This is a genomic window from Nocardioides caricicola, assembly GCF_039541135.1.
GTDB classification, from domain to species: domain Bacteria; phylum Actinomycetota; class Actinomycetes; order Propionibacteriales; family Nocardioidaceae; genus Nocardioides; species Nocardioides caricicola.
Window position 1 is genome coordinate 1 of record NZ_BAABFQ010000010.1, and the last position, 111,915, is coordinate 111,915.

Annotated in this window: 113 protein-coding genes, 1 pseudogene and 1 riboswitch (1 of these 115 only partly in view); of the genes and pseudogenes, 19 read left to right on the plus strand and 95 right to left on the minus strand. The window is 71.6% G+C overall.

Annotation, left to right across the window (positions count from 1 at the left end; translation table 11 throughout):
* Nucleotides 1-290 precede the first annotated feature (290 nt).
* Genes ABD875_RS20855 through argC form a run of 10 tightly spaced genes read right to left on the minus strand, consistent with a single transcriptional unit; the run spans nt 291 to nt 9,957 of the window.
* Complete coding sequence (locus ABD875_RS20855; protein WP_345181914.1) at nt 291-878, minus strand: DNA-3-methyladenine glycosylase; 588 nt, start codon at nt 876-878, stop codon at nt 291-293.
* Entirely contained in the window at nt 862-2,253 is a 1,392-nt protein-coding gene (gene argH / locus ABD875_RS20860) for an argininosuccinate lyase (protein WP_345181916.1), read from the minus strand. Before argH ends, ABD875_RS20855 begins: the two co-directional genes overlap by 17 nt.
* On the minus strand, nt 2,250-2,723 hold the full coding sequence (locus ABD875_RS20865) for an NUDIX hydrolase (RefSeq protein ID WP_345181918.1): 474 nt from the start codon (nt 2,721-2,723) through the stop codon (nt 2,250-2,252). Before ABD875_RS20865 ends, argH begins: the two co-directional genes overlap by 4 nt.
* Nucleotides 2,723-4,156, minus strand: a complete 1,434-nt coding sequence (gene argG / locus ABD875_RS20870) for an argininosuccinate synthase (RefSeq protein WP_345181920.1) — start codon at nt 4,154-4,156, stop codon at nt 2,723-2,725. Before argG ends, ABD875_RS20865 begins: the two co-directional genes overlap by 1 nt.
* A gap of 28 nt (nt 4,157-4,184) precedes the next feature.
* Nucleotides 4,185-4,700 carry an arginine repressor gene (locus ABD875_RS20875; protein WP_345181922.1) on the minus strand — a complete coding sequence of 172 codons (516 nt, stop codon included), beginning with the start codon at nt 4,698-4,700 and terminating at the stop codon, nt 4,185-4,187.
* Nucleotides 4,697-5,623 (minus strand): ornithine carbamoyltransferase, encoded by a 927-nt coding sequence (gene argF / locus ABD875_RS20880; RefSeq protein WP_345181924.1) that lies wholly within the window; start codon nt 5,621-5,623, stop codon nt 4,697-4,699. Before argF ends, ABD875_RS20875 begins: the two co-directional genes overlap by 4 nt.
* The gene (locus ABD875_RS20885; protein WP_345181926.1) at nt 5,620-6,831 is read right to left on the minus strand and encodes an acetylornithine transaminase; all 1,212 of its coding nucleotides are present in this window, start codon (nt 6,829-6,831) and stop codon (nt 5,620-5,622) included. Before ABD875_RS20885 ends, argF begins: the two co-directional genes overlap by 4 nt.
* The gene (argB, locus tag ABD875_RS20890; protein ID WP_345181928.1) at nt 6,828-7,766 is read right to left on the minus strand and encodes an acetylglutamate kinase; all 939 of its coding nucleotides are present in this window, start codon (nt 7,764-7,766) and stop codon (nt 6,828-6,830) included. The genes ABD875_RS20885 and argB overlap by 4 nt, the downstream gene beginning before the upstream one ends.
* Nucleotides 7,763-8,914 carry a bifunctional glutamate N-acetyltransferase/amino-acid acetyltransferase ArgJ gene (gene argJ, locus ABD875_RS20895; RefSeq protein ID WP_345181930.1) on the minus strand — a complete coding sequence of 384 codons (1,152 nt, stop codon included), beginning with the start codon at nt 8,912-8,914 and terminating at the stop codon, nt 7,763-7,765. The genes argB and argJ overlap by 4 nt, the downstream gene beginning before the upstream one ends.
* Nucleotides 8,911-9,957 (minus strand): N-acetyl-gamma-glutamyl-phosphate reductase, encoded by a 1,047-nt coding sequence (argC, locus tag ABD875_RS20900; RefSeq protein ID WP_345181932.1) that lies wholly within the window; start codon nt 9,955-9,957, stop codon nt 8,911-8,913. Before argC ends, argJ begins: the two co-directional genes overlap by 4 nt.
* Nucleotides 9,958-10,027: 70 nt before the next feature.
* Here argC and ABD875_RS20905 point away from each other — a divergent pair, with 70 nt between their 5' ends.
* Genes ABD875_RS20905 through ABD875_RS20915 form a run of 3 tightly spaced genes read left to right on the plus strand, consistent with a single transcriptional unit; the run spans nt 10,028 to nt 12,690 of the window.
* Nucleotides 10,028-10,825, plus strand: coding sequence for a maleylpyruvate isomerase family mycothiol-dependent enzyme (locus tag ABD875_RS20905; RefSeq protein WP_345181934.1), 798 nt, complete (start codon nt 10,028-10,030; stop codon nt 10,823-10,825).
* A gap of 51 nt (nt 10,826-10,876) precedes the next feature.
* The gene (locus tag ABD875_RS20910; protein ID WP_345181936.1) at nt 10,877-11,866 is read left to right on the plus strand and encodes an ATP-binding cassette domain-containing protein; all 990 of its coding nucleotides are present in this window, start codon (nt 10,877-10,879) and stop codon (nt 11,864-11,866) included.
* Nucleotides 11,863-12,690, plus strand: coding sequence for an ABC transporter permease (locus ABD875_RS20915; RefSeq protein WP_345181938.1), 828 nt, complete (start codon nt 11,863-11,865; stop codon nt 12,688-12,690). The genes ABD875_RS20910 and ABD875_RS20915 overlap by 4 nt, the downstream gene beginning before the upstream one ends.
* 1 nt (nt 12,691) lies before the next feature.
* Here ABD875_RS20915 and ABD875_RS20920 read toward each other — a convergent pair whose 3' ends face one another.
* The 9 genes from ABD875_RS20920 to ABD875_RS20960 all read right to left on the minus strand — a co-directional run bounded on the left by ABD875_RS20920 (nt 12,692) and on the right by ABD875_RS20960 (nt 23,356).
* Entirely contained in the window at nt 12,692-15,664 is a 2,973-nt protein-coding gene (locus tag ABD875_RS20920; RefSeq protein WP_345181940.1) for an ATP-binding protein, read from the minus strand.
* Entirely contained in the window at nt 15,645-18,128 is a 2,484-nt protein-coding gene (pheT, locus tag ABD875_RS20925) for a phenylalanine--tRNA ligase subunit beta (protein WP_345181942.1), read from the minus strand. The genes ABD875_RS20920 and pheT overlap by 20 nt, the downstream gene beginning before the upstream one ends.
* Nucleotides 18,125-19,231 carry a phenylalanine--tRNA ligase subunit alpha gene (gene pheS, locus ABD875_RS20930; RefSeq protein ID WP_345181944.1) on the minus strand — a complete coding sequence of 369 codons (1,107 nt, stop codon included), beginning with the start codon at nt 19,229-19,231 and terminating at the stop codon, nt 18,125-18,127. The genes pheT and pheS overlap by 4 nt, the downstream gene beginning before the upstream one ends.
* A 49-nt stretch (nt 19,232-19,280) precedes the next feature.
* Entirely contained in the window at nt 19,281-20,300 is a 1,020-nt protein-coding gene (locus ABD875_RS20935) for a sensor histidine kinase (protein ID WP_345181946.1), read from the minus strand.
* A 9-nt stretch (nt 20,301-20,309) separates the two neighbouring features.
* Nucleotides 20,310-21,107, minus strand: a complete 798-nt coding sequence (locus ABD875_RS20940; protein ID WP_345181949.1) for a TrmH family RNA methyltransferase — start codon at nt 21,105-21,107, stop codon at nt 20,310-20,312.
* A 2-nt stretch (nt 21,108-21,109) separates the two neighbouring features.
* Nucleotides 21,110-21,496: a 50S ribosomal protein L20 gene (gene rplT, locus ABD875_RS20945; RefSeq protein ID WP_243059970.1), complete on the minus strand. Its 387-nt coding sequence runs from the start codon at nt 21,494-21,496 to the stop codon at nt 21,110-21,112.
* A 43-nt stretch (nt 21,497-21,539) separates the two neighbouring features.
* Nucleotides 21,540-21,734 (minus strand): 50S ribosomal protein L35, encoded by a 195-nt coding sequence (gene rpmI / locus ABD875_RS20950; protein ID WP_028636711.1) that lies wholly within the window; start codon nt 21,732-21,734, stop codon nt 21,540-21,542.
* Between the two features lie 78 nt (nt 21,735-21,812).
* The gene (gene infC, locus ABD875_RS20955) at nt 21,813-22,514 is read right to left on the minus strand and encodes a translation initiation factor IF-3 (RefSeq protein WP_345181953.1); all 702 of its coding nucleotides are present in this window, start codon (nt 22,512-22,514) and stop codon (nt 21,813-21,815) included.
* Between the two features lie 305 nt (nt 22,515-22,819).
* Entirely contained in the window at nt 22,820-23,356 is a 537-nt protein-coding gene (locus tag ABD875_RS20960) for an SseB family protein (protein WP_345181955.1), read from the minus strand.
* A gap of 95 nt (nt 23,357-23,451) precedes the next feature.
* Between ABD875_RS20960 and ABD875_RS20965 the strand changes: the two genes are divergently transcribed.
* From ABD875_RS20965 to ABD875_RS20980, 4 genes are read left to right on the plus strand one after another with little or no spacing between them, the layout of a single operon-like run.
* Nucleotides 23,452-23,880 (plus strand): hypothetical protein, encoded by a 429-nt coding sequence (locus ABD875_RS20965; RefSeq protein WP_345181957.1) that lies wholly within the window; start codon nt 23,452-23,454, stop codon nt 23,878-23,880.
* Entirely contained in the window at nt 23,877-25,097 is a 1,221-nt protein-coding gene (locus ABD875_RS20970) for an amino acid deaminase/aldolase (protein WP_345181960.1), read from the plus strand. Before ABD875_RS20965 ends, ABD875_RS20970 begins: the two co-directional genes overlap by 4 nt.
* Complete coding sequence (locus tag ABD875_RS20975; protein ID WP_345181962.1) at nt 25,081-25,611, plus strand: uridine kinase family protein; 531 nt, start codon at nt 25,081-25,083, stop codon at nt 25,609-25,611. The genes ABD875_RS20970 and ABD875_RS20975 overlap by 17 nt, the downstream gene beginning before the upstream one ends.
* 10 nt (nt 25,612-25,621) lie before the next feature.
* A complete protein-coding gene (locus ABD875_RS20980; protein WP_345181964.1) occupies nt 25,622-26,524 on the plus strand; it encodes an aldose 1-epimerase family protein in 903 nt (300 codons plus the stop codon).
* Here the strand turns inward: ABD875_RS20980 and ABD875_RS20985 are convergent.
* The 10 genes from ABD875_RS20985 to rpe all read right to left on the minus strand — a co-directional run bounded on the left by ABD875_RS20985 (nt 26,521) and on the right by rpe (nt 33,867).
* Nucleotides 26,521-27,270 (minus strand): DUF3626 domain-containing protein, encoded by a 750-nt coding sequence (locus ABD875_RS20985; RefSeq protein WP_345181968.1) that lies wholly within the window; start codon nt 27,268-27,270, stop codon nt 26,521-26,523. The two genes, ABD875_RS20980 and ABD875_RS20985, sit on opposite strands and share 4 nt — an antisense overlap.
* The gene (locus ABD875_RS20990; protein ID WP_345181969.1) at nt 27,267-27,713 is read right to left on the minus strand and encodes a PH domain-containing protein; all 447 of its coding nucleotides are present in this window, start codon (nt 27,711-27,713) and stop codon (nt 27,267-27,269) included. The genes ABD875_RS20985 and ABD875_RS20990 overlap by 4 nt, the downstream gene beginning before the upstream one ends.
* Nucleotides 27,697-28,545, minus strand: coding sequence for an ATP phosphoribosyltransferase (gene hisG / locus ABD875_RS20995; protein ID WP_345181971.1), 849 nt, complete (start codon nt 28,543-28,545; stop codon nt 27,697-27,699). Before hisG ends, ABD875_RS20990 begins: the two co-directional genes overlap by 17 nt.
* A 10-nt stretch (nt 28,546-28,555) precedes the next feature.
* On the minus strand, nt 28,556-28,819 hold the full coding sequence (locus tag ABD875_RS21000; RefSeq protein ID WP_345181973.1) for a phosphoribosyl-ATP diphosphatase: 264 nt from the start codon (nt 28,817-28,819) through the stop codon (nt 28,556-28,558).
* Between the two features lie 11 nt (nt 28,820-28,830).
* On the minus strand, nt 28,831-29,316 hold the full coding sequence (gene ribH, locus ABD875_RS21005; RefSeq protein WP_345181975.1) for a 6,7-dimethyl-8-ribityllumazine synthase: 486 nt from the start codon (nt 29,314-29,316) through the stop codon (nt 28,831-28,833).
* Between the two features lies 1 nt (nt 29,317).
* Nucleotides 29,318-30,565 carry a bifunctional 3,4-dihydroxy-2-butanone-4-phosphate synthase/GTP cyclohydrolase II gene (locus tag ABD875_RS21010; RefSeq protein ID WP_345181977.1) on the minus strand — a complete coding sequence of 416 codons (1,248 nt, stop codon included), beginning with the start codon at nt 30,563-30,565 and terminating at the stop codon, nt 29,318-29,320.
* On the minus strand, nt 30,562-31,263 hold the full coding sequence (gene pnuC, locus ABD875_RS21015) for a nicotinamide riboside transporter PnuC (protein ID WP_345181979.1): 702 nt from the start codon (nt 31,261-31,263) through the stop codon (nt 30,562-30,564). The genes ABD875_RS21010 and pnuC overlap by 4 nt, the downstream gene beginning before the upstream one ends.
* The gene (locus tag ABD875_RS21020) at nt 31,260-31,877 is read right to left on the minus strand and encodes a riboflavin synthase (RefSeq protein WP_345181980.1); all 618 of its coding nucleotides are present in this window, start codon (nt 31,875-31,877) and stop codon (nt 31,260-31,262) included. The genes pnuC and ABD875_RS21020 overlap by 4 nt, the downstream gene beginning before the upstream one ends.
* 1 nt (nt 31,878) lies before the next feature.
* Nucleotides 31,879-32,892, minus strand: a complete 1,014-nt coding sequence (ribD, locus tag ABD875_RS21025; protein WP_379188465.1) for a bifunctional diaminohydroxyphosphoribosylaminopyrimidine deaminase/5-amino-6-(5-phosphoribosylamino)uracil reductase RibD — start codon at nt 32,890-32,892, stop codon at nt 31,879-31,881.
* Between the two features lie 114 nt (nt 32,893-33,006).
* Nucleotides 33,007-33,136, minus strand: a riboswitch (FMN riboswitch).
* A 62-nt stretch (nt 33,137-33,198) separates the two neighbouring features.
* Nucleotides 33,199-33,867 carry a ribulose-phosphate 3-epimerase gene (gene rpe / locus ABD875_RS21030; RefSeq protein ID WP_345181983.1) on the minus strand — a complete coding sequence of 223 codons (669 nt, stop codon included), beginning with the start codon at nt 33,865-33,867 and terminating at the stop codon, nt 33,199-33,201.
* Between the two features lie 24 nt (nt 33,868-33,891).
* Here rpe and ABD875_RS21035 point away from each other — a divergent pair, with 24 nt between their 5' ends.
* Nucleotides 33,892-34,203, plus strand: coding sequence for an iron chaperone (locus ABD875_RS21035; protein WP_345181984.1), 312 nt, complete (start codon nt 33,892-33,894; stop codon nt 34,201-34,203).
* A gap of 31 nt (nt 34,204-34,234) precedes the next feature.
* On the opposite strand, the gene ligD is transcribed toward ABD875_RS21035, so the two are convergent.
* Entirely contained in the window at nt 34,235-35,197 is a 963-nt protein-coding gene (ligD, locus tag ABD875_RS21040; protein WP_345181986.1) for a non-homologous end-joining DNA ligase, read from the minus strand.
* Nucleotides 35,198-35,236: 39 nt separating this feature from the next.
* On the opposite strand from ligD, the gene ABD875_RS21045 reads away from it, so the two are divergent.
* Together ABD875_RS21045 and ABD875_RS21050 are read left to right on the plus strand one after the other, a co-directional pair.
* Nucleotides 35,237-35,950, plus strand: coding sequence for an AAA family ATPase (locus tag ABD875_RS21045; protein ID WP_345181987.1), 714 nt, complete (start codon nt 35,237-35,239; stop codon nt 35,948-35,950).
* A gap of 82 nt (nt 35,951-36,032) precedes the next feature.
* Nucleotides 36,033-36,194, plus strand: a pseudogene (locus ABD875_RS21050) (sigma factor); the annotation flags it as partial.
* Between the two features lie 34 nt (nt 36,195-36,228).
* Here the strand turns inward: ABD875_RS21050 and ABD875_RS21055 are convergent.
* From ABD875_RS21055 to ABD875_RS21140, 18 genes are all read right to left on the minus strand, one after another.
* Entirely contained in the window at nt 36,229-37,593 is a 1,365-nt protein-coding gene (locus tag ABD875_RS21055) for an RsmB/NOP family class I SAM-dependent RNA methyltransferase (RefSeq protein WP_345181988.1), read from the minus strand.
* Nucleotides 37,583-38,509: a methionyl-tRNA formyltransferase gene (fmt, locus tag ABD875_RS21060; protein ID WP_345181990.1), complete on the minus strand. Its 927-nt coding sequence runs from the start codon at nt 38,507-38,509 to the stop codon at nt 37,583-37,585. Before fmt ends, ABD875_RS21055 begins: the two co-directional genes overlap by 11 nt.
* On the minus strand, nt 38,509-39,054 hold the full coding sequence (gene def, locus ABD875_RS21065) for a peptide deformylase (RefSeq protein WP_345181993.1): 546 nt from the start codon (nt 39,052-39,054) through the stop codon (nt 38,509-38,511). Before def ends, fmt begins: the two co-directional genes overlap by 1 nt.
* A gap of 21 nt (nt 39,055-39,075) precedes the next feature.
* On the minus strand, nt 39,076-41,097 hold the full coding sequence (locus tag ABD875_RS21070; RefSeq protein WP_345181995.1) for a primosomal protein N': 2,022 nt from the start codon (nt 41,095-41,097) through the stop codon (nt 39,076-39,078).
* Nucleotides 41,098-41,140: 43 nt separating this feature from the next.
* Nucleotides 41,141-42,331 carry a methionine adenosyltransferase gene (metK, locus tag ABD875_RS21075; RefSeq protein WP_345181997.1) on the minus strand — a complete coding sequence of 397 codons (1,191 nt, stop codon included), beginning with the start codon at nt 42,329-42,331 and terminating at the stop codon, nt 41,141-41,143.
* A gap of 9 nt (nt 42,332-42,340) precedes the next feature.
* Nucleotides 42,341-43,603 (minus strand): bifunctional phosphopantothenoylcysteine decarboxylase/phosphopantothenate--cysteine ligase CoaBC, encoded by a 1,263-nt coding sequence (coaBC, locus tag ABD875_RS21080; RefSeq protein ID WP_345182590.1) that lies wholly within the window; start codon nt 43,601-43,603, stop codon nt 42,341-42,343.
* 4 nt (nt 43,604-43,607) lie between these two features.
* The gene (rpoZ, locus tag ABD875_RS21085) at nt 43,608-43,940 is read right to left on the minus strand and encodes a DNA-directed RNA polymerase subunit omega (RefSeq protein WP_345181999.1); all 333 of its coding nucleotides are present in this window, start codon (nt 43,938-43,940) and stop codon (nt 43,608-43,610) included.
* Nucleotides 43,941-43,951: 11 nt separating this feature from the next.
* The gene (gene gmk, locus ABD875_RS21090) at nt 43,952-44,539 is read right to left on the minus strand and encodes a guanylate kinase (RefSeq protein WP_345182001.1); all 588 of its coding nucleotides are present in this window, start codon (nt 44,537-44,539) and stop codon (nt 43,952-43,954) included.
* Nucleotides 44,532-44,852 (minus strand): integration host factor, actinobacterial type, encoded by a 321-nt coding sequence (gene mihF / locus ABD875_RS21095; RefSeq protein ID WP_345182003.1) that lies wholly within the window; start codon nt 44,850-44,852, stop codon nt 44,532-44,534. The genes gmk and mihF overlap by 8 nt, the downstream gene beginning before the upstream one ends.
* A 97-nt stretch (nt 44,853-44,949) precedes the next feature.
* Nucleotides 44,950-45,381 carry a hypothetical protein gene (locus ABD875_RS21100; RefSeq protein WP_345182005.1) on the minus strand — a complete coding sequence of 144 codons (432 nt, stop codon included), beginning with the start codon at nt 45,379-45,381 and terminating at the stop codon, nt 44,950-44,952.
* Nucleotides 45,378-46,187, minus strand: a complete 810-nt coding sequence (gene pyrF, locus ABD875_RS21105) for an orotidine-5'-phosphate decarboxylase (RefSeq protein ID WP_345182008.1) — start codon at nt 46,185-46,187, stop codon at nt 45,378-45,380. Before pyrF ends, ABD875_RS21100 begins: the two co-directional genes overlap by 4 nt.
* Nucleotides 46,184-47,218 (minus strand): quinone-dependent dihydroorotate dehydrogenase, encoded by a 1,035-nt coding sequence (locus ABD875_RS21110; protein WP_345182010.1) that lies wholly within the window; start codon nt 47,216-47,218, stop codon nt 46,184-46,186. Before ABD875_RS21110 ends, pyrF begins: the two co-directional genes overlap by 4 nt.
* Nucleotide 47,219: 1 nt before the next feature.
* Nucleotides 47,220-50,531, minus strand: a complete 3,312-nt coding sequence (carB, locus tag ABD875_RS21115; RefSeq protein WP_345182011.1) for a carbamoyl-phosphate synthase large subunit — start codon at nt 50,529-50,531, stop codon at nt 47,220-47,222.
* A complete protein-coding gene (gene carA / locus ABD875_RS21120; RefSeq protein ID WP_345182013.1) occupies nt 50,531-51,760 on the minus strand; it encodes a glutamine-hydrolyzing carbamoyl-phosphate synthase small subunit in 1,230 nt (409 codons plus the stop codon). The genes carB and carA overlap by 1 nt, the downstream gene beginning before the upstream one ends.
* Entirely contained in the window at nt 51,757-53,037 is a 1,281-nt protein-coding gene (locus tag ABD875_RS21125) for a dihydroorotase (protein ID WP_345182016.1), read from the minus strand. The genes carA and ABD875_RS21125 overlap by 4 nt, the downstream gene beginning before the upstream one ends.
* Nucleotides 53,034-53,975 carry an aspartate carbamoyltransferase catalytic subunit gene (locus ABD875_RS21130; RefSeq protein WP_345182018.1) on the minus strand — a complete coding sequence of 314 codons (942 nt, stop codon included), beginning with the start codon at nt 53,973-53,975 and terminating at the stop codon, nt 53,034-53,036. The genes ABD875_RS21125 and ABD875_RS21130 overlap by 4 nt, the downstream gene beginning before the upstream one ends.
* Entirely contained in the window at nt 53,972-54,541 is a 570-nt protein-coding gene (gene pyrR, locus ABD875_RS21135; RefSeq protein ID WP_345182020.1) for a bifunctional pyr operon transcriptional regulator/uracil phosphoribosyltransferase PyrR, read from the minus strand. Before pyrR ends, ABD875_RS21130 begins: the two co-directional genes overlap by 4 nt.
* A gap of 139 nt (nt 54,542-54,680) precedes the next feature.
* Nucleotides 54,681-54,872: a hypothetical protein gene (locus tag ABD875_RS21140; RefSeq protein WP_345182021.1), complete on the minus strand. Its 192-nt coding sequence runs from the start codon at nt 54,870-54,872 to the stop codon at nt 54,681-54,683.
* Nucleotides 54,873-54,919: 47 nt separating this feature from the next.
* On the opposite strand from ABD875_RS21140, the gene ABD875_RS21145 reads away from it, so the two are divergent.
* Entirely contained in the window at nt 54,920-55,324 is a 405-nt protein-coding gene (locus tag ABD875_RS21145; protein WP_345182023.1) for a PPOX class F420-dependent oxidoreductase, read from the plus strand.
* 35 nt (nt 55,325-55,359) lie between these two features.
* Here ABD875_RS21145 and ABD875_RS21150 read toward each other — a convergent pair whose 3' ends face one another.
* A complete protein-coding gene (locus ABD875_RS21150) occupies nt 55,360-56,196 on the minus strand; it encodes a patatin-like phospholipase family protein (RefSeq protein ID WP_345182025.1) in 837 nt (278 codons plus the stop codon).
* Between the two features lie 75 nt (nt 56,197-56,271).
* Nucleotides 56,272-57,534, minus strand: coding sequence for a MinD/ParA family ATP-binding protein (locus ABD875_RS21155; RefSeq protein WP_345182028.1), 1,263 nt, complete (start codon nt 57,532-57,534; stop codon nt 56,272-56,274).
* 93 nt (nt 57,535-57,627) lie between these two features.
* On the opposite strand from ABD875_RS21155, the gene ABD875_RS21160 reads away from it, so the two are divergent.
* On the plus strand, nt 57,628-58,878 hold the full coding sequence (locus tag ABD875_RS21160) for an aminotransferase class V-fold PLP-dependent enzyme (protein ID WP_345182030.1): 1,251 nt from the start codon (nt 57,628-57,630) through the stop codon (nt 58,876-58,878).
* Here ABD875_RS21160 and ABD875_RS21165 read toward each other — a convergent pair.
* The 4 genes from ABD875_RS21165 to ABD875_RS21180 form a co-directional block, all read right to left on the minus strand.
* Complete coding sequence (locus ABD875_RS21165; RefSeq protein ID WP_345182032.1) at nt 58,867-60,231, minus strand: dihydrolipoyl dehydrogenase family protein; 1,365 nt, start codon at nt 60,229-60,231, stop codon at nt 58,867-58,869. The genes ABD875_RS21160 and ABD875_RS21165 overlap by 12 nt on opposite strands.
* 31 nt (nt 60,232-60,262) lie before the next feature.
* On the minus strand, nt 60,263-60,670 hold the full coding sequence (gene nusB, locus ABD875_RS21170; RefSeq protein WP_345182035.1) for a transcription antitermination factor NusB: 408 nt from the start codon (nt 60,668-60,670) through the stop codon (nt 60,263-60,265).
* A complete protein-coding gene (gene efp / locus ABD875_RS21175; protein WP_345182037.1) occupies nt 60,670-61,233 on the minus strand; it encodes an elongation factor P in 564 nt (187 codons plus the stop codon). The genes nusB and efp overlap by 1 nt, the downstream gene beginning before the upstream one ends.
* Nucleotides 61,234-61,337: 104 nt before the next feature.
* The gene (locus ABD875_RS21180) at nt 61,338-62,135 is read right to left on the minus strand and encodes an SIMPL domain-containing protein (protein ID WP_345182039.1); all 798 of its coding nucleotides are present in this window, start codon (nt 62,133-62,135) and stop codon (nt 61,338-61,340) included.
* A 100-nt stretch (nt 62,136-62,235) separates the two neighbouring features.
* On the opposite strand from ABD875_RS21180, the gene ABD875_RS21185 reads away from it, so the two are divergent.
* Complete coding sequence (locus ABD875_RS21185) at nt 62,236-63,024, plus strand: hypothetical protein (protein WP_345182042.1); 789 nt, start codon at nt 62,236-62,238, stop codon at nt 63,022-63,024.
* A gap of 3 nt (nt 63,025-63,027) precedes the next feature.
* Here the strand turns inward: ABD875_RS21185 and ABD875_RS21190 are convergent, their stop codons facing one another.
* The 20 genes from ABD875_RS21190 to ABD875_RS21285 all read right to left on the minus strand — a co-directional run bounded on the left by ABD875_RS21190 (nt 63,028) and on the right by ABD875_RS21285 (nt 84,763).
* Nucleotides 63,028-63,459, minus strand: a complete 432-nt coding sequence (locus tag ABD875_RS21190; RefSeq protein WP_345182044.1) for a type II 3-dehydroquinate dehydratase — start codon at nt 63,457-63,459, stop codon at nt 63,028-63,030.
* On the minus strand, nt 63,456-64,562 hold the full coding sequence (aroB, locus tag ABD875_RS21195) for a 3-dehydroquinate synthase (protein WP_345182047.1): 1,107 nt from the start codon (nt 64,560-64,562) through the stop codon (nt 63,456-63,458). Before aroB ends, ABD875_RS21190 begins: the two co-directional genes overlap by 4 nt.
* A gap of 8 nt (nt 64,563-64,570) precedes the next feature.
* A complete protein-coding gene (locus tag ABD875_RS21200; protein ID WP_345182049.1) occupies nt 64,571-65,083 on the minus strand; it encodes a shikimate kinase in 513 nt (170 codons plus the stop codon).
* The gene (aroC, locus tag ABD875_RS21205; RefSeq protein WP_345182051.1) at nt 65,080-66,258 is read right to left on the minus strand and encodes a chorismate synthase; all 1,179 of its coding nucleotides are present in this window, start codon (nt 66,256-66,258) and stop codon (nt 65,080-65,082) included. The genes ABD875_RS21200 and aroC overlap by 4 nt, the downstream gene beginning before the upstream one ends.
* A 40-nt stretch (nt 66,259-66,298) precedes the next feature.
* Nucleotides 66,299-66,958 (minus strand): prepilin peptidase, encoded by a 660-nt coding sequence (locus ABD875_RS21210; protein ID WP_345182054.1) that lies wholly within the window; start codon nt 66,956-66,958, stop codon nt 66,299-66,301.
* A 7-nt stretch (nt 66,959-66,965) separates the two neighbouring features.
* On the minus strand, nt 66,966-67,781 hold the full coding sequence (locus ABD875_RS21215) for a shikimate dehydrogenase (RefSeq protein ID WP_345182056.1): 816 nt from the start codon (nt 67,779-67,781) through the stop codon (nt 66,966-66,968).
* A 10-nt stretch (nt 67,782-67,791) separates the two neighbouring features.
* Nucleotides 67,792-69,000, minus strand: a complete 1,209-nt coding sequence (gene mltG / locus ABD875_RS21220; protein ID WP_345182058.1) for an endolytic transglycosylase MltG — start codon at nt 68,998-69,000, stop codon at nt 67,792-67,794.
* Nucleotides 69,001-69,456, minus strand: a complete 456-nt coding sequence (ruvX, locus tag ABD875_RS21225) for a Holliday junction resolvase RuvX (protein WP_345182060.1) — start codon at nt 69,454-69,456, stop codon at nt 69,001-69,003.
* Nucleotides 69,456-72,128, minus strand: a complete 2,673-nt coding sequence (alaS, locus tag ABD875_RS21230) for an alanine--tRNA ligase (RefSeq protein ID WP_345182063.1) — start codon at nt 72,126-72,128, stop codon at nt 69,456-69,458. The genes ruvX and alaS overlap by 1 nt, the downstream gene beginning before the upstream one ends.
* Nucleotides 72,128-72,415 (minus strand): DUF6167 family protein, encoded by a 288-nt coding sequence (locus ABD875_RS21235; protein ID WP_345182065.1) that lies wholly within the window; start codon nt 72,413-72,415, stop codon nt 72,128-72,130. Before ABD875_RS21235 ends, alaS begins: the two co-directional genes overlap by 1 nt.
* Nucleotides 72,412-72,891 carry a hypothetical protein gene (locus ABD875_RS21240; protein WP_345182067.1) on the minus strand — a complete coding sequence of 160 codons (480 nt, stop codon included), beginning with the start codon at nt 72,889-72,891 and terminating at the stop codon, nt 72,412-72,414. The genes ABD875_RS21235 and ABD875_RS21240 overlap by 4 nt, the downstream gene beginning before the upstream one ends.
* Nucleotides 72,892-72,997: 106 nt before the next feature.
* Nucleotides 72,998-74,368, minus strand: coding sequence for a replication-associated recombination protein A (locus ABD875_RS21245; RefSeq protein WP_345182070.1), 1,371 nt, complete (start codon nt 74,366-74,368; stop codon nt 72,998-73,000).
* Nucleotides 74,369-74,384: 16 nt separating this feature from the next.
* Nucleotides 74,385-75,539 carry an ABC transporter ATP-binding protein gene (locus ABD875_RS21250; protein WP_345182592.1) on the minus strand — a complete coding sequence of 385 codons (1,155 nt, stop codon included), beginning with the start codon at nt 75,537-75,539 and terminating at the stop codon, nt 74,385-74,387.
* Nucleotides 75,540-75,679: 140 nt separating this feature from the next.
* Nucleotides 75,680-76,693, minus strand: a complete 1,014-nt coding sequence (locus ABD875_RS21255; protein ID WP_345182072.1) for an ABC transporter ATP-binding protein — start codon at nt 76,691-76,693, stop codon at nt 75,680-75,682.
* Between the two features lie 43 nt (nt 76,694-76,736).
* Nucleotides 76,737-77,753 (minus strand): ABC transporter permease, encoded by a 1,017-nt coding sequence (locus tag ABD875_RS21260; protein WP_345182074.1) that lies wholly within the window; start codon nt 77,751-77,753, stop codon nt 76,737-76,739.
* Between the two features lie 209 nt (nt 77,754-77,962).
* Nucleotides 77,963-79,702 (minus strand): ABC transporter substrate-binding protein, encoded by a 1,740-nt coding sequence (locus tag ABD875_RS21265; protein WP_345182076.1) that lies wholly within the window; start codon nt 79,700-79,702, stop codon nt 77,963-77,965.
* A gap of 91 nt (nt 79,703-79,793) precedes the next feature.
* A complete protein-coding gene (locus tag ABD875_RS21270; protein ID WP_345182078.1) occupies nt 79,794-80,807 on the minus strand; it encodes an ABC transporter permease in 1,014 nt (337 codons plus the stop codon).
* 170 nt (nt 80,808-80,977) lie between these two features.
* Nucleotides 80,978-82,750 (minus strand): aspartate--tRNA ligase, encoded by a 1,773-nt coding sequence (aspS, locus tag ABD875_RS21275; protein ID WP_345182080.1) that lies wholly within the window; start codon nt 82,748-82,750, stop codon nt 80,978-80,980.
* Nucleotides 82,747-84,090 carry a histidine--tRNA ligase gene (hisS, locus tag ABD875_RS21280; protein ID WP_345182082.1) on the minus strand — a complete coding sequence of 448 codons (1,344 nt, stop codon included), beginning with the start codon at nt 84,088-84,090 and terminating at the stop codon, nt 82,747-82,749. Before hisS ends, aspS begins: the two co-directional genes overlap by 4 nt.
* 1 nt (nt 84,091) lies before the next feature.
* Nucleotides 84,092-84,763, minus strand: coding sequence for an MBL fold metallo-hydrolase (locus ABD875_RS21285; protein WP_345182085.1), 672 nt, complete (start codon nt 84,761-84,763; stop codon nt 84,092-84,094).
* A gap of 140 nt (nt 84,764-84,903) precedes the next feature.
* Between ABD875_RS21285 and ABD875_RS21290 the strand changes: the two genes are divergently transcribed.
* Complete coding sequence (locus ABD875_RS21290) at nt 84,904-86,133, plus strand: DUF349 domain-containing protein (protein ID WP_345182087.1); 1,230 nt, start codon at nt 84,904-84,906, stop codon at nt 86,131-86,133.
* A gap of 16 nt (nt 86,134-86,149) precedes the next feature.
* Here the strand turns inward: ABD875_RS21290 and ABD875_RS21295 are convergent, their stop codons facing one another.
* The 11 genes from ABD875_RS21295 to pdxT form a co-directional block, all read right to left on the minus strand.
* Nucleotides 86,150-87,085, minus strand: a complete 936-nt coding sequence (locus tag ABD875_RS21295; protein WP_345182089.1) for a hypothetical protein — start codon at nt 87,083-87,085, stop codon at nt 86,150-86,152.
* Nucleotides 87,086-87,181: 96 nt separating this feature from the next.
* Nucleotides 87,182-89,416: a RelA/SpoT family protein gene (locus tag ABD875_RS21300; RefSeq protein ID WP_345182595.1), complete on the minus strand. Its 2,235-nt coding sequence runs from the start codon at nt 89,414-89,416 to the stop codon at nt 87,182-87,184.
* A gap of 117 nt (nt 89,417-89,533) precedes the next feature.
* The gene (locus ABD875_RS21305) at nt 89,534-90,082 is read right to left on the minus strand and encodes an adenine phosphoribosyltransferase (RefSeq protein ID WP_345182091.1); all 549 of its coding nucleotides are present in this window, start codon (nt 90,080-90,082) and stop codon (nt 89,534-89,536) included.
* Nucleotides 90,079-91,329 carry a protein translocase subunit SecF gene (gene secF, locus ABD875_RS21310; protein ID WP_345182093.1) on the minus strand — a complete coding sequence of 417 codons (1,251 nt, stop codon included), beginning with the start codon at nt 91,327-91,329 and terminating at the stop codon, nt 90,079-90,081. The genes ABD875_RS21305 and secF overlap by 4 nt, the downstream gene beginning before the upstream one ends.
* Nucleotides 91,329-93,092: a protein translocase subunit SecD gene (secD, locus tag ABD875_RS21315; RefSeq protein ID WP_345182096.1), complete on the minus strand. Its 1,764-nt coding sequence runs from the start codon at nt 93,090-93,092 to the stop codon at nt 91,329-91,331. The genes secF and secD overlap by 1 nt, the downstream gene beginning before the upstream one ends.
* 1 nt (nt 93,093) lies before the next feature.
* Nucleotides 93,094-93,411: a preprotein translocase subunit YajC gene (yajC, locus tag ABD875_RS21320; RefSeq protein WP_345182098.1), complete on the minus strand. Its 318-nt coding sequence runs from the start codon at nt 93,409-93,411 to the stop codon at nt 93,094-93,096.
* Between the two features lie 129 nt (nt 93,412-93,540).
* On the minus strand, nt 93,541-94,617 hold the full coding sequence (gene ruvB, locus ABD875_RS21325) for a Holliday junction branch migration DNA helicase RuvB (protein ID WP_345182100.1): 1,077 nt from the start codon (nt 94,615-94,617) through the stop codon (nt 93,541-93,543).
* Nucleotides 94,618-94,620: 3 nt separating this feature from the next.
* A complete protein-coding gene (gene ruvA, locus ABD875_RS21330; protein ID WP_345182103.1) occupies nt 94,621-95,217 on the minus strand; it encodes a Holliday junction branch migration protein RuvA in 597 nt (198 codons plus the stop codon).
* Entirely contained in the window at nt 95,214-95,741 is a 528-nt protein-coding gene (gene ruvC / locus ABD875_RS21335; protein ID WP_345182597.1) for a crossover junction endodeoxyribonuclease RuvC, read from the minus strand. Before ruvC ends, ruvA begins: the two co-directional genes overlap by 4 nt.
* A gap of 117 nt (nt 95,742-95,858) precedes the next feature.
* Complete coding sequence (locus tag ABD875_RS21340) at nt 95,859-96,638, minus strand: YebC/PmpR family DNA-binding transcriptional regulator (protein WP_345182105.1); 780 nt, start codon at nt 96,636-96,638, stop codon at nt 95,859-95,861.
* A gap of 21 nt (nt 96,639-96,659) precedes the next feature.
* Nucleotides 96,660-97,271: a pyridoxal 5'-phosphate synthase glutaminase subunit PdxT gene (gene pdxT / locus ABD875_RS21345; RefSeq protein WP_345182107.1), complete on the minus strand. Its 612-nt coding sequence runs from the start codon at nt 97,269-97,271 to the stop codon at nt 96,660-96,662.
* Between the two features lie 43 nt (nt 97,272-97,314).
* On the opposite strand from pdxT, the gene ABD875_RS21350 reads away from it, so the two are divergent.
* On the plus strand, nt 97,315-98,454 hold the full coding sequence (locus tag ABD875_RS21350) for a serine hydrolase domain-containing protein (RefSeq protein WP_345182109.1): 1,140 nt from the start codon (nt 97,315-97,317) through the stop codon (nt 98,452-98,454).
* Nucleotides 98,455-98,466: 12 nt separating this feature from the next.
* Here the strand turns inward: ABD875_RS21350 and ABD875_RS21355 are convergent, their stop codons facing one another.
* From ABD875_RS21355 to ABD875_RS21400, 10 genes are all read right to left on the minus strand, one after another.
* Nucleotides 98,467-100,029, minus strand: a complete 1,563-nt coding sequence (locus ABD875_RS21355) for a signal peptidase I (RefSeq protein WP_345182111.1) — start codon at nt 100,027-100,029, stop codon at nt 98,467-98,469.
* Between the two features lie 26 nt (nt 100,030-100,055).
* Nucleotides 100,056-100,682 (minus strand): TasA family protein, encoded by a 627-nt coding sequence (locus tag ABD875_RS21360; RefSeq protein WP_345182113.1) that lies wholly within the window; start codon nt 100,680-100,682, stop codon nt 100,056-100,058.
* Nucleotides 100,683-100,689: 7 nt separating this feature from the next.
* Nucleotides 100,690-101,217, minus strand: a complete 528-nt coding sequence (locus ABD875_RS21365) for a signal peptidase I (RefSeq protein ID WP_345182115.1) — start codon at nt 101,215-101,217, stop codon at nt 100,690-100,692.
* Between the two features lie 91 nt (nt 101,218-101,308).
* Nucleotides 101,309-101,884, minus strand: coding sequence for an alternate-type signal peptide domain-containing protein (locus ABD875_RS21370; protein ID WP_345182117.1), 576 nt, complete (start codon nt 101,882-101,884; stop codon nt 101,309-101,311).
* A 244-nt stretch (nt 101,885-102,128) separates the two neighbouring features.
* Nucleotides 102,129-103,040 (minus strand): pyridoxal 5'-phosphate synthase lyase subunit PdxS, encoded by a 912-nt coding sequence (gene pdxS / locus ABD875_RS21375; RefSeq protein WP_345182120.1) that lies wholly within the window; start codon nt 103,038-103,040, stop codon nt 102,129-102,131.
* Nucleotides 103,041-103,043: 3 nt separating this feature from the next.
* Nucleotides 103,044-103,664 (minus strand): phosphatidylinositol phosphate synthase, encoded by a 621-nt coding sequence (gene pgsA, locus ABD875_RS21380; protein WP_345182122.1) that lies wholly within the window; start codon nt 103,662-103,664, stop codon nt 103,044-103,046.
* A 19-nt stretch (nt 103,665-103,683) separates the two neighbouring features.
* Nucleotides 103,684-104,871: an ROK family transcriptional regulator gene (locus tag ABD875_RS21385; protein ID WP_345182124.1), complete on the minus strand. Its 1,188-nt coding sequence runs from the start codon at nt 104,869-104,871 to the stop codon at nt 103,684-103,686.
* Between the two features lie 4 nt (nt 104,872-104,875).
* Nucleotides 104,876-106,123, minus strand: coding sequence for a sugar ABC transporter permease (locus tag ABD875_RS21390; RefSeq protein ID WP_345182127.1), 1,248 nt, complete (start codon nt 106,121-106,123; stop codon nt 104,876-104,878).
* Nucleotides 106,123-106,938 carry an ATP-binding cassette domain-containing protein gene (locus ABD875_RS21395; RefSeq protein WP_345182129.1) on the minus strand — a complete coding sequence of 272 codons (816 nt, stop codon included), beginning with the start codon at nt 106,936-106,938 and terminating at the stop codon, nt 106,123-106,125. Before ABD875_RS21395 ends, ABD875_RS21390 begins: the two co-directional genes overlap by 1 nt.
* A gap of 113 nt (nt 106,939-107,051) precedes the next feature.
* On the minus strand, nt 107,052-108,188 hold the full coding sequence (locus tag ABD875_RS21400; RefSeq protein WP_345182131.1) for a sugar ABC transporter substrate-binding protein: 1,137 nt from the start codon (nt 108,186-108,188) through the stop codon (nt 107,052-107,054).
* A gap of 198 nt (nt 108,189-108,386) precedes the next feature.
* On the opposite strand from ABD875_RS21400, the gene xylA reads away from it, so the two are divergent.
* The 4 genes from xylA to ABD875_RS21420 form a co-directional block, all read left to right on the plus strand.
* Entirely contained in the window at nt 108,387-109,553 is a 1,167-nt protein-coding gene (xylA, locus tag ABD875_RS21405; protein WP_345182133.1) for a xylose isomerase, read from the plus strand.
* A gap of 156 nt (nt 109,554-109,709) precedes the next feature.
* Nucleotides 109,710-109,844: a hypothetical protein gene (locus ABD875_RS21410; protein WP_345182135.1), complete on the plus strand. Its 135-nt coding sequence runs from the start codon at nt 109,710-109,712 to the stop codon at nt 109,842-109,844.
* A complete protein-coding gene (locus ABD875_RS21415; protein ID WP_345182138.1) occupies nt 109,841-110,989 on the plus strand; it encodes a N(5)-(carboxyethyl)ornithine synthase in 1,149 nt (382 codons plus the stop codon). The genes ABD875_RS21410 and ABD875_RS21415 overlap by 4 nt, the downstream gene beginning before the upstream one ends.
* Nucleotides 110,990-111,062: 73 nt before the next feature.
* Nucleotides 111,063-111,915, plus strand: the 5' portion of a protein-coding gene (locus ABD875_RS21420; RefSeq protein ID WP_345182140.1) for a SpoIIE family protein phosphatase. It continues 833 nt past the right edge of the window; 853 of the gene's 1,686 nt are visible here — the first part of the coding sequence; it begins with the start codon at nt 111,063-111,065; its stop codon lies beyond the right edge, outside the window.

The window sequence follows — 111,915 nt, forward strand, 5'->3', positions numbered from 1 at the left end:
CATTACAAACTAATTCGTCGACTATGACACACTGTTGAGTTCTCAAGAATCAGACGCACACCGTGCTGGCCCTCTCGGACCCGCTGCGGGGCAACCTGCAGAAACTTACCGGCTTTGCTCGGCCCGGTCAACTTGGCGCTGATCCGGTCTCTTGCTCTGCCAGGCCACGCCAAGAAGACCCCCATCCAGACTGGCCTCTCGGCCGGGAGTGGGAGCCGCTTGCCGCGGCGAGAGAGAACATTACACGCGCTCTGCAGAGGTGCCAAACCGGGGTCGATCTGAGCGTGATCTCAGCGCGATCTACGCCGGAGCGGGGCCGCCGGACGGTAGGCGGAGACCGTCGGATCGCCGGTGATCCAGAACCGCCACGGCCGCTCCGGAGCACCCCGCAACCCGACGCGGGGACCCGTCGACACGGCATCGGGACGCTCCCCCGGCTCGAGGGTGATCGGGCCCGCTGCCAGATCGGTGCCGTCATGGGTGAGCTCGATGCCGAGCGCGCGGCACAGCCGGGCCGGGCCGCGCGCGAGATCGCGGTCCGTGGCGCCGGGACGACGCTCACGGGCGGTCTCGATGCCGTCGACGACCTCGCCGGCGCGGACCAGGACGGCACTGGCCGACCCGGTAGGGCCGCACACGACGTTGCAGCAGACGTGCATGCCGTAGGTGAAGTAGCAGTACAGGTGCCCGGGCGGGCCGAACATCACGGCGTTGCGCGGGGTCTGGCCACGGAAGGCGTGCGAGCCGGGGTCGTTCGCGCCGTCGTACGCCTCGACCTCCGTGAGCCGTACGGCGACGTCGCCGTGGCGGAGCACGGCGTTGAGCAGACCCGGCGCCACGTCGAGCACGGGGCCGGACAGGTCAGGCGAGGCGACCACGGAGCTCGGCGAGCTGTTCGCGGACCCGGACCGGGGCGGTGCCGCCGCGGCCGGTCCGCGAGGCGACCGACCCCTCGATGGTGAGGACCTCGCGGACGCTGGGAGTCAGCGCCGGGGAGATCTCGGCGAACTGCTCGTCGGTGAGGTCCGCGAGCTCGATGCCGAGCTCCTCGCAGCGGCGCACGCACGCGCCGGCGACCTCGTGGGCGATGCGGAACGGGACGCCCTCGCGCACCAGCCACTCGGCGATGTCGGTGGCGAGCGAGAAGCCCTGCGGCGCCAGCTCGGTCATCCGGTCGCGGTTGTAGACGAGCGTGGCGATCATCCCGGTGAACGCCGGGAGCAGGACCTCGAGGGTGTCGACGGAGTCGAACACCGGCTCCTTGTCCTCCTGCAGGTCGCGGTTGTACGCGAGCGGCAGCGCCTTGAGGGTGGCCATCAGCCCGGAGAGGTTGCCGATCAGGCGGCCGGCCTTGCCGCGGGCGAGCTCGGCGATGTCCGGGTTCTTCTTCTGCGGCATGATGCTCGACCCCGTCGACCACGAGTCGTGCAGCGTCACGAAGTCGAACTCACGGGTCGACCAGAGGATGACCTCCTCTGCGATTCGGCTGACGTCCACGCCGATCTGGGCGGCCACGTAGGCGAACTCGGCGACGAAGTCGCGCGAGGCGGTGCCGTCGATGGAGTTCGGCGACGAGCCCAGGAAGCCCAGCTCGGAGGCGACCAGCTCGGGGTCGAGCCCGAGGCTCGAGCCGGCCAGCGCTCCCCCGCCGTACGGCGACTCGGCCGCGGTACGGCGGCGCCAGTCGGCGAGCCGGTCGACGTCGCGCAGCAGCGCCCACGCGTGGGCCAACAGGTGGTGGGACAGCAGGACCGGCTGGGCGTGCTGCAGGTGCGTGCGCCCCGGCATGATCACGTCGAGGTGGGCCTCCGCCTGGGTGGCGAGCGCCTCCACGAGGTCGAGAACCTGGCGCGAGACCGTCTGCGCGTGGTCGAGCAGGAACGCCCGGAACAGCGTGGCGATCTGGTCGTTGCGACTGCGCCCGGCGCGCAGTCGGCCGCCGATGTCGGGGCCGATCTCCTCGAGCAGCAGCCGCTCGAGCGCGCCGTGGACGTCCTCGTCGGAGGGGTCCGGCTGCAGCGTGCCGTCGGTGTAGCGCTGCGCGAGCACGTCGAGGCCGCGGTGGATCTCCGCCTGGTGCTCGGGCGTGAGGTACCCGGCGGCGCCCAGGGCCTTGGCGTGGGCGTGGGAGCCGGCGATGTCGTACAGCGCCAGGCGCCAGTCGAAGTGCGTCGACCGCGAGAGCGCGTCCAGCTCCGGCGACGGACCGCCCTCGAAGCGCCCGCCCCACAGCTTGCCGGTGTTCGTACTCATGCTTCTCCCAGGATCTGCCGCACTGCGGCTCTCATCATCGTGGTCAGCTGCTCGTTCGCTGCAGACCCGTCGGCGTCCAGCGCGTCGGGGGTCCACCAGGCCGCCTGGTCGATCGTGCCGCGCTCCAGCGGCTCGAGGCCGTCGAAGTGCAGATCGGCGGTGTCATCGAGACGGACGGCGAAGTAGGTCTGGTCCTGCACGAGGTGCCAGAAGCCCCAGTCGAACTCCGCGAGCTCGTGGCCCACCGGCTCCCCCAGGTCGTCCGCCGAGATCACCAGGCCGGTCTCCTCACGCATCTCGCGCGCGGCGGCCGCGGCGAGCGACTCGTCGTGGTCGGCGGCCCCGCCGATGCTGAACCAGTACGGCGCCTCCGGGCGCACCGGGTCCCACCCGTGCAGGAGCAGGACCTCGCCGTTGCCGTTGACCGGGAGCACCCGGCCGGTGGTGCGGTGCCGTACGGGTCGGCTCATCAGTCGGTGCCGAGCTCCATCGCGGCCTGGTCGAGGGCGACCTCGTCGGGCTCGTCGAGGGCCTCCGGGTTGCGCGCGATCCGCTCCGCGCCGCCTGCCTCGAGGGCGCCGTACAGCGTGCCGTGCTCGACGAGGACCTGGCCCTGGTCGAGCGGCTGCGCGGCGTACTGCTCGAGCTTGGCGCGCGAGTCGGCGATGTCGAGGTTGCGCATGGTGAGCTGGCCGATCCGGTCGGTGGGACCGAAGGCGGCGTTCTCGGTGCGCTCCATCGAGAGCTTGTCCGGGTGGTAGGAGAACGCCGGGCCGTCGGTGCGCAGGATCGAGTAGTCCTCGCCGCGGCGCAGGCGCAGCGTGACCTCGCCGGTCACCAGCGAGGCGATCCAGCGCTGGATGGACTCCCGCAGCATCAGCGCCTGCGGGTCCAGCCAGCGGCCCTCGTAGAGCAGCCGGCCGAGGCGGCGGCCCTCACCGTGGTAGAGCGCGATCGTGTCCTCGTTGTGGATCGCGTTCAGCAGCCGCTCGTAGGCGATCCAGAGCAGCGCCATGCCCGGCGCCTCGTAGATGCCGCGCGACTTGGCCTCGATGATGCGGTTCTCGATCTGGTCGGACATGCCGAGTCCGTGCCGGCCGCCGATGGCGTTGGCCTCGAGGACCAGCGCCACCGAGTCGTCGTACGTCGTGCCGTTGATCGCGACCGGCCGGCCCTCGCGGAACTCGATCGTCACGTCCTCGGTCTCGATCTGGACCGACGGGTCCCAGAACTTCACGCCCATGATCGGCTCGACGACCTCGAGCGAGACGTCGAGGTGCTCGAGGGTCTTGGCCTCGTGGGTGGCGCCCCAGATGTTGGCGTCGGTCGAGTACGCCTTCTCCTGGGAGTCGCGGTAGGGCAGGTCGCGCTCGGTCAGCCACTGGCTCATCTCGGCGCGACCGCCGAGCTCGGTGACGAAGTCGGCGTCCAGCCAGGGCTTGTAGATCTGCAGCGACGGGTTCGCGAGCAGGCCGTAGCGGTAGAAACGCTCGATGTCGTTGCCCTTGAACGTCGAGCCGTCGCCCCAGATGTCGACGTCGTCCTCGTGCATCGCGCGGACCAGCATGGTGCCGGTGACGGCGCGGCCGAGCGGCGTCGTGTTGAAGTAGGCGCGCCCGCCGGAGCGGATGTGGAAGGCGCCGCAGGCCATCGCGGCCAGGCCCTCCTCGACCAGCTGGCGGCGGCAGTCGACGGCGCGGGCGAGCTCGGCGCCGTACTGGTAGGCGCGGCCGGGCACCCCGCTGATGTCCGGCTCGTCGTACTGGCCGATGTCCGCGGTGTAGGTGCACGGGATCGCACCCTTGGCGCGCATCCACGCCACCGCCACCGAGGTGTCCAAGCCTCCCGAGAACGCGATGCCGACACGCTTGCCGACCGGGAGGGACGTCAGGACCTTGCTCAAGAGATGTCTTCCTTCTGCTGGTGGCTGGCTACTGCTGGCTGGAGGCGAGGGCGAGGAACCGCTGCGCGAGCTTGGCGCCCCCCTCGGGGTCACGCGAGATCACGAGGACCGTGTCGTCGCCGGCGACCGAGCCCAGGATCTCGGGGAGCTCCGCCTTGTCGATCGCGGAGCCCAGGAAGTTCGCAGCCCCGGGCGGGGTCCGCAGCACGACCAGGTTGGCGCTGGCGTCGGCCCCGACGAGGAGCTCGCTGCACAGCTTGGCGAGGCGCGTGGCCGCGGCTGCGGTCTCCACGGGCGCGGCCGGTCGCCGGTCGCCGCCCTCGCTGGGCACGGCGTACACGAGCGAGCCGGAGGGGGCGCGCACCTTGATCGCGTCGAGCTCGACGAGGTCGCGCGACAGCGTCGCCTGGGTGACGTGCACGCCGCGCTCCGCGAGCCGGCCGGCGAGCTCCGCCTGGGAGCGCACCTCGCCGTGCGTGACCAGCTCCACGATCAGGTGGTGTCGCGAGCTCTTGGTCGTCGGTCGCAGCGTTGCGTCGTTCACGACATGGCCTCCTCGACCAGGAACGTCAGGATCGCCTTCTGCGCGTGGCGGCGGTTCTCGGCCTCGTCCCACACGACGCTCTGCGGTCCGTCGATGACCTCGGCGTCGATCTCCTTGCCGCGGTACGCCGGCAGGCAGTGCATCGCGATCGCGTCGGGATGGGCGTGCTCGAACAGGGCGGTCGTGAGGGAGAACGGCGCGAACACCGCGGCGCGGGCCTCCGCCTCCTCCTCCTTGCCCATCGAGATCCAGGTGTCGGTGACGACGACGTCCGCGCCGGTCACCGCGGCGACCGCGTCGGTCCCTGTGGTGGCGGAGCCGCCCGTGCCGGCCGCGATCTTCGCGGCACGCTCGACGATCGCGGCCTCGGGCAGGTAGCCGTCGGGCGAGGCGATGCGCACGTGCATCCCCGCCGTGGCGCCGGCGAGCAGCCAGGAGTTGCCCATGTTGCTGGCACCGTCGCCGACGAACGCGACCGTCAGGCCGGCGAGCTGCTGCTTGTGCTCGCGCACCGTCAGCAGGTCGGCGAGCAGCTGGCAGGGGTGGAACTCGTCGGTCAGCGCGTTCACGACCGGGACGCCGGCGTGCTCGGCCATCTCCTCGAGCCGGGACTGGGCGTAGGTGCGCCACACGATCACCGACGCCTGGCGCCCGAGCACCCGGGCGACGTCGGCGACCGACTCACGCACCCCGATGCCGGCGAGCGAGCCGTCGACGAGCATTGGGTAGCCACCCAGCTCGGCGATGCCGGCCGCGAACGACGCCTGCGTGCGCAGGGTCTGCTTGTCGAAGATCATCGCGACCGTGCGCGGGCCGGCCAGCGGCTTCGCGTCGTACGGCGCCTGCTTGAGCTCGAAGGCGAGGTCGAGGACTCGCGCCTGCTCCTCCGGAGTCAGGTCGTCGTCCGCCAGGAAGTGCCTCATACGCCCGCCTCGTCCAGGATGCCCGGCCACGCGGCCAGGAACGCGTTGGCGTCGTCCTCGCTCAGGATCAGCGGCGGAGCCAGGCGGATCCGCTTCGGCGTCGCGTTGTTGACGATGAAGCCCGCCCTGCGCGCGGCGAGCAGGACGTCGGCGGACGACTCGCTGACCAGGTCCAGCCCGATCAGCAGACCCTCGCCGCGGACCTCGGTGACGCGCGGGTCGGCGGCGAGGCCGTCGCGGATCTTCTGCCCCAGCACGGTCACGTGCTCGAGCAGGTTCTCCTCCTCGATCGTGCGGATCACCGCGAGCGCGGCCGCGCAGGCGACGGGGTTGCCGCCGAAGGTCGTGCCGTGGTTGCCGGGCTGCAGCAGGTCGCCCGCGGCGCCGATCCCGATGCAGGCGCCGATCGGGAACCCGCCGCCGAGGCCCTTGGCGACCGTGACGATGTCGGGGCGCACTTGGTTTCGAGACGGGCGCTGCGCGCCCTCCTCAACCACCGAGTTTCCCTGGAAGGCGAACCACTGACCGGTGCGGCCCATCCCGGACTGCACCTCGTCGAGCCACAGCAGCGCGCCGTGCTGGTCGGCGATCGCGCGGGCGGCCGCGAGGTAGCCCTCGGGCGCCACATTCACGCCCGCCTCGCCCTGCAGGGGCTCCAGCAGGATCGCGGCGGTCTGGTCGGTGACGGCGGCGGCGAGCGCGTCGGCATCGCCGTACGGGACGAACGTGACGTCACCCGGGAGTGGCTCGAACGGTGCCCGGTACGCCTCCTTCGAGGTCAGCGCCAGCGCGCCCATGGTGCGGCCGTGGAAGGAGGTCTCGGCGGCGACCACGTGAGTGCGGCCGGTACGCCGGGTCATCTTGAACGCGGCCTCGTTGGCCTCGGTGCCGGAGTTGGTGAAGAACACCTTGCCGCCGCCGGCACCCACGCCGACCAGCTCGAGCAGCCTCTCGGCGAGCTCGACCTGCGGCTCGGAGGTGAAGAAGTTCGACACGTGGCCGAGCGTCTGCAGCTGGGTCGTGACCGCCTCGACCAGGGCCGGGTGGCCGTGGCCGAGCGCGTTGACCGCGATGCCGCCGAGCAGGTCGACATACTCGTTGCCGTCGGCGTCCCAGACGTGCGCGCCCTCGCCGCGGGTGAGGACGAGCGCGGGCGGGCCGAACGTGTTCATCACCGAGGCGGTGTACCGCTCCTGGTAGCTGCTCACTGGGCGTCCCTCGCCTTCCGGGTCTTGGTCTCAACGCCGGGCAGCACCTGGGTGCCGACGCCCTCGTTCGTGAAGAGCTCGAGCAGCACGGCGTGCGGCTCGCGGCCGTCGACCACCGTCGCGCGCGGGACTCCCCCGCGCACGGCCTGCAGGCACGCGCCCATCTTCGGGATCATGCCGGACGCGAGCGTCGGGAGGATCTCCTCGAGCGCCTCCGGGCTGATCTCGCCGATCACGTCGTCGGACTTCCCCCAGTCGAGGTAGAGGCCCTCGACGTCGGTGAGCACGAGCAGCTTCTCGGCCTCCAGCGCGATCGCCAGCGCGGCGGCGGCGGTGTCGGCGTTGACGTTGTGGACGACCCCGCTGAGGTCGGGCGCGACACTGGAGACGACCGGGATCCGGCCGGCCTCGATCAGGTCGAGCACCGACTCGGGGCGCACCTCGGTGACCTCGCCGACCAGGCCGAGGTCGATCTCCTCGCCGTCGACGACGGTGCCGGTCGTGGTCGCCGTGAACAGGCCGGCGTCCTCCCCCGAGCAGCCGACCGCGAGCGGGCCGTGCTCGTTGATCAGCCCGACGAGCTCGCGCTGCACCTGGCCGACGAGCACCATCCGGACGACGTCCATCGCCTCGGGCGTGGTGACGCGGAGACCGCCGCGGAACTCGGACTCGATGCCGAGCTTGTCGAGCATCTGCGAGATCTGCGGGCCGCCGCCGTGGACGACGACCGGCTTGAAGCCGGCGAACCGCAGGAAGGCGATGTCCTCGGCGAACGCCCGCTTCAGCGTCTCGTCGGTCATCGCGTTGCCGCCGTACTTCACCACGACGATCTTGCCGTGGTAGCGCTTCAGCCAGGGCAGCGCGGCGGCCAGCGTGCGGGCCTTGGCCGGGTCCGGCTTCGACGGGTCGTGGTGGACGTGGTCGATGACGCTCATGACGAGTACGCGCTGTTCTCGTGGACGTAGGCGTGGGTCAGGTCGTTCGTCCAGACCGTCGCCCGCTCGGGACCGGACTTCAAGTCGATGGTCACGCTCACCTCACGCGGCTTCAGGTCGACCTCGGACGGGTCGGCGTACGGCGTGGACTGCTTGCAGACCCAGACGCCGTTCATCGCGACGTCGAGGTCGGCCGGGTCGAACTGCGCGCTGGTCGTGCCGATGCTGGCGAGCACCCGGCCCCAGTTGGGGTCGTTGCCGAAGACCGCCGCCTTGAAGAGGTTCGACCGGGCGACGCTGCGGCCGACCTCGACGGCCTCGTCCTCGGTGGCGGCGTTCAGGACCGTGATCGCGATCTCGTGGTCGGCGCCCTCGGCGTCCTTCAGCAGCTGCATCGCGAGGTCGGTGCAGGCCTGGGTGAGCGCGGCGGTGAAGTCGTCGAGGCTCGGCGTGATGCCGCTGGCACCGGAGGCCATGAGGGTCACGGTGTCGTTGGTCGACATGCAGCCGTCGGAGTCGAGCCGGTCGAAGCTGACCCGGGTGGCGGCGCGCAGCGCGGTGTCGAGGTCTGCGGCCGGGACCACGGCGTCGGTGGTGAGGACGACGAGCATGGTGGCCAGCTGGGGCGCGAGCATGCCGGCGCCCTTGGCCATGCCGCCGATCGTCCAGCCGGCACCCTCGACGACGACCTGCTTGCTGACCGAGTCGGTGGTCATGATCGCGTGCGCGGCGTCGTCTCCCCCGTCGGCCGAGAGCGCGTCGTACGCCGCGGCCGCGCCGGCGAGGACCTGCGTGCGGTCGTTGGTGAGCCCGATCAGGCCGGTCGAGCAGACCACCACGTCGATCGCGCCGAAGCCGAGCTTGTCCGCGACGGCCTCGGCGACCGCGTGCGTGGTCTGGAAGCCTTCGGGGCCGGTGTAGCAGTTGGCCCCGCCCGAGTTGAGGAAGACCGCGCGGACGGTGCCGTCCTTGACCGCCTCCTGGCTCCAGAGGACCGGGTTGGCCTTGCAGCGGTTGGCGGTGAAGACGCTGGCCGAGTCGAACGTCGGGCCGTCGTTGACGACGAGCGCGACGTCCTTGGCGCCGGTGGACTTGAGGCCGGCGGCAACGCCGGCGGCGCGGAAACCCTGGGGGGCGGTGACAGTCATGGGGCTACTCCTACGGTCGAGAGGCCCAGCCCTTCGTCGAGGCCGAGCGCGAGGTTCATGCACTGGACGGCAGCGCCGGCGGTGCCCTTGGACAGGTTGTCCACGGCACCGACGGCGATCATTCGTCGTGCGTCCTCGTCGACCGTCACCTGCAAGTGAACGGAGTTGGATCCGGTGACGGACTTGGTCTGCGGCCACTGCCCCTGCGGGAGCAGGTGGACGAAGGGCTCGTCGGCGTACGCCTTGGCGTAGACCTCGTAGACGTCGTCGGCGGTAGCGGTGCCGGTGAGCTTCGCCGAGCAGGTGGCGAGGATGCCGCGCGGCATCGGCACCAGCAGCGGGGTGAAGCTGACGCGGACGGTGCCCTCGGTCAGCTTCGAGAGGTTCTGGGTGATCTCGGGCGTGTGCCGGTGCGCGCCGCCGACGCCGTACGCACTGGCGTTGCCCATGACCTCGCTGCCGAGCAGGTGCGGCTTCGCGGCCTTACCGGCGCCGCTGGTGCCCGATGCGGCCACGACGGTGACGTCGGGCTCGACGATCCCGGCAGCGACGGCCGGGGCCAGGCTCAGCGTGGAGACCGTCGGGTAGCAGCCGGGGACGGCGATGCGCGTCGCGCCGGTGAGCTGCTCACGCTGGCCGGGGAGCTCGGGCAGGCCGTAGGGCCAGGTGCCGGCGTGGTTGCCGCCGTAGAACTTGTCCCAAGCCGCGGGGTCGGCGAGCCGGAAGTCCGCACCGCAGTCGATGACGACCGTGCTGGGGTCGGCCGCCCCGAGCAGCGCGGCGATGTCGCCGGACTGCCCGTGCGGGAGCGCGAGGAAGACCACGTCGTGGCCGCGCAGCGTGTCGAGGCTGGTCTCGACGAGCACCCGGTCGGCGAGCGGGACGAGGTGCGGCTGGAGTGCCCCCAGCGGCTGGCCCGCGTTGGACGCGCCCGTGAGGGCGCCAATCTCGACCTCGGGGTGGGCCAGCAACAGGCGCAGCAGCTCGCCGCCGGCGTACCCACTGGCTCCGGCAACCGCGATCTTGATGCTCGGCATGCGCATGACTATACACAGGTTCGTATGTTCATGAATTGCGAATGCGGCGTGTCGTGGGGGCGTCTAGGTTCGCGCCATGGCCCGACTTCCGTACGAAGAGTACCTGCGACACCTCCGATCCGACTCCGCCCGGCTGCGGGAGGTGCTGACCGGCTGCGACCCGGAGGCGCGGGTCCCAGGGTGTCCCGACTGGTCCGCGCGCGACCTCCTCGGCCACCACGCGGGCGTGCTGATGTTCTGGTCGACGATCATCGAGCAGCGCCCCGAGGGCCCCGCCGAGGACTGGACCGAGCCGGAGCTGCCGACGGCGTACGACGAGCTGCTGGCGCTGCACGCGGAGCAGGACGCCCGGCTGGGCGCGGCCCTTGCCGCCGCCGACCCCGCCGAGCCGGCGTGGAGCTGGTCGCCCGATCAGACCGTCGGCTTCACGTTCCGCCGCCAGGCGCACGAGGCGCTCATCCACCGTCTCGACGCCGAGCAGACCGCCGGACAGGTCACGACGCTGGACCCGGCCCTCGCCGCCGACGGCGTCGACGAGGCCCTCGACGTCATGTTCGGGGGCACTCCCGCGTGGGGACAATTCGACGGCACGGGCGGGGTCGTGCGGGTCGACATCACCGACCGCGACGAGTCCGTGTGGGTCGCGACCGGCCGGTTCACCGGGACCGATCCCGAGAGCGGCACCAGCTACGACGAGGACGACATCTCGAAGACGGACCCGCGCGAGGGCGCGCCCGACGCCGTCGTCAGCGGGACCGCGGCCGACCTCGACGCCTGGCTGTGGCGCCGAGGCGACGACACGGCCGTCTCCGTCACCGGCGACCCGGCGGTGAGCGACCACTTCCGGCGCTGCGTGAACCAGGCGATCAACTGACTGAAACCACGGTGAAGGTGGGCTGAAACCGGCCCACCCCACTGTGGTCGCATGACACGAGTACCTGACACCGACCTGGCCGTCGCCGCCGCCGGTCTGGTCAAGACGTTCGGCGAGCACCGCGCGGTCGACCACGTCGACCTCGAGGTCCGTCGCGGCGAGGTCTTCGGCGTGCTCGGCCCCAACGGCGCCGGCAAGACCACCACCCTCAAGATGCTCGCGACGCTGCTGTCGATGGATGGCGGCGAGGCCCGCATCTTCGGCGTCGACGTACGCCGCGAGCCGCACATGATCCGTCAGCTCGTCGGCGTGACCGGGCAGTACGCCTCGGTCGACGAGAACCTCACCGGCTACGAGAACCTCTGGCTCTTCGGCCGGCTGCAGGGGCTCTCGTCGTCGCGGTCGAGGGCCACAGCGCACGACCTGCTCGAGCGGTTCGGCCTCAGCGAGGCACGCGACAAGCAGATCAAGACGTTCTCCGGCGGCATGCGCCGGCGCCTGGACCTGGCCGCCAGCCTGATCTCCCAGCCTCCGCTGATCTTCCTCGACGAGCCGACCACGGGCCTCGACCCGCGCACCCGCGGTCAGATGTGGGACACCATCCGCGACCTCATCCGCGGCGGCAGCACCGTGCTGCTCACGACCCAGTACCTCGACGAGGCCGACCAGCTGGCCGGGCGGATCGCGGTGATCGACCGCGGCCGCAAGGTCGCCGAGGGCACGCCCGACGAGCTCAAGACGTCCGTGGGCAGCTCGACGCTGCAGCTGCGGATGTCCGAGGCCGCCGACACCGCCGAGGCGGTCGACGTCGTACGGCGCGTCCTCGGCGAGGAGCCCGTGCTCACGCCGGAGGCCGGCGGCATGAACGCCGCGCTCACCGACGCCAACCGGGCCGCCGACGTGCTGATCGCGCTGCGCCAGTCCGGGCTGTCGATCGCGAGCGCGACGGTCCAGAAGCCCACCCTCGACGAGGTGTTCATGGCCATCACCGGCCACGGCGCCGAGGACGAGACCGACTCCCCGATGGAGGTCGTCCGATGACCACCCTGCTCCCCGAGCGCGAGACGACCGAGGTCCTGGACCGGACCGTCGTCGCCCGTCCGTCGCTGCGCGACACGGTCGACCACAGCCTGGCGATGGCGTGGCGCGCGCTGAAGAAGATGCGCCGCAATCCCGAGCAGTGGTTCGACGTCACGCTGCAGCCGCTGCTGTTCACCGCGATGTTCGCCTACATCTTCGGCGGCGCGATCTCCGGCAGCGTCGAGGACTACCTCCCGATCGTGATCACCGGCATCCTCGCCCAGACCGCGCTGACCGCCTGCATGGCGACCGGCATCCAGCTGCGGGAGGACATGGACAAGGGCGTCTTCGATCGCTTCAAGTCCCTCCCGATCGCCCGGATCGCTCCCCTGGTCGGGCCGGCGGTCGCGGACCTGATCCGCTACGCCACCGCGGCAACGCTGACGATCCTCACCGGCGTGCTGATGGGCTACCGGCCCGGCGGCGGCGTACCGGGTGTGCTGGCCGGCTGGGTGCTGACCGTGGTCGCGGGCTGGTCGCTGGCGTGGATCTTCACCTACTTCGGCACCCGGGCGCGCAGCGCGCAGGCCGTGCAGGGCATCTCGATGATGGTGATGTTCCCGCTGACGTTCCTGTCGAACGCGTTCGTCCCGGCCGAGACGCTGCCGGGCTGGCTGGAGGCGTTCGTGAACGTCAACCCGGTGTCGCTGGTCATCTCGGCGCTGCGCGACCTGATGAACGAGGGCGCCGTGACCGCGAACGTCGGCTGGGCGCTGCTCGGCTGCGGGATCGTGGTCGCGATCTTCCTGCCGCTCTCGGTGCGCAGCTACAACCGGAAGATGTAGCTCAGCCGAGCCGGCCGACGAGGTCCATGACCTCGGCCCGGAGGTCGGCGGTCCTGCGGGGCTGGAGCTCCGCGCGGACCCGGGCCACCTCGCCGGGGAGGACCGCCTCGGCGAGCGCCTCGACCGGGCCCCAGGCCAGGCTCGGCAGCTGCCGGTTGTAGCCGAAGCGGTCGGCGTACACGAGCAGCCGTACGGCGCGGTCGGCCCGGTCCGGGTCGATCGCGTCGTCGGTGAGCTCCCACATCGCGAGCGCGAAGAGCACCGAGCCGTAGACCGGGTAGTCGAGCAGGGCCACGGAGCCCCCGAGGATGTCCGGCGACTTGCGCAGCAGGTCGAGGCGCATGCCGACGACCTCCTCGCGGGCCCCGTGCCGGACGTGCGCGGCGACCGCCGCGGACTGGGCGTACAAGGTCCACGGCTCGAAGCCGAGCAACGCCTCCATGCCGGGGAAGTTGCGTCCCGCGAGCGTCGCGACGGCGTGACGGTAGCCGCGCAGGCCCTCCTCGACGTTGCCGGCCGCGAGCTCGAGCTCGGGCCGGGCGCAGAGCAGGATGACCGCGGCGCCGAAGATGCCGCCCCCGCTGTCCTCGGCCTCGATCTCGTCGAAGATCCGCCGCGCCTCGTCGATGCGGCCGTCCTCCATGGCGCCCATGGCCAGGACCGCCCGGAGCTGGGCGACGTCCTCCTCCGCGCCGAGGGCCCTCAGGGCGGGGATGGCGGCACTGGCGAACCCGAGCGCCTCCTCGACGTCCCCCACCTGCAACGTCAACCCCGCGAGCTGGGCACGCACCAGGGCGGCGGACCACGGCCCGTCCTCGGCGTCGTCGGCGAGCGCCAGCGCCCGCAGGCCGCACTCCCTGGAGAGCGCCAGGTCGCCCTGGTTCTCGTGGAACTGGCACAGCCACTGGAGTGCGACCTGCGCGACGCGACGGTCCTCGTGGGTCGTCAGCGCCTCCAGGTCGTCCAGCTTCTCCGCGGCGGCAGCGAGCAGGACCGTGGTCGAGATCTGGCCCCGCGTGCTGCCGGAGCCCGGGCCGAGCTCCTCGAGCCGGTCGAAGCAGCGGCCGGCGACCGAGTCGGAGAAGATCAGCGAGTTGAAGGCGATGGCGGCCAGCGTGGTCCGCAGCGCCTCCTCGTGCTCCGGGGCAGCCGTTGCCTCCAGCACGACGTGCTCGACCTCGGGCGCGATGTTGACCACCTTGAGGTGGCTCCCCTCGATCGTCCAGAAGTCCGACAGGCAGGCCATCAGCACGACGACCCCGTCGACGTCGCTCTCACGCAGGCAGCGCCGGAGGAGGTCGACGAGGTTGCCCTCCTCGCGGCGGATCTCGGTCATGGTCTCGACCTGGTGCGGGCCGAACAGCCGCTCCTCGGCACGCTGCGCGAACGCGACGCCCCACGCCTGCAACCGGGCCAGCGTCCCGGCGTCGTCACCCGCGTCGATGAGCTGCATCTGCCCGAACTCGCGCACGGTCTCGAGCAGCCGGTAGCGCAGCCCGTCGGCTCCCTCGACGACGGTGACCAGGGACTGGTCCACGAGGCTCGACAGCGCCCCCAGCGCGTCGGAGCCGACGACCGCGTCCGCTCCGTCGAGCGAGAACCCGTCACGGAACACCGCGAGCCGGCGCAGCGCGGTCCGCTCCGACTCGTCGAGCAGGTTCCAGCTCCAGTCGATGACCGCCAGCAGGGTCTGGTGCCGCTCCGGGGCGTCGCGGCTCCCGCCACGCAGCAGCGAGAAGCGGTTCTCGAGCCGCCGCTCGATCTCGGCGACCGACATCACGCGCACCTTGGCGGCCGCGAGCTCGACCGCCAGGGGCAGGCCGTCGAGCCGGGCGACCAGCGACCGCACCTCGGCCGGGTCGAGCCGGACGCCGGGACGCGCTGCGGTGGCGCGCTCGCCGAAGAGCTCGACGGCGTCGTCGAGACCGAGCTGAGGCAGCTGGTAGACCCGCTCGGCGGTGAGGCCCAGCGGCGCGCGCGTCGTGGTCAGCACCCGCAGCGACGGGGTCCGCTGCACCAGCACGGAGACCAGGTCCGCGACCGCGTCGACCAGGTGCTCGCAGTTGTCCAGGATCAGCAGCGCCGGGGCAGTCCCGACCTGGTCGATGATCCGGCCGACCAGGTCGGTGCGCTTCGCGGCCGCCGAGGTCAGGCGGCCCGCGACGGACTCGCGGACCCCGAGTACGTCGCCGACCTCGACCGCGACGCCCTCGGGCGAGGTGACGCCGGCGAGCTCGACGAAGTGCACGACCGGCTGCTCGGCGAGACGGCCCATCAGGTGCGCGAGCCGGGTCTTGCCGAGACCGCCGGGCCCGACGATCGAGGTCACCCGGGCGGTGCGGATCATCTCCTCGAGGGCGACCACGTCGTCCGCGCGGCCGATCAGCCGGGACGCCTCGTAGAGCAGCCCCTCGCGGACCGGGTGGTCACGCGCGAGCAGCTCCGCGTGCAGGGCCTGCAGCTCCGGGCTCGGGTCGACGCCCAGCCGGTCGGCGAGCCGTTCCCGGTAGGACTCATAGCGCTCGAGCGCCGCCGGCACGCCGTGAACGCCGGCGACGGAGCGCAGCAGCGCGGCGACCACCTCGTCGTCCGGGTCCGCCCGCTCGAGCAACGCGAGCGCCGCGGCGTACTCCCCCGCGGCGGCGAGCCGCAGCCCCTCGGGGCGCAGCGCCCAGGCGTCGACCTCGGGGGTCGTCAGCGCGAGCCGGTACCCCCGCGCGGTGCGCTCGATCGCGTCCGCGCTCGTGGCCGAGCGGGCCCGCGAGACCACGACCTGGAGGGCCTTGGTGGGGTTCGCGGGGACGTCGTCGCCCCAGACCTCCTCCACCAGCGCGGTCTCGGAGAGCCCACGGGAACCGGCCTCGACGAGGGCGCGCAGCAGCGCGTGGGTGCGCTCACCCGGGACGGGGGTGCCGTCCCAGGTGACGTCGTCGAGGACCGCGAGTCGCGGTCCGTCAGCTGCGCTGGACGGCACCGGTCCGCTCGGCGGCCAGCGCGACGGCCGCGTCGCGGGCGGCCGCGGTCTCCTCCTCGGTGAGGGTGCGGTCCGGGGCGCGGAAGCGCAGGGCGAAGGCGAGTGACTTCTTGTCCGCGCCCAGCTGCTCGCTGGTGTAGACGTCGAACAGCCGGATGGACTCCAGCAGGTCGCCGGCACCCTCGCGCAGCGCGGCCTCGACGTCGGCCGAGGTCACGTCGGCCGCCACCACGAGAGCGACGTCCTCCTTGGCCTGCGGGTACGTCGAGAAGTCCGGCCCCGGGGTGACGTCGCGGGCGTGCTTCATCAGCAGATCGAGGTCGATCTCGACCGCGGCACTGCGGACCGGGATCCCGAACGCCGCGCAGACCTTGGGGTGGAGCTCGCCCGCGTGGCCGAGCTCGACGCCGGCGACACGCAGCTGGGCGCAGCGGCCGGGGTGCCACGGCGCGCGGCTCGCGGCGACGACCTCGAGCTCGACGCCGAGCTCGGCGGCCAGCCGGCGGACCAGCCCGATCGCGTCGGCCCAGCCGGCCTCGCGGCCCTCGCCCCACCAGCCGGCGCGCTCCCGCTCGCCGGAGAGCACCACCGCGAGGTGCAGCGGCTGCTCAGGCAGCGCCTCGAACAGCTTGGCGAGCTCGCTGTCGCTCGGACGCCAGTCGACGCCGTAGATCGGAGCCGGACCGCGGTCGACGGGGAACGCGACCGTGCCGGTCTCGAACAGCGACACCCCGCTCGCGCCCCGGCTCAGGTTCCGGGCCGCGGCCTTCAGCAGGCCGGGCAGCAGCGTCGTGGTGTACGACGGCTCCTCGCTGGAGAGCGGGTTGGCGAGCCGCACCGTCGTCCGCAGCGGGTCGTCGGCCGGCAGGCCGAGCGCGTCGAGCGCCGCGTCGCCGATGAACGGGAAGCTGATCACCTCGACGCAGCCGGCGCCGGCCAGCGTCCGGCCGACCCGGCGCCGCAGCCGCTGCTCGCGGGTGAGCCCGCGGCCGGCGGCGTCGCGCGGCAGCACCGACGGGACGTTCTCGTAGCCGACGATCCGGGCGACCTCCTCGACCAGGTCGAACGGGTCGTTGAGGTCGGGCCGCCACGGCGGCGGGGTCGCGGTGAGCGTGCTGTCGTCCTTCACCAGCGCGCAGCCGACGGCCTCCAGGTTGGCGACCGTGGTCGCCGCGTCGATGTCCATGCCGGACACCCGCGCGGGCAGGTCGTAGGAGATCGTGATGTGCGGGCGTTCCGGCGCGGTGCCGACCACCGTGACGCCGGGGTCGGCCGTGCCGCCGCCGTACGTCGTCAGCAGCTCGACGACCCGGTCGGCCGCCGCAGGCGTGATCACGGGGTCGACGCCGCGCTCGTTGCGCTTCCCGGCCTCGGAGCTGATCTTGTGGCGCTTGCCGGTGCGGAACATCGAGGTCGCGTCCCAGTGCGCCGCCTCGACCAGCACGTTCGTGGTGGTCTCCGACATCTCGGTGGTCTCGCCACCCATCACGCCGCCGAGGCCGATGATCCCGGAGTCGTCGGTGACGACCAGGTCCTCGGCCGACAGCGTGCGCAGCGTCCCGTCGAGCGTGGTGAGGGTCTCCCCCTCGGCCGCCCGGCGGACCCGGATCGGGCCCTGGAGCTTGTCGGCGTCGTAGCCGTGGATCGGACGGCCGGTCTCGAGCATGACGTAGTTGGTGACGTCGACGGCCAGCGAGATCGGGCGCATGCCCGCCTGCTGCAGCCGGGTGGCCATCCAGTCCGGGGTCGGCGCCGCCGGGTCGAAGCCGGTGACCTTGCGGGCCACGAACATCGGGCAGCCGACCGGGTCGTCGACGACGACCGGGTAGCCGTCGCGGTTCGGCCCCGGGACGTCGCGGTCGGCGGGGTCGCGGTACGGCGCACCGTAGGCGAGCGCAGCCTCGCGGGCGATGCCGCGCAGCGACAGCGCGTAGGCCCGGTCGGGGTTGATCTCGAACTCGACGACCTCCTCGCGGAGACCGAGCACGTCGAACGCGTCGTCACCGGGAGCGCCGGCTGCGGCCGGGAGCACGATGATGCCGTCGTGGTCGTCGCCGAGGCCGAGCTCGCGCGCGGAGCAGATCATGCCCGCGGAGAGGTGGCCGTAGGTCTTGCGCGCGGAGATCTCGAAGTTCCCGGGCAGCACGCCGCCGGGCAGGATCACCACGACCAGGTCGCCGGGCGCGAAGTTGTGCGCGCCGCACACGATGCCCTGGGGCTCACCGGTGCCGTTGGCGTCGCCGACGTCGACGGTGCACCAGTTGATGGTCTTGCCGTTCTTCTGCGGCTCGGGCTCCATCGTGAGCACCCTGCCGACGACGAGCGGGCCGGTGATGCCGGCGCTGGCGCTCTCGATCGCCTCGAGCTTGAGCCCGAGCGCGGTGAGCCGCGCGGTGAGGTCCTCGGTGGTGACGCCGTCCGGGAGGTCGACGTACTCACGGATCCAGCTGACGGGTGCCTTCACAGCTCACTTCCGAACGCAGTGGTGAAACGGATGTCGCCCTCGAACAGCTCCCGCAGGTCCTCGATCCCCTGACGGAACATCAGCGTCCGGTCGATGCCCATGCCGAACGCGAAGCCGGTGTAGCGCTCCGCGTCGACGCCGCAGGCGGCCAGGACGCGCGGGTTCACGACCCCGCAGCCGCCCCACTCGATCCAGCCCTCACCGCGACAGGTGCGGCAGGAGGTGCCGTCGAGCACGCCGGAGCCACGGCACACGAAGCAGACCAGGTCGACCTCGGCGCTGGGCTCGGTGAACGGGAAGTACGACGGGCGGAAGCGCGTGTTGATCCCCTCGCCGAACATCTGCGCGGCGAAGTGGTCGAGCGTGCCCTTGAGGTTGGCCATCGTGATGCCCTCGTCGATGGCGAGACCCTCGACCTGGTGGAAGACCGGGCTGTGCGTGGCGTCGTACTCGTCGGTGCGGAACACCCGCCCCGGGCAGACGACGTAGATCGGGGGCTGGCGGGTGAGCATCGTGCGCGCCTGGACCGGCGAGGTGTGCGTGCGCAGGACCACGTGGTTCTCGACCGGCTCGGTCCAGAACGTGTCCTGCATGGTGCGGGCCGGGTGGTCCGGGCCGAGGTTGAGCGCGTCGAAGTTGAGCCACTCGGCCTCAATGACCGGGCCCTCGGCGACCTCCCAGCCCATCGCGACGAAGATGTCGGCGATCAGCTCGGAGCCGGTGGTGATCGGGTGCCGGGCGCCGGCCGGGACGCGGTCGGTCGGCAGCGTCACGTCGACGGTCTCCTCGACCAGCATCCGCTCCTCGTGCTCGGCCTCCAGCACCTCCTGGCGCGCGGCCAGCGCCTGGTTGACGGCACCCCGGGCCTGACCGATCCGCTGGCCGGCCTCCTTGCGGGCCTGGGGCGGCAGCGCGCCGATCTCCCGGTTGGCCAGCGCGAGCGGCGAGCGGTCACCCGCGTGGTCGATCCGCACCTGCTTGAGGTCGGCGAGGTCGGTGGCTGCGGCGATCGCGGCGAGAGCGGCGTCGCGGGCGGCCTCCACCTCTTCCGGCTTCAACGGCGTGACCTCCACAGGGTCGTAGTCGGTGTTGGGTCCTGACACGGGGACGAGTCTAGGAACCCGGGCGTACGCCGCGCGAACCGGTTCACGTTCACGGACCCGCGGCGTCCACCGGCAGCACGACCGTGATCCGGGCACCGCCCCCGGGGGCGTCGTCGATCGTCGTGGTGCCGCCGTGCGCCTTCACGAGCCCGTGGACCAGGTAGAGCCCCAGGCCCGAGCCGCCGCCGGTGCCCGCTGTCCAGAACTTCGTGAACACCCGGCGCCGGAGCTCGGGGGCGATCCCGTCCCCCTCGTCGGCGACGACGAAGCGCACGTCGTCACCCGCGCGGTCGACGGTCACCTGGACCGTGCCCTCGCCGTGGCGGACGGCGTTCTCGACGAGGTTCGTGACCACCTGGGTGAACTTGTCCGGGTCGACGGTCACCTGCGGGAGACCGTCGGCGGCCTCCAGCTCGACCGTGCGGCTGGTCCCGGCGGCCACCGACTCGACCACCCTCCGCGTGAGCACGGCGACGTCGGACGGGCGCGGGTAGAGCTGCAGCCGGCCGGTGTCGAGCCGGGCCACGTCGAGGAGCTCGGCGATCAGCCGGCTCAGGCGGTCGGAGTCCGCGCTCACCGTGGTGAGCATCAGCTTCTTCTGGTCGTCGCTGAGCTTGTCCCAACGGTTCAGCAGGGCGTGCACGAAGCCCTTCACACCGGTGAGCGGCGAGCGCAGCTCGTGCGCGACGGTCGCCACGAGGTCGGAGCGCTCGCGGTCCAGGCGCGCCCGGCCGCGGCCGGAGCGGATGCTCACCGCGACCTGCTCCACCGGTGCATCGAGCGCCGGCCGGAGGATGCGCGCCACCGTCAGGACCTCGGTGCCGTCCGGAAGCAGCCACGACTGCTCGGGGATCGCGGTCCGCGTCGGCAGCCCGTCGTACGGCGTGTTCGTGGCGAACCACGCGCAACCCGCGTGGTCCTGGAGTGCCAGGACGTCGGCGAGGTGCTCACCGACAGCGTCCTCGGCGCCGAGCAGACGCGCGGCGACGGTGTTGATCGCCGTGACCCGCCCGTCCGGGCCCGCGAGCACCGCGCCGTCGGCGAGGGCGTCGAGCTCGGTGCGGGTCACGTGGACAGGCTACTGACGCCGCTGTGCGCCCGCCGACGCGTAGAGGCACACAGCCGCGGCGGTGGACAGGTTGAGGCTCTCGGCGCGGCCGTAGATCGGGATCCGCACCCGGTGGTCGGCGAGCTCGGCCAGCTCCGCGGGCAGGCCCCACGCCTCGTTGCCGAACAGCCAGGCGGTGGGCGCCGCGAGCAGCTCCGCGGTGGGGTCGAGCTCGATCTCGCCGGTGCCGTCGGCGGCGAGCACCTGCAGGCCCGCGGCCTGGGCGGCACGCACCGCGGCGACCGGGTCGGGCTCGATCGCGAGCGGCAGGTGGAACAGGCTGCCCACGCTGGCGCGGACCGTCTTCGGGTTGTAGGCGTCGACGGAGCTGCCGGCCAGGACGACCCCGTCGGCACCGGTCGCGTCCGCGCACCGGATCACCGTGCCCGCGTTGCCGGGGTCGCGCACGTCGGCGCAGATGGCGAGCAGGCGCGCGGCGTCGGCGACGTGCTCGACCGGCCGGTCGAGGAAGCGGCACAGGGCCACGACACCGGCCGGGGTGACGCTGTCGCTGAGCGACGCGAGGGCCCGGTCGTCGACCAGCGTCCACTGCGGCGCGGTCGCGGCGAGGGCGGCGTACTGCTCGGTGGCGGCGAGGGTGGCGAAGACCTCGACCACGCAGCCGGGGACCTCGAGGGCACCCTCGACGGCCTTCGGGCCGTCGGCGAGGAAGAGCCGCCGCTCGGAGCGTTCCGAGCGGCGGCTGAGCTTCCTGGTCTCCTTGACGCGGGTGTTGCCCGCCGTCAGCGGGAGGTTCAGGCTCCCCAAGATCAGGCGGAGACCTTGGGCGCGTTGACGTCCTCGGGCAGGGCGGCCTTGGCGGTCTCGACGAGCGCGTTGAACGCCGCGATGTCGTTGACGGCCAGGTCGGCGAGGATCTTGCGGTCGACCTCGACACCGGCGAGGTTCAGGCCCTGGATGAACCGGTTGTAGGTGATGCCCTGGGCGCGAGCCGCAGCGTTGATCCGCTGGATCCACAGCTTGCGGAAGTTGCCCTTGTTCTTGCGCCGGTCGTTGTAGCTGTAGACCAGCGAGTGGGTGACCTGCTCCTTCGCCTTGCGGTAGAGGCGCGAGCGCTGGCCGCGGTAACCGCTGGCCCGCTCGAGGACGACCCGGCGCTTCTTCTGGGCATTCACTGCCCGCTTGACGCGTGCCACTTTTTACTCCTTGATGCTTGGTAAGTCTGGGTGCGAGAGCCGGTCAGAGACCGAGCATCTTCTTCGCGCGGGGAACGTCGGCCTTGGCAACCTCGACGGTGCCCGTCATCCGGCGGGTGACCTTGGAGGGCTTCTTCTCGAGGTTGTGGCGCTTGCCGGCCTTCTCGCGAAGGATCTTGCCGGAACCGGTCACCCGGAAGCGCTTGCTCGCACCGGAGTGCGTCTTGTTCTTCGGCATCTCTGCTCTCTCTTCTCGTCCTGCTGGGGCTCCGGTGGGCGCGACGTGCTCGCGCCCTCCCGGGTCCGTGGTTAGGTCTCAGGCCTCGATCTCGGGATCGAGGTTCTCGGAGCGGCGGCGCTCCTTCTTCTGCGCGACCGGGCCGGCCGCGTGGGCGGCGTCGCGCTCGGCCTGCTCGGCGGCCTCGGCGGCCGCGCGCTCGGCGGCGCGCGTCTCCTTCTCGGCCTTCATGTCGACCTTGGCGTCGGCCTTCTTCTTGTGCGGGCCGAGCACCATGATCATGTTGCGGCCGTCCTGCTTCGGCGAGGACTCGACGAAGCCGAGCTCGCTGACGTCCTCGGCCAGCTTCTGCAGCAGCCGGAACCCGAGCTCGGGGCGGTGCTGCTCACGACCGCGGAACATGATCGTGATCTTGACCTTGTCGCCGGCGCGCAGGAACCGCACGACGTGGCCCTTCTTGGTCTCGTAGTCGTGCGCGTCGATCTTGGGACGAAGCTTCATCTCCTTGATGATCACGTTCGTCTGGTTCCGACGGGCCTCGCGAGCCTTCTGGGCGTTCTCGTACTTGAACTTGCCGTAGTCCATGAGCTTGCAGACAGGCGGCTTCCCCTGCGGGGCGATCTCGACCAGGTCGAGGTCCGCCTCCTGGGCAAGCTTCAGGGCCTGATCGGTCGGCACGATGCCCACCGTCTCCCCGTTGGGTCCGACGAGTCGGACCTCGGGAACCCGGATCCGATCGTTGATACGCAGCTCGGTGCTGATGTGTCCTCCTGGTGGCAATTCGGCCGGAGGTCTCTCGCTGGTCCGGCACGCCCGAGAAGGTGGTCCGAAACAACAAAAGGCTTCCGCTAGCTGCAAGCGGAAGCCAGTCCGACGCCCCCCACGCGGGGTTTGCCACCTCGTGCCAGGCTGGGGAACGTACGTCGTACGCACCGCGGCCTGAGCCTTCGGGACCGGAACCCGACGACCTGGTGGAGCTGACCCATTGCTGGGGCGGTCGATGCGGGTGGGAGGCGATCGTGCGAGCCTCCGCTTGCGGATCTGCCCGTCGAGGGTACGGCGGACAGATCGGTCAACACCGAATGCTAGCCGACGATTCCCCCGGAGGCCGAATCGCTGGGGTGCACCCACGCGATCTCGCCGCCCACGCGGGCCAGCGTCCAGCCCTGCGCCAGGCCGCGGAGGTCCTCACCCTCGATCACGAACCGGACCGGTCCGGCCAGGTCGACGAGCAACGCCTCGGCACCGTCCTGCAGCGCGGCCTGCGCCGCCTGCTGGGTCGCGGTCGGCACCGGACGCGCCTCGGGGTCCCAGGTCGTGAGCGCCGGGTTGCCGGTGAAGGCCAGCAGCGCCATCCGACCGTCGGCGCCCTGGAGCAGGACGGTCGCCATGTCGCTGGTCTTGTCGTGCGCGAGCCCCGACTCGTCGTACTCGACCTCGCCGAGCACGGCCACGACCGGCACCAGCAGCCTCGATCGCTGCAGCGTTCCGATCACCTCGGCGCGGGTCGCCTCGCCGGCCGCCCAGGCGGCGAGCACCGCGCTCACGGCCGGGTCGGCGGAGCCGTCGTCGCCCGCGAATCCGGGGTCCGGGATGCGGCGGGTGTCGGCAGGGTCGGTCATGCCCCTCATTGTCCCTGTCCCTTCGGCTCAGTCCAATCGGTCAAATCTTGTCCGGAAAGGTGGTCGGGCGCCCGGTCATGTGCGACTCTGGCCTCGTGGACGATGCCGCCTGGGCCGCGCTGGCGCTGAGCCTGACCGTGGCCGGATCGATCTGGACGTGGGTCGCCTTCCGGCGCCGCGGCCTGGCGTCCGGCCTGCGCGCGCTCGCGTTCACGCTGCTGCCGGTCGCGGCGTACCTCACCAAGACCCTGCAGCTGGTCACCGGCATCGCCGGGGAGGTCACGGACTGGGTCGCGAACCTGGTCTGGAACCCGCTCGTGTGGACGGGCGTGCTGCTCGGCGGGGTCTCGGTGGTGCTGTTCGTGGTCTCCGGGACGCTGCGCGCCCGCCGGGCCGGCACCGACCAGGCTGCGGCCAAGCCGCTGAAGCCGGGCACGAAGGCGTCGAACCAGCCCGTGGTCGACGACGACCTGGGTGACATGGCGGAGATCGAGGCGCTGCTGCGCAAGAGGGGCATCTCATGAGCGGGCAGGACTTCGTGGAGCGCAACCGGCTCTGGTCCCGGTTGGGCGACGCGGTCGCCAAGCACGGCGAGCCGCTGTCGACCCCCGTGCTCGTGGTCGACCTCGACGCGTTCGACGCGAACGCCGCCGACCTGGTGCGCCGGGCGGGCGGCAAGCCGATCCGGGTGGCGTCGAAGTCGCTGCGCGTCCCGGCGCTGATCAGCCGGGCACTGGCGCACCCGGGGATGCAGGGCGTCCTCGGCTTCACGCTGCGCGAGGCGCTGTGGCTGCACGAGCAGGGCATCAGTGACGACATCGTCGTCGCCTACCCGACCATCGACCGCGGAGCCCTGGCCGACCTGGTGGCGTCGCCGTCGGCCGCCGCCGCGATCACGCTGATGATCGACAACGTCGCGCACCTCGACGTGATCGACTCGGTGCGCCGCTCCCCCGCCGTCCCGGTCCGGATCGCGATCGACGTCGACGCCGGCCTGCAGATCGCCGGGCAGCACGTCGGGCCCAAGCGCTCACCGCTGCACGACACCCGCGCGGTCGTCGAGCTCGCGCGCACCGTCGTCGACCGTGGCGGCTTCCAGCTGGTCGGCGCCATGACCTACGAGGGCCAGGTCGCCGGCCTGCAGGACCAGGTGCCGACGGCGCGGGCCAAGTCGATGATCCTGCGGCGGGTCAAGACGCTGTCGGTCGCCCAGCTCGCCGTCCGCCGCCGCGAGGTCGCGGACGCGCTCGCCGAGCTGGCCGACCTCGAGTTCTGGAACGCCGGCGGCTCCGGCTCGGTCGAGGACTCCGCGGCCGATCCTGTCGTGACCGAGGTCGCCGCGGGCTCGGGGCTGCTCGTGCCGCGGCTGTTCGACCACTACCGCTCGTTCCGGCCGCGTCCCGCGTCCTTCTACGGCCTGCCCGTGACCCGCAAGCCGTCGGCGGAGATGGCGACCGTGCACGGGGGCGGGCTGGTCGCGTCCGGGCCGATCGGACCGGACCGCCTGCCGACCCCGTGGGCGCCGGCCGGCCTGGAGCTCACCGGGCTCGAGGGCGCGGGCGAGGTGCAGACCCCACTGACGGGCAAGACCGCCGCGCTGCTGGAGATCGGCGACCTCGTGTGGTTCCGCCACGCGAAGTCCGGCGAGCTCTTCGAGCACGGCAACACCGTGCACCTGCTGGCCGGCGACGAGCTCGTCGACGCCGTGCCGAGCTATCGCGGGTGTGGGCAGTCCTTCTGACGCGTCGCGCGTCCTCGACCTGACGCGCACGCGGCCACCCACGCTCGGCACCGGCCGCCTGGTCTGCGTCGACGGTCCCGCGGGGTCCGGCAAGACGACGCTGGCCGCGGCCCTGGGCGCCCCGGTGATCCACCTGGACGAGCTGATCGAGGGATGGACCGGGCTGCGCACCGTCGACGCCCAGCTCGACGGCCTGCTGCGACCGCACGCGTCCGGGGAGCCGGGCTCGTACCGGCGCTACGACTGGAACGCCGGGGAGTACGCCGAGACCGTGGTCGTGCCGCCCGCGCCCCTGCTGGTGCTCGAGGGCGTCGGGGCGGGCTCGCTGGTGATCGCCGACCTGGTCACGACGCTGGTGTGGATCGAGGCGGACCACGACGTGCGGATGGCGCGCGGGATCGAGCGCGACGGCGACGCGTTCGCGCCGTACTGGGAGATGTGGGCGGCCGAGGAGACCGAGGTGTTCGCCCGGAACCGGACCCGGGAGCGGGCGGACCTCCTGTTCCGGACCTAGGCTGCCGCCCATGCTGTCGGGAGAGCAGTTCGAGATCGAGAGCGGCGGCTACCGCGCCGTCGTGACCGAGAGCGGTGGCGCGCTGCGCCTGCTCGAGCACGACGGTCGTCGGCTCCTCGATGGGTTCGGCGACGACGAGATCGCGCCGGCCGGGCGCGGGCAGCTGCTGATGCCGTGGCCGAACCGGATCCGCGACGGCGCCTACACCTACGGTGGCCGAGACCTGCAGCTGCCGCTGACCGAGCCCGCGCTGCGCAACGCCTCGCACGGCCTCGTGCGGTGGGCCGCGTGGTCGGTGGAGGAGCACGCCGCGAGCTCGGTGTCGCTGACCTATCGCCTGATGGCCCAGACCGGCTACCCCTGGACGCTCGACCTCCGGGTGGTCTACGACCTCTCCGCGGACGGCCTGACAGTGACGCAGTCCGCGACCAACCTCGCGAGCACGCCCGCGCCGTACGCGAGCGGGGCGCACCCGTACCTCACGGTCGGCGACGGGCCCGTCGACGGCTGGGAGCTGACCCTGCCGGCAGCCACCCGGTCGCTCGTCGACGACCGGCTGCTGCCGGTGGGGCGCGAGGACGTGGAGGGGACGGCGTACGACTTCCGGATCGCGCGGCCGATCCGCGGCATCGCGTTCAACGACGCGTTCACCGACCTGGAGCGTGACTCCCGGGGTGTGGCGACCGTGCACCTCAGCGACCCCGCGTCGGGCCGGGCCGTGGTGCTGTGGGTCGACGGAGCGCACCGGTGGCTGCAGGTGTTCAGCGCGGACGGCGCGGGTGCCGCCGCCCGGCGCTCGCTCGCGGTCGAGCCGATGACGGCGCAGGCCGACGCGTTCCGCAGCGGCGAGGACCTCGTGTCGCTGGCGCCCGGTGAGGACTTCACCGCCGCCTGGGGCATCCGGGCGCTCTAGCCCGTGCGTCCGTAGCGGGCGAGGCAGTGCCACACCTGCTTGAGCCGCTGCGGGTCGTGGGCTCGCGAGCGGGCGGCGGCACCGACGACGTCCGGGGTCAGCACGTCGCCGAGCGTGCGCGCGAGCGCAACGACCTCGGGGCCGCGGTAGGCCGGGTCGAACTCCTCGGGGCCCGCCCGGAACCCCGGGTGGAACTCGACCGCGCACCCCAGCTCGACGGCCGCCCGCTCGACGTCGGTGCCCGCGAAGCAGGGGTCCAGGACGACCGCGTCGACGTCGGTGTCGAAGCGCACCGGCCCGTGGACGTGCGCCTCGACGCACTCGTCGAGGTCGTCGAGACCGGACTCGTCGGCCATCCGGCACAGGTGCGGGAGCAGCGACCGGTCCCCCACGTCGACGGGCTCGAACACCGAGTCCGGGAAGCAGAACGTCGAGCGGTCCAGCACCTCGGGGCGCAGCCGCACGTACGACGAGCCGAACCGGATGGCGCCGCCGTACGGGTCGGCTCTCCGGTTCCACGCTCCGTAGACCGGTCGGGTCGCGAGCGTGCTCTCGTCGTACCGACCGTCGAAGAGGCGGCTCTCCCACCGCCAGCGGTCACCGCCGGGGAACGCCGTCAGGCCGCCGTTCGAGATGCCGGTGGCGAACTGCGAGAGGTACACCCCGTCGGCCGCCATGGACTCGATGACCATCCGGTCGCCGTGCGGCCAGTCCGGGTGGAACTGGAGCGTGACCGCGGGGGTCACGACTGTCGCTCGACCACCGTGCGCAGCTCGCGGACTGCCTGCTTGGCGCGGTTGCCGTCGGAGCCCTGGATGCCCATCGCCGAGACCGTGGCGCCGCTGGCGAGGTCGAGCGTCACCCACGGCGCGCCCGGCGGCAGGTGCACGCCGACGACCTCGGCGTATTCGAACTGCCGGCGCTTGTAGCCGTTGACGACCACGAGCCGCTCCTCCTCGGCGACCACCCGCGAGCGGACCAGCGCGAACCAGACCGCGAACCCGAGCAGGCCGATCGCGACCACGGTCCCCCGCTGGAACGGCGTGAACTTGGCCTGGGTCTCGTCGTCGAAGCCGATCCACGCGAGCCCGACGACCAGGAGCAGGCCGAGCCCGAGGACCGTGCCGGCCATCCGCACCCCGAAGGGCCGCCACGTGTGCGGCAGCGTGATCTCAGAGTCGGCAGGCATGGATGTCCGTCAGCAGGATGCCGCGAGCGCCGAGGTCGTAGAGCTCGTCCATCAGCCGTTGGGCGCCGGCGCGCGGGACCATCGCCCGCACCGCCGACCACCCGTCGCGATGAAGCGGGGCCACGGTCGGGCTCTCGATGCCCGGCGTCAGCCGGACGGCGTCCTCGACCCGCGCGGTCGGGATGTCGTAGTCCATCATCACGTAGCTGCGGGCGACCAGGACGCCGTCGACCCGGCGCCGGAAGACCTCGAAGCCCTCGGGGACCGCTCCGGTGCGGGTGATCAGCACCGCCTCGGAGTCGAGGATGGTCTCGCCGAACGTCTCCAGGCCGGCCTGGCGCAGCGTGCTGCCGGTCTCGACGACGTCGGCGATCACGTCGGCGACCCCGAGCTGGATGCTGGTCTCCACGGCGCCGTCGAGCCGGGTCACGGTCGCGTCGATGCCGTGCTCCTCCAGGAACGCACGGACCACGCCGACGTACGACGTGGCGATGCGCAGCCCGGAGAGCTGGGACAGGTCGGAGTAGACGCCCTGCGGGCCGGCGAACCGGAAGCGGCTGCGGCCGAAGCCCAGCCCCATCACCTCGTCGGCCTTGGCGCCGGAGTCGGTGAGCAGGTCGCGGCCGGTGATCCCGACGTCGAGGGTGCCCTCGCCGACGTACAGCGCGATGTCGCGCGGGCGCAGGTAGAAGAACTCGACACCGTTCTCGGTGTCGGTGAGCGTCAGCTGCTTGGAGTCGTCGCGCTGCCGGTAGCCGGCCTCGCGCAGGATCTCCGAGGCCGACAGGGACAGCGATCCCTTGTTCGGGACCGCGATGCGGAGCAGTGCCATGGGAGTGTCCTCAGAGGTGTGCGTAGACGTCGTCGAGGTCGATGCCGGTGGCCAGCATCAGGACCTGGGCGTGGTAGAGCAGCTGGCTGATCTCCTCGGCCGCGCGCTCCTTGCCCTCGTGCTCGGCGGCCATCCAGGACTCGGCGGCCTCCTCGACCAGCTTCTTGCCCGTCGCATGGACGCCGGCGTCGAGCTGTCGCACGGTGCCGGATCCCTCGGGGCGGGTCCGGGCCTTCTCACTCAGCTCGGCCCAGAGCTCGTCGAACGTCTTCACGGTGGACCAGCCTACGGCGTACGGCGCGCGTCCCCTCGCAGGGTCCGGGCGGTGAGCAGGGCGGCGGCCGCGGCCTCGTAGCCCTTGTCCTCGCGCGAGTGCGCCAGGCCGGCCCGGTCGAGCGCCTGCTGGTCGTTGTCACACGTGAGCACGCCGAAGCCGACGGCGACGCCGTGGTCGAGACCGACCCGGACCAGCCCGTCGGTGGCGGCCTTGCAGACGTAGTCAAAGTGCGGGGTGCCGCCGCGGATCACGACACCGAGAGCGACGATCGCGTCCCAGCCTTGCTGCGCGAGGACCGAGGCGACCACCGGCAGCTCGAACGTGCCCGGGACCTGCACGAGGTGCGAGCTCGTGACGCCGTACTCCGCCAGGGCGCGCTGGGCGCCGCCGACCAGGCCGTCCATCACCTGGGTGTGCCAGCTGGCGGCGACGATCGCGACGCTCATCCCGCTCGCGTCGAAGACCTCGCTACCCGGTGCTCCGTCTCCAGCCATGTCAGGCTCCGTCCTTCAGGTCGAGGTTGGGCAGGTCGTGGCCCATCCGATCCCGCTTCGTGAGCAGGTAGGCCAGATTGTGGTCGTTCGGGTGCGGCGTGAGCGGGACCCGCGCCGCCACCGGGACACCGAAGTCCTCGAGATTGCGGACCTTGTCGGGGTTGTTGGTCATCAGCCGCACGCTGCGGATGCCGAGGTCGCGCAGCACCTGGGTCGCGGTGCCGTAGTGGCGGGCGTCGGCGGGCAGCCCGAGGTCGAGGTTGGCGTCGACGGTGTCCCGGCCGCCGTCCTGGAGCTGGTAGGCCTGCAGCTTCGCGACCAGCCCGATCCCGCGACCCTCGTGGCCACGCAGGTAGACCACGACGCCGCGGCCCTCCTCGACGATCCGCTCGAGGGCCTCGTCGAGCTGCGGGCCGCAGTCGCAGCGCGCCGAGCCGAACACGTCGCCGGTCAGGCACTCGGAGTGGACGCGGGTGAGGACCGGCTCGTCGCCCGAGACGTCGCCGTACACGAGCGCGATGTGCTCGGAGTCGTCGACGGTGATCTTGTAGCCGTACGCCGTGAAGTCGCCGAAGCGCGTGGGCAGCCGGGTCTCGGCGACCCGCTCGACGAGGTTCTCGTGGCGGCGGCGGTAGCGCACCAGGTCGTCGATCGAGATCATCGCGAGCCCGTGCTCGTCGGCGAACTCGCGCAGCTCGGGCGCGCGCTTCATGGTTCCGTCGTCGTTGACGACCTCGACCAGGACGCCGGCCGGGGTCAGCCCGGCGAGCTTGGCGAGGTCGACCGCGGCCTCGGTGTGGCCGCGGCGGACCAGCACACCGCCCTCGCGGTAGCGCAGCGGGAAGACGTGCCCGGGCCGGGTGATCTCCCACGGCTCGGTGGCGGAGTCGGCCAGCACCCGTGCGGTGTGCGCCCGGTCGGCCGCGGAGATGCCCGTGCTGACGCCGTCGCGGGCGTCGACGGAGATCGTGTACGCCGTACGCAGCTTGTCCTTGTTGTGCGGGGTCATCAGCGGGATCTCGAGCCGGTCGAGCATGTCGGCCGGCATCGGGACGCAGATGACGCCGCTGCTGTGCCGGATCGTGAACGCCATCAGCTCCGGAGTCGCCTTGCTCGCGGCGAAGATGATGTCGCCCTCGTTCTCACGCGTCTCGTCGTCGACCACGATGACCGCCTTGCCGGCGGCGATGTCGGCGATGGCGCGCTCGATCGAGTCGAGCCGGACGTTGTCGTGCTGCGGTTCGCTCATGCGGGGACCTTCTCCCGTTCGGTGGTGCCGGGGCTGGGTGCGGTCGCCCGCAGCCAGGTGATGAAGCCGGCGATGCAGAGTCCGCCGTAGAAGACGTAGAGGATCGCGGACGGGTAGTAGCCCGAGTGCCACAGCAGCGGCACGCCCACGAGGTCGACCGCGATCCAGGCCAGCCAGAAGTCGTTCCAGCCGCGGGCCATCGCATAGGTCGCGATCATCGAGCCGACGAAGATCCAGGCGTCGCACCAGTAGTACCAGCGCGGCGCGGGCCAGCCGGCGCCGACGACGGAGAACACCCACTGGCAGACCAGGACGCCGGCCGCGGCGACGAGCAGGTAGGCCACCCGCTCGCGGGTCGTCGCCCAGCGCGGGTCGACGGCGGGTGCGTCGCCTCCCCCGTGGGCGGTGCGGGTCTGGTTCCAGCGGTACCAGCCGTAGATGCTGGTGGCGATGAAGAAGACCTGGCGCGCGGCCTGGCCGAACAGCGGTTGCTGGGCGTGGGCGTCGAACGTCGCGGCGATGAACACGGTGAACAGCAAGACGTTGCCGACGATCCCGACCGGCCAGGCCCAGACCCGGCGGCGCAGGCCACCGACGGCCGAGGCGAAGCCGAAGGCGTTGCCGAGGATCTCGCGCCACGTGATCGAGTGGCCGGCGATGTCGAGGTGGGCGTCGTACAGCGACGCGAGGGCGCTCACGCCTGCTCCTTCTGGTACGGCAGGAGCCGCTCGACGTACTTGGCGATGACGTCGACCTCGAGGTTGACCCGGTCCCCCGGCTGGCGGGTGCCGAGCGTGGTGCGGGCGAGCGTCTCGGGGATCAGGCTGACCGTGAAGCGGTCGGCCCCGGCCTCGACGACCGTGAGGCTGACGCCGTCGACGGTGATCGAGCCCTTGTCGACGAGGTAGCGGCTCAGCGACCCCTTCTCGTCTTCGGGAGGCATCGCGATCTCCACGACCTCCCAGTGCTCGCTGGGGGTGCGGCTGACGACCTCCCCGACGCCGTCGACGTGGCCCTGGACGATGTGCCCGCCGAGGCGCTTGTCCGCGGTGACGGCACGCTCCAGGTTCACGGGGTCGCCGGGGCGGACGCCGTACAGGCTGGTCTTGTCGAGCGTCTCCTGCATGACGTCGGCGGTCCAGGTGTCGCCGTCGATGCTGGTGACGGTCAGGCAGCAGCCGTTGACGGAGATCGAGTCGCCCAGACCGGTGCCCTCGAGCACGGTCGTGGCGGTGATGGCGAGGCGGATGGCGTCGCCCTGGTCCTCGACCGCGGCGACGGCGCCGAGCTCCTCGACGATTCCGGTGAACATGTCAGCTCTCTCCTGGAGTGAGGGTGATGCGCACGTTGGGCTCGCTCTGCCCGTCGGGGGCGTCGAGCACGGTGACGTCCGTGACGCGGGGACGGAACGCGTCGGCGATCGTGGTGATTCCGAGGTCGGCGACCGCGCTGCGCCCGGCGCCGAGGAGCATGGGGGCGACGTACACGACGATCTCGTCGACGAGCCCGGCCTTCAGGAACGCCGCGGCCAGGGTCGGCCCGCCCTCGAGGAAGACGTGCTGGCGGTCCCGGGCGAACAGCTGCTCCAGCGCCTGCTCGGGGTCGCGGGTGCGCAGGTGCACGGTCTCGGCGTCACCGTTGAAGATCCGGCGGCCGGGGTCGAGCTCGCGCTCCCCCATGACCACGCGCAGCGGCTGGGTCGCGAGCGGCTGGTCGTGCTCGTCGCGGACGGTGAGCAGTGGGTCGTCGACCTCGACGGTGTTGGTGCCGACCAGCATCACGTCGCAGAGGGCGCGGAGCCGGTGGGTGTCGTGCCGGGCCGCCGGCGAGCTGACCCAGCGGCTGGTGCCGTCGGCGGCGGCGCTGCGCCCGTCGAGCGTGGTCGCGAACTTCCAGGTGACGAACGGGCGGCGGTGCGTCACCGCGAACGTCCAGACCTTGTTCAGAAGTCCCGATTCAACCGTCAGAAGTCCCGATTCAACCTGGATGCCGGCGGCACGCAGGGTGTCGGCGCCACCGGCGGCGGTCGGGTTGGGGTCGGACTGCGCGAACACGACCCGGCGTACGCCGGCGTCGATGAGGGCCTGGGCGCAGGGGCCGGTGCGGCCGTGGTGGTTGCACGGCTCGAGGGTGACGACCGCCGTGGTGCCGCGGGCGCGGTCGCCGGCCCGGGCGAGCGCGTCGGCCTCGGCGTGCGGGGTGCCCGCGCCGCGGTGGTAGCCCTCGGCGACGGTCGCGCCGTCGGCGTCGAGCAGGACACAGCCCACCCGGGGGTTGGGGCCGAGCGGGACGCCGGGGGTCGCGGCGAGCTCGAGGGCGCGCAGCATCGCGGCCCGCTCGGCTGCCGTGGTGGCTCCGCTGGTCACTGGTGGCCCCTCGTGTCCGGTCACGGACTCCGGGGCTGACGGGTCGCGCACGTACGACGTACGTGTCGACGACACCTGCGTGCGCTTCCCATCCGGACTTTGACCGTCGGTCCAGGAGTTCCACCTGGTCAACCGGTCACTGGCTGTGACCGGGTCGCGGACTTTCACCGCCGGCTCGGAATTTCACCGACCCCAGAGCACGCGAGAATGAATTCTCGTCGGGGCGAGTCTGCCACAGCCGCCGCGCCGACGTCGTGGTGGTTCGCGTCACACGGACGAGGCGGCCTCGGCGGCGGCGCGCAGCTCGGCGACCATCCGGTCGGGGTCGTCGGCCGAGTAGACGGCCGAGCCGGCGACGAACACGTCGGCGCCGGCCTCGGCACAACGGGCGATGGTGTCCAGCGACACCCCGCCGTCGACCTGCAGCCAGGTCTCGACGCCGTGCTTGTCCATCAACTCGCGGGCGCGGCGGATCTTGGGCAGGCACAGGTCGAGGAACTTCTGGCCACCGAAGCCGGGCTCGACGGTCATGATCAGCACCATGTCGAGCTCGGCGAGCAGGTCCTCGTAGGGCTCGATCGGCGTGGCCGGACGCAGCGCCATGCTGGCCCGCGCGCCGTGCGACCGGATCTCGCGCGCCAGCCGCACCGGCGCCCGGGCGGCCTCGACGTGGAACGTCACCGAGCCGGCACCGGCCTCGACGTACGCCAGCGCGTTGCGGTCGGCGTCCTCGATCATCAGGTGCGCGTCGAGGGGTACGTCGGTGCTGCGGGCGAGGGCCTCGAGCATCGTGGGCCCGAACGTGAGGTTCGGGACGAAGTGGTTGTCCATCACGTCCACGTGCACCCAGTCGGCGCTGGGGATGCGCGCGACCTCGGCGCCGAGGTCGGCGAAGTCGGCGTTGAGGATGCTCGGCGTGATCTGGATGTGACCCACGGGCGCGAGTCTAGGGTGAGTCCCGTGGCGACCTATGACGACCTCCACGACCACGTCCGCGGCCTGGTGCTGGGCGTCGCGCCGGACGCCGAGGAGGGCACCAGCTACGGCATGCCCGCCTGGCGGTGGAAGGGCAAGCCGCTCCTGGGCCTGAACCAGGCGAAGGCGCACGTGGGCGTCTACCCGTTCAGCCCCGAGGTGGTCGACGCGGTGCGCGACCGGCTCGACGGCTTCACCCTGACCAAGGGCGGCGTGCAGTGCACCCCGGACGTGCCGCTGCCCGACGACGTGGTCGTGGAGATGGTGCGGCTGCGGATGGCGGAGATCCGCGGCTGATCCCGGCTCGGCCGTCGCGGCAGGGAGCTGATCAGTCCTCCGGGTCGGCGGGTGGGGCGGCACCCTCGTGCTCGTCGCGCTCGGCCCACTCCAGCAGGGGGGCGATGTCGAAGACATGGTCGTCGATGTCGGCGTGCAGGTCGCCCAGCTCGGCGAACCGCTGCGGCACCGTGAAGATCGTGAAGTCGCGCGGGTCGGCGTCGTCGATCTCGTCCCAGCGCACGGGTGTGGAGACGCGGGCGTCAGGGAGGCCGCGGACGGAGTACGCCGCCGCGATCGTGTGGTCGCGGGCGTTCTGGTTGTAGTCGACGAACAGGTGGTGCGGGTCGCGGTCCTTCTTCCACCAGGTGGTGGTGACGTCGTCCGGGGCGCGGCGCTCGACCTCGCGGGCGAACGCGAGCGCGGCGCGGCGTACCTCCTTGAAGCCGTGGTCGGGGCGGATCCGCACGTAGACGTGCAGGCCCTTGCTGCCGCTGGTCTTCGGGAACCCGGTCGCGCCGAGCTCGTCGAGGACCTCGTGCGCGACGTGGGCGACGCGGCGCACCTGGTCGTAGTCGCTCAGCGGGCCCGGGTCGAGGTCGATGCGCCACTCGTCGGGCTTCTCGGTGTCCTCCCGCCGGCTGTTCCACGGGTGGAACTCGACCGTCGACATCTGCACCGCCCAGATCACCGAGCCGAGCTCGGTGACGCAGAGCTCGTCGGCGGTGCGGTTCCAGCGCGGGAAGTGCAGCTGGACCGTCTCGACCCACGGCGGCGCACCGTTGGGCAGCCGCTTCTGGTGGACCTTGTCGCCGGCCAGGCCCTTCGGGAACCGGTGCAGCATGCACGGCCGCTCGAAGAGCGCGTTCACGATGCCGGGCCCGACGGCGAGGTAGTACTCGACCAGGTCGAGCTTGGTCGCACCCGACTCCGGGAAGTACACGCGGTCCGGGTTGCTGACCCGCACGACCCGGTTGTCGACCTCGATCTCGACCGCAGGCGGCTTGGACGGCATGCCGCGAGCCTAGGGGGTTCGACCGCCTACGGTTCGGACATGGACTTCGACCAGCCGCCCGTGGTCAGCGTGTCCGCCGAGGGCGGGATCCTGCCGGACGGTGCCTGGCCCCTGACGATCCCGGCGGTCTCGCAGCTGGTCCGAGACGGGCTCGAGCTGTCGCCGTTCGTGACCTTCCTCGTCGGCGAGAACGGCTCCGGCAAGTCGACCATCGTGGAGGCGGTCGCCGCGGCGTACGGCCTGTCGCCGGAGGGCGGGTCCGCCCAGGGCCACTACTCCACGCGGGCCACCGAATCCCCACTTGCCGGGGCGCTCAGGCTCCGGCGTGGCATCGGCGCGGCGCGGTGGGGGTTCTTCCTGCGCGCCGAGACCATGCACGGCTGGTACACGTACAGCGAGAGCACCGGCGGCGGGCCGAAGTTCCACGAGATGAGCCACGGGGAGTCGTTCCTCGAGGTGCTGCGCACCCGGTTCGACTCCCCCGGCTTCTACTGCCTCGACGAGCCCGAGGCGGCGCTGTCGTTCTCGTCGACGCTCGCGCTGATCGGCACGCTCGGCCGCATCGTCGACGCTGGCGGACAGGTGCTGTGCGCGACCCACTCGCCGGTGCTGGCCGCGATGACCGGCGCCACGATCCTCGAGGTCGGCGAGTGGGGCCTGCGCCGTACGTCGTGGGAGGACCTCGAGCTCGTGCAGCACTGGAAGGCCTACCTCGACGCGCCCGGTCGCTACCTGCGCCACGTCCTCGACTGACTGCAACGCGGCCCCGGGGTCGAGGAGTCGAACAGGTGTGAGCAACCCAGAGCACTCCGAGCAGGGCGCGTTCGCCGAGTTCGTGCGGGCCACGGCGCCCCAGCTGCACCGTGCCGCCCTGCTGCTCACGGCCGACCACCACCTCGCCGAGGACCTGACCCAGACGGCGTACGCGCGCATGTACGCCTCCTGGCCGCGGACCACTCGGACCGAGAACCCGGTCGCCTACGCCCGCACCACCCTGCTCAACGCGGCCTCGTCTGGACGCCCGCGGTCCCCTAGGCGGTACGTCGCAGCAGGGCCAGGAACATCGCGTCCGTGCCGTGCCGGTGCGGCCACAGCTGGATCGTGCCTGGAACCGGCCCGGCACAGTCAGGCACGCCGGGCAGCAGGCCCGTCGCGTCCTCGAGACGGACGTCGGCGCGGGTGCTGAGCACCGAGGACACCACGCCCTGGGTCTCGGACAGCACCGGGGAGCAGGTCGCGTAGAGCACGACTCCCCCGGGCCGGGTCAGGTCGAGCGCGGCTGACACCAGCCGCCGCTGCAGCAGCACCAGGGCGAGCAGGTCGTCGGCGCGCCGGCGCCACCGCGCCTCCGGACGGCGGCGCAGCGCACCGAGGCCGGTGCACGGGGCGTCGACGAGGACCCGGTCGAAGCCACCCGGCGCGAAGGGCGGGGCGGTGCCGTCGGACGCGACCACGCCACGCACCCCGGGAGACCCCGCCAGCGCGCGCTGCACCAGGCGCGCCCGGTGCTCCTGCCGCTCGGCGGCGACCAGGCCCGCGCCGCGCTCGGCCGCCAGCGCGGCGAGCAGCGCGGCCTTGCCGCCGGGTCCGGCGCACAGGTCGAGCCAGTCTCCGTCGGGGCCGTCGACCGGTGCGGCGGCCAGCGCCACCGCCACCAGCTGCGACCCCTCGTCCTGCACGCCCGCGCGGCCCTCGGCGACGGCCGGGACCTCGCCGGGGTCGCCCCCGGTGAGCGTCACGCCGTACGGCGAGTACGGCGTCGGCTCGCCCGGGAGCTCCTCACGGGTCGCGCGCCCGGGCCGGGCCACGAGCGTCACCCGGGGCGGCTCGTTGTCGGCGGCGAGCAGCGCGAACAGCTCGTCGGCGCCGACCGCGGCCTGGAGCTCGTCGACGATCCAGGCAGGGTGGCTGTACGCGATCGCGCCGTACCGACCGGGCGCGGTCGCCGGGTCGGGGGCGACCCGGGCGATCCAGGCGTCGATGTCGTGGGCGGTGACCTTGCGGAGGACGGCGTTCGCGAAGCCGCCCGCGCCGGAGCTGACCTTGGCGCGCACCAGGTCCACGGTGGTGCTGATCGCGGCGTGCGCGGGGACCCGCATGGAGAGCAGCTGGTGGGTGCCCAGCCGCAGCGCGTCGAGCACCTTCGCCTCGACCTTGCCCAGCGGGCGGTCGATGCAGGCGGCCAGGATCGCGTCGTAGGTGCCCCGACGCCGGATGGTCCCGGACACCAGCTCGGTGACGAACGCCGCGTCCCGCCCGGTCAGGCCGTGCTGGCGGAGCACCGACGGCAGCACGAGGTTGGTGTACGCGTCGTCGACCCGCACCGCCTTCAGCACCTCGAGCGCGGCCAGGCGCGCCGGGTCGACCTTGCTGCGCGACCGGGCCTCAGCCTTCACCCAGCACCGTCCCGCTCTCGATCCGGACGCCGCGCGCCCAGTCCGCGGCCGGCATCTGCTTCTTCCCGAACGCCTTGACGTCGCCGAGCAGCACGGCGTGGGTGCCGGTGCCGACGACCACCCGGCTCTTGCCCGCGGCGAGCTCGCCGGGCGGCAGGGCCAGGTCGGTCACGGTGACCGGGCCGAGCTTGAGCCGCTCGCCGTCGTACGTCGTCCACGCGCCCGGGGCCGGTGTGCACGCGCGGATCTGGCGCTCGATCGCGATGGCCGGCTGGGTCCAGTCGACGCGGGCGTCGTCGGTCTCGATCTTGGGGGCGTACGACAGCCCGTCGGCGGGCTGCTCGCGCGCCTCGAGCGAGCCGTCGGCGATGCCGTCCATGGTCTTCACCAGCAGCCCGGCACCGCCCTCGGCGAGCCGCGCGAGGAGGTCGCCGGACGTGTCGCCGGGGAGGATCCGCTCGGTCATGATGCCGAACACCGGTCCGGCATCGAGCTCCTTGACGATCCGGAACGTGCTCGCGCCCGTGACCTCGTCACCCGACCAGATGGAGTGCTGCACCGGCGCGGCGCCGCGCCAGGCGGGCAGCACCGAGAAGTGCAGGTTCACCCAGCCGTGGACCGGGATGTCGAGCGCCGACTGCGGCAGCAGCGCGCCGTACGCGACGACCGCGCAGCAGTCGGGCTCGAGCGCCCGGAGCGCATCTTGGAAGTCGGGGTCGCGCGGGTGCTCCGGCTTGAGGACCGGTACGCCGAGCTCCTCCGCGCGCTGCCCGACCGGGCTGGCGACCAGCTTGCGGCCCCGGCCGGCCGGAGCGTCGGGCCGGGTGACGACGCCCACCAGGTCGTGGTCGGACGCGGCGATGGCGTCCAGCGCAGGGACGGCGACCTCGGGCGTGCCGGCGAAGACGATCCGCATCAGATCCCGAAGCCTCGGGTGGCGTGCGGCGAGACCTTCACCAGGGGCTGCTCCAGACCGAACCACTCCGACTCGCGGATCTCGCGCATCGCGGCCTTGCGGGCCTCGGTGTCGAGCCGGTCGATGAACAGGACGCCGTCGAGATGGTCGGTCTCGTGCTGGATCGCGCGGGCGAGCAGGTCGGAGCCCTCGATGGTCACCGGGTCGCCGTGCATGTTGAAGCCGCGGGCGACGACGGACAGCGCCCGCTTGCAGTCGAAGGTCAGCTCGGGGATCGACAGGCAGCCCTCCGGGCCGTCCTGGATCTCGGTCGAGAGGTCCAGCTGCGGGTTGACCAGGTGGCCGGGCTCCCCGTCGACGTACCAGGTGAAGACCCGCAGACCCACGCCGATCTGCGGTGCCGCGAGACCGGCCCCCGGGGCGTCGAGCATCGTGTCGGTGAGGTCCTCGACGAGCTTGCGCAGCTCCTTGTCGAAGTCCACGACCTCGAGGGCGGGCTTGCGGAGGATCGGGTCGCCGAACAGGCGAATCGGCTGAATGGCCACGCGGTCAGTCTAGGGATGGGCTCAGAGGGTCGGCGGATCGACCTGGATGCGCACGGCGTCCAGCTTGCGGCTGGAGCGGACCCGCTGCAGCTCGCCCAGGGCGTGGGACAGCTCGAGGCCGCGGGCGCGCGGCACCCGGACGACGACGCGGGACTCGCCCTCGCCGACGTCGACCGGACCGAGCACCTCAGCGCTGTCGGGTGCGGAGAGCAGCGTGAGGGCGTCGTCGATCGCCCCGGGCTCGCCCGTGATCGTCGCCAGCCGGCTGACCGGAGGGAGGTGCGCCTCGGACCGCTCGGTGGTCTCGCGTGCAGCGAAGCCGGCGGGGTCCCAGCGCACCAGCGCCTGGAGGGCGGGGTGGGCGGGGTCGCCGACCGCGACGACCCGGCCCCCGGGCCGGGCGAGGGCGGCGGCGTTCGCCCAGCGGCGCAGCGCCTCCTCGCCCGCGCGCAGGTCGATGCGGGACAGCAGCAGCCAGGTGTCGAGCAGCACGACGGCGGAGTAGCCGCCGTCCGCGACCGGCTCGCCCCCGGGCGTCGCCACCACGATCTGCGGCTTGGCGCTCACGGTCGCGAGCACCTGGTCGCCCGAGCTGGAGCGCACCGTGACTCCTGCGAAGGCGCGCCCGAGCTCCTCGGCGGTCCGCGCATCGCCCAGCACCGGCGCGCGCAGCCCGCGGTGACCACACTCCTGGCAGGCCCACGCCTCCGCGACGACGCCGCACCAGCGGCACGCGGGCGGGGTGGTCGGCCCGGTCAGCGCCAGCGGGCCCTGGCAGGCCGCGCAGCGCGCGGGCGTACGACAGCGCTCGCACGCCAGCGCCGTGGCGTACCCCAGCCGCGGCGTCTGCACGAGCACCGGCCCGTGCTCGATCGCGTCGCGGATCGCGAGGTGGACCTCGCGCGGGATCCGCGCCCCGCGCGCCTGCACGTCGTTGAAGACCGGCTCACCCGCGATGGCGACGGTCACCCGGCGGCGGGCCTCGCGGGTCGGGGCCAGCTCGCGCGCCCAGCCCGTGCGGAGGAGGTACTCCCCCTCCACGGTCCGCACGAAGCCGCCGAGCAGTGCCGCGGCCCCCTCCCGCTCCGCGCGCAGCAGCAGCGTCTCGCGCGTGTGCGGGTACGGCGCACGCGGCTCGGCGTGCAGGTCGTCACCGTCGTCCCAGATGACGACCAGGCCGAGCTCGTGGACCGGGGCGAAGCTCGCGGCCCGGGTGCCGACGACGACCCGGCGGGCGCCTCGGCTGACCGCGAGGAAGTCGCGGTAGCGCTGGGCCGGGCCGGAGTCGGCGGTGAGCGTGACGTGGCGGTCCGGCCCGAGCACCTCGGTCAGGGCCTGGTCGACGCGGGCGACGTCCTTGCCGTCGGGGACGCAGACCAGCGCACCGCGCCCGGAGTCCACCGTGGCCGCGACCGCGTGGGCCATCAGCAGCGGCCAGTCGGTCGCCGGAGCGGCGGTCCACACCGCGCGGGGGGCCGCGCCCTCGGCGAGGTGCCGCAGGAAGGCCACGCCCGGGACGTGGTCGGCCCAGGCCGCCTCCCCGGCGGCCGCGTCCCGGACGATCGGCTCGGCCGGCGGCGACTGCTCCTTCTCGGTGGTCGCGTGCCGGGCCGGTACGGCGAGCCGCAGCACGTCGGCGCGCGCGCCGGCGTACCGCTCGGCGAGGTCGGCGGAGAGCGCCGCCACCTGGGGCGCCAGGACCGGCTCGGCGCTGACCACGCGGCGCAGCGGCGCGAGCCGGCCCGCGTGGTCGGAGGCGGCGGACCGGCCGACGACGTAGCCGTCGACGTCCTGGCCGGCGAAGCGCACCTTCACCCGGACGCCGGGGACGGCGCTCTGCGCCATCGAGGCCGGGACGGCGTAGTCGAAGGGCCGGTCGAGGTGTGCGAGCGGGAGGTCGACGAGCACCTGCGCGACCGGGTCGACGGCAGCAGGCTCCGCCTCCGCGGCCTTGCGGGCCCGGGTGGCCCGCGCCTTGGCCTGCGACTGCTTGACCGACGCCCGGACCATCCCCGGCAGCAGCTCGGGTTGCGGGTCGGTCATGGTCGCAGTTCTACCAGCGCCCACCGACGCGCCGAGTGGTGCGTCAGATCCCCGCGGCGGCCTTCAGCGCGTCGGCCCGGTCGGTGCGCTCCCACGTGAACTCGGGGAGCTCGCGGCCGAAGTGGCCGTACGCCGCGGTCTTGGCGTAGATCGGGCGCAGCAGGTCGAGGTCGCGGATGATCGCGGCCGGGCGCAGGTCGAACACCTGGAGCACGGCCTGCTGGATCTGCTCGTCGCTCACCACGCCGGTGCCGTAGGTCTCGATGAAGACGCCGACGGGCTGGGCCTTGCCGATCGCGTAGGCGACCTGCGCCTCGCAGCGGGTGGCGAGGCCGGCGGCCACGACGTTCTTGGCGACCCAGCGCATCGCGTAGGCGGCCGAGCGGTCGACCTTCGAGGGGTCCTTGCCCGAGAACGCGCCGCCGCCGTGGCGGGCCATGCCGCCGTAGGTGTCGACGATGATCTTGCGCCCGGTGAGGCCGGCGTCGCCCATCGGGCCGCCGACGACGAAGCGCCCGGTCGGGTTCACGAGCAGCCGGTAGCCCTCGGACGGGATGTTGAACGTCGAGAGCACCGGATCGATGACGTGCTTCTTGACGTCGGCCTCGAGGGTGTCGAGCTGGGTGTCCTCGTCGTGCTGCGAGGAGAGCACGACGGTGTCGACGCGCACCGGGCGGTTGTCGGCGTCGTACTCGATGGTGACCTGGGTCTTCCCGTCCGGACGCAGGTACGGCAGCGTGCCGTCCTTGCGCACCGCGGTGAGCTGCTCGGCGAGGCGCTGCGCGATGACGATCGGCAGCGGCATCAGCACGTCGGTGTCGTCGCACGCGTAGCCGAACATCAGGCCCTGGTCGCCGGCGCCCTGCTTGTCCATGGCGTCCACGGAGCCGGTGCGGCTCTCGTGGCCGGTGTCGACGCCCTGGGCGATGTCGCCGGACTGGCCGCCGATCGCGACCATCACGCCACAGGACGCGCCGTCGAAGCCCTTGAGCGAGGAGTCGTAGCCGATCTCGAGGATCCGGTCGCGCACCTTCTGCTTGATGTCGACGTACCCGGTCGTCGTCACCTCGCCGGCCACCACGACGAGCCCGGTCGTCAGCAGGGTCTCCACGGCGACCCGGCTGTGCGGGTCCTGCTCGAGCATCGCGTCGAGCACGGAGTCGCTGATCTGGTCGGCGATCTTGTCGGGGTGGCCCTCGGTCACAGACTCCGAGGTGAACAGGCGTCCAGTCATGCGCACACCCTAACCAGAGGGAAGTCGTCGGGTTACTTCGTCCCAGATGACATGCGCCAACGCGCTCTTCGAGCCGCGTGCGACCTCCACCGCCGCGCCGTCGGCGCCGAGGATCACCGCCTCGTTCTCGGGGCTGCCGAAGACCGCTCCCCCGCTCACGTCGTTGACGACGAGCAGGTCGCAACCCTTGCGCGCGAGCTTGGCGCGGCCGAGGTCGAGCACCGAGCCGGTGTCGTCGCCGGTCTCGGCGGCGAAGCCGACGATCACCTGGCCGGCGCGGGCGCGCTGGGTGCTGATCTCGTGGAGGATGTCGGGGTTCTGGGCCAGCGTGATCGCGGGCGCCGAGCCGTCGGCCGCCTTCTTGATCTTGGTGCCGCTGGGGTCGGTCGGCCGGAAGTCCGCGGGTGCCGCGGCCATCACGACGGCGTCGGCGGCGGCTGCCGCGGCGACGACCTCGTCGCGCAGCTGGACGGTGGTCTCGACCCGGACGACCTTCACCCCGGCCGGGTCGGGCAGCGCGACGTTGGCGGCGACGAGGGTGACCTCCGCGCCACGGGCGGCCGCCGCACGGGCCAGGGCGTAGCCCTGCAGGCCCGAGGACCGGTTGCCGAGGAAGCGGACGGGGTCGAGGTACTCCCGGGTGCCGCCGGCCGAGACGACGACGTGGCGGCCGGCGAGGTCGAGCCCGCCGGTCGTGCCGCGGGCGAGCACCTCACGGCAGACGTCGAAGATCTCGAGCGGCTCGGGGAGCCGGCCCTTGCCGGTGTCCTTGCCGGTGAGCCGGCCCTCGGCGGGCTCGATGACCAGGGCGCCACGCTCGCGCAGGGTGGCGACGTTCGCCTGGGTCGCGGGGTGCTCCCACATCTCGGTGTGCATGGCCGGCGCGAAGACGACCGGGCAGCGAGCGGTGAGCAGGGTGTTGGTGAGCAGGTCGTCGGCGAGCCCGTGGGCGGCCTTGGCCAGCACGTCGGCGGTGGCCGGGGCGACGACGACCAGGTCGGCGGACTGGCCGATCCGCACGTGCGGGACCTCGTGGACGTCGCTCCACACGTCGGTCGCGACCGGCTTGCCGGACAGCGCCGACCAGGTCGGCGCGCCGACGAACTCCAGAGCCGCGGCCGTCGGCACGACGGTCACGTCGTGCCCGGACTCGGTGAGCCGGCGCAGCAGCTCGCAGGCCTTGTAGGCCGCGATCCCGCCGGAGACGCCGAGAACGACACGCGGCCGCTCCCCCGACGGGGAAGCGGCCTCGTGCGTGGTGCTGGTGGTCAGTGGGTCACTCGCTCAGCGAGGAGCCGGCGTCCGCGGCGGCAGCCTTGGCGGCAGCCTCCTCGGCGGCCAGCTCGGCCGGGTCGATGTCCTCGCAGGTCAGCAGGTCCTCGTTGATCTCGCGCAGCGCGATCGAGAGCGGCTTCTCCTGGACGTGGGTGTCAACGAGCGGGCCGACGTACTCGAGCAGGCCCTCGCCCAGCTGCGAGTAGTAGGCGTTGATCTGCCGGGCACGCTTGGCGCTGTAGAGGACCAGCTTGTACTTGCTGTCGGTCTTGGTGAGCAGGTCGTCGATCGAGGGGTTGGTGACGCCCTCGGCGGCGATGTTGGGAGCAGACACGCTTGGATGCCTCACAGATCGGTTGGGGATTGCTCCATCAAGGCTACCAACTGCTCCGCAGCATCGTGAACTTCGTGGTTGACGATCGTCACGTCGAACTCCGCCTCGGCGGCCAGCTCGTCCCGCGCGGTCTCGAGGCGGCGGGCCCGTTCCTCCTCGGTCTCGGTCCCGCGGCCGACCAGCCGGCGCTCCAGCTCCTCCCACGACGGGGGTGCCAGGAACACGAACAGCGCGTCCGGCATGGTCTCGCGCACCTGCCGCGCGCCCTGGAGGTCGATCTCCAGCATCGCGGGGTGGCCGGAGGCCAGCGCGAGGTCGACGGGCTGGCGCGGGGTGCCGTACCGGGCGGCCTTGTGCACGACCGCCCACTCGAGCAGGTCGTCCTCGGCGACCATCCGGTCGAACTCCTCGTCGGAGACGAACCAGTAGTGGACGCCGTTCTCCTCGCCCGGGCGCGGCGCGCGGGTGGTCGCGGACACCGAGATCCAGACCTCGGGGTGGGTACGCCGCACCTCGGCGGCCACCGTCCCCTTGCCGACCGCGGTCGGCCCGGCGAGCACGACGAGGCGCGAGCGCCGGCTCTGGGGCGCGTCACTCACGCCCGGCGAACTCCTTCTCGAGCGCCGCGACCTGCTTGGCGCCGAGGCCGCGCACCCGGCGGCTCTCGGCGATGCCGAGTCGCTCCATGAGCTGGCGGGCGCGGACCTTGCCCAGGCCGGGCATCGACTGGAGGAGGTCGACGACCTTCATCTTGCCGATGACCTCGTTGCGCTGGCCCTCCTCGATCACCTCGGAGATCGAGGCGCCGGAGTTCTTGAGCCGGTTCTTCACCTCGGCCCGCTCCCTGCGGGAGGCGGCGGCCTTCTCGAGCGCCGCCTGGCGCTGTTCGGGGGTGAGCGGGGGCAGTGCCACGTGCGAGGTCCTTCTGACGGAGTGGACGAAGTGTGGTCACCCTAGTCAGAGTCGGGTCCTCCGCGCCATGCGGGCCCCTGGTGGGGGTTGGCGCCGGCTACAGCGTGAGCGGGGTCTTGCAGACGTCACGGGCCTGCTGGTCGAGATCCTGCAGCGCCCGGAGCGTGGTGCCGCTGCCGAGCTCCCGCGCCGCGGCGTCGATCGCGGCGGTCTGCTCGTCGGTCAGCCCCGCAGGCGGGTCGTCGCGGTCGTACGTCGCCGGGTCGACGCCGGCGTCGTCCAGTGCCGCCTGCAGCGCCTCGATCCGCCCGACCAGCTGCTGCCACTCGTCGCTGATGTCGTCCGGCGCCCGGTCCTGCAGGTCGTGGAACACGTCGAGCGCTCGGAGCAGGGCGTCCGGCTGGCCGCTGCCGACGATGTCGCTCAGCTCCTGCTGGTGGTCGGCGACGGCGTCGCAGTAGTCGTCCTGGTCCGACCCGCAGCCCGCCAGCAGCGCGACGAGGAGGGTCAGGGCCAGGACGCGTCTCATGCCCGCAGCTCCTCGTTGGTGCGCTGCACAAAGTCGCGCATCGCGGCCCGGTCGGGCCCGAGGCGGAGCACCTCCCGCGACGAGCTCGGCAGCACCGCGGCCGCGGTGCCGAAGAGCCGGCGTACGTCGGCGATCGTGCCGCCCTGGGCGCCGAAGCCCGGCGCGAGGACCGGCCCGTTGAACGCGAGGTCCTCCTCCGTCGCGCCGATCGTGGCGCCGACGACCGCGCCGAAGGAGCCGAGCGGCTCGGCGTCGGCATTGAGGCGCCGCAGGTGGTCGAGCATCCGGCCGGCGACGGTGCCGTCGTCGGTGCAGGCGTGCTGCACCTCCGGCCCCTCCTTGTTGGAGGTCAGCGCGAGCACGAAGACGCCACCGTCGTGACGGCGGGCGGTGTCGATGATCGGGTCGAGCGACCCGAAGCCCAGGAACGGGCTGACGGTGATCGCGTCGGAGGCGAGCGGCGACGTCGGGTCGAGGTACGCGTCGGCGTACGCCTGGCTGGTGGAGCCGATGTCCCCACGCTTCACGTCGAGCAGCACCAGCGCGCCCGCGGCCCGGGACTCGGCGATGACCCGCTCGAGCACCGCGATCCCGCGGCTGCCGAACCTCTCGTAGAACGCCGACTGCGGCTTGATCACCGAGACGTACGGCGCGATCGCCTCGACGGCCGTGAGCGCGAACGACTCGAGCCCCGCGACGTCGTCGCCCAGGCCCCACTCCTGCAGCAGGACGCTGTGCGGGTCGACGCCGACGCAGAACGGGCCACGGTCGGCGATCGCGGCGTGGAGGCGGGCTCCGAAGGTCACTGCTGGACTCCCTTCACGATCCGGCGCGGCCACAGCGGCCCCTCGTAGACGAACGCGGTGTAGCCCTGGAGCAGGGTCGCACCCGCGTCCAGCCGGGCCCGGGCGTCGGCGACCGTGGTGATGCCGCCGACCCCGATCAGGGTCAGGTCGGGCCCGACGCGACCGCGCAGCAGCCGCAGCACGTCGCACGCCCGGTCGGTCAGCGGCCGTCCGGACAGCCCGCCGGCGCCGATCTCCTCGACCCGGGCGGCCGGCGTGCGCAGGCCCTCGCGGGAGATCGTCGTGTTCGTCGCGATGATCCCGTCGAGCCCGATCGCCAGCGCCAGGTCGGCGACCCCCAGCACGTCGTCGTCGGCGAGGTCGGGGGCGATCTTCACCAGCAGCGGCGTGCCCTCGGCGATCTTCTGCACCGCGGTCAGGATCGGCTCGAGCTTCTCGACCGCCTGGAGGTTGCGCAGCCCGGGGGTGTTCGGCGAGCTAACGTTGACCACGAGGTAGTCGGCGTGCGGCGCGAGCAGCCGCGCGGACTTCTCGTAGTCGCGCACCGCCTCGTCCTCGGGGACGACCTTGGACTTGCCGATGTTCACGCCGAGCACCGGTCCGCCGGGAGGCCGGCCCCAGGCGCGTGCGGCCAGCCGCGCGGCCACCCGCTCGGCGCCGTCGTTGTTGAAGCCCATCCGGTTGATCACGGCCCGATCGTCGGGCAGCCGGAACAGCCGTGGCGTCGGGTTCCCGGGCTGGGCCTCCCCCGTGACCGTGCCGATCTCCACGTGGCCGAACCCGAGCGCGCCGAGGCCATCGATGCCGACGGCGTTCTTGTCGAAGCCGGCGGCCAGGCCCAGCACGTTGGGGAACGTCAGGCCGAGCGCCGCCACCGGGTTGCCCGGCGTACGGCGCAGCCCGGTGACCGGACGGGCCGCCCGGATCGCCCGGAACGCGGCGTGGTGCGCCTTCTCGGGGTCGGTGCGGGTCAGGACCCGGTCGAAGAGGAACGAGTAGACCGGTGGTTTCGAGGCTCGCTCCGCTCGCACCTCAACCACCGTGACGAGCCCAGTCCTGCAGCGAGCGCACCCCGATGTCTCCTCGCCGGATCGCCTCGATGCCCTGCACCGCGGCGCCGAGGCCCTGCACGGTGGTGATGCACGGGATGTTCGCCATCACCGCCGCCGTGCGGATCTCGTAGCCGTCGGCGCGGCTGGAGGAGCCGCTCGCGGAGCCGTTCGGGGTGTTGATCACCAGGTCGATCTCACCGTCCAGGATCATCTGGACCGTCGTCCGCTCTCCGGCCGGGCCGGAGCCCTCGTAGTGCTTGCGGACGATCGTGGTCTCGACGCCGTTGCGGCGCAGCACCTCGGCGGTGCCCTGGGTCGCGAGGATCTCGAAGCCGTGCTCGGCGAGCACCTTGATCGGGAAGATCATGTGCCGCTTGTCGCGGTTCGCCATGCTCACGAACACCTTGCCGCTGGTGGGCAGCGGACCGAACGCCCCGGCCTGGGCCTTGGCGAACGCGGTGCCGAAGTCGGCGTCGAAGCCCATCACCTCGCCGGTCGACTTCATCTCCGGGCCGAGCACGGTGTCGACCTGCTTGCCGTCGGGGGTGCGGAACCGGTTGAACGGCATCACCGCCTCCTTGACCGCGATCGGCTGGTCGGCCGGCAGGTCGCCGCCGTCACCGGTCGCCGGCAGCAGCCCGCTCTTGCGCAGCGAGGCGATCGACTCCCCCATCATCACGCGGGCCGCCGCCTTGGCCAGCGGCGTCGCGGTCGCCTTGGACACGAACGGCACCGTGCGGCTCGCGCGCGGGTTGGCCTCGAGCACGTAGAGCACGTCCGAGCCCAGCGCGAACTGGATGTTCAGCAGGCCTCGTACGCCGACGCCGCGGGCGATCGACTCGGTGGCCGTGCGGATCCGGGCGATCTCGGCAGCGCCGAGCGTGATCGGCGGCAGCGCGCACGACGAGTCGCCGGAGTGGATGCCGGCCTCCTCGATGTGCTCCATCACGCCGCCGAGGAAGAGCTCGTCGCCGTCGTACAGCGCGTCGACGTCGATCTCGACCGCGTCGTCGATGAACCGGTCGACGAGCACCGGGTGGCTCGGGCCGATCTCGGTCGAGCGGGCGATGTAGTCCTCCAGCGCCGCGTCGTCGTACACGATCTGCATGCCGCGGCCGCCCAGGACGTACGACGGGCGCACCATCACGGGGTAGCCGATCTCGGCCGCGATCCGCTGCGCGTCGGGGAAGCTGGTCGCCATGCCGTACTTGGGCGCCGGCAGCCCGGCGTCGGCGAGCACCGCGCCGAACGCGCCGCGCTCCTCCGCGAGGTGGATCGCCTCGGGCGAGGTGCCGACGACGGTGACGCCGTTGTCCTTGAGCCCCTGCGCGAGGCCCAGCGGGGTCTGGCCGCCGAGCTGGCAGATCACGCCCGCGACCGGACCGGCCTGCTCCTCGGCGTGCACGATCTCGAGCACGTCCTCGAGCGTCAGCGGCTCGAAGTAGAGGCGGTCGGAGGTGTCGTAGTCGGTCGACACCGTCTCCGGGTTGCAGTTGACCATGATCGTCTCGTAGCCGGCCTCGGACAGCGTGAGCGAGGCGTGCACGCACGAGTAGTCGAACTCGATGCCCTGCCCGATCCGGTTCGGCCCGGAGCCGAGGATGATCACCGCGGTCTTCTCGCGCGGCGAGACCTCGGACTCCTCGTCGTACGACGAGTAGTGGTACGGCGTCGCCGCGGCGAACTCCGCCGCGCACGTGTCGACGGTCTTGAACACCGGGCGGATGCCGAGCGCGTGGCGGACCCCCCGCACGACGTCGGCGGTCATGCCGCGGATCTTGCCGATCTGCACGTCCGAGAAGCCGTGCCGCTTGGCCTTGCGCAGCAGCGCCGGAGTGAGCTCGGGCGCCGCGGTCACCTCGGCGGCGATCTCGTTGATCAGCATCAGCTGGTCGACGAACCAGGGGTCGATGCCGGTCGCGTCGAAGATCTCCTCGGGCGTCGCGCCGGCCCGGATCGCGTCCATGACCTTCTTGAGCCGGCCGTCGTGCGGCGTGCGGATCGCGTCGAGGAGCGCCGGCTTGTCGAGCTCGACCCACTCCTGGTGCCAGTCGAACAGCGCGTCCTTCGACTCCAGCGATCGCAGCGCCTTCTGCAGCGCCTCGGTGAAGTTGCGGCCGATCGCCATCGCCTCGCCCACCGACTTCATGTGCGTGGTCAGGGTCGGGTCGGCGCCGGGGAACTTCTCGAACGCGAAGCGCGGCACCTTCACCACGACGTAGTCGAGCGTCGGCTCGAACGCCGCCGGGGTGCTCGAGCCGTCGGCGCGCATCGTGATGTCGTTCGGGATCTCGTCGAGCGTGTAGCCGATCGCGACCTTGGCCGCGATCTTCGCGATCGGGAAGCCGGTCGCCTTGGAGGCCAGCGCCGACGAGCGCGAGACCCGCGGGTTCATCTCGATGACGATCACGCGGCCGTCGGCCGGGTTGACGGCGTACTGGATGTTGCAGCCGCCGGTGTCGACGCCGACCTCGCGGATGATGCCGATCGCCAGGTCGCGCAGGTGCTGGTACTCGCGGTCGGTGAGCGTCATCGCCGGCGCGACGGTGATGGAGTCGCCGGTGTGCACGCCCATCGGGTCGAGGTTCTCGATCGAGCAGATGATCACGACGTTGTCGGCCTTGTCGCGCATCACCTCCAGCTCGTACTCCTTCCACCCGATGATCGACTCCTCGATCAGCACCTCGGTGGTCGGGCTGGCGGCGAGGCCCGCGCCGGCGATCCGCTGGAGGTCGGTGGCGTCGTACGCGATGCCGGACCCGGTACCGCCCATGGTGAACGACGGCCGGACGACGACCGGGAAGCCGAGCTCGCCGGCGGCCTTCTCGCAGTCGTCCATCGAGTGGCACACGAAGCTGCGGGCGACCTCGCCGCCGACCTTGTGCACGATCGCGTTGAACAGCTCGCGGTTCTCGCCGCGGTGGATCGCGTCGAAGCTGGCGCCGATCATCTCGACGCCGTACTTCTCGAGGATGCCGCGCTCGTGCAGCGCGATCGCGGCGTTGAGCGCGGTCTGGCCGCCCAGCGTCGGGAGCAGCGCGTCGGGGCGCTCCTTGGCGATCACCTTCTCGACGAACTCCGGGGTGATCGGCTCGACGTACGTGGCGTCCGCGAACTCCGGGTCGGTCATGATCGTGGCCGGGTTGGAGTTCACCAAGATCACCCGGAGCCCCTCGGCCTTGAGCACCCGGCACGCCTGGGTGCCGGAGTAGTCGAACTCGCAGGCCTGGCCGATGATGATCGGGCCGGAGCCGATCACCATCACGCTCTTGATGTCCTCGCGCTTGGGCATCAGTCGTCTCCCTCGTCCGTGCTGGTGGTTTCGAGGCTCGGCGCTGGCGCGCCTCGCACCTCAACCACCGTGTCGGTGGTTGAGGTGCGAGCGGAGCGAGCCTCGAAACCACCTCGCCCCTCCATGAGCTGCACGAACCGGTCGAAGAGGTACGCCGCGTCGTGCGGGCCGGCGGCGGCCTCGGGGTGGTACTGGACCGAGAAGCCCTTGAGCCTCCCACTGGCGTCGCGGAGCTCGAGGCCCTCTACCACGTCGTCGTTGAGGCAGACGTGGCTGACGCTCGCCTCGCCGTACGGCGTGGTGGTGCTGCCCTCGAGGGGCGCGTCGACCGCGAAGCCGTGGTTGTGCGCGGTGACCTCGGTCTTGCCGGTGGTGCGGTCCATCACGGGCTGGTTGATGCCGCGGTGGCCGTACTTCAGCTTGTAGGTGCCGAAGCCGAGCGCGCGCCCGAACAGCTGGTTGCCGAAGCAGATGCCGAAGTACGGGATCTCGTCGGCCAGCGCCGCCTGGAGCACCTCGATCTGGTGCGTGGTGGCGGCCGGGTCGCCGGGGCCGTTGGAGTAGAACAGCCCGTCGGGCGCGACCGCCTTGACGTCCTCGATCGAGGCGGTGGCCGGCAGCACGTGCACCTCGATACCCCGCTCGGCCATCCGGTGCGGGGTCATCCCCTTGATGCCGAGGTCGAGCGCGGCCACGGTGTACCGCTTCTCGCCGATGGCGGGGACGACGTACGTCGTGTCGGTGGAGACCTCGGACGCCAGCTCGGAGCCGGCCATCTCGCCGGAGGCCTGCACGCGCTCCAGCAGCGCGGCCGGGTCGGTCTCGGTGGTGGAGATCCCGACCCGCATCGCGCCCCGCTCGCGCAGGTGCCGGGTCAGCGCCCGGGTGTCGATGCCGGAGATGCCGACGACGCCCTGCGCCCGCAGCTCGTCGTCGAGGCTGCGCTGGGAGCGCCAGTTGGACGCCCGGCGGGCGGGGTCGCGCACGACGTACCCGGCGACCCAGATCCGTTTGCTCTCCGGATCCTCGTCGTTGACGCCGGTGTTGCCGATGTGCGGCGCGGTCATCACGACGACCTGGCGGTGGTACGACGGGTCGGTGAGCGTCTCCTGGTAGCCGGTCATGCCGGTGTTGAAGACCGCCTCGCCGAACGTCTCGCCCTCGGCGCCGTACGACTCGCCGTGGAAGGTGCGCCCGTCCTCCAGGACGAGGATCGCCGGGGCGCTCATGCGAGCTTCCCGTCGAGCACGGTGGCCTTGCCCCGCAGGAAGGTCGCGACCACGCGACCGGGCAGCTCCATGCCGCGGTACGGCGTGTTGCGGCTCAGGCTGGCCGACTCGGCGGGGTCGACGGTGCGGGTGGCCGTGGGGTCGTAGAGCACCACGTTGGCGGGCTCCCCCACCTCGAGCGGGCGGCCGTGCTGGTCGGAGACGCGGCCGATCCGGGCCGGCGCGTAGGACATCCGCTCGGCGACGCCGGCCCAGTCGAGCAGGCCGGTGTCGACCATCGTCTGCTGCACGATCGACAGCGCGGTCTCGAGGCCGAGCATGCCGAACGCGGCTGCCGCCCACTCGCAGTCCTTGTCCTCGTGCGGGTGCGGCGCGTGGTCGGTGGCGACGATGTCGATGGTGCCGTCGGCCAGGCCGGCCTTCACCGCCTCGACGTCCGCGGCCGAGCGCAGCGGCGGGTTGACCTTGTAGATCGGGTCGTACGTCGCCGCGAGCTCGTCGGTGAGCAGCAGGTGGTGCGGGCACGCCTCGGCGGTGACGTCGACGCCCCTGGCCTTGGCCCAGCGCACGATCTCGACGGACCCCGCGGTGCTCAGGTGGCACACGTGGAGACGGGATCCGACGTGCTCGGCGAGCAGCACGTCGCGGGCGATGATCGCCTCCTCCGCCACCGCGGGCCAGCCGGCCAGTCCGAGGCGGCCGGACAGCTCGCCCTCGTTCATCTGCGCGCCCTCCGTGAGCCGCGGCTCCTGGGCGTGCTGGGCGACGACGCCGTCGAACGCCTTGACGTACTCCAGCGCCCGGCGCATCAGCACCGGGTCGTGGACGCACTTGCCGTCGTCGGAGAACACCCGGACGCGGGCGGCCGAGTCGGCCATCGCGCCGAGCTCGGCGAGCTGGGCGCCCTGCAGGCCGACGGTGACGGCGCCGACCGGGAACACGTCGCAGTAGCCGGCCTCGCGGCCCAGCCGCCAGACCTGCTCCACGACGCCCGCGGTGTCCGCGACCGGCTCGGTGTTGGCCATCGCGTGGACGGCGGTGAAGCCGCCGAGCGCCGCGGCGCGGGTGCCGGACTCGACGGTCTCGGCGTCCTCGCGGCCCGGCTCACGCAGGTGCGTGTGCAGGTCGACGAGGCCGGGCAGCGCGATCAGCCCGGTGGCGTCGATGACCTCGGCTTCCTCGCTGCTCCCCTCGGCGATCACGCCGTCCTCGAGCAGCAGGTCGGTCGGCGTACCGCCGAGGACCGAGACGTTCTTGATCAGGTACGAGGTGCTCACTCTTCTCCTCCGACGGCGGGCTCGGAGCCGCCCAGCAGCAGGTACAGGACGGCCATCCGCACGGCGACGCCGTTGGTGACCTGCTCGACGATCACGGAGCGCTGGGAGTCGGCCACGTCGGCCGTGATCTCCATGCCGCGGACCATCGGGCCGGGGTGCATCACGATCGTGTGGTCCTGCAGGCTCGCCATCCGGCGGCCGTCGAGACCGTAGCGGCGGGAGTACTCGCGCGCGGTCGGGAAGAACCCGCCATGCATCCGCTCCCGCTGGACCCGCAGCATCATCACCGCGTCCGCCTTCGGCAGCGCCGCGTCGAGGTCGTACGACGTCTCGACCGGCCAGCTCTCGATGCCGACCGGCAGCAGCGTCGGCGGCGCCACCAGCGTGACCTCCGCACCCAGCGTGTGCAGCAGCAGCGCGTTGGACCGGGCCACGCGGCTGTGCAGGACGTCACCGACCAGCACGATCCGCCTCCCGTCCAGGGGGCCGAGGTGCCGGGTCATGGTGAACGCGTCCAGGAGCGCCTGCGTCGGGTGCTCGTGGGTGCCGTCGCCGGCGTTCACGACGTTCGACCGGACCCACCCGGAGTGCGCGAGCCGGTGCGGCGCACCGGAGGCGGAGTGCCGGATCACCACGGCGTCGGCGCCCATCGCCTCGAGCGTCAGCGCGGTGTCCTTGAGACTCTCGCCCTTCGACAGGCTCGAGCCCTTCGCCGCGAAGTTGATCACGTCGGCCGACAGCCGCTTAGCGGCGGCCTCGAAGCTGATCCGGGTCCGCGTCGAGTCCTCGAAGAACAGGTTGACCACGGTGCGGCCGCGCAGCGCGGGCAGCTTCTTGATCGGCCGGTCGGCGAGCGAGCGCATCTCCTCGGCCGTCGACAGGACCAGCTCGGCGTCGTCGCGGCTCAGGTCGGCCGCGCTCAGCAGGTGCCGCTTCACGCGCCCACCACCCCCTCGATCGTCACCGCGTCGACCGCGTCGATGCCCGCGAGCGTGACCTTGACCCGCTCGACGAGCGAGGTCGGGAGGTTCTTCCCGACGAAGTCGGCGCGGATCGGCAGCTCGCGGTGACCGCGGTCGACGAGGACCGCGAGCCGGACGGCCTTCGGTCGGCCGATGTCGTTGAGGGCGTCCAGGGCGGCACGGATCGTGCGGCCGGAGAACAGGACGTCGTCGACGAGTACGACGACCTTGCCGTCGACGCCGCCCGGCGGGATCTCGGTGTGCAGCAGCGCGCGGGCCGGCTTCATCCGCAGGTCATCGCGATACATCGTCACGTCGAGAGAGCCGACCGGCACGTCGTTGCCCTCGACGGCAGCGATCCGCTCGGCGATCCGCCCGGCCAGCGGCACGCCGCGGCTGGGGATCCCGAGGAGGACGAGGTCGTCGGCGCCCTTGTTGCGCTCGAGGATCTCGTGCGAGATGCGGGTCAGCGCCCGGACGATGTCACGGTCGTCGAGGACCACGCGAGCCCCGTCGGGCTCAGGTTGAGGGTGCGTAGGCAACAGCCTCGGACCTCCTTCTCCGCCTCACAGGACGGCTCGTTAAAGGATGTCGAACGACACGCAGACTACCCCGACCGCCAGGGTCCGGACGAACCGGAGTCGTCGGGTTCTCAGGTGGTGGACGGTCGGTCCCGAGGCGCTAGGACTTCCTGCCCCGCAGCCCCACCCAGACGAGGGCGGCGCCGATCACCACGACGACCGGCCCGATCACCGACCACGTCGTGGTGCCGCTCATGGCACTGCCCTCGATCACGTCGAACCCCTGCAGAGTCCACACCAGGCCCATCACCACGAGTACGGCGCCGGCCACGACCCACAACGGCTTCGTCATGACGCACACTCAACCACCAACCGCCCGGCGCGTGGTTGAGTGGACGCATGCCTGAGATGCCCTTCCCCGACGACCTCCGCACCCTGCTCGCCAAGCCGAACCCGGCGGTGGTCGCGACCCTGCGTGCCGATGGCGCGCCGGTGTCGGTCGCGACCTGGTACCTCCTCGACGGCGACCGGGTGCTGCTCAACATGGACGACACCCGGGTCCGGCTCGGGCACCTGCGCCGCGATCCGCGGGTCAGCCTGACCGTGCTGGACGAGGCGGGCTGGTACACCCACGTCTCGCTCGTGGGCCGGGTCACCGAGATGTACGCCGACCAGGGGCTCGCCGACATCGACCGGCTGAGCGTGCACTACTCCGGCAACAGCTACCCGGACCGGGAGAGTCCGCGGACCTCTGCCTGGATGGAGATCGACCGCTGGCACGGCTGGGGTGCCGCCCGGAGCTGAACCGCGGAGCTGAACCGCGGAGCTGAGCCGCGGAACTAGCCAGCGAGCGGGAGTGCGCCGGGATCGGCAGCGAGCGCCTGCGCGGCGACCGCCTCCCCCATCTCGATCAGCGTGCGGGTGTGGCTGAAGTCGAAGACCGGGCCGCAGTCGAACCGCTCGTCCAGCTTCACGTGCACCACCTCGACGCCCGCTGGAAGCGCCAGGGTGGGCCGGTTGGTAATCGAGCCGGCCAGCGCGGCGACGAGCACGTCGATGGGCGTGCGCAGGCTGCGCAGCTCGCGCGGGCTCTTGGTGACGTCGAGGACCCACACCCGGTCACCGGGTGCGGCGAGGCCGTGGACGCCCGACATCGGCACGTTCTCCGCGACCCCGGCGTCGACGTGGGCGCGGCCGCCGCGCAGCCGCACCGGCGGGAGCAGGCCGGGGAGCGCCGCCGAGGCGCAGAGCACGTCGGGCAGGTAACCCGTGTCGTGGTGCGCCGGGAGGCCGGTGAGCAGGTCGGTCGTGGCGATCCGCACGGGGACCGCGAGGTCCTCGAGCCGGTGGTTCGGGACCAGGCTCGCGATCAGCTGTCGCAGCGCGCGGTTCGAGAACAGGTACGGGCGCAGCGTCGCGAGGTTGGCCACCATCGTGCGGCGCGCCCCGGTGAGCGTGGAGGCCTGCATCGAAGCCCAGACCTCGGCGAGCTGCTCCACCCGGGCGGCGCTCGGGTCGGCGGCGAGGTAGCAGCCGTTCAGCGAGCCGACGGAGCCGGCGACGACCTGGTCAGGCAGCAGGCCCGCCGCCAGCAGCGCGCGCAGCATCCCGACCTGCCCGGCGCCGCGGGAACCGCCGCCGGACAGCACGAAGATGTTGCGTCGCGCAGTTCTCACGACAGCCTCCTCGGTCGGTCCGATGTGTCACAGGTCGCATCGGCCGACTCCGGCAGAACTGAAGGTGGTTGACGGTTAAAGCGCGGCGGCCATCCCCGCGCACGCCTGGAGCCACTGCCGGCGGGTGTTCGCCGAGAGCTGCGCGTAGGGCACCACCGACCCCGCCACCAGCGCCGGGTCGTACGGCACCCGGAACACGTCGCGGGTGCGCTGCTGGTAGACGTCCACCAGGTCGTTCGCGAGCTTGGCGTCGACGTTGGCCGAGGGGTCGGACAGCACCGTGATCGCCTTGTGCTTGAGGTTCTGGTAGCCCGCGTCCTGGAGCGCGTCGAGCATCCACAGACCGCTGTAACCGGTGTCCTCGCGCACGGTGCTGGTCACGACGAGCAGGTCCGCGGCGCCCGCCGCGGCCAGCCAGTTCTCGGCGCGCATGTTGTTGCCGGTGTCGATGAGGATCACCCGGTAGAAGCGCTCGAGCAGCTTGTGGACCGCGTCGAAGTCCTGGGCTCGGATGGTGCCGGTGACGTCCGGTCGCTCGTCCGAGGCGAGCACGTCGAAGTGCGCATCGCCCTGGGACCGCACGAACGCCCCGAGGTCGCCGATCCGCGACTGGTAGACGTCGGTGAACCGCTCGAGGTCCTCGAGCAGCTCGCGGGTGGTGTTGCGGTGGGTGCTCCGCGTGCCGCGGATGCCGAGCGTCCCGCGGGTCTCGTTGTTGTCCCAGGCGACCACGCCGCCACCGCGCACGGTGCCGAACGTGTAGCCCGCGGCGAGCACGCCGGTGGTCTTGGCGGCGCCGCCCTTCGGGTTGATGAACGCGATCGTCCGCGGGCCGTCGAAGTCGCGCTGGATCGTGCGGCGGTCCTCCTCGTAGCTGCGCTCGGCCGGGCCCATCTTGGGCGAGATCAGGCCGCCGCTCCAGCGGCGTACGGTCCCGCGCCAGCCCCACGTCGCCGGCCCGTGCTCCTGGGAGGCGTCGCGCCGGTCGAGGAAGTCGGTGGCGGTCATGAAGCGGCGGACCTCGCCGTCGTCCTGGCCCTGGGCGGGTGCGTCGGCGGGCGGCGCGGCATGGCTCGTGGGCGGGGCTGCGGGCGGCGGCCCCGCGGGCGGCGGGCCGGCCGGTGGCGGGCCGGCGGGGGCCGCGGCGGTCGGGGGGTACGACGGCGGCGGCCCGACTGGCGCCGCGGTCGGGCGGTACGCCGCGTCCGACTCGGCGGCCGCACTCGAGTCCCGATGGGCCGCGGCGTACACCGCGAGCTCGTCGGTCGAGTAGAGCCGGTCGCTCGTGTCGTCGTGGTCGTGTCGCGAGCCGGCCGAGCTCCATGCGTCCTGCGACATCGGTGTCCTCCCTCGGGTGCCGGTGCTCCTGCTGGCTGGGTCCTTCCCCGAAACTGCGCGGACCACACCCGCCCGTGGTGCCAACATGGGTGGATGCCGCTGTCGACACGACGAGCCCTGATCGGAGCCGGTCTGGCGGGAGGCGCCGCCCTCGTCGTCGGCTGCGACGACGACACCGACCCGGACGGCGCGCCCGGCCCGACCGCCGCGGCCACCGGCTTCGACCCGGCCGACTGGGCCTCGGTGCGCGCCCAGTTCCCCCTCGACGGCGGCCTGGCTCAGTTCGCGGCATTCGTGCTGTCCCCGCACCCCGCGCCGGTCCAGGCCGCGATCGATCGCCACCGCGAGCAGCTGGGCGCCGACACCGAGCGGGCGCTGCTCGAGGGCTACGCCCTCGAGGACGCCGTCCGCGAGGCGGCCTCGGCGTACGCCGGCGGTGCGGCAGGTCAGTACGCGCTCACGGACAGCACCACGATGGGCCTCGGGATCATCTACGGCGGGCTCGCGCTGACACCGCGCGACGAGGTGCTCTCCACGACCCATGACTTCTTCTCGACCGAGGACGCGCTGCGGCTGCTGACGCTGCGGACCGGAGCGCGGGTGCGCCGGGTGTCGCTGTACGACGACCCCGCGACAGCCACGGTCGACGAGATGGTCGACCGCCTGGTCGCGGGCCTGACGCCGCGGACCCGGGTCGTCGCGATCACCTGGGTGCACTCCAGCACCGGGGTCCGGACGCCCGTCCGCGAGATCGCCGACGCGCTGCCCGACGGCGTGCTGCTGTGCGTCGACGGCGTGCACGGCTTCGCGGCGGTCGACGTCGACCTGCCGGACCTCGGCTGCGACTTCCTGTCCGCGGGCACCCACAAGTGGCTGTTCGGGCCGCGCGGCACGGGCCTCGTCTGGGGCGCGAGCTGGGGACCGCTCACCGAGATCATCCCGTCGTTCTCGCCGCAGAGCCCGGCCGGCCGGATGACCCCGGGCGGCTACCACTGCTTCGAGCACCGGTGGGCGCTGGCCGACGCGTTCGGGTTCCAGCAGCAGGTCGGCCGCTCCGCCGTGGTCGAGCGCACCGTCGCGCAGGCGACGCAGCTCAAGGAGGGGCTCGCCGGGACCGGCGTCACGGTGATCACGCCCGCCGACCCCGCGGTCTCGGCCGGGATCGTCTGTGTCGACGTGCCCGGAGTGCCACCGCCGAACGCGGTGCTGACGCTGCGCGAGCAGGGCATCGTCGCGAGCGCGACGCCGTACGCGACGTCCTACCTGCGCCTCGGGCCGAGCATCGTCACGACCCCGGACGAGGTCGACGCCGCCGTCGAGGCGGTCGGTGGCCTAGTCGCCTAGGTCGGCGAGAGCGGACTCGATGGCGCGGTGGAACGTCGGATAGGCGTAGATCATCGTCCGCAGCGTCGCGACCGGCACCTCCGCGTGCACCGCGACCGCGAGGAACCCGAGGATCTCGCCACCGGCCGGCCCGACGACCGTGGCGCCCACGAGCACGCCCCGGTCGGCGTCCTCGACGACCTTGACCAGCCCATGGCCGCCGGGGCCGTGGGTGAAGCCGCGCGAGGACTGCGCGAGGTCGGTGGAGCCGGTGCGCACGTTCAGTCCGGCGTCGCGGGCCGCCTGCTCGGTCATGCCGACGCCGGCGACCTCCGGATCGGTGAACGTCACGTGCGGGACGGCGTGGTAGCGCGCCGGCTCACCACCCTGCTCGAGCACGTCGCGCAGCGCGATCGCGGACTGGTACATCGACATGTGGGTGAACGCGCCGTGCCCGGTCACGTCCCCGATCGCCCACAGCTTCTCCCCCGCTCGCAGCCACTCGTCGACGGGGATGGTGCGCGCCGTCGGGTCGAGGCCGACGGTCTCGAGGCCGAGGTCGTCGAGGTTCGGCGTGCGCCCGGCGGCGACCAGCACCTTGTCGGCCGTCAGCCGCTCACCGTTGCTGAGCTCGAGGGTGAACGCGCCGTCGGCGTACGCCGCGCGGGTGGCGTCCACCGAGGTCAGCACCCGGATCCCGTCCTCGGCGAAGACCTGGGCGAGCAGCTCGCTCGCCTCCGGCTCGTTGACCTCCAGCAGGCGGGAGCCGTGCTGGACCACGGTGACGCGGACACCGAAGCGCGCGAAGACCTGGGCCAGCTCGCAGCCGATCGGGCCGCCGCCTATGACGACGAGCGAGCCCGGCAGCTCGGTGACCCGGACGGCGTCGCGGTTGGTCCAGAACGGCGTGCCCTCGAGACCCTCGACCGGAGGGACGGCCGGTCGGGTGCCGGTGTTCAGCACGACCCCGCGCCGGGCGACGTAGGTGTCCCCGTCGACCTCCACCGTTCCGACGCCGGCCAGCCGGGCCACGCCGTGGCGCACGGTCGCGCCGGCGTCCTGGAGCCGGTCGACGGCGATCGTGTCGTCCCAGTGGGTGGTGGCGTCCTCGTCGATGCGGGTCGCCACCGGCGCCCAGGAGGGGACGATCGAGGCGTCGCCCGCGAGCGACGACGCCCGGCGTACCTCGGCGACCGCGTCGCTGGCACGCACCATCATCTTGGTCGGGATGCACCCGTAGTACGGGCACTCGCCGCCGACCAGGTGCCGGTCGACGACCACCACCTCGAGACCGGCCTTCGCGGCCCCGTTGGCGAGCGCCTCGCCGCCGGGTCCCGCACCGATGACGACCAGGTCCACCTCGTGCTGAGTCATGCGCCCCAGCCTATTGAGTCGGGCCAGGGAGTCAGGCCAGCGTGGCCTTGTTGCGTTCCACCGCGCCGAGGACGCCGTTGACGAACTGGGGAGACTCGTCGGTCGAGAGGTCGGTGACCAGGGCCATCGCCTCGCTGATCGCGACGCCGTCGGGAACGTCGTCGGCGTACAGCAGCTCCCACACGCCGAGCCGCAGCACGTTGCGGTCCACGGCCGGCATCCGCTGCAGCGTCCAGCCCTCGGCGTACTCCGTCAGCACCTCGTCGATGCGGGTCCGGTGCTCCTCCACGCCGCGCACGAGCACGACCGTGTAGTCGTTGGTCGGGCCCTCGCCCTCGGCGATGGCGCGGTCCAGCGCCTCGGTCGCCGTCTCGCCGCGGAGCTCCGCGGCGAAGAGGACGTCCAGCGCGCGCTTGCGCGCCTTGGTGCGAGCCGACATCAGCCCTTCACGCGCCCCATGTACGAGGAGTCGCGGGTGTCGACCTTGACCTTCTCGCCCTGGTTGATGAACAGCGGGACCTGGATCTCGTGACCGGTCTCGAGGGTCGCCGGCTTGGTGCGACCGGTGGCGGAGTCGCCGGCCAGGCCGGGCTCGGTGAAGGTGATCTCGAGCTCGACCGAGGCCGGGAGCTCGATGAACAGCACGCGGCCCTCGTTGGTGGCGACGATCGCCTCCTGGTTCTCGAGGAGGAAGTTCGCGGCGTTCCCGACGATCTCCGGGCTGATCTCGAGCTGCTCGTAGCTCTCGGTGTCCATGAAGACGTACGACGAGCCGTCGTTGTAGAGGTACTGCATCGAGCGGCGGTCGACCGTGGCGGTCTCGACCTTGGTGCCGGCGTTGAAGGTCTTGTCGACGGTCTTGTTCGACTCGACGTTCTTGAGCTTGGTGCGCACGAAGGCCGGGCCCTTGCCGGGCTTCACGTGCTGGAACTCCACGACGGCCCAGAGCTGACCGTCGATGTTGAGAACCATGCCGTTCTTGAGGTCGTTCGTGGTTGCCATGCGCGCGTGTCAGCCTTCGTACGTCGAGGGATCGGAGTGGCCGCCCGGCAGGACCGGGCACCAGCGCACGAGTCTATCGGCTGGGGTCCGCCGACCTGAAAACGCTAGGACAGCTCCCACACGACCCGCACCGTCACGCTCGCGCTCTTCCTGCCCGCCCGGATCGGCACCTTCATCGCCGCGCTGTCGCGCGCCAGGTAGCCGAGCTCGGCGTACTGCGGTGTCGGCACCGGCTTGACCCGCACCTCGCGCAGCGTCATCACCTCGCCGAGCTCCTGCCCGGACGCCGCGGCGTACTCCTCGGCCTTCGCGGTCGCCTCCGCGACGGCGGCCTCACGGGCCCGCTTCATCACTGCGTCGGTGTCGCCGACGAGGAGCCGGATGTCGCCCACCCGGACGTCGTTGCCGCCGGCGGCCACCGCTGCGGAGACCGCGGCGCCACCCTGCTCCAGCTCGCGCACGAGCACCGTGGCGCGCTGGCCGACGCGGTAGCCGGTGATCGTGGGCGGGTCGTACTGGTGGTACTGGTACACCGGGTTCATCGACAACCCCGTCGTCTGGACGTCGCCCTTCGCGACACCCTGGTCGGCCAGCGCGGCGAGGACGTCGTCCATCGCGGCACTCGCGGCGTCGAGCGCGGTCTCCAGGTCGTCCCTGACGACGGTCACGCCGACGTCGAAGGAGAGCTGGTCGGGCACCGCCGTCGCGTCGCCGGCCCCGGTCATCGTCAGGGTCCGGGCCCGCTCGACGGCCGGCTGCTCGTCGTCCACGGCCTGGGCGGGCGTGCCTCCGCCCCCGGCACCGCCGAGCAGGAAGGCGACGAGCAGGGCGAGGACCACCACCACCGTCACCAGGATGCTGCGCACACTCACGGTCATCTTCGCGTCCAGGTTCGCTTCCATGGAGGTCCGACGCGAGGCCGGTGGCCCGGGTTCCACCCGGCCGGGCTCATGGCCCGGACGGTCTATGGCTGGCCGCGAACGGGGTCCCTACCGTCGAACGATGGATACCTTCAAGCGTCAGTGGATCGGCATCGTTCTCGGCATCCTCGCGCTGTTCGTGGCCCTGGGCGGGCCCGCAGTCGCGTCCAGCACCGCCAAGGCGGCAGGCAAGCTCATCACCAGCAAGCAGATCAAGGACGGCACGATCCAGACCAAGGACATCAGCCCCACGGCTCGCAACGCGCTGAAGGGCCAGACGGGACCGGCCGGTCCGCCAGGTCCCGCGGGCGCCCAGGGACCGCAGGGCGAGCCCGGGCCGGCCGGCTCGATCCAGGACGCCCCCGCAGGTGGCGACCTGACCGGCACGTACCCGAACCCGCAGCTCGGTCCCCAGAGCGTCGGGCTGCCCGAGCTGGGCACGATCCCCGCGGTCCGCGTCACGGGGACGGCGAGCGCGATCCCGAACAACGTGTCGGGCGGCACGGTCGTCAACTGGGGCTCGGGGATCACCTTCGAGACCGGTGGCGACCTGTTCGACGCCGCCGAGGGGACCCGCCTGGTCGCCCCGGTGACCGGCATCTACCAGGCGACGGCGACCCTCGGCTTCAACTCCAACGCCACGGGCACCCGCTCGGTGAACATCGCGATCAACGACCTGAACACCTCCCCCGCGTGCTTCGACCGTGACCAGGCGACCTCCGACGGCTCCACGTTCGTGCACGTCAGCTGCCCGGTGCGGCTGCTCGCCGGCGAGTTCGTCACGGTCCGCGCCACCCAGACGTCCGGTGCCGCCCTCGGCTTCAGCGGCTTCGACTCGGCCTCCCTCACCTGGATCGGACGGGCCTCGTGATGCTCAGGCGCGGGCGATGACCTCGAGGGCCATCCGGTAGCCCTCGATGCCGTGCCCGGCGACCACCTCCGCGGCGTACGGCGTCACCACCGACGTGTGGCGGAACTCCTCGGGTCGCTGGTGGGGGTCGGAGATGTGGACCTCCACCAGCGGGGCGACCAGCTGCGCGCAGGCGTCGAAGATCGCGTACGAGTAGTGCGTCCACGCCGCGGCGTTGAGCACGACCGGGTTCGCGTCGTCGGCGGCGGCGTTGAGCCAGTCGAGCATCTCGCCCTCGTGGTTGGTCTGCCGCACCTCGACCTCGAGGCCGAGCGCGGCGCCCCACTCGACGCACAGGTGGGCGAGCTCGGCGTGGGTGGTGGCGCCGTAGATCTCCGGCTGCCGCCGGCCGAGCCGGCCGAGGTTCGGGCCGTTGAGCACCAGCACCTTCGTCACGAGCGACCTCCGATCGCGGTGTAGGCGTCGCGCAGGTCCGCCAGCGACGGCCCGGCGAGCACGGCGGGCTTGGCGACGTCGGTGAGCACCACGAACCGCAGCTGCGAGCCGCGGGACTTCTTGTCGACCTTCATGGCGGCGTGCAGGTCGTCGAACGACGCCTTGGCGTACGTCGTCGGCAGCCCGACCCGGGCGAACACCTCGCGGTGCCGCTCGACGACGTCGACGTCGAGGGTCCCGGCCCGCGCGGCCAGCTCGGCGACGTACACGCACCCGATCGCCACGGCCTCGCCGTGGCGGATCCGGTAGTTCTCGGTGCGCTCGATCGCGTGCGCCATCGTGTGGCCGTAGTTGAGGACCTCGCGACCCGGGTGGCCCTTCGCGCCGCCGGTCTCCTTGAGGTCGGCCGCCACCACCTCGGCCTTGACCGCGACCGCCCGCTCGACGAGCTCGCGGAGCGCGGCGGAGTCGGGAGTGATCTCGGCGGGGTCGTTGCCCTCCACGAGGTCGAGGATCGCGGGGTCGGCGATGAAGCCGCACTTGACGACCTCGCCCAGGCCGGCGACCAGCTCGGGGCGGGGCAGCCCGCGCAGCGTGGACAGGTCGCACAGCACCCCGGCGGGCTCGTGGAACGAGCCGACGAGGTTCTTGCCGCTGCGCGTGTTGATGCCGGTCTTGCCGCCGACCGCCGCGTCGACCATGCCCAGCAGCGTGGTGGGCACGTGCACGACCTTCACGCCACGCAGCCAGGTCGCCGCCACGAAGCCACCGAGGTCGGTGGTCGCGCCGCCGCCGAACGTCACCAGCGCGTCGGAGCGGGTGAACCCGGCCTCGCCGAGCGCCTCCCAGCACGACACCGCGACCGCGGCCTTCTTGGCGCGCTCCCCGTCGGGGATCGGCAGGACCATCACGTCGTACGCCGCTGCGAGGGAGTCCAGCACGGGGCGGACCAGCTCGGAGAGCGCGTCGGAGAACACCACCGCGACCCGCTGCACGCCGACTCCCAGCATCTGCGGGAGCCGCTCCGACAGGTCGTGCCCGATCACCACGTCGTACGGCGACTGCCCGCCGACACGCAGCACGGTGTCCTTCTTCTTCCTCATCCCGCCCCTCACGACCGATTCCGAGTCAACGTCGCGTCGATGTCCCCGGCGACATCCTCGGGGGTGCGGCCGTCGGTGTCCACGACCAGGGTCGCCACCGACTCGTAGATCGGGGTGCGCTCGTCGAGCAGCGCCTTGATCTGGCCGCGGACGTTGCCGAGCAGCAGCGGGCGCGACGTGCCGAGCCCGACCCGCTTCACGGCGTCCGCGAGCCCGACCCGCAGGAACACGACCTCGTGGCCGGCGAGGAGCTCGCGGGTGCCGGGGTCGAGCACCGCTCCCCCGCCGAGCGCCAGCACGCCGTCGTGGGAGGCCAGGGCCGCGGCGACGGCCTCGCGCTCGAGGCGCCGGAACTCCGCCTCCCCCGAGTCCACGAAGATGTCGGAGATCGTGCGGCCCTCGGCTCTCTCGACGTCGTGGTCGGTGTCTCGGACCGAGACGCCCCAGGCCTCGGCCAGGAGGCCGGCGACCGTCGTCTTGCCGGCTCCCATCGGGCCGACCAGGACGACCCGTGGGCTCACTTGAACCTCAGCGTGTCCAGGTAGCTCTCGGCGTTGCGGCGGGTCTCGGCCACGGAGTCACCGCCGAACTTCTCGAGCACCGCGTCGGCGAGGACCAGCGCGACCATCGCCTCGGCGACGATGCCGGCGGCCGGCACGGCGCACACGTCGGAGCGCTGGTGGTGGGCGACCGCCTCCTCGCCGGTGGCGACGTCGACGGTGCGCAGCGCACGCGGCACGGTCGCGATCGGCTTCATCGCGGCGCGGACCCGCAGGATCTCGCCGGTCGTCATCCCGCCCTCGGTGCCGCCGGAGCGGCCGCTGACACGACGGATCCCGTCGGCGGTCGGGACGATCTCGTCGTGCGCGAGGGAGCCCGGGGTGGCCGCGAGCTCGAAGCCGTCCCCGACCTCGACGCCCTTGATCGCCTGGATGCCCATGAGGGCGCCCGCGAGGCGCGAGTCGAGACGCCGGTCCCAGTGCACGTGCGACCCGAGGCCCGGCGGCAGCCCGTGCACGACGACCTCGACGACACCGCCGAGCGTGTCGCCGTCCTTGTGCGCCTGGTCGATCGCGGCGACCATCTGCTTCGAGGCGTCGGCGTCGAGGCACCGGACCTCGTCGGCGTCGAGGCGGGCGACGTCGCTCGGCTCGGGCCACAGCCCGGCCGGCGCACGGACGCCGCCGAGCTCGATCACGTGGGAGACGACCTGTGCCCCGACGGCCTGCTCCAGGAAGTTCGAGGCGACGCGGCCCAGCGCGACCCGGGCCGCGGTCTCGCGCGCGGACGCGCGCTCGAGGATCGGGCGGGCCTCCTCGAAGTCGTACTTCTGCATGCCGGCGAGGTCGGCGTGGCCGGGCCGCGGCCGGGTCAGCGGGGCGTTGCGCGCGAGGGCGTCCAGCTCGGCCTGGTCGACGGGGTCGGCCGACATCACCTTCTCCCACTTCGGCCACTCGGTGTTGCCGACCTGGATCGCGACCGGGCCGCCCTGAGTCTCGCCGTGGCGGACACCGCCGACCAGGGTGACCTCGTCCTGCTCGAACTTCATCCGGGCGCCGCGGCCGTAGCCGAGGCGGCGCCGGGCCAGCGAGTCGGCGATGTCGTCGGAGGTCACCCGCACGTGGGCCGGCAGCCCCTCGAGGATCGCGACCAGGGAGGGGCCGTGGGACTCGCCCGCAGTCAGCCAACGCAGCATGAGCCCAGTGTTTCACGGCTGTTCGCCGGTCGGTCGGCGGTCACCCGGAGACGAGATACGACCAGACCGCCGGCCCGAACGCGATGCCGGCGAGGGCGCCGACCAGCAGGAACGGGCCGAAGGGGTACGACGCCTTGAGCGCCTGCCGGTCACGGCGCAGCAGCGCGATCACGAACCCGGACACGGCGAACACCAGGAACCCGCCGTAGACGCCGACCAGGAGCTCGGCCCAGCCGAGGTAGCCGAGCGCGAAGCCGAGCACGGCCGAGAGCCGGACGTCGCCGTAGCCCATCCCGGCGGGGTGGATCCACCACAGCGCGTGGAACGCCAGGAACACCACGGCCGAGCCGAGTGCGGCTCGCCCCAGCGCCTCCGGGTCGTCCTCGATCAGCGCCGACACGGCAGCCAGGGCGATCACGCCCCCGAACGCCGGCCAGATGATCACGGTCGGCAGCAGGTGGGTCCGGGCGTCGATCAGGCCGAGCGCGACGCCGACCGGCACCAGCGGGAGGAGGAACAGCAGGGACCAAGAGGCCCCGAGCGTGCCTCCGATGACCGCCCCGGCAGCCGCCGCGACCGGGACGGCGTACGGCTCGTGCTGACGCACGGCCGCGGGGACGCGGGCGACCAGGAGCGGCACGGTCAGCGCACCGGCGGCGCAGGCGGTCGCGCTGACCAGGGCGGCCTCCCAGGAGGTCATGGAACGGTCACGGGCCGGCCCGGCGCGCCGCCAAGGCCTCCTCGCCGGCGGTGCGCATGGCATCCAGCGGTCCGGGGAGTCCGGTGAACAGCTCGAACTGGAGCACCGCCTGGTGCACGAGCAGGTCGAGCCCGCTGATCAGCACCCGGTCCCGGGCTGCGGCGGCCAGCGGAGTCGGCCAGGGGTCGTAGACGACCTCGAAGACCACCGGGACGTCGTCGCAGCGGGCCACGAGGGCGGCATCCTGGGCGGCGGCAGGGATCGTGGACACCACGACCTCACCGGTGACCTCGCCGTCTGCCAGCGCGTCGAGGACCACCTCGGGCCGTGACGGGTGCGCCCGGATCGCCTCCGCGGCGTCGGCGGCACGCTCGGGCGTGCGCGCGAGCACGCGGACGGTCCTGGCGCCGAGCTCGCACAGCGCCAACCCGGTCGACGCGGCCGTCGCGCCACCGCCGAGGACCGTGGCCGCGGTCACCGGGCCGTCGTAGCGCTCCCGGATCGCCGCGACCGCTCCGGGCAGGTCGGTGTTGTCCGCGAACAGGCCGTCCTCGACGAACACCAGCGTGTTGACCCCGCCTGCGAGCCGGGCGCGCTCGGTGACCGTTCCGTGCGTGAACGCGAGCCCGCTGCGCTTGTGCGGCATCGTCAGCGACAACCCCCGCCACTCCGGGCCGCAACCCAGCACGAACGCCGGGAACTCCTCGGCGGTCACCCGGATCGAGTCGTACTGCCAGTCGAGCCCGACCTCGGCGTACCCCGCCCGGTGCAGGGTCGGCGACAGCGAGTGGGCGATCGGGTCGCCCAGGACCGCGCACCTCATCGCGACCCGGTCAGCACCGGTCGGACTGGGTGGCGCAGTACTCATCCAGCTCTGCCTTGAACTGGAGGAACTCGTCGTAGGACTCGGTGAACTTCGTCTCGCCGGTCTTGAGGTTGACCGTGACGTAGAACAGCCAGTCGCCGTCCGCCGGGTTCGCCGCTGCCTGGATGGCCGCGTCGCCGGGCGCCTCGATCGGGCCCGGCGGGAGACCCACCTGGGTGTAGGTGTTGTAGGGCGAGTCGGCGACCGAGTCGATCTCCTCCTGCGTCAGACGGGTGACGCCGGACCGGCCGAGCGCGTAGTTCACGGCTGCGTCGACCTGAAGCAGGCCGTTGGTCACGCCGTTGTCGGGGTTCTCGATCCGGTTGTAGATCACCCGGGAGATGTTCGGCATGTCGTCGCCGCGCCCCTCGGCCTCGACGAGGCTGGCGACGGTCATCAGCTCGTGCGGGGTGTAGCCGAGCTCAGCGGCGCGCGCCTCGAGGTCGGCGTCCTCGGCCGCCTGCTTCCAGCGGTCGACCATCGCGCTGAGCATCCGCTTCGGGTCGTCGTTCGGCCCGAAGTCGTACGTCGCCGGGAACAGGTACCCCTCCGGGTTGCCCTCGGCGTAGTCGGGCAGCCCCAGCTGACCGGGGTCGGCGAGGACCTTCTCGAAGTCCTTCGCCTTGAAGTCGGTGTTCTCGGCCAGGGTCTCGACGATCTGGTCGACGGAGTAGCCCTCGGGGATGGTGACGGTGTTCTTCACCAGGTTCGCGGGGTCCACCAGGATCTCGACGACGTCCTCGGCGGCCATCTCCTTCTTCAGCTGGTAGAAGCCGAACTGGATCTGGCTCGAGTCGGGGTTGGCGATCGCGGCGTTGGTGAAGGCGTCGACCGACTCCACGACCCCGGCTGCCTTCAGGTTGCGGCCCATCTCGGCGACGGTGTCGCCCTGCTCGACCTCGAACACGACCTTGCCGCGGCCCGGGCCCGGGTAGTCGGGTGCCGACTCGAACTGGTCGCGGACGGTGTCGATGCCCCACGAGACCACGAAGTAGAAGCCGCCGACGATGACCGCCAGGGCGACCAGGACGGCGATGCAGCCCGGCACGCTGCGGCGCTTGCGCGCGCGGCGGCGCCCGCCCGGCTCGTAGGGCGCGTCGTCCTCGCCGTCGAAGTCGTCACCGAGCAGGCCGGTGTCCTCCTCGGTGGCGTCGTACTGGTCGTGCTCGTCGGTCATCTACGTCTCCTCGACGATCTCGCCCGGTGCAGCGCCCGTCGCGCGTTCGGTGTCCAGTGCGTGCTGCAGGATGAGGACGGCAGCCGCCTGATCCACCACGGCGCGCCGCTTGCCCCCCTTGCGGCCCTGGTCGCGCAGCATAGCCTCCGCCGAAACCGTGGTCATCCGCTCGTCGACGAGCCGGACCGGGACCGGCGAGACCCGCCGAGCGAGGGCCGCGGCGAACTCGCGCACCTTCGCAGCCGCCGGCCCCTCTCCCCCCGACAGCGATCGGGGCAGCCCCACGACGACCTCGACGGCCTCTTCCTCGGCGAGGATCCGCGCGATCCGGGCGAGGTCGCCCTTGCCGCGGCGCACGGTCTCGACCGGGGTCGCCAGGAACCCGGTCGGGTCGCTGCGCGCGACCCCGATCCGGGCGTCCCCGGGGTCGATGCCGAGGCGTACGCCGTGGCGCATCAGGCGGACGCCACCCGGCCGACCTCGGTCGTGACGACGGCGAGCGCCTCGTCGATGCGGGAGGAGTCGGTGCCGCCGCCCTGGGCGACGTCGGCCTTGCCACCGCCCTTGCCGCCGACCAGCGGGCCGACCGCGCGGACCAGGTCGTTGGCGCTCAGGCCGCGGGCCTGCGCCTCGTCGTTGAGCGCGGCGACGACCGACACCTTGCCGTCGGCGGCGCCGATCACGACGACGACGCCCGGCTCGCCCTGCGGCAGCCGGCCTCGGACGTCGAGCGCGAGCGTGCGCACGTCACCGCCCGAGGCGCCGTCGGCGCGGTGCGCCACCAGGTTGACCGGCCCGACCTTGGCCGCACCGGCGGCGAGCTCGCCCCCGGCCGCGAGCAGCTGGCCGACGCGGACCCTCTCGATCTCCTTCTCGGCCGCGCGCAGCTTCTCGACGATGTCGTTGACGCGCTCGGGCAGCTGCTCGGGGCGCACCTTGAGCGCCTCGGACAGCTGGTTGACCAGCACGTGCTCGCGGGCGAGGAAGCGGTAGGCGTCGCTGCCGACCAGCGCCTCGACGCGGCGTACGCCGGAGCCGATGGACGACTCGTGGAGCAGCTTGATGACGCCGAGCTTGCCGGAGCTGCCGGCGTGCGTGCCGCCGCAGAGCTCACGAGCCCAGTCGCCCACCGACACGACCCGCACCCGGTCGCCGTACTTCTCGCCGAAGAGCGCCATCGCGCCGGACTTCACGGCCTCGGCCTGGCTCATGACCTCGGCCCCGACGGCGAGGTCCTCGAGCACCACCTCGTTGACCCGCGCCTCGACGTCGGCCATCACCGACTCGGGAACGGCACCGGTCGCGGAGAAGTCGAAGCGGAAGCGGCCCGGGGCGTTCTCGGAGCCCGCCTGGGTCGCGGTCTCCCCCAGCGCCTCGCGGAACGCCTTGTGCACCATGTGCGTCGCGGTGTGGGCACGCGAGATGGACCGGCGCCGCTCGAGGTCGACCGCGGCGTGTGCGCCGAGCCCGGTGGTGACCTCGCCGGAGAGCACCTTGACCTTGTGCACGATCAGGCCGGTGACGGGCGACTGCACGTCGTAGACCTCGAGACGCGCGCCGTTCGCGAGCTCGATCACGCCCTGGTCGGCGAGCTGGCCGCCGCCCTCGGCGTAGAACGGGGTGCGGTCGAGCACCAGCTCGACCTCGTCACCCGGACCGGCCGCCGAGACGACGCCGCCCGCGGCGACGATGCCGCGCACCGAGCCCTCGTCGGTGGTCACGTCGTAGCCGGTGAACTCCACGGCGTGGCCCATCGAGTCGGCGACCTCGCGGTACGCCGAGGCGTCCCGGTGGGCGCCCTTCTTGGAGCGCGCGTCGTCCTTGGCGCGCTGCCGCTGCTCGTTCATGAGCCGGCGGAAGCCCTCTTCGTCGACCGAGAGCCCCTGCTCCGCGGCCATCTCGAGGGTGATGTCGATCGGGAAGCCGTAGGTGTCGTGCAGCGCGAACGCCTTGTCGCCGGACAGCTGCGTGCCGCCGGACTCCTTCAGCTCGGTGGTGGCCAGGTCGAAGATCGACGTGCCCGCGCGCAGGGTCTGGCGGAAGGCCTGCTCCTCGGCGTAGGCGACCGTCGAGATCCGCTCCCAGTCCTGGTGCAGGGCGGTGTAGGTCTCGCCCATCTTGTCGCGACTGATCGGCATCAGCTCCGGCAGCGCCGGGTCCTCGTAGCCGAGCAGGCGCATCGAGCGCACCGCGCGGCGCAGCAGGCGGCGCAGCACGTAGCCGCGCGCCTCGTTGCCGGGGGTGACGCCGTCGGAGATGAGCATCATCGAGCTGCGGACGTGGTCGGCGACCACGCGGAACCGGATGTCGTCCTCGGGGTCGGCGCCGTACCGCCTGCCCGACAGCTGCTCGGCCATCTGGATGACCGGGAACATCACGTCGATCTCGTACATGTTGTCGACGCCCTGGGTCAGGAACGCGACCCGCTCGAGGCCCATGCCGGTGTCGATGTTCTTCTTCGGCAGCGACCCGGCGATGTCGAAGTCCTCCTTGGACCGCACCGCGCTGAGCTCGTCCTGCATGAAGACGAGGTTCCAGAACTCGAGGTAGCGGTCCTCGGCGGAGAAGTCGCCGTCGGGACCGTACGCCGGGCCGCGGTCGATCAGCAGCTCCGAGCACGGGCCGCCCGGGCCGGGCACGCCCATCGACCAGTAGTTCTCCTTGGGGCCGAGCCGCGCGATCCGGTCGTCGGGCAGCCCGGTGATCTTCTTCCAGAGATGCAGCGCCTCGTCGTCGCCGTCCAGGATCGACGGGTAGAGCTTGGACTCGTCGAACCCCCACCCGCCGTCGGCCTGCGACTTGGTGACGAGGTCCCACGCGAGCTCGATCGCGTGCTCCTTGAAGTAGTCGCCGAAGGAGAAGTTGCCGCACATCTCGAAGAAGGTGCCGTGCCGGCTGGTCTTGCCGACGTCCTCGATGTCGGGCGTGCGCACGCACTTCTGGACGCTGGCCGCCCGGGTGTACGGCGGGGTCTCCTGGCCGAGGAAGTACGGCTTGAACGGCACCATGCCGGCGTTGACGAACAGCAGGTTCGGGTCGTCGAGCAGCAGCGATGCGGACGGGACCGGGGTGTGACCGTCGCGCTCGAAGTGAGCGACGAACCTCCGGCGAATCTCCGCGGTGTCCATCAGTTGCTGCCTTCCTGTGTCGTGTCGGTGGCGGGGATCGCCTTGTGGCGGCCGCCGGCGAGCTCGGGTGTCCCATGAGGCACGAGCCCGAGCTTCTCCCGCAACTCCGTTTCCTTGCTGGCCTGGCCCTGGGCGACCTCGTCGCGAAACATCCGCGCGCCGAGCTCCAGCGCGCCGAGCCGGTCCTTGAGCCCGTCGACGGAGAACACCTCGGCCGCACGCCGTCCCCGCACCATCGCGTAGACCGCGGTGCCGGCTCCGGCGGCGAACCAGAGCCCGCGCCTCATGCGGCGTTGCCCTCGTCGGCGCGTTGCCGGGCCTGCCACTCGCGGCGTGCCTGGCGGGTGTCGACCCGGCGCTGCTTGCGGGCCCGCTTCACCTCGCGACCCATCTCGTAGCGGATCCGGTGCCGGGTCTCCGGGTCCAGCGCGCGACGCAGCCCGTGGGCGAGCGACGCGGCCTTCACGACCGTCTCGCGCAGCACGATGTCGGCGAACAGCGTCGTCTCGATCTTGGGCGCCGGCTCCGCCTCGGGCTGACCGAGGCCGGTGATCACGAACTCCGCCTCGGGAGCGGTCCGCGGCTCGGGCCGGCTGACCCGGGCCTCGAGCGCCTCGATCTGCGCCCGCAGCTCGGCCCTCTCGGCCCGCGCGGCCTCCAGCTCACGATCGGTGCGGGACCGGGCGCGCAGCAGCGCGGCGCCGAGCGCGAGCGCGACCAGCGCCAGCACGCCCGCGGCCGCGGCTCCGATCCAGTCCTGCATGGTTCCCGACCCTATCGCGGGCCCCGTCGGTCGAGCCTGTCGAGACCCCGCAACTCGAGGCGGGCGCTCGGGTGCGGGGGTCTCGACGAGCCCGACCACCGCGACCTCACTCGCCGTGGATGATCCGGCGTACCCGCTCCCAGCGCTCCTTGATCGCGGCCTCGGCGCCCAGCGTGGTCGGCTGGTAGTACGCCGCGTCGGCGAGGACGTCGGGGGCGTACTGCTGCTCGGCGATGCCGAACGGCTCGTCATGGCTGTACTTGTACGTCGAGCCGTGACCGATCTTCTTCGCTCCCGCGTAGTGCGCGTCGCGCAGGTGGGGTGGCACCTGGCCGATCTTGCCGGCGCGCACGTCGGCGAGCGCGGCGCCGATCGCGGTGGTGACGGCGTTCGACTTCGGGGCGACCGCGAGCGCGATCGTGGCGTGCGCGAGGGTGAGCTGGGCCTCGGGCATCCCGATCAGCTGGACCACCTGCGCGGCCGCCACGGCGGTCTGGATCGCGGTCGGGTCGGCGAGCCCGATGTCCTCCGAGGCGAGGATCATCAGCCGCCGCGTGATGAACCGCGGGTCCTCCCCCGCCTCGATCATCCGGGCGAGGTAGTGCAGCGCGGCGTCGGCGTCGGAGCCCCGGATCGACTTGATGAACGCGCTGACGACGTCGTAGTGCTGGTCGCCCTGCCGGTCGTAGCGCACGGCAGCGCGGTCGACGGCGGTCTCGGCGGTGGCCAGGTCGACGGTGTCGAGACCCTGCGCGGTCGCGGCGCCGGCCGCGGCCTCGAGGTAGGTCAGGGAACGCCGGGCGTCCCCACCGGCGAGCCGGACTAGGTGCTCGAGCGCGTCGTCGTCGACTTGCACCCGGCCGGCCAGCCCGCGCTCGTCGACGATCGCCTGGTCGAGCACCGACCGCACGTCGTCGTCGGTCAGCGACTCCAGGCGCAGCAGCAGGCTGCGCGACAGCAGCGGCGAGATCACGCTGAAGAACGGGTTCTCGGTGGTCGCGGCGATCAGCGTCACCCAGCGGTTCTCCACACCCGGGAGCAGCGCGTCCTGCTGCGCCTTGCTGAACCGGTGCACCTCGTCGACGAACAGCACGGTCTCCCGCCCGCCCGCGACCAGCTCGGCGCGCGCGGCGTCGATCGCGGCGCGCACCTCCTTCACCCCGGCCGACACCGCGGACACCTCGACGAAGCGCCGGTCGGTCTGCTGGCTCACGATCGCGGCGATCGTCGTCTTGCCGGTGCCCGGCGGGCCCCAGAGCAGCAACGACATCGACTGGTCGCCCTCGACCAGCCGGCGCAGCGGCGAGCCCGGGGCGCGCAGCTGCTCCTGGCCGACGAGCTCGTCGAGCGTGCGCGGGCGCATGCGTACGGCGAGCGGCGCGGACGCGTGCGTGTTCGCGTTCAACGAGCCGCCCCCGGTCCGCGCGCCTGTCGACGCGACGGAACCGGGGGCGTCGAAGAGTCCTTCGTCAGCCACGCTCAGAGACTAGGCCTCACGCGGATGCCATCGTCCTGCGCTCCAGGTCGAACCAGGTGTCGGAGTAGCCGGGCTCGTTGCCGACGTCCGTGCTCGGGCTGGCGCCCGGGTCCGGCGTGCCGGAGTCGTCCACGCCGAGCAGGGACGCCGTCACCGGCTTGTCCGGGTGCTTGCCCAGCTCGCCGGCGAAGTGACAGGCGACCTTGTGCCGCTTGCCGATCTGCAGCAGCGGCGGCTCGACCCGGGCGCAGATCTCCTGCGCCAGCGGGCACCGGGTGCGGAAGCGGCAGCCCGAGGGCGGGTTGATCGGGCTCGGGACGTCGCCCTCGAGCCGGATCCGCTCACGCCGGCCGCCGACCGCGGCCTGCTTCACGTCGGGGACCGCGGACAGCAGCGCCTGCGTGTAGGGGTGGTTCGGCCGGTTGTAGAGCGTCTCGCGGTCGGCGATCTCGACGATCTTGCCGAGGTACATCACCGCGACCTCGGGGCAGAAGTGCCGGACCACGGCGAGGTCGTGCGCGACGAACAGGAACGCGATGCCGAACTCGTCCTGCAGGTCCTGCAGCAGGTTGATGACCTGCGCCTGGATCGACACGTCGAGCGCGGAGACCGGCTCGTCGGCCACCAGCAGCTTCGGCTGCAGGGTGAGCGCCCGGGCGATGCCGATGCGCTGGCGCTGACCACCGGAGAACTCGTGCGGGTAACGGTTGTAGTGCTCGGGGTTCAGGCCCACGATCTCGAGGAGCTCCTGGACCCGGGGCAGGATCTTGTTCTTCGGCAGGATGTTGTGGATCGCCAGCGGCGCCCCGATGATCGCGCCGACGCTGTGCCGCGGGTTCAGCGAGGTGTACGGGTCCTGGAAGATCATCTGGATCTCCCGGCGCAGCGGCTTGAGCCCGCGCGCCGAGGTCTTCGTGATGTCCTTGCCGTCGAAGTTGATGCTGCCGCCGGTCGGCTCGTAGAGCCGCGTGATCAGCCGGCCGGTCGTCGACTTGCCGCAGCCCGACTCGCCCACCAGGCCCAGCGAGCCCCCGGCCGGGACCTGGAAGGACACGCCGTCGACGGCCTGCACGTGGCCGATGGTCCGCCGGATGATCCCCGAGGACTTCACCGGGAAGTACATCCGGAGGTCCTTGACCTCGAGGATCGCCTTCGCGTTCGGGTCCGCCATGGTCGCCCCGTGGCTGGTGACCGGGCCGACGTACGACGCGGCGTCGTCGGTCGGGTCCTGGGTCCCGCTGAACGCGTCCTCGTTCGGCATCGCACTGCCGGCGGGGACCTGCTCGTGGCTGGTCTTCGGCTCGTGGCTGCTCATCGTTCCTCCACCAGGTCCGGCGCGATCTCCGGCAGGACCTCTCGTTCGTACACAGCGTCAGGGTTCGTCAGGTGACACCGCTTCAGGTGGGTCTCGGTGCGAGTCCCGGGCAGCAGCTCCGGCAACGACGTCGTGCACAGGTCCCCGGGCACCTTGTCCCGGTGCGTGCACCGGGGGTGGAACGCACACCCGCTGGGCGGGTTGAGCAGGCTCGGCGGGTTGCCCGGGATCGGGATGAGCTGGGCGGAGGTGTCACCGGTGACGTCCGGGATGCTGGAGATCAGGCCCCACGTGTACGGCATCTCCGGGTGCGTGAGGATCTCCTTGCAGGAGCCGTACTCGACCGCGCGGCCGGCGTACATCACGAGCACGTCGTCGGCCATCTCCGCCACGACACCGAGGTCGTGGGTGATGATGATGACCGCGGCGTCGAAGTCGCGCTGCAGGTCCTGGAGCAGGTCGAGGATCTGCGCCTGAACGGTCACGTCGAGCGCGGTCGTCGGCTCGTCGGCGATCAGCAGGCTGGGGTTGTTGATCAGCCCCATCGCGATCATCGCGCGCTGGCGCATGCCACCCGAGAACTGGTGCGGGTAGTCGTCGACGCGGCGGTCCGGCTGCGGGATCCCGACGCGGTCGAGCATCTCGATCGCCCGAGCGCGGGCGACCTTCTTGCTCACGTCGTGGTGGACGCGGTACGCCTCGCCGATCTGGTTCCCGACCGTGTAGTACGGGTGCATCGCCGAGAGCGGGTCCTGGAAGATCATCGCGACGTCCTTGCCGCGGCGCCGACGCATGTCCTCGTCGCTGAGCTTCAGCAGGTCGACTCCGTCGAGCATGATCTCGCCGCTGACCTGAGCACTCGTGTTGCGGTGCAGGCCGAGGATCGCCGAGCTCGAGACCGACTTGCCGGATCCGGACTCACCCACGATGCCGAGGGTGCTGCCACGCTCCAGGTTGAACGAGAGCCCGTCGGTCGCCTTCACGATGCCGTCGACGGTCGGAAAGTGCACTTTCAGGTCACGGACCGAAAGAAAGCTGGACACGGGACTCCCCTCAGCCGACGCGAACGCGCGGGTCGATGACGGCGTACAGCACGTCGACGATGATGTTGGCCAGGATCACGAACGTCCCCAGCAGGAGCACGAGCCCGATGATCGTCGGCAGGTCGTAGGTGACGGTCGCATCGACCGCCAGCTTGCCGAGGCCATTGTAGTTGAAGACTGTCTCAGTGATGATCGCGCCACCCATGAGGCCGGCGAAGTCCAGGCCGATCATGGTGACCAGCGGGGTGAGCGCGGCGCGCATGCTGTGCTTGACCAGCACGCGGCGCGACTTCAGGCCCTTGGCCCGGGCGGTCCGGACGTAGTCCTCGCTCATCGACTCCAGCACGAAGGCGCGCGTCATGCGGACGTAGCCGGCCATGTACAGCAGCGCCAGGGTCAGACCGGGCAGGAACAGGCCCTGCAACCAGAGTCCGACGCCGCCCTCGGCGATCGCTGTGTACTCCGGCACCGGCACGATCTCCCACTTGATCGCGACGAACTTGAGGAGGAACAGGCCGATGAAGAACGCCGGGAAGGCGTAGAAGATGAGGGACAGGGCGACGATGCCGCGGTCGACGATCGTTCCCTTCCGGACCGCGGCTATCACCCCGAACAGCACACCACCGGTGACCCACATCAGCAGGGCGGCGAGTGCCAGGGAGAGCGAGACGGGGAAGCGTTCCTTCAGCTGTTCGTTGACGGTGACGCTGTTGACGACGGAGTAGCCGAGGCAGGGAGCCGGGCACTCGACGACGAGCTCGGGTGCCGCTGCGCGCAGCGCGGGGTCGTCGGGGTACTCACGCCCGACCATGACGCCCTTGAGGAAGTCCGTCCACTGCTCGATGACCGGCTTCTCGTAGCCGAGGGCCTTGTTCGTCTGCTCGATCTGCGCCGGCGAGCAGTTCTTGCCGCAGGCGTAGCGACCCGGGTCGACCGGGGACGCGAAGAAGAGGACGAACGTCACCAAGCTCATCACGATCAGCAGGATCACGCCGACGAAGACGCGGCGGATGACGTACGCGAACATGGGTCGAAACCACCTTGGGAGTTACGGAGTCGGCTCGGGTGGGAGCCGGTACTGGGACCAGCATGCACCCTGGACGGCGGTGAGGGTGAGGGCCCCTCGACGAGGCCCTCACCCGCGGGCCGGGCGGCCGCCCGAAGGCGACCGCCCGACAGGTGTTGCTGGGTGTTACTCGTGTTGCTACAGGTGTTGCAGGTGCTCAGCCGAGCAGGTCAGCTCTCGACACCGATCGCACCGAGGTCCGGGTAACCGTTGGACGCCGGGGTGGTGGTGTAGTTGGTGACCTTCGAGCCGTACAGCATGTAGAACTTCGTGATGGTCAGCGGGATGTAGGCGTAGTCCTCGCCGAGCAGCGCGTCAGCCTCCTGCAGAGCGGCCGTCTGAGCGTCCAGGTCAGAGGCGTTCTGCGCCTCGTCGACCAGGGCGTTGAACTCGTCGCTGTCGTAGGCGCCGTAGTCCTGACCGTCGGAGTTCTGGGTCAGGTTCGGGCGGCTGTCGAACAGCGGCGCGGTCACGGTGATGGCGGACGGCCAGTCGGCGCCCCAACCACCCCAGATGACGTCCGAGTCCTTGGTCGGCTTCTGGATGACGTCGTAGTACGTGTCGCCCAGACCGTCCAGGGTCACCTCGAAACCAGCCTGGTCCCAGGTGTCCTTCAGAGCGGCGGCAGCCTTGTCGTTCGTCTCGCTGCTCGGGTAGGTGTAGGTGATCTTCACCGGAGTCTGCACGCCGGCGTCGTCGAGGATCTGCTTCGCAGCCTCGGGGTCACCCGAGTTCGAGCCGGAGAACGCGGGGTTCTCCTGGTAGCCGACCACGGCCGGGCTGACGATCGACTCGGCAACACCCGCGGCCTTGTCGCCACCGATGGCGGCGACGTAGGCGTCGGCGTTGGTCGAGACGGCGAGCGCCTGGCGAACGGCCGGGTCCTTCATGACCTCCGAGCGGAAGTACGGAAGGAGGTAGTAGACGTACGGCGAGTCGACGTTGACCGAACGGTCAGCGACCGGGCCCTCGATCTGGTTGTAGTACGGCGGCGGGACGCTCTGGCTGGTGATGGCGTACTGGTCGTCGCCAGAGTCCTGGATCAGCCGGTCGTAGATCGTCTCGGTGGTCTGGCCGATGTCGAAGACGATGCTGTCCGGAAGGGCAGCGCGCAGCTCCGGCGAGTCGGTCGACTCGTCGTAGTTCTCGTTGCGCACGAGCGTGCCACCGGTGGCCTTGTCCCACGAGCCCTCGAGCTTGTAGGGGCCGTTGGAGAAGATCTGGAAGTTGGACTTGTCGCCGTTGTCCTTGTCCTGGCGGTACGGGTCCATCATGTGCAGACCAGCAATCGCGAGCGGGAAGTCCGGCCACGGCTTGTTGAAGTGGTACGTGATGGTGTTGCCGTCGCAGGTGACAGCCTTGTCGAAGAGCTCCTGGCCCTCGCCCGTGTAGGGACCCTTGTACGCCGGCAGGCCGGTGTCGTCCTTGGGGATGTCGAGGTAGCTCAGGATGTAGTTCGGACCACCGGTGATGACGTCGGTCGCGAAGACACGCGAGGCGCCGTACTTGAAGTCCTCACAGGTGATGGGCTGGCCATCCTCCCACTTGACGCCGTCCTTGACCGTGAACGACCAGGACTTGCCGCCCTCTTCGCTCGTACCGGTGTCGGTGGCCAGGTCGGGGACCGGCGTGTTGGCGACCTCGGGGTCGTCGGAGACCGGGAACGCGACCAGGGTGCGGTACACGGTCCGGCTCAGGTTGGTGATGTCGCGACCCACGTAGACCCGCTGCGGGTCGAGGTGCTCGATCGGGGCGAAGATGTAGTAGTTGAGCGTGCCGCCCTTCTCGTCGGAGGTCGGCGCACTCGAAGTGCCGTCGCCGTCCGAGTCACTACCGCCACAGGCGGCAAGGCTGGCCGCAAGCGCGACCGCGGCCGTGGCCGCGAACACCCGCTTTCGATACTTGAACATTACTTCTCCTTGAGTGTGTGACGCGCCAGGAGCGGCGGCACATTCGGCGACTCTGTGTCGCCGAAGACTGAGGGGGTCCCGTGGGACGGGGTCAACGCGATGCCTTCGGGTCGAGCGCGTCACGGATGCCGTCGCCGAGGAGGTTGAAGCTGACGACGATGACCATGATCAGGAACGCCGGCGCGAAGAAGAAGATGAAGTCGGCGCTGGAGTACAGGATCGAGCTCCGCAGGACGTTGCCGAGCGTCGGCGTGGGCGGCTTGATGCCGACGTTGAGGTAGCTCAGGGCCGCCTCCGCCGAGACGTAGACCGGCATGGTGAGCGTGAACGTCACCAGCAGCGGGGCCCACAGGTTCGGCAGGATCTCCTTGAAGTAGATCCGACGGCGCGAGGCGCCGATGAGCAGGGCGGCGTCGACGAACTCCCGCTCGCGCACCGAGAGGACCTGCCCGCGCATCAGCCGGGCGATGCCGGGCCATCCGAAGAGCCCGAGGACCACGATCACGTAGAAGGCGTTCGCGACGTCTCCGGCCGGGATGTGGAGGTCGTCGGTGATGAACTCGATCGCGAGGCTCGAGAGGGCCAGCAGCATCAGGGTCTGCGGGAACGAGAGCGTCAGGTCGATCGCGCGGCCGATGATCGAGTCGACCCAGCCGCCGGTGAAGCCGGCGATGATGCCGAGCACGGTGCCGAGCACGATCGCGATCGCCGTCGCCGACAGCGCGATGACCAGCGAGAAGGTGATGCCGTACCAGATCCGCGACAGCAGGTCACGACCCGTGCCCGGCTCGACGCCGAGCGGGTGGTCCCAGCTGATGCCGCCGTACTTACCGATCGGAAGTCCGCCGGTGTTGGGGTCGATCAGGTCGTTGTTGAAGCTGAACGGGTCGAGCACCCCGAACTTCACGAGGAACGGCGCCGCGATCGCCGCGAGCATGTAGGTCACGACGACGACGAACGAGATCATCGAGAGCCGGTCCCTGCGGAACCGTCCGATCGCCAGTCGGGTCGGCGACTGGCCGGCGACCTTGCTGAGGTCCCCGTCCGGCGAACCGGTGGGGTCGGGCAGGTGTTCACTCTCCAGGTTGGAAGCCTGAACCGTCATGGCACCTCTGTCTTCTCGGATCTGTTGCTCGTCGCGGGGTGCGGATCGCCCGGATTGCGGGCGTCGCCGGGGGCCTGCGACCGCAGTGACTCTATGTGACGCCAGCACAACATCGGGTCATGGGCGTGTAACGATCTGGTCTCGACGCGTTCATCGACGCGTCCGTCGGATCAGCCCTCTGGCGGGACGCTCTGCGTCGGCTTCGCGTCCACACCGGCCTCCTTGCGCTGCTCGGCCGTGATGGCCGCAGGTGCTGCGGTGAGCGGGTCGTACCCTCCCCCGGACTTGGGGAACGCGATCACGTCACGAATCGACTCCGTGCGCGCCAGGAGCGAGACGATCCGGTCCCAGCCGAAGGCGATCCCGCCGTGCGGGGGCGCGCCGTACTTGAACGCCTCCAGGAGGAACCCGAACTTCTCGTCGGCCTCCTCCTCGGAGATGCCCATGGTGGCGAAGACCCGCTTCTGGATGTCCTCGCGGTGGATACGGATCGACCCGCCGCCGATCTCGTTGCCGTTGCAGACGATGTCGTAGGCCCAGGCGAGCGCGTTGCCCGGGTCCTGGTCGAAGGTCTCGACGTCCTGGGGCGAGGTGAAGGCGTGGTGCACCGCGGTCCAGGCACCGCTGCCGACAGCGACGTCCCCGGCGGCGGTGGCGTCGTCGGCCGGCTCGAAGAGCGGGGCGTCGACGACCCAGAGGAAGCTCCACTCGTTCTCGTCGATGAGGCCGCAGCGGCGGCCGATCTCGAGGCGCGCGGCGCCGAGCAGCGCCCGGCTGGACTTCACCGCGCCGGCGGCGAAGAACACGCAGTCGCCGGGCTTCGCGCCGACGTGGGCGGCCAGGCCGGCCTTCTCCTCGTCGGAGATGTTCTTCGAGACCGGGCCGGTGAGCTCGCCGTCCTCCTGGACCAGGACGTAGGCGAGGCCCTTCGCGCCACGCTGCTTGGCCCACTCCTGCCAGGCGTCGAGCTGCTTGCGCGGCTGGCTCGCTCCCCCGGGCATCACGACGGCGCCGACGTACGGCGACTGGAACACGCGGAACGGCGTGTCCTTGAAGTACTCGGTGCAGTCGACGAGCTGCTGGCCCATCCGCAGGTCCGGCTTGTCGGAGCCGTAGCGAGCCATCGCGTCGGCGTAGGTCATCCGGGTCAGCGGGGTCGGGACCTCGTGGCCGATCAGCTTCCAGAGCGCGACGAGGATCTCCTCGGCGATCGCGATCACGTCGTCCTGCTCGACGAAGCTCATCTCGATGTCGAGCTGGGTGAACTCCGGCTGCCGGTCGGCGCGGAAGTCCTCGTCGCGGTAGCAGCGCGCGATCTGGAAGTAGCGCTCCATCCCGGCGACCATCAGCAGCTGCTTGAACAGCTGCGGGCTCTGCGGCAGGGCGTACCACGTGCCGGGCCGCAGCCGTGCGGGCACCAGGAAGTCGCGGGCGCCCTCGGGGGTCGACCGGGTCAGCGTCGGGGTCTCGATCTCGACGAAGTCGTGGCGGTCGAGCACGTCGCGCGCGGCCTTGTTGACCTTGCTGCGCAGGCGGATCGCCTCGTTCGGGGCGGTACGGCGCAGGTCCAGGTAGCGGTGCTTGAGCCGAGCCTCCTCACCGACGTCGATGTGGTCGCTGATCGGGAACGGCAGGGGCGCGGCCGCGCTGAGCACCTCGACGTCGCTGGCGACGACCTCGATCGCACCGGTCGCCAGGTTGGGGTTCTCGTTGCCCTCCTTGCGCGCGGTCACCTCGCCGGTGACCTTGAGGCAGTACTCGGCGCGCAGCTGGTGCGCGACCTCCTCGTCGCGGATCACGACCTGGACGACGCCGCTGGCCTCGCGGAGATCGATGAACGCGACGCCTCCGTGATCGCGACGGTTGGCCACCCACCCGGCGAGGGTCACGGTCTGGCCGACGTGCTCGGCGCGCAAGGCGCCCGCGTCATGGGTGCGGATCACTGCTCTGTCTCCTTGATGAGTACCTGCGGTCGCAGGTCGTCGTTGGGTGGGGTCCAGGTCGCCGGGTCCGCGGCGACCTGCTCCCCCGATCGGATGTCCTTGACCTCGTGGCCCCCGTCGGCACCGGTGAACCAGACGTAGGGGATGCCGCGACGCTCGGCGTAGCGGATCTGCTTGCCGAACTTCTGGGCGCTGACCGCCACCTCGCACGGGATGCCCCGTGCGCGCAGCGCCGTCGCGATCGCGTCGCTGTCGGCGCGGCCCTCCTCGTCGACCAGCGCGACCAGCACCGCGCTCGGCACCTTGCGGTCCGCGGCCAGCAGACCGCGGCTCATCAACGGCACCAGCGTGCGCGAGATGCCGAAGGAGATGCCGACCCCGGGGTACGTCGACCGGCCGTCGGACGCGAGGGCGTCGTACCGCCCGCCCCCGCCGACGGACTTCAGGAACTCGAAGCCGACCATGTAGATCTCGAACACGGTGCCGGTGTAGTAGTCGAGACCGCGCGCCAGGCTCAGGCTGGCCTCGACCTCGAACCGGTCGCTGCGCACCGCGGCGCACCCGTCGATGACCGCGGAGAGCTCCTGGAGGCCGGTGTCGAGGAGCTCGTGCTGGACGCCCAGCGCGCGCACCCGCTCGACGAAGCTCGTGTCGGTGCTGGTGATCGTGGCGAGCTGGAGGCACTGCGCGGCCTGCTCGTCGCTCAGACCGGCGTCGCTCACCAGCAGCGCGGCCACCTGCTCCTCCGGGAGCTTGTCGAGCTTGTCGATGATCGTGATCACGGCCTGCGGGTCCGCCGCGCCGATGCCGCGGTAGAAGCCCTCGATCAGCTTGCGGTTGTTGACCCGCAGGCGCAGCGGCGGCAGCGGCAGGCCGGAGAGCGCCTCGGCCATCACCCGAGCGACCTCGACGTCGAAGTGGAAGGGCAGCTCGTCCTTCATCACCACGTCGATGTCGGCCTGCGTGAACTCGCGGTAGCGGCCCTCCTGGGGGCGCTCGCCCCGCCAGGCCTTCTGGATCTGGTAGCGCCGGAACGGGAACTCCAGCTTGCCGGCGTTCTCGACGACGTAGCGCGCGAAGGGCACGGTGAGGTCGAAGTGCAGCCCGATCCCGGCGTGACCCTCGGCGGAGTCCTCCTGCAGGCGGCGCAGCACGTAGACCTCCTTGGAGGTCTCGCCCTTGCGCAGCAGCTGGTCCATCGGCTCGACCGCGCGGGTCTCGATGCCGGCGAAGCCGTGCAGCTCGAAGGTGTGGCGCAGCGTGTCGGCGACCTGCTGCTCGACGAACCGCTGCTCGGGCAGCAGCTCGGGGAACCCGCTCAGCGGGGTGGGCTTGGCCATGTCAGAGATCCTGCAGGAAGGGGTTGGTGGCGCGCTCGCGGCCGATGGACGTCTGCTCGCCGTGGCCGGGCAGCACGACGATGTCGTCGGCCAGGGGCAGCACCTTGCTCTTGAGGCTCTGCAGCATCGTCTCGTGGTCGCCGCCGGGCAGGTCGGTGCGCCCGATCGAGCCCGCGAACAGCAGGTCGCCGGAGAACATGACCTCGGAGACGTCCTCGCGGTCGTACGGCGAGCGGAACGTCACCGATCCCTCCGTGTGGCCGGGCGTGTGGTCGACGACGAAGCGCAGGCCGGCGAGCTCGAGCTCCTGGAGGTCGGTCAGCTCGCGGACGTCGTCGGGCTCGGCGAACTGGAAGTCGCCCCCGAGCAGCATCTGGCTGGTCTCGCGCGACATCCCGGACATCGGGTCGGCGAGCAGGTGCCGGTCGCCCGGGTGGATCCAGGCGGTGGCGTCGTACGTCCCCGCGACCGGGGCGACGCACCACATGTGGTCGATGTGACCATGGGTGACGAGCACGGCGACCGGCTTGAGCCGGTGCTCGCGGACCACCTGGGCAACACCGTCAGCCGCGTCCTTGCCGGGGTCGACGACCACGCACTCGCTGCCGGGGCCGGTGGCGGCGACGTAGCAGTTCGTGCCCCACGGACCTGCGGGGAAACCGGCGATCAACACCCACGCAGCCTATCGAGCGCGGTCCGGCGACGCCGCACCGGTGCTGCGGGGCCTTCCACCGAACACGTCGTCCCGGCGCGGAACCCGGCTCCTTGACTAGCATGGGCACCGCCACGACCTGAGCGAGCGGAGCGCATCCAGTGACAAGCCACGATTGGGGCCGCGTCGACGACGACGGCACCGTCTACGTACGGACCGGTGACGGCGAGCGGGCCGTCGGCCAGTACCCCGAGGGCACACCCGAGGAGGCGCTGCGCTTCTTCACCGAGCGGTACGACGCGCTCGCCTTCGAGGTCGACCTCCTGGAGCAGCGGATCAAGTCGGGCGTGATGTCGCCCGAGGAGGCCGGCGCCTCGGTCCGCACGGTGCGCACGCAGGTGGCCGAGGCGAACGCCGTGGGCGACCTCGCGTCCCTGGTCGCCCGGCTCGACGCGCTCACCCCGGTGCTCGACGAGCAGCGCGAGGCTCGCAAGGCCGAGCGCGCCCAGCGCTCCGCCGAGGCGCGCGAGGGCAAGGAGCGGATCGTCACGGAGGCCGAGAAGCTCGCCGAGGGCTCCGACTGGCGCCACGGGGCGAACCGGATGCGCGAGCTGCTCGACGAGTGGAAGGCGCTCCCCCGCATCGACCGCGCGTCCGACGATGCGCTGTGGCGACGGTTCTCGACCGCGCGCACGTCGTACACCCGGCGCCGCAAGGCGCACTTCTCCGAGCAGCACGAGAAGCGGGACGCGGCGCGCGCCGTGAAGGAGCGGCTCGCGACCGAGGCCGAGGAGCTCGCCGGCTCGACCGAGTGGGGTCCGACCGCCGCGCGGTACCGCGACCTGATGCGGCAGTGGAAGGCCGCCGGCCCCGCGCCGCGCGACGTCGACGACGCGCTCTGGAAGCGCTTCCGGGGCGCCCAGGACACGTTCTTCGGCGCTCGGGAGGCGGCCGCGGCCGAGCAGGACCAGGAGTTCGCCGCGAACGCCGAGGTCAAGGAGAAGCTCCTCGTCGAGGCCGAGGCGCTGCTCCCGGTCACCGACCTCGAGGCCGCCAAGCGCGCGTTCCGCGACATCGCCGACCGGTGGGACGCGGCGGGCAAGGTGCCGCGCGACCGGATGAAGGACCTCGAGGGCCGCATCCGCAAGGTCGAGCAGGAGATCCGTGGGCTCGAGGACGAGCAGTGGCGCCGCTCCGACCCGGAGAAGTCGGCCCGCGCGGACGACATGGTCTCCAAGCTCGAGGCCGCCATCGCCCAGGTCGAGGTGGACCTGGAGAAGGCGCGCGCCGCCGGGAACGAGAAGAAGGTCAAGGAGCTCGAGGAGAACCTCGCCTCGCGCCAGTCGTTCCTGGAGATGGCGAAGCGGGCCAGCGCGGACTTCTCCGGCTGACCCGCTCCACCCCGGATCAGTTCAGGTACTGCCTCTCCAGCGTCCGCAGCGCCTTCGGGAAGGACCGCTTCGGCAGCGGGCCATCCGGCACGATCCCCGTGATCAGCGCGGTGATCTCGCCGACGAGCGCGTCGACGACCTGCTGGAAGTTCGGGGCGCTCGGCGCGGTCACGCCCGGACCGGTGGCCACGCTGACCACCGACAGGCTCGCCATCGGGTCCGCGGTCTCCAGCTCGCAGCCGCAGAGGCCTCCGAGAGCTCCCAGGATGTCGCCCGTGTAGAGGTTGAGCTCCGCGCCTCCGGAGGGGACGACGACCGGGAACGTGGTCTCGCACGGGACGAACAGCGAGAGGCACACACCCATCGAGCCGGTGAGGCTCGCGAGGCCGGAGTCCGTGCTCAGCTGCGGAACCCAGACGCCGAGGGTCGGCGAGAGCGTCCGGAGCGTGACGAGGTACGAGCCCGCGGCCAGGCTCAGGTTGCCGGAGGCCGGCTGGGTCCGGGGCAGGTCCAGGACGAGGGTCTCGTCACCGCAGAACTCGGCGACGTCCTCGGGGTTCTCGTAGGACTCGGCGCACACGGCATAGAGCGGGTTGGTGATGCTCAGCGGCGCCGTCGACCCCGTCGGGGCGTCGTACACCTTCCACCCCGTCAGCGCTCCGGTGCCGTTGGCACCGCTCGGGCCCGCAGGCCCCGGCGCACCGGCAGGGCCGGGAGGACCTGCCGCGCCGGACTGGGCCAGTCCCTCGATCAGATCCTTGGTCGCCTGCGACAGCGAGTCCTCCCAGGTGACCGCACCGGACTGGATGTCCGCGGTCCGGATCGTGCCGTTCCTGATGTCACGGGACTTGATCGTGTTGTCCTTGATGTCCTTCGACGTGATCAGCGCGCCGGCCACGGCGCCGGAGGTCGCGACGACCACGAGGGTCAGCGCGATGGCTCCAACGGCCATGACGGCCTTCCCAGAGGGGCGATTGAAACGCATGCCGCGCACGCTACGGTCGCGGTCGCCGGCTCCGCTCGAAAAGCACGACGAGGTCCAGACCGCTCACTGGGTCACCCGGTAGGCGTCGAACACGCCCGGAACCCCCCGCACGGCCTTGAGCACGCTGTCGAGGTGCTTGGCCTCGGCCATCTCGAACGTGAACCGGCTCTTGGCGACCCGGTCACGGGTCGTGGAGAGGTTCGCGCTGAGGATGTCGACGTGGGCGTCCGAGAGCGCCATCGTGATGTCGGACAGCAGCCGGGCGCGGTCGAGCGCCTCCACCTGGATGTTGACCAGGAAGCTCGACTGGCCGGTCGGCGCCCACTCGACGTCCAGCAGCCGCTCCGACTGGGCCTGGAGGCTCTTGGCGTTGGTGCAGCTCTGCCGGTGCACCGACACTCCCCCGCCCTTGGTCACGAAGCCGAGGATCGGGTCGGGCGGCACGGGCGTGCAGCACTTCGCGAGCTTCACCCAGACGTCCGGCGCGCCCTTGACGATCACGCCCGAGTCGCCGCCCTTCTGCACCTTCGAGCGGGAACGCCGGCTGGTGATCGTCACGCCCTCGGCGAGGTCCTCGGCCGCACCGTCGTCGCCGCCGTGCAGGTCGATGACCCGGCGTACGACGGCCTGCGCGGACAGGTTGCCCTCCCCGACCGCGGCGTACAGGGCGGAGACGTCGGCGAGCTTGAAGTGGACCGCCGCCAGCATCAGCGACTCGTGGGACATCAGTCGCTTGAGGGGCAGACCCTCCTTGCGCATGAGCTTGGCGATCTGCTCCTTGCCCTGGTCGATCGCCTCCTCACGCCGCTCCTTGGTGAACCACTGGCGGATCTTCGAGCGGGCGCGCGGCGACTTCACGAAGCCGAGCCAGTCGCGCGACGGGCCGGCGTTGGGGCCCTTGGAGGTGAAGACCTCGACGACGTCGCCGTTCTCGAGCTCGGACTCCAGCGGCACCAGGCGGCCGTTCACCCGGGCGCCGATCGTGCGGTGGCCGACCTCGGTGTGCACGGCGTAGGCGAAGTCGACGGGCGTCGCCCCGGTGGGGAGCGCGATCACGTCGCCGCGCGGGGTGAACACGTAGACCTCGGCCCGGTTGATCTCGAAGCGCAGCGACTCGAGGAACTCGCCCGGATCCTCGAAGTCGTTCTGCCAGTCGAGGAGCTGACGCACCCACGTCATGTCGTCGAGGTCGCCCGGGCGGTCGGTGTCGACCCCGGCCCGGCCGTCCTCCTTGTACTTCCAGTGCGCCGCGACGCCGTACTCGGCGCGGCGGTGCATCGCGAAGGTCCGGATCTGCAGCTCGACCGGCTTGCCCTGCGGACCGATCACCGTCGTGTGCAGCGACTGGTACATGTTGAACTTCGGCATCGCGACGTAGTCCTTGAACCGCCCGAGCACGGGGTTCCACCGCGAGTGCAGGACGCCGAGGACGGTGTAGCAGTCGCGGTCGTCGGTGACGAGCACGCGGATGCCGACCAGGTCGTAGATGTCGGAGAACTCCCGGCCGCCGACGATCATCTTCTGGTAGATCGAGTAGTAGTGCTTCGGCCGGCCGGTCACCGACGCCTTGACCTTCGCCTCGCGCAGGTCCGCCTCGACCTGGGCGATCACCTCGGCGAGGAACTGGTCGCGCGACGGGGCGCGCTCGGCCACCATCCGCACGATCTCGTCGTAGATCTTGGGGTGCAGGGTCGCGAACGCGAGGTCCTCGAGCTCCCACTTGATGGTGTTCATGCCGAGCCGGTGGGCCAGCGGCGCGTAGATGTCGAGGGTCTCGCGGGCGACCCGCTCCTGGGTCTCCTGCCGGACGTAGCGCAGCGTGCGCATGTTGTGCAGCCGGTCCGCGAGCTTGATGACGAGCACCCGGATGTCGCGCGACATCGCGACGATCATCTTGCGGATGGTCTCGGCCTGCGCGGAGTCGCCGTACTTGACCTTGTCGAGCTTGGTCACGCCGTCGACGAGCTGAGCGACCTCGTCGCCGAAGTCCTGCCGGACCTGCTCGAGGGTGTACGGCGTGTCCTCGACCGTGTCGTGCAGCAGCGCGGCGGCCAGGGTCGGCTCGGTCATGCCGATGTCGGCGAGGATGGTGGTGACCGCGAGCGGGTGGGTGATGTACGGGTCACCGCTCTTGCGGGTCTGGGTGCCGTGCATCTTCTCGGCGGTCAGGTAGGCGCGCTCGAGGAGCGCCAGGTCCGCCTTGGGGTGGTTGGCGCGCACCGAGCGGAACAGCGGCTCGAGGACCGGGTTGGTCGTCGCCTGTCCGCGCGCACCCATCCGCGCGAGCCGGGCCCGCATGCTGCGCGTCGACGGCGGCGACTCGGAGGGAGTCCTGGGCGCGAGCTGCTCCTCCTCGACGGGAGTGGCGGCTCGTTCCTCGGTCACGCTTGCAGTCTAGAGGGCCGAGCGAGCGGATCAGACGGTCAGGAGGCAGGTCAGCGGCACGTCGCCGATGGCGTCGCGGCCGGGCAGGAAGCCGAGCTCCATGAGCATCGCCACCGCGTGCACCGAGGCGCCGCAGTGCTCCACCAGCTCCATGGTCGCCTTGGCGGTGCCGCCCGTGGCGAGCACGTCGTCGACCAGCAGCACGCGGTCACCGGGCTCCAGCGCGTCCCGGTGCACCTCGAGGGTGGCCTCGCCATACTCCAGCGCGTAGGAGACGGCGTATGTCTCCCGCGGCAGCTTGCCGGCCTTACGGACCGGGACGAACCCGACGCCGAGCGCCAGCGCGACCGGGGCGCCGAGGATGAAGCCGCGAGACTCCATGCCGAGCACCTTGTCGACCACCGGGCGACCGGAGTCGTCCCGGCCCGCTGCCGCGAGCGCCCCGATGACCGCCGTCAGCGCCGTGTGGTCGGCCAGCAGCGGGGTGATGTCCTTGAAGAGGATCCCGGGCTCGGGGAAGTCGGGGACGTCGGCGATCAGGGCCAACGCTCCGGCCAGCCCCGGCCCGGGCTCGCTCACTTCTTGTCCCGCTTCGACTTCGGCTGGCGGGTCGGCTGCTGGCGGCCGGAGGACGGGCTGTCCTTCACCGGACCCCGAGCCTGCGGTGCGATCCGGCCGCTGCCGGCGGCCGGCGGCGGCGTGGTGCTCCGGGTGGTGACCGTCCGGGCGACGGGCGCGTCGTCGAGCGACTCGCCCTCCTCGCCCACCTCGTCGTGGATCGGCATGTCCTCGGTGAACGCCGGGACCGAGGCGTAGCGGTCGGCCTCGTGCTTCACGCGGGTCTGCGCGCGGCGGTCGGCCAGGATGACGTCGGCCTCCCGCGACTTGAGGTGCACGAGGACGCGCGGGGCGATGAACACCGACGAGAAGACACCAGCGGCCATGCCCACGAACTGCGCGAGCGCCAGGTCCTTCAGCGAGCTCGAGCCGAGCTGCACGGTGCTGACGTACAGGATCGCGCCGATCGGGATGAGGGCCACGATCGAGGTGTTGATCGAGCGCACCAGGGTCTGGTTGACCGCGAGGTTGGCCGCCTGGGCGTAGGTCTGGCGGCCGGTCTTGAGCTCGTGGGTGTTCTCACGGATCTTGTCGAACACCACGACGGTGTCGTACATGGAGAACCCGAGGATCGCGAGCAGACCGGTGACCGCGGCCGGCGTCACCGGGAAGCCCGACAGCGAGTAGACCCCGATCGTCAGCAGCACGTCGTGAAGAAGCGCCACCAGGGCGGCGATCGACATCTTCCACTCGCGGAAGTAGCCCCAGATGAACAGCACGACGAGCAGCAGGAAGATCGCGACGCCGAGGACTGCCCGCTTGGCGACCTCCTCGCCCCAGCTCGCGCCGATCTGGGTCAGGGAGATGAACTCCTCGTCGTTGGGGTCGACGCCCGTGACGTCACTGATGATCTGGCGCGCCTGGGCGTTCTGCGCGGGAGTGAGGTCCTCGGTCTGGATGAGGATGCTGGCGTCGCCCGCCGTCGTCACGATCGGCTCGGAGGCCAGGCCCGAGACCCCGGTGCCGATCTCGTCGCGCAGCTCGTCGGCCGTCTCCTGACCGGCGACGTCGCTCGGCAGATTGCTCAGCGTGTACTGCGAGCCACCGGTGAACTCGATGCCGAAGTTCAGGCCCTTGACCACGATCACCAGGACGGCGAGACCGACCAGGGTGCCCGAGATCGCGTACCAGAGTGCGCGGCGGCCGACGAAGTCGTAGGACTTGCGGCCCTGGTAGAGCTCGTTGCCGAGCCTCGAGAACTTGCCCATCAGGCCTTGCCTCCCGCCGGAACGTGGTCGATGCCGAGGGTCGCGGCGCTCAGGCCCGACAGCTCACCGCCACCGTTGAAGAACTTGAACCGCGCGAGCGTCGAGACCAGCGGCTTGGTGAACCAGAACAGGATCGCGAGGTCGATCAGCGTGGAGAGGCCCAGCGCGAAACCGAAGCCCTTCACCACGCCGGTGGCGAAGAGGTAGAGGACCGCCGCGGAGAGCAGCGAGACCACGTTGGCCGCGAGCCGCGTCTTGCGGGCCCGCTTCCAGCCGGTCTCGACGGCGACGCGCATGGACCTGCCTTCTCGCATCTCGTCGCGGATGCGTTCGAAGAAGATGATGAAGGAGTCGGCGGTGACACCGACGCCGATGATCAGACCGGCGATGCCGGGCAGGGTCAGCGTGAAGCCGGCGGTGTTGGCGAGCAGCAGCACCATCGCGTAGGTGATCGCCGCTGCGACCAGGAGTGACAGCAGCACGACGAGGCCGAGACCGCGGTAGTAGACCAGGCAGTAGAGCATCACCAGGACCAGACCGAGGATCGCGGCGGTGAGGCCGGCCTGGAGCTGGTCACCGGCGAGCGACGGACCGACGTCCTCGGTGCTCGGGTCGCTCTCGAAGTCCACGGGAAGCGCACCGAACTTCAGGCTGGTCGCGAGGCTGGTCGCCGTCTCCTCGGTGAAGCCGCCGCTGATCCGGGCGTCGCCGTTGGTGATCACGCCGTCGAAGCCGGGCGAGGAGATGACCTTGCCGTCCAGGACCACCGCGAACTGCTGCTCGGTGTTCACCATGTTCTGCGAGAGCTCCTTGAACACCTGCTTGCCCTCGCCACCGAGGCTCAGGTTGACCTGCCAGGCGAACTCGCCGGACGGGACGCCGGCATCGGCACCCGTCAGGTCGGTGCCCTCGATCGCGGCGGGCGAGAGCAGGTACTTCACGCCCGCCTCGTCGCCGGTGCCGCAGGTGACCAGCGGCTTGGCCGGGTCGTCGACGACCGGCTCGGTCGTGGGGCAGGTGTAGGCGTTGTAGGCGTCGATCGACGCCTGGTCCGGCTGCGCCATGAACTGCAGGGCCTGGGCGGCCTTGTTGTCCTCGTCGACCGGGGTCGCCGAGGGCGACTCGGCGGGGCTCTCGGACGGGCTCTCCGACGGGGACGCGGACGGGCTGTCCGACGGGGACGCCGACGGCTTCGCCGCGCCCCGCTCGTCCTTCTCGTCGGCCACGAACCCGAACGCCGGGCGGTTCTTCGAGCTCGGCTTGTCAGCCTTCTTGTCCGACGGCTTCTGGGAGGGCGACTGCGAGGGCTCCTCCGAGGGCTCCTCCGACGGAGCATCGGTCGCGTCCGGAGCCAGCGGGTCGTTGGTGGGAGGCGTGGTGGGCGTGCCGCAGGGACCGGGCGCCACGCTGCTGCAGGCCACGGTGCGGAAGCGCAGCTGCGCCGTACGCGACACCGTGTCGACCAGGTCGCTGCGGTTCTTGCCCGGGATCTCGACCACGATGAAGCGATCGCCCTGGACGGTCACCTCGGCCTCGTTGACACCGGTGCCGTTGACGCGCTGGTCGATGATCTTCTGCGCCTCGTCCATCGCCTCCGGGTCCGGGTTGCCCTCGGCGATCAGCGTGATGCGCGTGCCGCCCTGGAGGTCGAGGCCGAGCGCCGGCTTCCAGGTGCCACCGATCGCCACCAAGCCGTAGAGGATCGCCACTCCGAGAAGGAAGACGATGAGGACGCGCCCGGGACGGGCCGACCTGCCTGCCATGTCAGTTCTCCTCCGTGCCGGCGTCCGTGCCGGTCTGGTCGTGGTCCTGCTCGACCTCGTCGGGCCGCTCCGTGCGGCTGATGATCGTGCCGACCGCTCCGCGGGCGACCTTGATGGTCACCCCCTCGGCGATCTCGACGAGGACGTGGTCGTCCTCGACCTGCTGCACGGTCGCGAACACGCCGGACGTCAGCATGACCTCGTCACCGGTTCCCAACGACGACTGCATGCTGCGAAGTTCCTTCTGCCGCCGCTGCTGGGGTCGGATGATGAAAAGCCAGAAGAGCAGCGCGATGCCGATCAGCGGCAAGAACTCCACGACGAAACGACCTCTCGAGCGATAAGCAGGGCGCGGCACAGCCCAGACCGGGCGGCCGACGCGCAAGTGTAACCAGCGGGGTGGTCCTGCTCACCAATCGGTGCAGCGAGCGGCAGGCTCCGCCCGCGCTCAGTCCTCGAACAGCGTGACGTCCCCGGCGACGTTGACCGGCGGAGCGCTCAGCCCGAGGTGCTCCCAGGCCGCGGCCGTGGCGATCCGCCCGCGTGGGGTGCGCGCGAGGAAGCCGTTGCGGACCAGGAAGGGCTCCGCGACCTCCTCCACGGTCTCGCGCTCCTCGCCGACTGCGACGGCGAGCGTGGAGATGCCGACCGGTCCCCCGCCGAAGCGGCGGCACAGCGCGTCGAGGACGGCGCGGTCGAGCCGGTCGAGGCCGAGCTCGTCGACCTCGTAGAGGTCCAGCGCCGCGCGCGCGACCGGGAGCGTGACGACGCCCCCGGCGCGCACCTGGGCGTAGTCGCGCACCCGGCGCAGCAGCCGGTTCGCGATCCGCGGCGTACCGCGCGAGCGCGAGGCGATCTCGGCGGTGCCGTCGTCCTCGACTGCGACGTCGAGCAACCGGGCCGAGCGCTGGACGATCAGGTCCAGCTCGTGGGGCTCGTAGAACTCGAGGTGCGCGGTGAACCCGAACCGGTCGCGCAGCGGCCCGGGCAGCAGCCCGGCGCGGGTGGTGGCGCCGACCAGGGTGAACGGGGGGATCTCCAGCGGGATCGCGGTCGCACCCGGGCCCTTGCCGATGACGACGTCGACCCGGAAGTCCTCCATCGCCATGTAGAGCATCTCCTCGGCCGGCCGCGACATCCGGTGGATCTCGTCGACGAAGAGGACGTCGCCCTCGTTCATGCCGGAGAGGATCGCCGCGAGGTCACCGGCATGGGTGATCGCGGGACCGCTGGTCAGCCGCAGCGGCGCCTGCATCTCCGCGGCGATGATCATCGAGAGCGTGGTCTTGCCGAGACCCGGAGGCCCCGACAGCAGCACGTGGTCGGGCGCACGGCCACGGCGGCGGGCCGCCTCGAGCACCAGGCCGAGCTGGTCGCGGACCCGGACCTGGCCGACCACCTCGTCGAGCGTGCGCGGGCGCAGCACCGCCTCGACGGCGCGCTCGTCACCCTCGGCCTCGGCCGCGGTCAGCGACCGGAAGTGCGTGGACTCGGCCTCGTCCAGCTCGTCCTCGTGGAAGGGCACGGCCTAGGCCTTGCTCAGGGTGCGCAGGGCGGCGCGCAGCAGGGCGGCCACGTCCGGGACCTCGCCCGCCTCGGGCGCGACGGCGTCGACGGCCTTCTCGGCGTCGCGAGCCGGCCAGCCGAGCCCGACCAGACCCTGGTGGACCTGGTCGCGCCACGGGGCGGAGCCGGGGGTCGCGGCCGGCGTACGGACGCTGGACGGTGCGCCGATGCGGTCCTTGAGCTCGAGGATGATCCGCTGGGCGCCCTTCTGGCCGATGCCGGGCACCTTGGTGAGCGTCTTGACGTCGTCGCCGGCGATCGCGCGGCGCAGGTCGTCGGGGGTGAGCACGGCGAGCATCGACTGGGCGACCTTGGGGCCGACGCCCGAGGCGGTCTGCACGAGCTCGAACGTCTGCTTCTCGTCGTCGTCCGCGAAGCCGAAGAGGGTCAAGGAGTCCTCGCGCACGACCATGCTGGTCGGCAGCGTCGCCGCCTGGCCGGTGCGCAGCGTGGCGAGGGTCCCCGGGGTGCACATCAGCTCCAAGCCGACTCCCCCGACCTCCAGCACCGCGCTGGAGAGGGTCACCTGGGCGACCCTCCCGGACACGAACGCGATCATGCTCTGCTCACTTTCTTCGCACCTCCGGCCGCGGCCAGCGCCGCGTCGATGCGGGCCTGGGCGCCGCCGCGCCAGATGTGGGTGATGGCCAGGGCGAGCGCGTCGGCGGCGTCGGCCGGCTTCGGCATCGCGTCCAGCCGCAGGATCCGGGTCACCATGGCCCCGACCTGGGCCTTGTCGGCGCGGCCGTTGCCCGAGACCGCCGCCTTGACCTCGCTCGGCGTGTGCAGCGCGATCGGCAGGCCGCGCCGGGCGGCGCACACCATCGCGATGCCGCTGGCCTGGGCGGTGCCCATCACGGTACTGACGTCGGAGCGGGCGAAGACCCGCTCCACTGCGACCGCGTCGGGGCGGTACTCGTCGAGCCAGGCGTCGATGCCCTTCTCGATGGTCACCAGCCGCTGCGGGACCGGCAGGTCGGACGACGTACGCAGCACGTTGACGTCGACCAGGCTCAACGGCCTCCCGACCATGCCCTCGACCACGCCCATGCCACAGCGGGTCAGCCCGGGGTCGATCCCCAGCACGCGCATCGGTCAGCCCTTCCGTCCGAACAGGTGTTCGGAGGCAACGCTATCCGGCCGCTCCCCCGGTGCCCCGGAGGACACGCCCGGGTCGGCGGCGCGATCGGCTGCGACAGGTCAGGCGTCGATCGACTCGAGGACGTCGTCGGGGATGTCGGCGTTGCTGTAGACGTTCTGCACGTCGTCGCAGTCGTCGACGGCGTCGACCAGGCGGAAGACCTTGCCGGCGACGTCGACCTCGGTCACCGGGATGTCCATGGTGGCGACGAACTGGACCTCGGCGGACTCGTAGTCGATGCCGGCGGCCTGCAGCGCGGTGCGTACGGCGACCACGTCGCCCGCCTCCGACTGGATCTCGAAACCGTCACCGAGGTCGTTGACCTCCTCGGCGCCGGCGTCGAGCGTCGCCTCGAGGACGTCGTCCTCGGAGACCTCCCAGGGCTCGCCGCCCTTCTCCTGCTTCTTGTCCACGACCACGACGCCCTTGCGGGTGAACAGCCGGGAGACCGAGCCGGGGTCGGCCATGGTGCCGCCGTTGCGCGTGACGGCCGTGCGGACCTCCATCGCGGCGCGGTTGCGGTTGTCGGTCAGGCACTCGACGAGCAGCGCAACGCCCGACGGACCGTAGACCTCGTACATGATCGTCTCGTAGTTGACCCCGCCGCCGTCGAGGCCGCCGCCGCGCTTGACCGCGGAGTCGATGTTCTTGTTCGGCACCGACTGCTTCTTCGCCTTCTGGATGGCGTCGTACAGCGTCGGGTTGCCGGCCGGGTCGGGGCCGCCCATCTTCGCCGCGATCTCGATGTTCTTGATCAGCTTGGCGAACAGCTTGCCGCGCTTGGCGTCGATCGCGGCCTTCTTGTGCTTCGTGGTCGCCCACTTGGAGTGGCCAGACATGCGTCCCTCTTCTACTCAGCGCTACTTGGGCCCGGCGACCAGGTCCACGAACAGGCGGTGGACCCGGGCGTCGCCACCCACCTCGGGATGGAACGACGTCGCCATCAGCGAACCCTGACGGACCGCGACGATCCTACCTGCGGCCTCGCCGTGCTCGACACGAGCGAGGACCTCGACGCCTGATCCCACCGACTCGACCCACGGCGCGCGGATGAAGATCGCGTGCACCGGCTCGTGCAGCCCGGCGAAGTGGACGTCGTCCTCGAAGGAGTCGACCTGCCGCCCGAAGGCGTTGCGCCGGACCGTGATGTCCAGGCCGCCGATCGTCTCCTGGTCGTCGGTGCCGTCCTCGATCCGGTCGGCGAGCATGATCATCCCGGCGCAGGTGCCGAACGTCGGCATGCCCTCCTTGACCCGCTGCCGGACCGGCTCGAACAGGTCGAAGGTCCGGGCGAGCTTGGCCATCGTCGTGGACTCGCCGCCGGGGATCACCAGACCGTCGCACGCGTCCAGCTCGGAGGTACGGCGCACCCGCACGGTCGACACCCCGAGCGACTCGAGCGTGCGGACGTGCTCGCGCACGTCGCCCTGGACGGCGAGGACGCCGATGGTCCTCCGGGTCGTCGTGGTCACGACCGTTCATCCTAGGGACCGCCGCGGACTTATCCTCATCGGCATGAGAGCAGCACTCCTCGCCGCGGGCGTGAGCCTGCTGCTCGCCGTGCCGACGGCCTCGCCGGCCCAGACGGCCCACACGGCCCACACGGCCCCGACGGCCCAGACGGCGGGGCCCGCGCGCGTCGACGGCTGGCCGACGACCACGGCCGTAGAGGCCGGGTTCCGGCCGGCGCGCCTGGACGCGATCGCCGCCGACGCGAGGGCTGAGGACAGCACCTGCCTCGCCGTGGTCCGCGGCGGCCGGCTGGTCCGGGACTGGAACTGGGGCACGCCGCGCACCACCCCGCGCGAGGTCTTCTCGATCACCAAGTCGATCACCAGCGCGCTGGTCGGCATCGCGGTGCGCGACGGCGACCTGGCGCTCGACGATCCCGTCGCCGACCACGTCCCCTCCTGGGCGGGCACCGACTCCGCGACGGTCACCGTCCGGAACCTGCTCAGCAACGACAGCGGTCGGTTCTGGTCACTCGACTCCGACTACAACCAGATGACGCACGCGCCCGACCGCACGGCGTACGCCGTCGGGCTGAGCCAGCAGTACCCGGTGGGGACGGCCTGGGCGTACAACAACGCCGCGATCCAGGTCCTCGACGCGGTGCTCCGCAGTGCGACCGGGGTCCCGACCCACGAGTTCGCCGCGGACCGGCTCTTCCGGCCGCTCGGCATGACCCACACGCGGATGACCACGAACGCCGGCGGCACGGCGACGAACGTCTACTTCGGCGCCAACACCACCTGCCTCGACCTCGCCCGCTTCGCCCAGCTCTACCTGCATCGCGGCAAGGTCGGCGGGAAGCGGATCCTCGACCGGGCGTATGTCGACGCGTCCACCGGACGGTCGTCGACCACGTTGAACGCCGCGTACGGCTACCTGTGGTGGCTCAACCGGTACGGCGTGGTGCGCGGCTCGACGGACCCGGTCGACGAGCACGGCCAGCCCGTGGTCGAGCACGTCGGACAGCTGGTCCCCGGCGCGGCGCGTTCGCTCTTCTCGGCCATCGGCCTCGGCGGCCAGATCGCGATGGTCGACCGCGCGTCCGGGACGATCGTCGTCCGGCTCGGGACGGGCCAGATCGCCGCTCCCACGACGTACGGCCTGCGCGACGCCGCCCGGGTGGTCACCGAGGCCCTGCGCTGAGCCTCAGCCGCCTCAGTTGAGCGTGAACGAGACCGCGCTCGTCGTCACGTTCTGCCAGCTGTCGGTCACGGTGACGGTGAGCGTGTAGGAGCCGGTGCCGGTGTTCGGGTAGACGGTCGCGGTCGTCGCGTCCTCGTAGAACGTCAGCTGGTTGTTGTACGTCGTCGACAGCGCCGTGACCGCGGTGCAGCTGACGACCCACGAGGTGCCGTTGAAGCAGCGGATGGTCCCGCCCTGGTCGCGCCGGAGGACGTAGGTGACGGTCGAGATCGTCGAGGCGTCCTCGATCGTCCCGCAGAACCCGATGTCGGCCGTGCAGCCGGTGGCGCCGCTGATGAACGCCCGCTGGGCGGTGGGCGTGCGGGTCGCCCCGTCGGGGGCGCGGATCGCGACCACGGCCGGCGTGGCGTCGCCGCAGACCGGCTGCGCCGCGGCGGTGGAGCCGGTCCGGAACTTCCAGCTCGTCGTCGGCCCGGTCCAGCTCGCGGTGGTCGCGAGCCGCGGCGCGGCCGTGACGGTCACGATCTTGTTCTGGTTCGCGGTCGTGCTCGGGTTGTAGCGGACCCGCAGCTCCCAAGTGGTGCCGAGGTCGACGGCGTTCGAGGTCGCGCCGGTCAGGTTGGTCGAGGCGGTGTACGCCAGCCGGGGAAGCGACGCGACGTTGTCGGGCCAGGTGAGGTTCACGCCGCGCGAGGTGTTCGTCCCCGGCGTGAGCACGGTGCAGGTGTTCCCGTTCGGGGCCGGCACGGTGTACGCCGTCTGCGTGGTGCCCGAGGCGGTCGCCGGGTCGACGAACGCCGCGAGCGTGGACTCCGCCGAGCCCGCGACCCAGCCGCCGGCGACGACCGTGGCCGCCGTGATCGGCAACGCGAGCGCCGGACGCCGGGAGCGCGTCCGCCGGACCTCGGCCTTGCGGTGGCCGCCGCCGGTGCGCCGGGCGGGCACGAGTGACCGCGCGAGCACGAGGACGGGCGAACGGTGGCTGCGCCGGCGCGGGCCGCCGAGCCGGTGCCGGCCGACGAGAGCCGGGGCCACCGGGGTGGCCGCGAGCACCGGGACGGTCGCCCGGTGCCTGCCCGGCTGCGGAGCGCCGGCCCTCCGACGCGCCGGGGCCGGTGCCGGACGGCGCACCAGCACCGACAGCAGGACGGCGGCGTACAGGCCGAGCGAGAAGAGCCCGACCGGGCTGGCCAGCCAGGAGAGGACGTAGCCGACCTCGGGAACGGAGAACAGCACGACGTCGGCGCCGGCCACGCGGTACGGCGTGGCGTCCACCACCTCGTTCGCGTCGCCCTTGAGCAGCAGCGTCGCGGATCCGTCGTCGTGCTGGACCTCGACGATGCGGTGCGTGACCCGCTGCCCCGCCGGCGTCGGCACCGAGACGATGTCCCCGGTGCTGAGGTCGGCAGCCGGGACGTGGCGGGCGATCGCGAGCGCGCCCGTGTCGATCGCGGGGCTCATCGAGCCGGACAGGAACACCAGCGGACGCACCCCGAAGGCGAACCCGGCCAGCATGACCGCGATGCACAGCACCCCGGCGACGGCGCCCACGGTGAGGGCCACCTGCTTCGCCACGGTCGTGAGGCGTCTCGGGCGCTTCCTCATGCGAGGTCCGAGGTCGCGTTGAACGTGAACACGACGTCCGTCGTCGCGCCCTGGAGCGTGGTCGAGGCGGCGGCGTCGAGGGTGATCTGGACGCACAGCGTCTCGCTGGCGCCGGCCGCCAGCATCCGCGCCGTGGACAGCAGGGAGCCGTTCAGCGTGGTCTGCGAGCCGGTCAGCGCGGTGCCCCCGCAGGTCATCGCGGGCGACGACCCGGTCGCGGTGGCCGCTCCAGTGACCTTGACGACGAGGCTGCCGCGCAGGTTCTTGCCGTCGGTGTTGGTCGCGGTGGTGACCGCGGTGTACTTCAGCGGCGCGGTGCCGTTGTTCCTGATGGTGAGCACGCCGGCCATCGAGTTGCCGGGCACCATCGTGGAGATGTTGAGCGAGGTGTAGCCGGTGACCGTGTCGAGGTTGTTGACCCTGAGGTCGATGGTCCCTGCGGTGAACTTCGCGCCGCTCACCGCGACGGCGTCGGACCAGTAGGCGAACGTGCCCGTGACGAACGCGGAGAGCACCACCCCCAGGCCGAGCGCGGCCCGGACGCGGGCGGACGCCAGCCCCCGCCGCAGCCGTGGCTGTGGCGGGCGGCGACGCTGACCGCGTCGAGAACCCGTGCTCGTCATGGTGCTCCTAGGCCTTCCTCCGGCCTCCGCCGGTGGTCGGGACAGTCCGGTGGCGCCGGTCGCGCCAGGCGCTGCCGAACTGGGTCAGCGCGTAACCGATGAGGCCGACCGCCGCGGCGCCGACGATGACGCGGCGCTGCTGCTGGGTGACGATCGCCGTGACGTGCCCGAGCATCGGGACGCCGTACCAGAGGCGGCCGCGCAGCTGCGCGGGCCGGACCCACAGCCGGTCGGCCGCGGGGTTGGCGTCGCCCTGGGTCTGCCACCGCATCTGGCCCTCGCCGTCGTACCCGACCGCCACGACCCGGTGGGTCACCACGGTGGGGTCGCCCGAGCGGAGCTGGTAGGTGATGACGTCACCGACCTTGACCGCGCTGGCGTCGGCCGGCTGGACGGCGATCATGGTGCCCGGGGGCAGGTGTGGTCGCATCGACCCCGTCTCGATGACGTACGTCGCGGCGCCGGCCAGCCGGGGCACGACGAGCGACGCCATCAGCATCGCCCCGATCGCGAACATCACGAACCAGGACAACACCTTCCCCAGCCAGGACAGGAGGCCGCGCCGACGGCGCGGATCCCCGCCCTGGACGGGGGCTTCGATCTCGGGGGCGAGAGCGACCAACGGACTACGCGTTGTCGTGGGTCTGCGTGGCGGTCACGACGATGTCCTCGAGGATCGCCTCGAGCGCCGGACCGGCGAGCGGGCTGTTCGAGTCGTTGTCGGTGCCCGTTCCGTACGGGAAGTCCACGCTGATCGCGGCCTGGATCGTGTACACGCCGGCGGTGGTGATCGCGGCGTACGGCTGCCCGTTGACGGTGAAGGCCACGCTCGGGACCAGCTCGTCGGTCAGGCCGCTGGCGGAGCCGGCCCCCCACTGAGCGGTGTCGAAGGCCAACGTGGCGCCGATGTGGCTGCCCACGAGGCTCAGCGTGATGTTGCAGACCTTCGTGAGCGTGTCACCGGGGACGACCTGGTCGGCCGCGGGGTTGAACGCCGCGTTCGTGCCGTCGAACTGCCAGCCGTGCGTCCCGGCGACGACGTCGTCGGAGCAGTCCGGGGCGGTCATGTCGAGCGTGCCCGAGCTGATGGAGTCGCCGGTGACGGTCGAGTCACCGGTCCAGTACGCGAGCGAGCCGGCGCCGCCGAGCAGCAGCGAGCCACCGGCAACAGCGGCGAGCGCGCCCTTGGTGGTCTTCTTCATGACAATTCCTTCGAGTTCTCAATTGGGGGGAAGGCCCACGTGAAAGGGCCAATTGGGAGAACTCGTCGGCTGCCGGAGCGCAAACCGAAGGAAATTGCCAGCCGCCGCGCCGGAATTCCGCCCGATTGCGCGGCATTCAGGCGGAATTGGACGGAATTGGACGAGACGTCTAGACCGATATCGGGCGGCTAGTCACGCTCCCGCGAAAGGCCGCCGCGATATCGAGGGGGTGTTGCCGAACGGGTCACCAGCCCCGCTCGGAGAGGCGGTGCGGCTGCGCGATCTCGTCGACGTTGATGCCGACCATCGCCTCGCCCAGGCCGCGCGAGACCTTCGCGACCACGTCAGGATCGTCGTAGAACGTGGTCGCCTTGACGATCGCCTCGGCGCGCTGTGCGGGATTTCCGGACTTGAAGATTCCGGAACCCACGAACACGCCCTCGGCACCCAGCTGCATCATCATTGCCGCGTCCGCCGGGGTCGCAATTCCGCCCGCGGTGAACAGCACGACCGGGAGCTTGCCGTTCTCGGCGACCTCCTTGACCAGGTCGTACGGCGCCTGCAGCTCCTTGGCGGCGACGTACAGCTCGTCCTCCTCGAGCGCGCCGAGGCGGCGGATCTCGCGGCGGATGGTGCGCATGTGGGTGACGGCGTTCGACACGTCTCCGGTGCCGGCCTCGCCCTTGGAGCGGATCATCGCCGCACCCTCGGTGATGCGGCGCAGCGCCTCGCCCAGGTTGGTCGCGCCGCACACGAACGGGACCGTGAAGGCCCACTTGTCGATGTGGTTGGCGTAGTCGGCCGGGGTCAGCACCTCGGACTCGTCGATGTAGTCCACCCCGAGCGACTGCAAGACCTGCGCCTCGGCGAAGTGCCCGATCCGGGCCTTGGCCATCACCGGGATCGAGACCGCCTCGATGATCCCGTCGATCATGTCCGGGTCGCTCATCCGCGACACGCCGCCCTGGGCCCGGATGTCCGCGGGCACCCGCTCGAGGGCCATCACCGCGACCGCCCCGGCGTCCTCGGCGATCTTCGCCTGCTCGGCGTTGACGACGTCCATGATCACGCCGCCCTTCAACATCTCCGCCATGCCCCGCTTGACGCGGGTGGTGCCGGTGCTGGTGGGGGTGCTCTCAGGGCTGCTGTGCGACATGGTTCAGATCGTAGTCCGGGCCTCGGCCAGGGCCTGCTGCCGGACCACCCAAACCCGCTGTCCGACGGTGATCGTGGAGGCGATGGCGAGCGCCCAGAGGGTGATGTAGAGCAGCCAGGGCAGGTCGAGCAGGTCGCTGAAGAACGTCATCACGAGGATCGCGACCAGCCGGTCGGCGCGCTCGGCGATGCCGACCTTCACGTTGAATCCGAGCGTCTCACCGCGGGAGCGGGCGTACGACGTCACCCCGCCCATCAGCAGGCACACCAGGCAGAGCACCAGGTAGAGCTTGCTCGGCTCCTCCCAGGCGAAGTACAGCGAGAGGCCGATGAAGATGGCGCCGTCGCCGATCCGGTCGAGCGTGGAGTCCCAGAACGCGCCGAACTTGCTCACCCGGCCGCTGGTGCGGGCCATGTGGCCGTCCAGCAGGTCGCTGAACACGAACGCGGTGATCACGAGCACGCCGATCCACAGCTCCCCCTGCGGGAAGAACACGAGGGCGCCCGCGGAGACGCCGAGGGTGCCCACGAGCGTGACCGCGTCGGGGCTGACCCCCATCCGCAGCAGCAGGTTCGCGATCGGCGAGAGGATCTTGGTCCAGAAGGCGCGGAATCGTTCAAGCATGGCGGCAGCAGAGTACCGGTCAGCCCGCCTGCGGGACGGCCTGCGGGTGCTCCAGGACGGGCGCGAACGCGAGCTCGGCGGCTCCGATCAGGGGCGAGTCGCCGCCGAGACCGGCCGAGCGGATCACCACGTCGTCGCGCGGGGACACCATCGGGCCGCTGTCGATCGCCGCGTCCACCCGGTCCTCGGCCGCCCGCCAGACCTGCGCGAGAGTGCCGCCGAGCACCACGATCTCGGGGTTGAAGAGGTTCACGATCGCCCGGATGCCCACGCCGCACCACTCGGCGACGTCGATCACCGCCGCCTCCGCGCGGGCCTCCCCCGCCTTGGCGGCCGAGATCACCTCGGCGACCGCCGGCGGACCGCCTCCGGCCAGCCTCCCGGCGTGCCGGAGCAGCACGTTCTCACCGACCTTGGTCTCCCAGCAGCCCACGGCGCCGCACCGGCAGACCGGCCCGGAGCTGTCGACGGGCATGTGGCCGACCTCGCCGGCGTACCCGCTCGCGCCGCCCAGCGGCCGGCCCCCGAGCAGGAAGCCGCCACCGATACCGACGCTGGCGTTGAGGTAGGCGACGTCGGAGTAGCCGACCGCCGCCCCGCGCAGGTGCTCGGCCAGAACGCCGAGGTTGGCGTCGTTCCCGGTCACGACCGGCCGTCCGAGCCGCTGCGCAAGGAGGTCCGTGAACGGTTCGTCGACCCACCCGAGGTTCGGGGCGAACCGCACCACCCCGTCGCTGGCGCGGACCGCCCCCGGCACCGCGACGCCGATGCCCAGGCACCGGACGCCGGGAGCGGCGCCGAGCACGTCCTCGACCATCTGGGCCACGGCGTCGACCACGTGGGCGACGTCGTGCTCCCCGCGCTGGTGGCCGCGGGTACGCCGGTCGAGGACCTCGCCGCCGAGGCCCACCAGGGCCACGGCGATCCGGTCGACGCCGACGTCCGCGGCCACCACCACGTTGTCCTCCCGGGGGACCACGAGGTGGGACGGGCGCCCGGAGCGCCCGCCCACCGCCGCGGCCTCCTCGGAGACCAGCGCCAGGCTCTGCAGCTCACCGGTGAGGGCACCGATGGTGCTCCGGTTCAGGCCGAGCTGCTTGGTGAGCACCGCGCGCGTGGTCGGCCCGTGCGTGTGCACCGTCTGGAGGATGGCGCGCAGGTTCGCGCGCCGGAGCTCCTCGGTGCCGACGCCGGTCGGGGTGGGCATGTGGCTATGCCCGTCCCGATGCCGCGGCTCGGCGGCGGCTGATCGCGTCGACCGAGGCGGCCAGCAGCAGCACACCACCGGTGACCATGTAGACCACGCTCGACGGCTGGTCGAGCAGCACCATGCCGTTGCCGATCACGGCGACCACGAGACCGCCGATCACCGCGTCGGTGATCCGGCCCTTGCCCCCGAAGAGGCTGGTGCCGCCGATCACCGCAGCGCCGACGGCGAGCAGCAGGGTGTCGCTGCCGCCGGTGTTCGGCGAGACCGAGTTCGTCCGGCTCGCGGCCAGGAACCCGGCCAGCGCGGCGATGGTCGAGCACATCATGAAGCACGTGATCTTCACCCAGGCCACGTTGATGCCGGAGCGTCGGGCCGCCTCGGCGTTCCCGCCGATCGCGTACACGTGCTTGCCCCACGAGGTCCGCGCGAGCACGTAGCCGAGCACGACGACGAGGATCACGAGGATCACGACGACGTTGGGCACGCCCTTGAGCGACTTCAGCGCCGGGTTGGGGCTCCGCTCGCGCGACAGGTAGCCGACGACCGCGACGACCGCGACCGCGAAGGCGCCGGACTTGATGACCCACAGCAGCATCGGCTCGGCCACCAGGCCTCGCGCCCGGCGACCACGGATCCGCAGCAGCGTCGACAGCGCGTAGCCGAGGATGACCAGGACGCCCAGCGTCCAGCCGGCCCAGATCGGCATCGAACCGTTGTTGAGGTTGACCACGAACTCGTTGCGCAGGCCGATCGTGCCGCCCTCGCCGATGATCTGCAGCATCACGCCCTGGAGTGCCAGGAACAGCGCCAGGGTGACCACGAACGACGGGATGCCGATGCGCGCCACCATCTGGCCGATGCAGAACCCGATGAACGTCCCGGTCAGGATGCCGATGGCGAGCGACGGGACCAGCGGCCAGCCGTGCTCGGTGAGGGTGAGGCCGAGCATCGCGGCGGACACGCCGCCGGTGAAGCCGGCCGACAGGTCGATCTCGCCGAGGAGCAGCACGAAGATCAGGCCCATCGCGAGCACCATGACGGCGGCCGACTGGCCGATCAGGTTGGCGAAGTTCAGCTCGCTCGTGAACGTCTCGGGCCGCAGCACCGAGAACACGATGACCAGCGCGACCAGGCCGAGGACGGCGGGCAGCGACCCGACGTCGCCTCCGCGGAGCTTGTCGAGGTAGTCGCGGCCGATGGAGCCGACGGTCGGCTTCTCCTCGACCACGGCGGGAGCAGGTGCGCTCATCAGATCTCTCCGTTGCTGGGCGCGGCGCTGGAGCCGCGCTTCTCGGACGTGCCGGTCGTGATCAGCTCGACCACCTCGCCGCGGGTCACCTCGTCCTTGCGGACCTGCGCGACCATCTGGCCGAGGTAGAGCACGGCGATGTCGTCGGCGACCTCGAAGACGTCGTTGAGGTTGTGGCTGATCAGGACGACACCGAGCCCGCGGTCGGCGAGGCGGCGCACCAGCAGGAGGACCTGCTCGGTCTGCGCGACACCGAGGGCGGCGGTCGGCTCGTCCAGGATGACGACCTTCGAGTTCCACAGCACCGCGCGGGCGATCGCCACCGTCTGCCGCTGGCCGCCCGAGAGCGAGGCGACGGGCGTGCGGACGGACTTGAGGGTGCGCACGGAGAGCCCGTCCAGGGTCTCCCGGGCGCGCAGCTCCATGGTGGTGTCGTCCAGGCGCGCCGACGAGCCGAGCTCGCGGCCCAGGAACATGTTGTCGACCACGTCGAGGTTGTCGCAGAGCGCGAGGTCCTGGTAGACGACCTCGATCCCGAGGTGGTTCGCGTCCTTCGGGCCGTGCACCTTCACGGGCTGGCCGTCGAAGGAGTAGTCGCCCTCGTCGAAGGCGTGGATGCCGGCGATGCCCTTGATCAGGGTGCTCTTGCCGGCGCCGTTGTCGCCGACCAGCGCGGTCACGTGACCGGGTCGGACGTCGAAGTCGACGCCGCGCAGCACGTGCACGGCGCCGAAGCTCTTCTGGATTCCCCGCAGGCTCAGCAGCGGCTGGTCCGAGGCCACCGCTACTTCCTGCTCGAGGGCTGGGACGGACACAGGGTTCTCCTCGCCGAGTGGTGGGCGCCTGCGTGTTGGGCGCCCGGTTTCCGAAAGGACTCGGGGGCCCGTCCCGGCCGGGACGGACCCCCGAGCAGTGCTGCTGGATGTGCTTACTGGACGCCGTACTCCGTGCACGCGTCGGCGAACTCGTCGACGCAGATGTCGGCCGCGTTGGCGAAGCCGTCGTCGATGACCGACTGGACGGTGTCAGCGGTCACCCAGACCGGGGTGGCCAGGACCGACGGGACCATGGTGCCGAGCTCGGTGTCCTCGACCTCGCCGGTCACGAGCGAAGCCGTGTCGTCGCCGTTGATGAGCGCGATCGCCAGGTCGGACGCCGCCTTGGCCTCCAGGTCGGTGTTCTTGTAGACCGTGCCGCACTGGTAGCCGGCGAGGACGTTCTGCAGACCCTCGGTGGAGGCGTCCTGACCGGTGACCGGGACGGTGCCGGCGGTGCCGTTGTCCTTCATGCGGGCGATGATGCCGCCGGCCATCGTGTCGTTGGCCGAGACGACGCCGTCGATCTTGCCGTCGTTCTGGGTGTACATCTGCTCGTAGGCGTCACCCGCGACGGTGGCGTCCCACTCACCGGTCTGGTCACCGACCAGGGTGTAGTCACCCGAGTCGATCTTCTCGGCGAGGGCCTCCTCGTAGCCCTGCTTGAAGAGCGAGGCGTTGTTGTCGGTCGGCGCGCCGTTGACGTAGACGATGTTCGCCTTCGTCTTGCCGGCGGCGTCGAGGCAGTCGATCAGACCGGTGCCCATCAGGCCGCCGACCGCGACGTTGTCGAACGACACGTAGAACGACGCGCCGCCACCCGGGGTGAGGCGGTCGTAGTCGATGCTCTGGACGCCGGCTTCCGCGGCCTTGTTCAGACACGCCGCGCCGGACTCGGGGTCCAGGTTGACGATCATCAGGACCGTGACGCCCTCGTTGATCATGCTGTCGCAGATCGTGCCGAACTTGGCGACGTCGCCACCGGCGTTGTCGATGATCGAGTCCACGCCGGCCTCGTCGAACGCGGCCTCGAGGCTCGGACGGTCGTTGTTCTCCCAGCGCGGCGAGGAGACCTCGTCCGGCAGGATGACCCCGACCTTGCCCGCGCTCTCGTTGCCGCCGTCGCCGCCGTCGCCGCCGCCCTCGCTGTCGCTGCCGCACGCCGTCAGCGCGCCGAAAGCGAGCACGCCCGCCGCGACCAGGGACGCGTACCGCGCACCCTTGTTCCTGACCATTCCCTCGACCTCCATGGCTTGGACCGATGTGGTTCGTCATTTCGAAACCGACCGAGACTTCTTGTGACGGCCATCACCGGATATGTTGTGGCGGACAACATACTCAGGCCGCCGGAGCGCGGCAAGATGTTACGAACGCGTGTTTTGTTGCACGTTCCAACCAAGCGCAACCCCGCCTGAGCGTGACCAAATCGTGATGAGATCGAGGACCCGATGAGCGCCGACGACCGCTACTCCCCCACCCGTGACGACCGCTTCTCCTTCGGCCTCTGGACCGTCGGCTGGCAGGGCGTCGACGTCTTCGGCGGTGCCGTCCGCCCGGTGCTCGATCCGGCGGAGGCGATCCACCGGCTCAGCGACCTCGGCGCCTACGGCATCACGTTCCACGACAACGACGTCTTCCCGTTCGACGCCTCCCCGGCCGAGAAGGAGCAGCACCTCGCGCCGTTCCGCAAGGCGCTCGAGGAGACCGGCCTGGTGGTCCCGATGGTGACCACCAACCTCTTCTCGCACCCCGTCTTCCGCGACGGCGGCTTCACGAACAACGACCGCGACGTACGCCGCTTCGCGATCCGCAAGGCCGCCGAGCAGATCGACCTGGCCGCCGAGCTGGGCGCGAAGATCTTCGTGGCCTGGGGCGGCCGCGAGGGCGCCGAGTCGGGCGCCGCGAAGGACGTCAAGGCTGCGCTGTCGCGCTACAAGGAGGCGTTCGACGTGCTCGGCGCCTACTCCGAGGAGCAGGGCTACGGGCTGCGCTTCGCGATCGAGCCGAAGCCCAACGAGCCGCGCGGCGACATCCTGCTGCCGACCGTCGGGCACGCGCTGGCGTTCATCAACGAGCTCGAGCGGCCCGACCTGGTCGGCCTCAACCCGGAGGTCGGTCACGAGGAGATGGCCTCGCTCAACTACGCCCACGGCCTCGCCCAGGCGCTCTGGCATGGCAAGCTGTTCCACATCGACCTCAACGGCCAGACCGGGCCGCGCTACGACCAGGACCTCCGCTTCGGCGCCGGCAACGCGCGCGGCGCGTTCTGGACCGTCGACATCGTCGAGAACGGCGGCTACGAGGGCCCGCGGCACTTCGACTACAAGCCGCCGCGCACCGAGGACATGGACGGCGTGTGGGAGTCCGCGCGCGCCTGCATGCGCAACTACCTGATCCTGCGGGACAAGGTCCGCGCGTTCCGCGCCGACCCCGAGGTCCAGGAGGCCCTGACGGCCGCGCGGGTCGACCAGCTCGCCGTACCGTCGCTGGCGGCCGGCGAGACGGTCGCCGACCTGCGCGCCGAGTCGTTCGACCCTGACGCCGCCGCTGAGCGCGGCATGGGCTTCGAGCGGCTCGACCAGCTCGCGCTGGAGCACCTCTACGGCGTGCGCTGACGGCCAGTCCCTGACGTTCCGGTCGCCAGGAGGGGTCATACCCGACCGGAACGTCAGGGACTGACCACCCGATCCGCGGCCCGGCGGCACCCGGGCCGAGATGCGCGTACTGTCGGAGGACGGAGCCGTCCAGGCTTCCTCTCAGAGAGATCCCGCATGAGCGACAAGTCGCCGCGCCAGAGCATGTCCAAGAAGACCGGCAAGTCCATCAAGGAGAAGCGGGCCGAGAAGCGGGAGAAGGGGCACGTCGACAGCCTCGCCGACAAGATCCACCCGCCGAAGAAGAAGTGACGTCCCTGGGCCGGGGTCTGGGCGTCATCGGGACCTCCGCCAAGGAGAACGAGCACCGGCTCCCGCTGCACCCCGAGCACCTGCCCCAGCTCGACGCCGACCTCCGCGCGCGGATCACGCTCGAGCACGGGTACGGCGAGCGCTTCGGTGTCTCCGACGCCGCCCTCGCCGAGCACGTCGCGGGCTTCGCCAGCCGGGCCGAGATCCTCGCGACCTCCGACGTCGTGCTGCTGCCGAAGCCGCAGCACGAGGACGTTGCCGCGCTGAGTCCCGGCCAGGTGCTCTGGGGCTGGCCGCACTGCGTCCAGGACGCCGAGCTCACGCAGCTGGCGATCGACCGGCGGCTGACCCTCATCGCGTTCGAGTCGATGAACCACTGGACCCGCGCCGGCACCGTCGGGCTCCACGTGTTCCACAAGAACAACGAGCTCGCCGGCTACTGCTCGGTCATCCACGCCCTCCAGCTCGCCGGGATCACCGGCGACTACGGACGACGGCTGACCGCGATCGTGATCGGGTTCGGTGCCACCGCGCGAGGGGCGGTCACCGCCCTCAACGCCCTCGGGGTCCACGAGGTGGCGGTGCTGACCAACCGCGAGGTGGCCGCGGTCGGGTCGCCGATCCACTCGGTCCGGATCCGTCAGTTCGACCACGACCCCGACGGCGAGCACCTGAGCCACGTCATCACCGAGCGCGGCCGCGAGCCCCTCGCGGGGTACCTCGCCGAGAACGACATCATCGTCAACTGCACCCTGCAGGACACCGCCGCGCCGCTCACCTACCTCCAGACGACGGACCTGGCCGCGTTCCGACCGGGCAGCGTGATCGTCGACGTCTCGTGCGACCTCGGCATGGGCTTCGAGTGGGCCCGGCCGACGACGTTCGACCAGCCCACCTTCGAGGTCGGCGACCACGTGCTCTACTACGCGGTCGACCACAGCCCGTCGTACCTCTGGAACTCCGCGACCTGGGAGAACAGCCTCGCGCTGATCCCGTTCATCCGTCCCGTGCTCGAGGGGCCGGAGGGGTGGGACGCGGTCGAGACGCTGCGCAACGCGATCGAGATCCGCGACGGCCGGGTCGTCAACCCGGCGATCCTCGCCTTCCAGGGTCGGGCCACGGAGGCGCCGCACGCCCGGGTGTGACCAGGTGCGCCAAACGCGCACCTGGCGGCCTCCCGGCCGACATACTGGGCCATCGCGACCGGGAGGAGCCAGCGTGGAGCGGCACGTCGATGAGCGGCAGCTGCTCGACGCCCTCAGCCTCGCGGTGCTGGCCACCGACGCGTCCAGCCTCGTGACGTTCGCCAACGACGCGGCCGCCGACCTGTTCCGGACGAGTACGACGGAGCTGCTCGGCCGGCGGGTGGGCAGCCTGATCGAGCCGGACCAGGCGGCCGCCGAGCACGCGCTGCTCGACGTGCTCGACGGCCACCGCTGGCACGGCGAGCTCACGATCCGCCGTGACGGTGACCACCCGGTGGTCGCCGCGGTCGCGGTCACCCCGGTCCCCGGCCCGGGTGGCGTCGTCGCCGGCTCGATCATCGCGCTCGAGGACGTCACCGAGGCCCGGCGCACCGCGGCAGAGGCCGCGGCGAGCGAGCAGCGGCTGCGGCTGGCGCACGCCGCGGCCGAGCTGGGGACCTGGCACTGGAACGCCGCGGACGGCTCCAACGTCTGGGACGCCCAGATGCACCACATCTACGGCCTCCCGCTGGGTGGCTTCGACGGCACGTGGGAGGCGTGGGTCGACAGCATCCACCCCGACGACCGCGAGGAGACCATCGAGATCGTCATGGCGGCCATGGAGGCGCGTTCGACCTACGTCCTGCGCAACCGGATCCTGCGCCCCGACGGCCGGCCCTGCTGGATCGAGGCGCACGGCAAGGTGCTCGTCGGCCCCGACGGCGCTCCGGCCGGCACCATCGGCTGCGTCCAGGACGTGACCGAACGGATCCAGATGCAGCAGCTCCAGGAGGATGCCGCGGCCCGGGCGCTGCTGCTGCAGGAGGTGACGGCCGACTTCTCGCGGGCGCACACGCCCGACCAGGTCGCCGCCGTGCACGACGCGA

What these genes read in the sequence shown, in the direction of transcription:
- nusB (WP_345182035.1), bottom strand. Translation starts at nt 60,670, where the DNA reads ATGTCGGCTCGCACCAAGGCGCGCAAGCGCGCGCTGGACGTCCTCTTC.
- xylA (WP_345182133.1), top strand. Translation starts at nt 108,387, where the DNA reads ATGAGCGCCGACGACCGCTACTCCCCCACCCGTGACGACCGCTTCTCC.
- carA (WP_345182013.1), bottom strand. Translation starts at nt 51,760, where the DNA reads ATGAGCGCCCCGGCGATCCTCGTCCTGGAGGACGGGCGCACCTTCCAC.
- ABD875_RS20865 (WP_345181918.1), bottom strand. Translation starts at nt 2,723, where the DNA reads ATGAGCCGACCCGTACGGCACCGCACCACCGGCCGGGTGCTCCCGGTC.
- hisS (WP_345182082.1), bottom strand. Translation starts at nt 84,090, where the DNA reads ATGGCCAAGCCCACCCCGCTGAGCGGGTTCCCCGAGCTGCTGCCCGAG.
- ABD875_RS21360 (WP_345182113.1), bottom strand. Translation starts at nt 100,682, where the DNA reads ATGACGAGCACGGGTTCTCGACGCGGTCAGCGTCGCCGCCCGCCACAG.
- secF (WP_345182093.1), bottom strand. Translation starts at nt 91,329, where the DNA reads ATGGGCAAGTTCTCGAGGCTCGGCAACGAGCTCTACCAGGGCCGCAAG.
- ribH (WP_345181975.1), bottom strand. Translation starts at nt 29,316, where the DNA reads ATGGCTGGAGACGGAGCACCGGGTAGCGAGGTCTTCGACGCGAGCGGG.
- ABD875_RS21300 (WP_345182595.1), bottom strand. Translation starts at nt 89,416, where the DNA reads ATGCGGGCCCGGCTCGCGCGGATGGGTGCGCGCGGACAGGCGACGACC.
- ABD875_RS21370 (WP_345182117.1), bottom strand. Translation starts at nt 101,884, where the DNA reads ATGAAGAAGACCACCAAGGGCGCGCTCGCCGCTGTTGCCGGTGGCTCG.
- ABD875_RS21180 (WP_345182039.1), bottom strand. Translation starts at nt 62,135, where the DNA reads ATGGAAGCGAACCTGGACGCGAAGATGACCGTGAGTGTGCGCAGCATC.
- ABD875_RS21100 (WP_345182005.1), bottom strand. Translation starts at nt 45,381, where the DNA reads ATGAGACGCGTCCTGGCCCTGACCCTCCTCGTCGCGCTGCTGGCGGGC.
- ABD875_RS21145 (WP_345182023.1), top strand. Translation starts at nt 54,920, where the DNA reads ATGCCTGAGATGCCCTTCCCCGACGACCTCCGCACCCTGCTCGCCAAG.
- rpmI (WP_028636711.1), bottom strand. Translation starts at nt 21,734, where the DNA reads ATGCCGAAGAACAAGACGCACTCCGGTGCGAGCAAGCGCTTCCGGGTG.
- ABD875_RS21215 (WP_345182056.1), bottom strand. Translation starts at nt 67,781, where the DNA reads ATGAGGTGCGCGGTCCTGGGCGACCCGATCGCCCACTCGCTGTCGCCG.
- secD (WP_345182096.1), bottom strand. Translation starts at nt 93,092, where the DNA reads ATGGCAGGCAGGTCGGCCCGTCCCGGGCGCGTCCTCATCGTCTTCCTT.
- ABD875_RS21210 (WP_345182054.1), bottom strand. Translation starts at nt 66,958, where the DNA reads ATGACCTCCTGGGAGGCCGCCCTGGTCAGCGCGACCGCCTGCGCCGCC.
- ABD875_RS20990 (WP_345181969.1), bottom strand. Translation starts at nt 27,713, where the DNA reads ATGCCTGCCGACTCTGAGATCACGCTGCCGCACACGTGGCGGCCCTTC.
- ABD875_RS21385 (WP_345182124.1), bottom strand. Translation starts at nt 104,871, where the DNA reads ATGCCCACCCCGACCGGCGTCGGCACCGAGGAGCTCCGGCGCGCGAAC.
- ruvX (WP_345182060.1), bottom strand. Translation starts at nt 69,456, where the DNA reads ATGCGCCACGGCGTACGCCTCGGCATCGACCCCGGGGACGCCCGGATC.
- argB (WP_345181928.1), bottom strand. Translation starts at nt 7,766, where the DNA reads ATGAGCGTCATCGACCACGTCCACCACGACCCGTCGAAGCCGGACCCG.
- argH (WP_345181916.1), bottom strand. Translation starts at nt 2,253, where the DNA reads ATGAGTACGAACACCGGCAAGCTGTGGGGCGGGCGCTTCGAGGGCGGT.
- ABD875_RS21270 (WP_345182078.1), bottom strand. Translation starts at nt 80,807, where the DNA reads ATGACGGTTCAGGCTTCCAACCTGGAGAGTGAACACCTGCCCGACCCC.
- ABD875_RS21240 (WP_345182067.1), bottom strand. Translation starts at nt 72,891, where the DNA reads ATGCAGGACTGGATCGGAGCCGCGGCCGCGGGCGTGCTGGCGCTGGTC.
- ABD875_RS20915 (WP_345181938.1), top strand. Translation starts at nt 11,863, where the DNA reads ATGACCACCCTGCTCCCCGAGCGCGAGACGACCGAGGTCCTGGACCGG.
- ABD875_RS21070 (WP_345181995.1), bottom strand. Translation starts at nt 41,097, where the DNA reads ATGACCGACCCGCAACCCGAGCTGCTGCCGGGGATGGTCCGGGCGTCG.
- argJ (WP_345181930.1), bottom strand. Translation starts at nt 8,914, where the DNA reads ATGACTGTCACCGCCCCCCAGGGTTTCCGCGCCGCCGGCGTTGCCGCC.
- ABD875_RS21260 (WP_345182074.1), bottom strand. Translation starts at nt 77,753, where the DNA reads ATGTTCGCGTACGTCATCCGCCGCGTCTTCGTCGGCGTGATCCTGCTG.
- ABD875_RS21020 (WP_345181980.1), bottom strand. Translation starts at nt 31,877, where the DNA reads ATGTTCACCGGAATCGTCGAGGAGCTCGGCGCCGTCGCCGCGGTCGAG.
- ABD875_RS21045 (WP_345181987.1), top strand. Translation starts at nt 35,237, where the DNA reads ATGGACTTCGACCAGCCGCCCGTGGTCAGCGTGTCCGCCGAGGGCGGG.
- mltG (WP_345182058.1), bottom strand. Translation starts at nt 69,000, where the DNA reads ATGACCGACGAGCACGACCAGTACGACGCCACCGAGGAGGACACCGGC.
- ABD875_RS21165 (WP_345182032.1), bottom strand. Translation starts at nt 60,231, where the DNA reads ATGACTCAGCACGAGGTGGACCTGGTCGTCATCGGTGCGGGACCCGGC.
- ABD875_RS21340 (WP_345182105.1), bottom strand. Translation starts at nt 96,638, where the DNA reads ATGTCTGGCCACTCCAAGTGGGCGACCACGAAGCACAAGAAGGCCGCG.
- ABD875_RS20910 (WP_345181936.1), top strand. Translation starts at nt 10,877, where the DNA reads ATGACACGAGTACCTGACACCGACCTGGCCGTCGCCGCCGCCGGTCTG.
- pgsA (WP_345182122.1), bottom strand. Translation starts at nt 103,664, where the DNA reads ATGCTTGAACGATTCCGCGCCTTCTGGACCAAGATCCTCTCGCCGATC.
- alaS (WP_345182063.1), bottom strand. Translation starts at nt 72,128, where the DNA reads ATGGACACCGCGGAGATTCGCCGGAGGTTCGTCGCTCACTTCGAGCGC.
- ABD875_RS20905 (WP_345181934.1), top strand. Translation starts at nt 10,028, where the DNA reads ATGGCCCGACTTCCGTACGAAGAGTACCTGCGACACCTCCGATCCGAC.
- ABD875_RS20980 (WP_345181964.1), top strand. Translation starts at nt 25,622, where the DNA reads ATGCTGTCGGGAGAGCAGTTCGAGATCGAGAGCGGCGGCTACCGCGCC.
- hisG (WP_345181971.1), bottom strand. Translation starts at nt 28,545, where the DNA reads ATGGCACTGCTCCGCATCGCGGTCCCGAACAAGGGATCGCTGTCCCTG.
- ABD875_RS21155 (WP_345182028.1), bottom strand. Translation starts at nt 57,534, where the DNA reads ATGTCGCAGGACGCATGGAGCTCGGCCGGCTCGCGACACGACCACGAC.
- carB (WP_345182011.1), bottom strand. Translation starts at nt 50,531, where the DNA reads ATGCCCAAGCGCGAGGACATCAAGAGCGTGATGGTGATCGGCTCCGGC.
- ABD875_RS21160 (WP_345182030.1), top strand. Translation starts at nt 57,628, where the DNA reads ATGCCGCTGTCGACACGACGAGCCCTGATCGGAGCCGGTCTGGCGGGA.
- ABD875_RS21350 (WP_345182109.1), top strand. Translation starts at nt 97,315, where the DNA reads ATGAGAGCAGCACTCCTCGCCGCGGGCGTGAGCCTGCTGCTCGCCGTG.
- ABD875_RS21140 (WP_345182021.1), bottom strand. Translation starts at nt 54,872, where the DNA reads ATGACGAAGCCGTTGTGGGTCGTGGCCGGCGCCGTACTCGTGGTGATG.
- argF (WP_345181924.1), bottom strand. Translation starts at nt 5,623, where the DNA reads ATGAGGCACTTCCTGGCGGACGACGACCTGACTCCGGAGGAGCAGGCG.
- efp (WP_345182037.1), bottom strand. Translation starts at nt 61,233, where the DNA reads ATGGCAACCACGAACGACCTCAAGAACGGCATGGTTCTCAACATCGAC.
- ABD875_RS21410 (WP_345182135.1), top strand. Translation starts at nt 109,710, where the DNA reads ATGAGCGACAAGTCGCCGCGCCAGAGCATGTCCAAGAAGACCGGCAAG.
- ABD875_RS21400 (WP_345182131.1), bottom strand. Translation starts at nt 108,188, where the DNA reads ATGGAGGTCGAGGGAATGGTCAGGAACAAGGGTGCGCGGTACGCGTCC.
- ruvA (WP_345182103.1), bottom strand. Translation starts at nt 95,217, where the DNA reads ATGATCGCGTTCGTGTCCGGGAGGGTCGCCCAGGTGACCCTCTCCAGC.
- argC (WP_345181932.1), bottom strand. Translation starts at nt 9,957, where the DNA reads ATGCGCATGCCGAGCATCAAGATCGCGGTTGCCGGAGCCAGTGGGTAC.
- ABD875_RS21295 (WP_345182089.1), bottom strand. Translation starts at nt 87,085, where the DNA reads ATGGCCGTTGGAGCCATCGCGCTGACCCTCGTGGTCGTCGCGACCTCC.
- ligD (WP_345181986.1), bottom strand. Translation starts at nt 35,197, where the DNA reads ATGCCGTCCAAGCCGCCTGCGGTCGAGATCGAGGTCGACAACCGGGTC.
- pdxS (WP_345182120.1), bottom strand. Translation starts at nt 103,040, where the DNA reads ATGTCGCACAGCAGCCCTGAGAGCACCCCCACCAGCACCGGCACCACC.
- ABD875_RS20970 (WP_345181960.1), top strand. Translation starts at nt 23,877, where the DNA reads ATGAGCGGGCAGGACTTCGTGGAGCGCAACCGGCTCTGGTCCCGGTTG.
- ABD875_RS21390 (WP_345182127.1), bottom strand. Translation starts at nt 106,123, where the DNA reads ATGAGCGCACCTGCTCCCGCCGTGGTCGAGGAGAAGCCGACCGTCGGC.
- ABD875_RS21235 (WP_345182065.1), bottom strand. Translation starts at nt 72,415, where the DNA reads ATGAGGCGCGGGCTCTGGTTCGCCGCCGGAGCCGGCACCGCGGTCTAC.
- aroC (WP_345182051.1), bottom strand. Translation starts at nt 66,258, where the DNA reads ATGCTGCGTTGGCTGACTGCGGGCGAGTCCCACGGCCCCTCCCTGGTC.
- fmt (WP_345181990.1), bottom strand. Translation starts at nt 38,509, where the DNA reads ATGCGGATCGTCTTCGCCGGCACGCCCGAGGTCGCCGTCCCTGCGCTG.
- ABD875_RS21010 (WP_345181977.1), bottom strand. Translation starts at nt 30,565, where the DNA reads ATGAGCGAACCGCAGCACGACAACGTCCGGCTCGACTCGATCGAGCGC.
- ABD875_RS21185 (WP_345182042.1), top strand. Translation starts at nt 62,236, where the DNA reads ATGGATACCTTCAAGCGTCAGTGGATCGGCATCGTTCTCGGCATCCTC.
- aroB (WP_345182047.1), bottom strand. Translation starts at nt 64,562, where the DNA reads ATGAGGAAGAAGAAGGACACCGTGCTGCGTGTCGGCGGGCAGTCGCCG.
- ribD (WP_379188465.1), bottom strand. Translation starts at nt 32,892, where the DNA reads ATGCTGCGCGCCCTCGAGCTCGCCGCGACCCCCGGCGTCCCGCTCGGC.
- ABD875_RS21265 (WP_345182076.1), bottom strand. Translation starts at nt 79,702, where the DNA reads ATGTTCAAGTATCGAAAGCGGGTGTTCGCGGCCACGGCCGCGGTCGCG.
- metK (WP_345181997.1), bottom strand. Translation starts at nt 42,331, where the DNA reads ATGACTGGACGCCTGTTCACCTCGGAGTCTGTGACCGAGGGCCACCCC.
- ABD875_RS20960 (WP_345181955.1), bottom strand. Translation starts at nt 23,356, where the DNA reads ATGACCGACCCTGCCGACACCCGCCGCATCCCGGACCCCGGATTCGCG.
- ABD875_RS21250 (WP_345182592.1), bottom strand. Translation starts at nt 75,539, where the DNA reads ATGGCGGACCCGAACGCGAAGGCGATCCTCGAGGTCAAGGACCTCCGG.